The 115,343-nt window shown below is 63.3% G+C and carries 89 protein-coding genes (1 of these 89 running past the window's edge); 37 read left to right on the top strand and 52 right to left on the bottom strand.

Going from position 1 to position 115,343, the window contains the following annotated elements:
• Positions 1 to 918, bottom strand: the 5' portion of a protein-coding gene (locus tag G3480_RS01615) for a sensor histidine kinase (RefSeq protein WP_164651902.1). The gene continues 588 nt to the left of window position 1, outside the view; 918 of the gene's 1,506 nt are visible here — the first part of the coding sequence; it begins with the start codon at positions 916 to 918; its stop codon lies beyond the left edge, outside the window.
• Between the two features lie 470 nt (positions 919 to 1,388).
• On the opposite strand from G3480_RS01615, the gene G3480_RS01610 reads away from it, so the two are divergent.
• On the top strand, positions 1,389 to 1,889 hold the full coding sequence (locus tag G3480_RS01610) for a DUF302 domain-containing protein (protein WP_164651901.1): 501 nt from the start codon (positions 1,389 to 1,391) through the stop codon (positions 1,887 to 1,889).
• 119 nt (positions 1,890 to 2,008) lie between these two features.
• Here the strand turns inward: G3480_RS01610 and G3480_RS01605 are convergent, their stop codons facing one another.
• Entirely contained in the window at positions 2,009 to 2,170 is a 162-nt protein-coding gene (locus tag G3480_RS01605; RefSeq protein WP_164651900.1) for a hypothetical protein, read from the bottom strand.
• A gap of 23 nt (positions 2,171 to 2,193) precedes the next feature.
• Between G3480_RS01605 and G3480_RS01600 the strand changes: the two genes are divergently transcribed.
• Positions 2,194 to 3,321 carry a radical SAM protein gene (locus tag G3480_RS01600; protein WP_338114040.1) on the top strand — a complete coding sequence of 376 codons (1,128 nt, stop codon included), beginning with the start codon at positions 2,194 to 2,196 and terminating at the stop codon, positions 3,319 to 3,321.
• 216 nt (positions 3,322 to 3,537) lie between these two features.
• On the opposite strand, the gene G3480_RS01595 is transcribed toward G3480_RS01600, so the two are convergent.
• From G3480_RS01595 to G3480_RS01555, 10 genes are all read right to left on the bottom strand, one after another.
• On the bottom strand, positions 3,538 to 5,127 hold the full coding sequence (locus G3480_RS01595; RefSeq protein WP_164651899.1) for a nuclease-related domain-containing DEAD/DEAH box helicase: 1,590 nt from the start codon (positions 5,125 to 5,127) through the stop codon (positions 3,538 to 3,540).
• The gene (locus tag G3480_RS01590; RefSeq protein WP_164651898.1) at positions 5,124 to 6,797 is read right to left on the bottom strand and encodes a hypothetical protein; all 1,674 of its coding nucleotides are present in this window, start codon (positions 6,795 to 6,797) and stop codon (positions 5,124 to 5,126) included. Before G3480_RS01590 ends, G3480_RS01595 begins: the two co-directional genes overlap by 4 nt.
• On the bottom strand, positions 6,794 to 7,975 hold the full coding sequence (locus tag G3480_RS01585; protein ID WP_164651897.1) for an ATP-binding domain-containing protein: 1,182 nt from the start codon (positions 7,973 to 7,975) through the stop codon (positions 6,794 to 6,796). Before G3480_RS01585 ends, G3480_RS01590 begins: the two co-directional genes overlap by 4 nt.
• A gap of 5 nt (positions 7,976 to 7,980) precedes the next feature.
• The gene (gene drmB, locus G3480_RS01580) at positions 7,981 to 9,879 is read right to left on the bottom strand and encodes a DUF1998 domain-containing protein (protein WP_164651896.1); all 1,899 of its coding nucleotides are present in this window, start codon (positions 9,877 to 9,879) and stop codon (positions 7,981 to 7,983) included.
• A complete protein-coding gene (locus G3480_RS01575; RefSeq protein ID WP_206171439.1) occupies positions 9,876 to 13,079 on the bottom strand; it encodes a helicase-related protein in 3,204 nt (1,067 codons plus the stop codon). Before G3480_RS01575 ends, drmB begins: the two co-directional genes overlap by 4 nt.
• A gap of 459 nt (positions 13,080 to 13,538) precedes the next feature.
• Complete coding sequence (locus tag G3480_RS01570) at positions 13,539 to 14,012, bottom strand: DUF29 domain-containing protein (protein ID WP_164651894.1); 474 nt, start codon at positions 14,010 to 14,012, stop codon at positions 13,539 to 13,541.
• A 73-nt stretch (positions 14,013 to 14,085) separates the two neighbouring features.
• On the bottom strand, positions 14,086 to 14,550 hold the full coding sequence (locus G3480_RS01565) for a DUF29 domain-containing protein (RefSeq protein WP_164651893.1): 465 nt from the start codon (positions 14,548 to 14,550) through the stop codon (positions 14,086 to 14,088).
• Positions 14,547 to 14,741, bottom strand: a complete 195-nt coding sequence (locus tag G3480_RS27775) for a hypothetical protein (protein ID WP_206171438.1) — start codon at positions 14,739 to 14,741, stop codon at positions 14,547 to 14,549. The genes G3480_RS01565 and G3480_RS27775 overlap by 4 nt, the downstream gene beginning before the upstream one ends.
• Before the next feature lie 46 nt (positions 14,742 to 14,787).
• Positions 14,788 to 14,955, bottom strand: a complete 168-nt coding sequence (locus tag G3480_RS27770; protein ID WP_206171437.1) for a hypothetical protein — start codon at positions 14,953 to 14,955, stop codon at positions 14,788 to 14,790.
• A 311-nt stretch (positions 14,956 to 15,266) separates the two neighbouring features.
• On the bottom strand, positions 15,267 to 16,373 hold the full coding sequence (locus tag G3480_RS01555; protein ID WP_164651892.1) for a phospholipase A: 1,107 nt from the start codon (positions 16,371 to 16,373) through the stop codon (positions 15,267 to 15,269).
• 51 nt (positions 16,374 to 16,424) lie between these two features.
• Here G3480_RS01555 and G3480_RS01550 point away from each other — a divergent pair, with 51 nt between their 5' ends.
• Positions 16,425 to 16,634: a hypothetical protein gene (locus G3480_RS01550; protein ID WP_164651891.1), complete on the top strand. Its 210-nt coding sequence runs from the start codon at positions 16,425 to 16,427 to the stop codon at positions 16,632 to 16,634.
• A gap of 19 nt (positions 16,635 to 16,653) precedes the next feature.
• Here the strand turns inward: G3480_RS01550 and G3480_RS01545 are convergent, their stop codons facing one another.
• Positions 16,654 to 17,595 carry a DUF808 domain-containing protein gene (locus G3480_RS01545; RefSeq protein ID WP_164651890.1) on the bottom strand — a complete coding sequence of 314 codons (942 nt, stop codon included), beginning with the start codon at positions 17,593 to 17,595 and terminating at the stop codon, positions 16,654 to 16,656.
• A 126-nt stretch (positions 17,596 to 17,721) separates the two neighbouring features.
• Here G3480_RS01545 and ubiT point away from each other — a divergent pair, with 126 nt between their 5' ends.
• Positions 17,722 to 18,195: a ubiquinone anaerobic biosynthesis accessory factor UbiT gene (gene ubiT / locus G3480_RS01540; protein ID WP_164651889.1), complete on the top strand. Its 474-nt coding sequence runs from the start codon at positions 17,722 to 17,724 to the stop codon at positions 18,193 to 18,195.
• A 168-nt stretch (positions 18,196 to 18,363) separates the two neighbouring features.
• Here the strand turns inward: ubiT and G3480_RS01535 are convergent, their stop codons facing one another.
• The 7 genes from G3480_RS01535 to G3480_RS01505 form a co-directional block, all read right to left on the bottom strand.
• Positions 18,364 to 19,017 carry a cytochrome b/b6 domain-containing protein gene (locus tag G3480_RS01535; protein ID WP_164651888.1) on the bottom strand — a complete coding sequence of 218 codons (654 nt, stop codon included), beginning with the start codon at positions 19,015 to 19,017 and terminating at the stop codon, positions 18,364 to 18,366.
• The gene (locus tag G3480_RS01530) at positions 19,017 to 20,657 is read right to left on the bottom strand and encodes a tetrathionate reductase family octaheme c-type cytochrome (RefSeq protein WP_164651887.1); all 1,641 of its coding nucleotides are present in this window, start codon (positions 20,655 to 20,657) and stop codon (positions 19,017 to 19,019) included. The genes G3480_RS01535 and G3480_RS01530 overlap by 1 nt, the downstream gene beginning before the upstream one ends.
• A gap of 448 nt (positions 20,658 to 21,105) precedes the next feature.
• Positions 21,106 to 22,251 carry a GGDEF domain-containing protein gene (locus tag G3480_RS01525; RefSeq protein ID WP_164651886.1) on the bottom strand — a complete coding sequence of 382 codons (1,146 nt, stop codon included), beginning with the start codon at positions 22,249 to 22,251 and terminating at the stop codon, positions 21,106 to 21,108.
• A 183-nt stretch (positions 22,252 to 22,434) separates the two neighbouring features.
• A complete protein-coding gene (locus G3480_RS01520; protein WP_164651885.1) occupies positions 22,435 to 22,620 on the bottom strand; it encodes a YgaP family membrane protein in 186 nt (61 codons plus the stop codon).
• A gap of 255 nt (positions 22,621 to 22,875) precedes the next feature.
• Positions 22,876 to 23,571, bottom strand: coding sequence for a Crp/Fnr family transcriptional regulator (locus G3480_RS01515; protein WP_164651884.1), 696 nt, complete (start codon positions 23,569 to 23,571; stop codon positions 22,876 to 22,878).
• On the bottom strand, positions 23,568 to 24,785 hold the full coding sequence (locus tag G3480_RS01510) for a Bcr/CflA family multidrug efflux MFS transporter (protein ID WP_164651883.1): 1,218 nt from the start codon (positions 24,783 to 24,785) through the stop codon (positions 23,568 to 23,570). Before G3480_RS01510 ends, G3480_RS01515 begins: the two co-directional genes overlap by 4 nt.
• A 70-nt stretch (positions 24,786 to 24,855) precedes the next feature.
• The gene (locus G3480_RS01505; protein ID WP_164651882.1) at positions 24,856 to 25,383 is read right to left on the bottom strand and encodes a DUF805 domain-containing protein; all 528 of its coding nucleotides are present in this window, start codon (positions 25,381 to 25,383) and stop codon (positions 24,856 to 24,858) included.
• Positions 25,384 to 25,548: 165 nt separating this feature from the next.
• Here G3480_RS01505 and G3480_RS01500 point away from each other — a divergent pair, with 165 nt between their 5' ends.
• Positions 25,549 to 26,004: a hypothetical protein gene (locus tag G3480_RS01500; RefSeq protein ID WP_164651881.1), complete on the top strand. Its 456-nt coding sequence runs from the start codon at positions 25,549 to 25,551 to the stop codon at positions 26,002 to 26,004.
• Between the two features lie 11 nt (positions 26,005 to 26,015).
• Here the strand turns inward: G3480_RS01500 and G3480_RS01495 are convergent, their stop codons facing one another.
• Positions 26,016 to 28,469 carry a glycoside hydrolase family 31 protein gene (locus tag G3480_RS01495; protein WP_164651880.1) on the bottom strand — a complete coding sequence of 818 codons (2,454 nt, stop codon included), beginning with the start codon at positions 28,467 to 28,469 and terminating at the stop codon, positions 26,016 to 26,018.
• Positions 28,470 to 28,830: 361 nt separating this feature from the next.
• Between G3480_RS01495 and G3480_RS01490 the strand changes: the two genes are divergently transcribed.
• The 6 genes from G3480_RS01490 (at position 28,831) to G3480_RS01465 (ending at position 36,287) form a co-directional block, all read left to right on the top strand.
• On the top strand, positions 28,831 to 29,544 hold the full coding sequence (locus G3480_RS01490) for a glycosyl transferase family 2 (protein WP_240905519.1): 714 nt from the start codon (positions 28,831 to 28,833) through the stop codon (positions 29,542 to 29,544).
• Positions 29,541 to 30,335, top strand: coding sequence for a sterol desaturase family protein (locus G3480_RS01485; protein WP_164651879.1), 795 nt, complete (start codon positions 29,541 to 29,543; stop codon positions 30,333 to 30,335). The genes G3480_RS01490 and G3480_RS01485 overlap by 4 nt, the downstream gene beginning before the upstream one ends.
• Positions 30,335 to 30,727 carry a hypothetical protein gene (locus G3480_RS01480; protein WP_240905518.1) on the top strand — a complete coding sequence of 131 codons (393 nt, stop codon included), beginning with the start codon at positions 30,335 to 30,337 and terminating at the stop codon, positions 30,725 to 30,727. The genes G3480_RS01485 and G3480_RS01480 overlap by 1 nt, the downstream gene beginning before the upstream one ends.
• Entirely contained in the window at positions 30,720 to 31,682 is a 963-nt protein-coding gene (arsS, locus tag G3480_RS01475) for an arsenosugar biosynthesis radical SAM (seleno)protein ArsS (protein WP_164651877.1), read from the top strand. The genes G3480_RS01480 and arsS overlap by 8 nt, the downstream gene beginning before the upstream one ends.
• A 292-nt stretch (positions 31,683 to 31,974) precedes the next feature.
• The gene (locus tag G3480_RS01470) at positions 31,975 to 33,162 is read left to right on the top strand and encodes an efflux RND transporter periplasmic adaptor subunit (RefSeq protein ID WP_164651876.1); all 1,188 of its coding nucleotides are present in this window, start codon (positions 31,975 to 31,977) and stop codon (positions 33,160 to 33,162) included.
• Positions 33,159 to 36,287: an efflux RND transporter permease subunit gene (locus tag G3480_RS01465; protein ID WP_164651875.1), complete on the top strand. Its 3,129-nt coding sequence runs from the start codon at positions 33,159 to 33,161 to the stop codon at positions 36,285 to 36,287. The genes G3480_RS01470 and G3480_RS01465 overlap by 4 nt, the downstream gene beginning before the upstream one ends.
• Positions 36,288 to 36,425: 138 nt before the next feature.
• On the opposite strand, the gene ppsA is transcribed toward G3480_RS01465, so the two are convergent.
• Entirely contained in the window at positions 36,426 to 38,801 is a 2,376-nt protein-coding gene (gene ppsA, locus G3480_RS01460; RefSeq protein ID WP_164651874.1) for a phosphoenolpyruvate synthase, read from the bottom strand.
• 656 nt (positions 38,802 to 39,457) lie between these two features.
• Between ppsA and G3480_RS01455 the strand changes: the two genes are divergently transcribed.
• On the top strand, positions 39,458 to 40,432 hold the full coding sequence (locus tag G3480_RS01455) for a hypothetical protein (protein WP_164651873.1): 975 nt from the start codon (positions 39,458 to 39,460) through the stop codon (positions 40,430 to 40,432).
• 231 nt (positions 40,433 to 40,663) lie between these two features.
• Positions 40,664 to 42,211, top strand: a complete 1,548-nt coding sequence (locus tag G3480_RS01450; protein ID WP_240905517.1) for a bifunctional metallophosphatase/5'-nucleotidase — start codon at positions 40,664 to 40,666, stop codon at positions 42,209 to 42,211.
• On the opposite strand, the gene G3480_RS01445 is transcribed toward G3480_RS01450, so the two are convergent.
• Positions 42,197 to 43,291: an esterase/lipase family protein gene (locus G3480_RS01445; RefSeq protein ID WP_164651872.1), complete on the bottom strand. Its 1,095-nt coding sequence runs from the start codon at positions 43,289 to 43,291 to the stop codon at positions 42,197 to 42,199. The genes G3480_RS01450 and G3480_RS01445 overlap by 15 nt on opposite strands.
• Positions 43,288 to 43,806, bottom strand: a complete 519-nt coding sequence (locus G3480_RS01440) for a DUF7931 domain-containing protein (RefSeq protein WP_164651871.1) — start codon at positions 43,804 to 43,806, stop codon at positions 43,288 to 43,290. The genes G3480_RS01445 and G3480_RS01440 overlap by 4 nt, the downstream gene beginning before the upstream one ends.
• A gap of 620 nt (positions 43,807 to 44,426) precedes the next feature.
• Between G3480_RS01440 and G3480_RS01435 the strand changes: the two genes are divergently transcribed.
• On the top strand, positions 44,427 to 44,915 hold the full coding sequence (locus G3480_RS01435) for an OmpA family protein (RefSeq protein WP_420824602.1): 489 nt from the start codon (positions 44,427 to 44,429) through the stop codon (positions 44,913 to 44,915).
• Between the two features lie 371 nt (positions 44,916 to 45,286).
• Here G3480_RS01435 and purB read toward each other — a convergent pair whose 3' ends face one another.
• From purB to mnmA, 4 genes are all read right to left on the bottom strand, one after another.
• Positions 45,287 to 46,654, bottom strand: a complete 1,368-nt coding sequence (purB, locus tag G3480_RS01430; RefSeq protein WP_164651916.1) for an adenylosuccinate lyase — start codon at positions 46,652 to 46,654, stop codon at positions 45,287 to 45,289.
• 363 nt (positions 46,655 to 47,017) lie between these two features.
• Positions 47,018 to 49,681, bottom strand: coding sequence for an aconitate hydratase AcnA (gene acnA, locus G3480_RS01425; protein WP_164651869.1), 2,664 nt, complete (start codon positions 49,679 to 49,681; stop codon positions 47,018 to 47,020).
• Between the two features lie 478 nt (positions 49,682 to 50,159).
• Positions 50,160 to 50,786 (bottom strand): high frequency lysogenization protein HflD, encoded by a 627-nt coding sequence (gene hflD / locus G3480_RS01420; protein WP_164651868.1) that lies wholly within the window; start codon positions 50,784 to 50,786, stop codon positions 50,160 to 50,162.
• 270 nt (positions 50,787 to 51,056) lie between these two features.
• Positions 51,057 to 52,205, bottom strand: a complete 1,149-nt coding sequence (gene mnmA / locus G3480_RS01415; RefSeq protein ID WP_164651867.1) for a tRNA 2-thiouridine(34) synthase MnmA — start codon at positions 52,203 to 52,205, stop codon at positions 51,057 to 51,059.
• Positions 52,206 to 52,509: 304 nt separating this feature from the next.
• On the opposite strand from mnmA, the gene G3480_RS01410 reads away from it, so the two are divergent.
• From G3480_RS01410 to G3480_RS01395, 4 genes are read left to right on the top strand one after another with little or no spacing between them, the layout of a single operon-like run.
• Positions 52,510 to 53,490 (top strand): MDR/zinc-dependent alcohol dehydrogenase-like family protein, encoded by a 981-nt coding sequence (locus G3480_RS01410; RefSeq protein ID WP_164651866.1) that lies wholly within the window; start codon positions 52,510 to 52,512, stop codon positions 53,488 to 53,490.
• Positions 53,491 to 53,520: 30 nt separating this feature from the next.
• Positions 53,521 to 53,925 (top strand): 6-pyruvoyl trahydropterin synthase family protein, encoded by a 405-nt coding sequence (locus G3480_RS01405; protein ID WP_164651865.1) that lies wholly within the window; start codon positions 53,521 to 53,523, stop codon positions 53,923 to 53,925.
• Positions 53,922 to 54,986 (top strand): glycosyltransferase family 4 protein, encoded by a 1,065-nt coding sequence (locus G3480_RS01400; protein WP_338114037.1) that lies wholly within the window; start codon positions 53,922 to 53,924, stop codon positions 54,984 to 54,986. Before G3480_RS01405 ends, G3480_RS01400 begins: the two co-directional genes overlap by 4 nt.
• A 37-nt stretch (positions 54,987 to 55,023) precedes the next feature.
• The gene (locus G3480_RS01395) at positions 55,024 to 55,980 is read left to right on the top strand and encodes a class I SAM-dependent methyltransferase (protein WP_206171436.1); all 957 of its coding nucleotides are present in this window, start codon (positions 55,024 to 55,026) and stop codon (positions 55,978 to 55,980) included.
• 144 nt (positions 55,981 to 56,124) lie between these two features.
• Here the strand turns inward: G3480_RS01395 and G3480_RS01390 are convergent, their stop codons facing one another.
• From G3480_RS01390 to bicA, 13 genes are all read right to left on the bottom strand, one after another.
• The gene (locus tag G3480_RS01390) at positions 56,125 to 59,235 is read right to left on the bottom strand and encodes a DPP IV N-terminal domain-containing protein (protein ID WP_164651864.1); all 3,111 of its coding nucleotides are present in this window, start codon (positions 59,233 to 59,235) and stop codon (positions 56,125 to 56,127) included.
• A 261-nt stretch (positions 59,236 to 59,496) separates the two neighbouring features.
• Positions 59,497 to 59,910, bottom strand: coding sequence for a nickel-responsive transcriptional regulator NikR (gene nikR / locus G3480_RS01385; RefSeq protein WP_164651863.1), 414 nt, complete (start codon positions 59,908 to 59,910; stop codon positions 59,497 to 59,499).
• Between the two features lie 2 nt (positions 59,911 to 59,912).
• Positions 59,913 to 60,689 (bottom strand): energy-coupling factor ABC transporter ATP-binding protein, encoded by a 777-nt coding sequence (locus tag G3480_RS01380; RefSeq protein ID WP_164651862.1) that lies wholly within the window; start codon positions 60,687 to 60,689, stop codon positions 59,913 to 59,915.
• Positions 60,673 to 61,251: an energy-coupling factor transporter transmembrane component T family protein gene (locus G3480_RS01375; RefSeq protein WP_164651861.1), complete on the bottom strand. Its 579-nt coding sequence runs from the start codon at positions 61,249 to 61,251 to the stop codon at positions 60,673 to 60,675. Before G3480_RS01375 ends, G3480_RS01380 begins: the two co-directional genes overlap by 17 nt.
• 12 nt (positions 61,252 to 61,263) lie before the next feature.
• Positions 61,264 to 61,893: an energy-coupling factor ABC transporter permease gene (locus G3480_RS01370; RefSeq protein ID WP_164651860.1), complete on the bottom strand. Its 630-nt coding sequence runs from the start codon at positions 61,891 to 61,893 to the stop codon at positions 61,264 to 61,266.
• A 3-nt stretch (positions 61,894 to 61,896) separates the two neighbouring features.
• Positions 61,897 to 62,904, bottom strand: a complete 1,008-nt coding sequence (locus G3480_RS01365; protein WP_164651859.1) for a transporter — start codon at positions 62,902 to 62,904, stop codon at positions 61,897 to 61,899.
• Positions 62,901 to 63,320 carry an ABC transporter permease gene (locus G3480_RS01360; RefSeq protein WP_164651858.1) on the bottom strand — a complete coding sequence of 140 codons (420 nt, stop codon included), beginning with the start codon at positions 63,318 to 63,320 and terminating at the stop codon, positions 62,901 to 62,903. Before G3480_RS01360 ends, G3480_RS01365 begins: the two co-directional genes overlap by 4 nt.
• A complete protein-coding gene (locus G3480_RS01355; protein ID WP_164651857.1) occupies positions 63,317 to 64,033 on the bottom strand; it encodes a DUF4198 domain-containing protein in 717 nt (238 codons plus the stop codon). The genes G3480_RS01360 and G3480_RS01355 overlap by 4 nt, the downstream gene beginning before the upstream one ends.
• 310 nt (positions 64,034 to 64,343) lie before the next feature.
• Positions 64,344 to 65,894, bottom strand: a complete 1,551-nt coding sequence (locus G3480_RS01350) for an ATP-binding protein (protein WP_164651856.1) — start codon at positions 65,892 to 65,894, stop codon at positions 64,344 to 64,346.
• A 193-nt stretch (positions 65,895 to 66,087) separates the two neighbouring features.
• Complete coding sequence (locus tag G3480_RS01345) at positions 66,088 to 67,029, bottom strand: RibD family protein (RefSeq protein ID WP_164651855.1); 942 nt, start codon at positions 67,027 to 67,029, stop codon at positions 66,088 to 66,090.
• 159 nt (positions 67,030 to 67,188) lie between these two features.
• Entirely contained in the window at positions 67,189 to 67,953 is a 765-nt protein-coding gene (locus G3480_RS01340) for a YciK family oxidoreductase (RefSeq protein WP_164651854.1), read from the bottom strand.
• Positions 67,954 to 68,352: 399 nt separating this feature from the next.
• Positions 68,353 to 68,856, bottom strand: coding sequence for a phosphate-starvation-inducible PsiE family protein (locus G3480_RS01335; protein WP_164651853.1), 504 nt, complete (start codon positions 68,854 to 68,856; stop codon positions 68,353 to 68,355).
• A gap of 176 nt (positions 68,857 to 69,032) precedes the next feature.
• Positions 69,033 to 70,721 carry a bicarbonate transporter BicA gene (bicA, locus tag G3480_RS01330; RefSeq protein WP_164651852.1) on the bottom strand — a complete coding sequence of 563 codons (1,689 nt, stop codon included), beginning with the start codon at positions 70,719 to 70,721 and terminating at the stop codon, positions 69,033 to 69,035.
• A gap of 418 nt (positions 70,722 to 71,139) precedes the next feature.
• On the opposite strand from bicA, the gene G3480_RS01325 reads away from it, so the two are divergent.
• The 9 genes from G3480_RS01325 to G3480_RS01285 are packed head-to-tail and all read left to right on the top strand — an operon-like array spanning position 71,140 to position 78,692.
• Positions 71,140 to 71,628: a Na+/H+ antiporter subunit E gene (locus G3480_RS01325; protein ID WP_164651851.1), complete on the top strand. Its 489-nt coding sequence runs from the start codon at positions 71,140 to 71,142 to the stop codon at positions 71,626 to 71,628.
• Positions 71,621 to 71,884 (top strand): MrpF/PhaF family protein, encoded by a 264-nt coding sequence (locus tag G3480_RS01320; RefSeq protein ID WP_164651850.1) that lies wholly within the window; start codon positions 71,621 to 71,623, stop codon positions 71,882 to 71,884. The genes G3480_RS01325 and G3480_RS01320 overlap by 8 nt, the downstream gene beginning before the upstream one ends.
• Positions 71,885 to 71,889: 5 nt before the next feature.
• The gene (locus tag G3480_RS01315) at positions 71,890 to 72,186 is read left to right on the top strand and encodes a monovalent cation/H(+) antiporter subunit G (RefSeq protein ID WP_164651914.1); all 297 of its coding nucleotides are present in this window, start codon (positions 71,890 to 71,892) and stop codon (positions 72,184 to 72,186) included.
• Positions 72,183 to 72,473 carry a Na(+)/H(+) antiporter subunit B gene (locus G3480_RS01310; protein ID WP_164651849.1) on the top strand — a complete coding sequence of 97 codons (291 nt, stop codon included), beginning with the start codon at positions 72,183 to 72,185 and terminating at the stop codon, positions 72,471 to 72,473. Before G3480_RS01315 ends, G3480_RS01310 begins: the two co-directional genes overlap by 4 nt.
• Positions 72,470 to 73,150, top strand: coding sequence for an MnhB domain-containing protein (locus G3480_RS01305; protein WP_164651848.1), 681 nt, complete (start codon positions 72,470 to 72,472; stop codon positions 73,148 to 73,150). The genes G3480_RS01310 and G3480_RS01305 overlap by 4 nt, the downstream gene beginning before the upstream one ends.
• Positions 73,147 to 73,428, top strand: coding sequence for an NADH-quinone oxidoreductase subunit K (locus tag G3480_RS01300; protein ID WP_420824603.1), 282 nt, complete (start codon positions 73,147 to 73,149; stop codon positions 73,426 to 73,428). The genes G3480_RS01305 and G3480_RS01300 overlap by 4 nt, the downstream gene beginning before the upstream one ends.
• Positions 73,418 to 74,860 (top strand): proton-conducting transporter transmembrane domain-containing protein, encoded by a 1,443-nt coding sequence (locus G3480_RS01295; protein WP_164651846.1) that lies wholly within the window; start codon positions 73,418 to 73,420, stop codon positions 74,858 to 74,860. Before G3480_RS01300 ends, G3480_RS01295 begins: the two co-directional genes overlap by 11 nt.
• Positions 74,857 to 76,353: a complex I subunit 5 family protein gene (locus G3480_RS01290; protein WP_164651845.1), complete on the top strand. Its 1,497-nt coding sequence runs from the start codon at positions 74,857 to 74,859 to the stop codon at positions 76,351 to 76,353. Before G3480_RS01295 ends, G3480_RS01290 begins: the two co-directional genes overlap by 4 nt.
• Before the next feature lie 35 nt (positions 76,354 to 76,388).
• Positions 76,389 to 78,692 carry a proton-conducting transporter transmembrane domain-containing protein gene (locus G3480_RS01285; RefSeq protein WP_164651844.1) on the top strand — a complete coding sequence of 768 codons (2,304 nt, stop codon included), beginning with the start codon at positions 76,389 to 76,391 and terminating at the stop codon, positions 78,690 to 78,692.
• Between the two features lie 279 nt (positions 78,693 to 78,971).
• Here G3480_RS01285 and G3480_RS01280 read toward each other — a convergent pair whose 3' ends face one another.
• Complete coding sequence (locus tag G3480_RS01280) at positions 78,972 to 79,376, bottom strand: ion transporter (protein WP_240905516.1); 405 nt, start codon at positions 79,374 to 79,376, stop codon at positions 78,972 to 78,974.
• A 660-nt stretch (positions 79,377 to 80,036) separates the two neighbouring features.
• Here G3480_RS01280 and G3480_RS01275 point away from each other — a divergent pair.
• Positions 80,037 to 81,725 carry a PAS domain-containing sensor histidine kinase gene (locus tag G3480_RS01275; protein WP_164651843.1) on the top strand — a complete coding sequence of 563 codons (1,689 nt, stop codon included), beginning with the start codon at positions 80,037 to 80,039 and terminating at the stop codon, positions 81,723 to 81,725.
• On the opposite strand, the gene G3480_RS01270 is transcribed toward G3480_RS01275, so the two are convergent.
• Together G3480_RS01270 and G3480_RS01265 are read right to left on the bottom strand one after the other, a co-directional pair.
• Positions 81,711 to 82,364 carry a response regulator gene (locus G3480_RS01270; protein WP_164651842.1) on the bottom strand — a complete coding sequence of 218 codons (654 nt, stop codon included), beginning with the start codon at positions 82,362 to 82,364 and terminating at the stop codon, positions 81,711 to 81,713. The genes G3480_RS01275 and G3480_RS01270 overlap by 15 nt on opposite strands.
• Positions 82,365 to 82,733: 369 nt before the next feature.
• Positions 82,734 to 83,480 carry a PEP-CTERM sorting domain-containing protein gene (locus G3480_RS01265; RefSeq protein ID WP_164651841.1) on the bottom strand — a complete coding sequence of 249 codons (747 nt, stop codon included), beginning with the start codon at positions 83,478 to 83,480 and terminating at the stop codon, positions 82,734 to 82,736.
• Between the two features lie 1,256 nt (positions 83,481 to 84,736).
• Between G3480_RS01265 and G3480_RS01260 the strand changes: the two genes are divergently transcribed.
• From G3480_RS01260 to G3480_RS01220, 9 genes are all read left to right on the top strand, one after another.
• Positions 84,737 to 90,139, top strand: a complete 5,403-nt coding sequence (locus G3480_RS01260; protein WP_164651840.1) for a right-handed parallel beta-helix repeat-containing protein — start codon at positions 84,737 to 84,739, stop codon at positions 90,137 to 90,139.
• A 141-nt stretch (positions 90,140 to 90,280) separates the two neighbouring features.
• Positions 90,281 to 91,624, top strand: coding sequence for a multicopper oxidase domain-containing protein (locus G3480_RS01255; RefSeq protein ID WP_164651839.1), 1,344 nt, complete (start codon positions 90,281 to 90,283; stop codon positions 91,622 to 91,624).
• 27 nt (positions 91,625 to 91,651) lie between these two features.
• On the top strand, positions 91,652 to 92,998 hold the full coding sequence (locus G3480_RS01250) for a multicopper oxidase domain-containing protein (protein ID WP_164651838.1): 1,347 nt from the start codon (positions 91,652 to 91,654) through the stop codon (positions 92,996 to 92,998).
• A 32-nt stretch (positions 92,999 to 93,030) separates the two neighbouring features.
• Complete coding sequence (locus tag G3480_RS01245; RefSeq protein WP_164651837.1) at positions 93,031 to 95,484, top strand: hypothetical protein; 2,454 nt, start codon at positions 93,031 to 93,033, stop codon at positions 95,482 to 95,484.
• A 376-nt stretch (positions 95,485 to 95,860) separates the two neighbouring features.
• A complete protein-coding gene (locus G3480_RS01240) occupies positions 95,861 to 96,472 on the top strand; it encodes a hypothetical protein (RefSeq protein ID WP_164651836.1) in 612 nt (203 codons plus the stop codon).
• A gap of 13 nt (positions 96,473 to 96,485) precedes the next feature.
• Entirely contained in the window at positions 96,486 to 98,924 is a 2,439-nt protein-coding gene (locus tag G3480_RS01235; RefSeq protein ID WP_164651835.1) for a S8 family serine peptidase, read from the top strand.
• A 265-nt stretch (positions 98,925 to 99,189) separates the two neighbouring features.
• Entirely contained in the window at positions 99,190 to 99,918 is a 729-nt protein-coding gene (locus G3480_RS01230) for an SCO family protein (RefSeq protein WP_164651834.1), read from the top strand.
• Positions 99,919 to 100,263: 345 nt separating this feature from the next.
• Positions 100,264 to 102,570: a TonB-dependent receptor gene (locus G3480_RS01225; protein WP_164651833.1), complete on the top strand. Its 2,307-nt coding sequence runs from the start codon at positions 100,264 to 100,266 to the stop codon at positions 102,568 to 102,570.
• Positions 102,571 to 102,853: 283 nt separating this feature from the next.
• The gene (locus tag G3480_RS01220) at positions 102,854 to 104,479 is read left to right on the top strand and encodes a cytochrome c/ABC transporter substrate-binding protein (protein WP_164651832.1); all 1,626 of its coding nucleotides are present in this window, start codon (positions 102,854 to 102,856) and stop codon (positions 104,477 to 104,479) included.
• Here G3480_RS01220 and G3480_RS01215 read toward each other — a convergent pair.
• The 8 genes from G3480_RS01215 to pstC form a co-directional block, all read right to left on the bottom strand.
• A complete protein-coding gene (locus G3480_RS01215) occupies positions 104,476 to 105,072 on the bottom strand; it encodes a TlpA family protein disulfide reductase (RefSeq protein WP_164651831.1) in 597 nt (198 codons plus the stop codon). The genes G3480_RS01220 and G3480_RS01215 overlap by 4 nt on opposite strands.
• Before the next feature lie 4 nt (positions 105,073 to 105,076).
• Positions 105,077 to 105,454, bottom strand: coding sequence for a hypothetical protein (locus G3480_RS01210; protein ID WP_164651830.1), 378 nt, complete (start codon positions 105,452 to 105,454; stop codon positions 105,077 to 105,079).
• Between the two features lie 141 nt (positions 105,455 to 105,595).
• Positions 105,596 to 109,036 carry a PKD domain-containing protein gene (locus G3480_RS01205; protein ID WP_164651829.1) on the bottom strand — a complete coding sequence of 1,147 codons (3,441 nt, stop codon included), beginning with the start codon at positions 109,034 to 109,036 and terminating at the stop codon, positions 105,596 to 105,598.
• Positions 109,037 to 110,106: 1,070 nt separating this feature from the next.
• A complete protein-coding gene (locus tag G3480_RS01200) occupies positions 110,107 to 110,886 on the bottom strand; it encodes a hypothetical protein (RefSeq protein WP_206171434.1) in 780 nt (259 codons plus the stop codon).
• Between the two features lie 331 nt (positions 110,887 to 111,217).
• On the bottom strand, positions 111,218 to 112,285 hold the full coding sequence (gene pstS, locus G3480_RS01195; protein WP_164651828.1) for a phosphate ABC transporter substrate-binding protein PstS: 1,068 nt from the start codon (positions 112,283 to 112,285) through the stop codon (positions 111,218 to 111,220).
• Positions 112,286 to 112,307: 22 nt separating this feature from the next.
• Positions 112,308 to 113,132, bottom strand: a complete 825-nt coding sequence (gene pstB / locus G3480_RS01190) for a phosphate ABC transporter ATP-binding protein PstB (protein ID WP_164651827.1) — start codon at positions 113,130 to 113,132, stop codon at positions 112,308 to 112,310.
• Positions 113,133 to 113,161: 29 nt separating this feature from the next.
• Complete coding sequence (pstA, locus tag G3480_RS01185; protein WP_164651826.1) at positions 113,162 to 114,067, bottom strand: phosphate ABC transporter permease PstA; 906 nt, start codon at positions 114,065 to 114,067, stop codon at positions 113,162 to 113,164.
• Positions 114,064 to 115,038 carry a phosphate ABC transporter permease subunit PstC gene (pstC, locus tag G3480_RS01180; protein ID WP_164651825.1) on the bottom strand — a complete coding sequence of 325 codons (975 nt, stop codon included), beginning with the start codon at positions 115,036 to 115,038 and terminating at the stop codon, positions 114,064 to 114,066. Before pstC ends, pstA begins: the two co-directional genes overlap by 4 nt.
• Positions 115,039 to 115,343: the final 305 nt, after the last annotated feature.

Here is a 115,343-nt window from a genome sequence, read left to right as displayed (position 1 = left end):
CAGGTCCACCGTCTTCTCGGCCACTCGGGGGTCATGCCCGTGGCGTTTGAAGGTGCTGACGGCGTTGAGCAGTCCGCCCAGGGGGTTGTTGATCTCGTGGGCGACGCCAGCCGCCAGTTGGCCGACGGCGACCAAACGTTCGGTGCGCCGCATCTCCTCTTCCATCAGCCGCTTTTCGCGCAGTCCGGCGAGCATTTCCTCGAAGCCCCGGGCCAGAACGCCGATCTCGTCCTTGCTGCGGATGGCCTGACAGTCGATATCCAGGTCGCCGGCGCCGACGCGTTGCATGCAGTGTCGCAAGCGGTCGATGGGCCGCGCCAGGTGCCTGCCCATCAGCCATCCCAAGGCTAGGAGTACCGGGAGCAGCAGCAGGCTCCAGAGGACGGCGGTGCGGAAGAGGGCGATGAAGTGGTCATCCAGCGCGGCCAGCGGGTAGTCGACGAAGACGGAGCCCAGCTGCTCGCCGTCGCGCTCGACGCGCGCCGCGCTGATGAATCCGGCTGCGCTCTCCAAGGTTGTCGTGAGGATGGCGTCGTCCTCGAGCTGGCCGCTGATCAGGCGCAAGCTCGAGCCGAGCGCCTTTGCGCCCTCGTCTTGACGGGCGGCCCCGGCCCCGGCGTCGTCGGCCGTCGAGGCATAGATGTCCGAGGTCTCGTTGAGGACGAGCACCACGGGTGGCTTGGTGCCTGGCACGCCGCGCGCGAAGCGGCTCAGTGCCTCGTCGACCCGGTGGGTGTCGCCGGCGTGCATGTCCCAGTAGATGTTGCCGGCCAGACAGGACGTCATGCGCTCGACGCTGGCGATGCGGTCGGCCTTGAGTTCGTGATAGCTGCTCGAGAGGAACAACAAGGTGAAGACGACGACACTTGCCACGGACAGAACAGCAAATGCCAGCGTCATACGCAGGCGATAGCCCATCCAGATCCTCCATCCGCTCAGGCGGTTGTTCTTGCCGTCCGGATCTGTCGTCCGGTTTGTTGCGGGATCTTGATTTCCCGTTACTCAGGTGATTTCCCGTTACTCATGATTTCCCGTTACTCAATAGTAACGCTCAAGAACTGTGATCGGAATCAGGTTACCGAGCGGTAACCCCGTTGCCATCAATGCGGAGGGATTTCGGTTGTCAGTGCCTTGCAAGCAGAGGCTGTGGGGGCAGCAGTTCCTCACGCAAAGCTGACGGCGGTGCGCCGAGTCGAAGTGTCTATCTGTATGAAAAATATAATAATGAGGTGGAATCTTGACTGCTCTAAAAAGACCTTCAGACGGTCTCGCCAGCGGTGATAGACGTCTCTAGAGCCAATATTGGCACGTTCCCTGTAAAGACTCTCGTGCGAGCCTCAACAGGCCGCCGACTCAAAAAAGCACAATACCGCCCAGGAGACCTCAGCATGAAAACCATCCTTTCCGCAGTCGCCGGTTTCATCCTCGGTGCCGTCGTTCTCGCAGCCGTTGCCGGGATGAGCGCCGATCAATTCATGATCCAGCAGACGGTGAGCCCGCTCGCCTTTGAAGACACCGTCGAGTCCATCAAGACCACAGTCACGGAGAAGGGCTGGCAGCTCCCCAAGATCTACCGTCTCGATCAGACGATGCAAAAGCACGGCTACACCGTCAACAAGGTTGCGGTCCTCGAGCTTTGCCATCCGGAGCACGCCTACAAGATCCTGCGCAACGATGACTCGCTGATGGTGACGCCTTTCATGCCTTGCCGGATCTCGGTCTATCAGCGCGACGATGGCAGTGTCGTCATCGCCAGGATGAACAGCGGACTCATGGGCAATCTCTTCCATCGCGACATCGCCAAAGTCATGGGGCTCGCAACCAGTCAGGTAGAAGGCATCATCGCCGCGGCAACGCTTCCGGCGCCTGCCATCGCCTGCAACGAATGATCGACCACGGCTGAACCAAGTCGAGCGGCCGGAGCGCACAGCATGCGCTTCGGCCCGCTTTTTCGTTGTGGCCAATGACCACATCGAGGAAGGCTGCGGTGCGAGCGTCTTCGACCAGATCAGGACTTGCCGGTGCCGTCCATGCGGTTTGCATCGGCCTCGTGCTCGGCTTCCTCACGCCTATGGCCGCCTGACCCCAAGGAATTCAGGTAGCGGAGCCAGACGAAGAGTCCGACGAGGATCACGGCTTCCACGAGCGCAAAGGATCGATCGTATTCCATAGCAAGACCTCCAGCGATTGAGTGTGAACGGACAGGTTGCAGCACGGACGACGACTTGGCATCTAGCGTTGGGCCGCCTTGGGGATTCACAATGCACTCCGCTCTGTGCCCTGGAGGTCGAGGGTTGGCGCTCGACCGCCGAAGGAGGCGGCGCGCACGGTTGTCGAGTCTGGCTTACAGCTCTGCCCAGGTCTCGACCGCGTCTGCTCCGTCGATCAAGCGCCGCTCACAACCATAAGGAGGATCGCGCCCTGAACGACGATCTGCCCATCCGCTACATCGAGCCCGTCTACCGTCCGCCGAGCGAGGCCGATTCGCTCATTCTGCCCGTGACCGATGGCTGCTCTTGGAACAAGTGCAGCTTCTGCGAGATGTACAGCCCCCCGCACAAGCGCTTTCGTGCCCGTGACCAGGCTGAAGTCCTTACAAGCATTCGGCTTTGCGGCGAGAGGCTCGGCGACTCCGTTAGACGGGTCTTTCTCGCCGACGGTGACGCCCTGGCGCTGCCGACGCGGAGCCTCATGGGCTACCTGAGCGCGATCCGCCAGCACTTGTCGGCCGTGCGCCGCGTCTCAAGCTACTGCCTGGCGCGCAATCTGAGGAAGAAATCGCTCCAGGAACTGCGCGAGCTGCGAGACCTCGGGCTTGAGCGCGTCTATCTCGGTGCGGAATCCGGGGACGACACCGTGCTTGCTCGGGTCAACAAGGGCGAGACCTTCGAGTCGACCCGCGAGGCGCTCGATAAGCTCGGCGCGGCGGGCATCCGGCGCTCGGTCATGATCCTCAATGGCCTGGGCGGGGTGGCGCTCAGCCGGCTGCACGCAGAGAACTCGGCGCGATTGATCAACGCGACCCAGCCTGAGTATCTATCGACCTTGGTCGTCATGCTCGCGGATGGCGGCGCACGCTATCGGGAGCGCTGGCCAGACTGGCAGCCGTTAGGGCAAGATGGACTCCTCGCGGAAATGGAGATGTTTCTGAGCGCCCTGGAGCTTCGGCGCACCATCTTCCGCGCCGATCATGCCTCCAACTGGCTGGTGCTAAAGGGCACTCTGGGTGCGGATAAGGCGCGACTGCTCCAGCAGGTGCGAGCAGCGATCACGCGACCCGAGGCGGCACCCTTGCGTGCGGCCTGGATGCGCGGCCTTTAGCCCTCGGCGATCATCGCCGGGGCGCAGGCGCGCTCTATGGCGGTGCGCATCGCCGATGGTTCGACGTTGGAGGTCGTGTTGCGCAAAACCCGGCGATGCTCTCGCCGGTGCTCCTTGAAGGCAAACCTGAATCCGGCGCCATCTGGTATCAGATATTCCGGCAATCGCCTAATTCAAGCGGTTGTTGGCGGCAGGGCCGGGCCAGGCCAGCTTGCATCAGTCGGTGACGATCGTAATCAGCAGTGACCGCGCGCGGCTCATGCCGACGTAGAAATCCGTGAAGGATCGTGGGGCATCCGCTTCCCGCGGCAAGTCGATCAGGATCACCGCCTCGTTCTCGAGCCCCTTGAAGTTTGCGATCTCGGCAAAGCTGATGCGCGCCGGGGGAAAGTCGCGCAGCGCGAACTCGTCGAGTTCGGTGAGATCGGCTGCAAGCTTGGCGGGCAACAGGGCGGCTGCCGAGTCGGGGAAGGGCCGCGGCGATAGGATGGTGATCTCAGACAGCGACAGTCCTTCCCGAATGGTGAGCCGCTCGATCTCCGCCATAAGCACGTCGGCCGCATGCTGCCTGGTCTTGGCCTGGTGGCGGACGACCTCGGGACCGTCGCCGGTGCCGCGCACGCCCAGGTCCGCGCCGAGTTCGGACTGGACCTCGCTCAGGATCTGGCGCGTGTTGCGGCAGTTGCGCTTCAGCGGCATCCGCGCCGCGCCGTAGGACTCTAGCATCGGCAGTGCGTCGGCGTCGGGCGCGCCGAAATAGCCCGCCTGATTGTTGATGTCGTGGAAAAAGCACCAGCGCCCCTGCTCCAGGCCGCCTATCAGCACGGCGTCCAGTCGGTCCAGCGCCTCCATGCTCAGCAGATCCTGCCCCTCGTCGACGATCAATGCATCGAACTGATCGACACCGGCGCGTCGCGCGGCCGTTGTGACGGACTTGGCGACACTGACGCTGACGCCCGCGATCTCAAATCGCTTCTCCAGCCAATGCTTCAGCCAGGGTGATTGGCAGACGAGCAGCACCTGCTGGCCCGAGCCCGCCCATCGGCGCGCCAGTTCCAGGGCGAGGAAGGTCTTGCCGGTGCCCGCGCCACCGGTGCAGATCGCCCTCGGATTGGCGTCGACGATGTCGAGCAGATTCATCTGGTCATCAGTCAACGCGGTAACCCGCTCCTCCAATGCATCCAGCGCCACATGCAAGGGCACGCCGACGTCGAATGCCGGTCGCAGAAATTTGATGATCTTGGACAGCGCCTCTGGGGTTGCAGGCTCGAGCCGGCGACTGTCCCGCTGATGCCAATAGCGGTAAAGCCCGGACAGCCATCGTTCCATATTCTTTGCGGCCCGGGAGTCTGCGACCATCGCCTGTTCCCATTCCGCACCAGTGATGGACCAGTCGCAGTCCGGAAAGACGACAGCGTAACCCCAAACGAATTGCGCGCAGACGCCTGGCGGCAGCGCCGCCTCTAGCCGGCTACGCAAGCCGTGCATGGCTGCTTCGGCCTGCCGGAACGGACTCTCCTTGAGCCTGTTGCTCACTCCGGTTCGATCGGTGGAGTACCAGATCCCGTCATGACAAGCGATGCCACCGCCCTTCACCTCCAACACGAGAATGCCCCGGGGGCCGACGATGACGAAGTCGGCCTCGCCGAAGCGCTTGGAGGCATGGCGGGTCAGGTTCAGCGAATGCAAGACGGTCAATGCCTGTCCCCGCTCCTGGCCCTGCTCGAATGCGCCGCGCAGCCGGTCGAACACACGACGCTCGGCGCTGCTGTTGGTTGCGTGCGGCGTCGACGGGATCATTCTCATGACTGGCGCTCCCGCTCTTGCGCTCCGAGCGTTGCACGCACCTTGGCATCCAGCGCTGCCGGGATTGCGGACAGCGCGAGCAACTCGAACAACCGGCTGGCATCCACGTCGATCGTCACCGCCTTGACGTCGCCATCGAGCAGCAGATGCGCGCCGCGCCCGTCCACCTGCAAGCGGTAATCGCCCTTGCCGAGGCTGATCCGCGTATGCAGCGCCTCGCGCCAACCCATGCCGCGGGCCAGTGCCAGCGCGCCGTCGTGTTGGCGCTTGCTCCAACGCTCGCCGTCGGTGGTCAACAGTTCGCGCAGCGGCTGTACCCGTGGCGGCGCGGGTCCCAAGTCGAGACCCGTCGCCTGCGGTCGATGGGCCAGCATCGCCATGCGGTGGGTGATCGCCGCGGTTAGGCCAGGCATCGCTTGCAGCTCCGGGGGGAGCCCCATCCAGCCGTCGCGGGCGCCGAACAGGGCTGCTGCGACGACACGGTCCTGGTCCGTCAGCAGGGGTTGCTCCATGGCCAGCAGCTCGTCGCAACGCTGGCGCAGGAAAAACAGGATCAAGCCGCGGGAGAACGGCTTGGAGTGGCGCTGCAACAGCTCGGAGACGGTCGCATCACCGAGTCCCACAGCGCCCTTGAGATCGGCAATCAACCGTGTCAGCGCCTCCTGCCACTTCGGCTCCGCGAGCGCCTGGCGCTCCGCCTCCAGCACGTCCAGTACCACCTGCTGCGTATCCGGCGGGCACCATTCCTTGGCGCTCGCCCCGTCCACCGGTGTCTTGGCGTCGACGATGGCAGCGAGCAGGCGGGCCAGGATGCGGCCCTGAACGTCGGCATTCGCAAGGTCGCTCTCGCCGTCCACCCAGGCGAGCACCCCGCGCAGCAGTGGGTTGTCGACCGGCTCGACGGCGTTCTCGGTCGGAGTCCCGGGCGGCGTCTGGATCGAAGTCTGGGTCAGACGCGTCAGGCATCTAGCGGCCGCGATCAGCGCATCACCGCGATTGCCAAGCCCAAACAACAGCCCTTGTACTGCGCCGACCGCGGAGACATGTTGCAGCGGCTGGTCGCGAGCCGGCGGTGACAGGCCGTCGATGGGCCAAGGCAGGGTCGACTTGGCCGAGAACAGTCGCGCCTTGACTTGCTGCTTGTAGGCATCCAGTGGCACATTGGCGTAGTCCGTGGCCTGCTCGCGCACCAGCGCCCGCGCGTCCTTCGACGGGAAGAGGATGGCTTGCAGCCAGCTGATCGGCAGTGGAGCGGGAATCCACAGCAGGCGCTCGTCGCCGCGCGCGTCCTCGGGCCATTGCAGCAACCGCAACTCGCTCTTTAGATCCACTGCTTGGATCGGGCCGCGCAGATTACTGAGATCCACGCTGGCGATCACAGGCTTCAGATGCCCAACTTCGCTCGTTGCCTGCGCCAGTGCCCCCGCCGGAATCGCATCGTCGAACAGTGGAATCCAGCCCGGCGCCGCCGACAGCGGGTCGGCGTAATACTTGCTGCCGAAGCCCTTGGGGCCGGTGACCAGCCCCGCCGAGAGCAGGTACATGAGATTGAGCTGGTTGGTCACCAGGTGCCAGAGCCGGCGAGGGGCGATGGCCTTGGATTCGGCCGGGTCAGTCAATTCCAGCGTCGGCTGCTCAAGGGAAGCTTGCTCGGGGTCGGTCACTGTCATCTCCAGCGTCTGAGGGTATCTTGATCGGCTGGCAGGATCACCTCGACCGGGCAGCCCCGGCCACTTTGCCGCAACAGGATCACCTGTTCTCGCGCGCGAGACACCATGACGTAGAAGCGACGCTTGAGGTCATCCATCCAGTCCTGGTTATCGGGCGGGCAGGAGTATTCGTGGATGTCGGCCAGGAACACGGTGTCGAATTCAAGGCCCTTTGAGGACTGGGCATTGATGACGAAGATGCCGCCCTCGGCAAAGCGATGATCGCCGCCGTCGCTGCCAGACGCATAGGTCAGGATGCGGGGGCGGCCGTGATCCAGTGTGACCGGATGGCCCCGCAAGGCGTTGAACCAGCGTGCGCGGCTCTTGTTGTTCGGTGTGATGATGCCGATCAGCTTTGCCGGGTTCCGGTCGGCGAGCTTCAGCACGCGCGCGACCAGCTCGTCGTAGTCCCAGCGGCAGCCGGGGCCGTAGTCCACCAGGATCGGCGCCCTAACACAGGGCCGTGCCTTCGGCAACTCGACGCAGGGGCTGTCCGGACGTGCAACACAGAATTCCAGCGCCAGCCGCGCGACGCGATCGCAATTGCGGAAGTTCTCGGTCAGCACGATCCGGTCGTCGAAGTCGATGTCGAGTGCTGCCGCAATCTCCCGCGGCAAGCTGCACTCATCGGTGATCTGCTGATTCTGATCCGCGACCACATAGAAATGCTCGAAGCCCAATTCCGCCAGCGCGTGGTAGAACTCCTTCGGCATATCCTGGCCCTCGTCAATGACCAGGAAGGGCTCCAGCGGTGGCTTCAACTCGGGCGCGCCGAGTATTGCCTCCTTGATGGCGGGCCAGTCAAGACTGTACGGCTTTCCATCCACCAAGGGGCATGGCTGCGACAGCGTGCGCGCGTACATGGATTTAAACCAACTGATCCAGGTACAGGCGTTGACCGATCCGCCCTCCAGTTCCCGACTCGCCTCCAACAGCAGCTTGTTGTAGACGAGGAACACGTATCTCTGGCCACCTTCTTTGCGGTGATGCCGCCGGGTCCGCAGCAGGGCTAGCACCGATTTGCCGGTGCCGGGGCCGCCGACGACCAGGTGGCAGCCTTCTAGCGGCAGGAGCCGGGCGCGCTCCTGCTCCTTACTCAAGTCCTGGATATTGGGCAGTGAGCAGCTGCGCGCGGCCATCGGGCTCAGTCCTCGGCTGCAAAGGCCAATAGGGGCTGGATCTCGCCGCCGAGGTCGCCAGCGACGAAGACGCGGTCTAGCAGCACGTTGCCGAACTGGCAGCTCGGCTCCGGCACCAGGGCGCAGGCATGGCAGGCGGCGAGGTTGAGTTGGCTCGGGCCCTGGCCGTCGTGCTCGGCGCAGACCGGGTCCAGCGAGCACCAGTCCGCTTGACCGAAGACCCCGGCGAGCAGCGGCAGGAGGCGTTCCGGCTCCGCCAGCTCCGCCAGGCCGCCCAGGGAGCCAGCAATGTCTGCCACCGCCACATAGACCAGGATGCCCGCCATGGGCTCGGGGCCGGCGGCGCAGTAGATGCGTTCGCGAATCGACGCCGCCGAATAGCCGGCCTCGGTCTCCAACCGGCGGATTAACAGATGCGCCAGGGTATGTAGCAGAATGAAACGCGGGGTCAGCGGCACTGGCGGATCTTCCGGAAACCCTATGCCCGTGCGCTCGAAGCGACGCTGCAGGGCATCGGCGCGGTGCAACAAGCTGTCCTGCGCCTCCCAGCGCTGGAGCAGGCGCTCGTCGAGCGTAAAGAAGATGCCCTCGCCGTAGAGTTCGATCGCCGGTAGCCAATCGAGCTGCCCGTCGAGATCCGGTGGCACCAGCCGTGCACTCAACGCCTCGGCAGCGTCCCCGGTGTCGGGTTTGATGCCGTCTTCGAACCATTGCTCGACACGGTGAAAACCGGTAAAGATCCGGATCTCGCGCAGCCGGGTGACAGCGACCAGCTGCTCTACGACAGCGCGCACTGCTCCGAGCCGCAAGCCATCGGACTGCTCGAGCGGCAGCGACTGCCAGGCTGTGGTTCGATGTTTGGTGATAAAATCCTCTCCCTCGCGCTGATCCGGGATCGGTGTCGTTAGCGCCCGGTACTCCTTCTCCAACAGTTGGCCTCGCGTCGGGGTCTCGCCATAGAGCGGCCAGCCGGCCTCGATCTGCTCCAGCGCGGACTCCAATGTCTCGCGGGTGCAACCGAACTGGTTGGCCAATGGACGCAATATGCCTCCACGCGCCAGGGGAGTCCTGGCGCGGGCGATGTCCATGCGCACGGCATGATTGCAATACAGCCGATCCAACAGCCCTCCACGCTCAACCTGGGACTCGGGCGGAATCACCAGACCACCGCGCAATCGGGTGAAATACAGCCTCGGATCACTCACCTCCAGGATTCTGGCGGACTGCTTGCTGGGAACAGCCTGGTCGGTGTTTTGCCTCTGCCAGGGCTGGAGACTCGAACGTTGTTTATCCTGGAATTGCTGACTCGGGCTAAAGCGCTGGGACGAATGACAGTGGTCGCAGTGAAGCGTCCAGTGGCCACTCTTGGTGTCGCGCCTCAGACGCAACGACGGCTGCTCGCAGCCCTTGCGACAGTCCGTTTCCGATTGCCCATCTTTGTGTGCCAGCCAGTGCCATGGCACATCCCAGAGTCCGCCGTCTGGATGGGCGACGACCCAGTCCACCTGCCGCAAGCGAGAGCGCTTCTTGCAGCGGCAACGGGGGTCGTCAAGTGAATCCTGCTGCCCCGGCGTCGCGGCCTTCCAAGGCTGGTAATGCAGGAGTCCGCAGCTCGGGCAACGCGCCCAGCGCGGGAAACGCAGTGCCGGCACACAGGTACCGTCCACGACTCCGTTGTTGATCAAGCGTGCCAGCGGCGGTTGCAGCAGTTGCTTGTCATCAAGCTCGAGGGCGCCGCGCAGTAGGTCCACGTAGTAAAGCGGCTCTCCGGCCGGCTGGCCGCCCTTGTCGGTCCAGTAACCGATGTCCATGACCACGAACAGGTCGTTGTCGGCGCGTACCAAGGCGCCGACACCACTGAAACCGAGCATGTGGGACCAACGGGTCGGGATGAACCGCTTCATAGGATCTTGATCAACGCCGTGTTCTCGACATTGCGCATGTTGTGCAGCGTGACCCACTCGCCCGGCACGCGGGCGTCGTGACTGTAGAGCAGGCGCAGGTCGCGCCGGTCGCGATCTGGTCCGGCATAGACCAGGCGCTGTTGTTGTTCGCCCGCGCGGCGAGCAGTGTCGGCCCAATGCTCTACCAGCCTGCGGATGTGTGCGGCGGTCTCGTCTCCGCGCCCCGGGTCGGCGCAGCGGCAACGCTTGATGAGTTCCTCGATCACTTTGCCCGTTTCCGGCCTGCCCGGGTCGAAGGCCTGTGCCCGCTCGTTGGCGGTTAGGTCATCGTTGGCATGGCGCACCGCAATGACCAGCGCCGCGTGCAATGCCCGCAGGCGGGCCTGGTAGGTGTAGGGCGTGACACTGGTGGGTTCGACGAAGCGATAGAATGCCTCGTGATAGGCGCGGAAGTCCTCGTAGTGGGACAGGCTGCGGGCCTGGTCGCGGTAGTAGTTGGCGACCACGATGCCGGGCACCTCACCGCGGCCGACACGTGAGCTGGCCTGGATGTACTCGGCCGTGGTCAGCGGCTGGCCGTTGATGATCATGACCGAAAGCCGGGGCACATCGAGTCCCACCGAGACCATGTTTGTGGCCAGCGCTAGATCGAGGCAGTCAGGGTCTTCGCGCGTCTTCGCCAACCGCTCGAAGCCCCGGGCGTTCTCGTCCGCGGACATCTGGCTGGTGAGCTGTGTCAGGCGCTCAGCGAGTTGCTGCCGCCAGCGCGGCTCAGGGTCCGCCGGAGAACCCGGTTGTTGGTCTGGGGCTTCGGCAGCCGGTTGCTGCTGACGCCATTCGCGTTGCAAGCGGTCGATGCGCTCCTCGATCTCGCGCAGCGCGTTGCGGCTGACGCCAACGCCCTTCAGGCTGCCGTGGTAGACCAACAAGGTCCACCAGGCATCGAGCAGTGCGTCACGGTCCGATGCGGCATCGCCGAACAGCGCCTCCGGCGCGGACAGCAGCGCGGCTGCCAGCGGGGCCAGGCAGCGCTGGCGGTTGCGGTCCGGCGCCAGATAGCCGACATAGAGCCGCCCCGGTCGCTCCCGGGTTGGCGCAATGTTGCGTGCAAAGTAGGCGTCGTCTGCATCGAGCCCGGGCGGCGGGAACACCGCCGTCTCACGCCCGTAGAGTCGCCTCACCTGTTCGTTTGCCATGCGGATCGTGGCCGTCGACGCCACGTATTTCGGGTACATGCCGCGCATGCGCAGCACGGTCTCCAAACCCGCCTCGTACAGCCCTGCCACCGAGCCCAGGGCGCCCGCGATCAGGTGCAGTTCGTCCTGGATGATCAGTTCCGGTGGGCGGTTGCGGCCGCACCCGAAGAAGGCCGAGCTGCGCTCCTCCCAAGCAAGTCGCGCGAACTTGTCGATGGTTGCCAGCAGCAGCGTCGGCGGCGCCCGGTAAAGGGCCTCATCCACGACGTTGCAGGGCAATGTGACACCCTCCGCCCTGCCGAAGTCGCATGCGGCATGGGTACAGCGGAAGTGAAAGTGCTGCGCGCCCGCGTCGAAGTTGTCCGGCACGCTGAACGCCGTGCCGCACCAGGGGCATGACTCCAGCACGAGCAGACTCGGGGGACGGGTCTGCTCGTCCGCGATCGCGTCGTCGACGGCCTGCTTGGCGGCAGCAAAGCTGTTCGGACTCGACGCGCCGCCAACCCAGAGCCCCAGGGTCACTGGCTCGGCGCCGAGTAGCTCAGGCTGCTTACGGCGCATCAGTTCCATGGCGCAGATGAGTCGCGCGGCCCGCCGGAACTGATCCTTGGTGAGCAGGCGCAGCGTATAGCGCATCAGCACCGTCGTGCCGCCGCCGCTCGCCTTGTACTTGAGCCGGCGCCACCAGATCACGAGCGCCATCAGCCCCAGATAGGCCTCGGTCTTGCCGCCACCGGTGGGGAACCAGATCAGGTCCAGGACATCACGGTGTTCGGCGTCCGGGTCGATCGCGGACTCGAGGGTTAGGAGCAGGAAGGCGAGCTGAAACGGCCGCCAGCGCGGGATCGCCTGGCGCATCTGCGAGGCCATGGCCGCGTTCGCGAGGCCGAAGGCGCGTGCGACGAGCGGGTTGCTCCGCAGCAGTTCGACGCCTGCCCGCATCCGTGCCGAGGCATCCTCCATGCGCGCCAGAATCCGGCCAGCGGGCTCCCGGTAGCGGGACGCTAGCCCGTCGATGCTTGATGCCTGTGTTGCGATCCATGCGCAGTATCCGTCGACGAAGCGTTGCAGCGCCGTGCAGATCTGATCATGGTCAGTTTCGATCATCGCGAGCCGCTCGACGCCGAGCTCGGCGCCGACGGCTTCTCCAGCGGTGGGGTCGAACCTAGGGACCTCGACCTTTGGCAGAAACTCCGTCCGCAGACTGACGACCCGACCTTCCCGCAGCGTCCAATCAACGGCCGCGCCGTGTCCGATGGCGTAGATGATGCGCTCGCGATAGCGCAGCTCCAGTTCTTGCTCCTCCAAGCCGAGCAGGTGGAAGTCCGCCCGTGGATAGGGGCCGATGCGGCCCGTGTCGATGACGCATTCCAGCGCAACCTCGAACAGCGCCAGATTGTTACGCTGACGGAGTTCTTCGTTGCGCGCCTCAGCAGAGCCGTTTGAATTGGGGGCTTTCGGTGGCAACCGCTGCGCGTTGCTCAGGGAAACGGTGACCAGCCAACCATCGGAGCGGGCCCGCCAGAGCACGTCCAGCCTGGCTCTGCCGTCGAACAAAGCGATCGGGTCGATCCGAACCTGGGCTTGGCCCGCGGGTGGCGATTTGAGACTCCGTGCCTCGTTGTCCGCAGCACCGAGGGTGATGCGTTGCCACTCCTCAAAATCGTTGCGCTTGCGGTCCGCCGGCAACTCAAAGCGGACGGCCTGCGGGATAAGCTGGATCTCGGCGGCACCGCCCTGGATAAAGAAAGAAAATCCCACGGAGGAGGGCGGCACGACGCGACGCTTGGGTCGCGCCACCCCCACTGCGACCGACGCCTTGCCGCTGTCCGCCGCGATCAGGCCGTCTTCAGCATCGTCACCGCCGTCATCGTCAGCCGGGTCGAGGCCGGATTCGTCGCGCACAATCGGGAACAGGATGGCGGTTTGAAACCGTTCCAACGGCTTGATGCCAGCCAGCGGTTTGACGCTCATCGCCACGCCGAGCCCCGCGGCAGGGCCCATCAGCACGCTCCGTATCCATCGATACACCTGCTCCCGTTCATCCGAGAAGCTCACAAGACCAGTTCCCGCGTCTATCCAATCAGGAAGACCCGACTGTATAACCCAGTTTTTGGACAGTTGGAAGAGAGCGTCCGCATGGCCGCGAAGGCTTCCTAGATTCAGGCTACTCTCGTGGGTCGCTCTCTGGTCGTTCTCGTCATCGCTGACCTGGCGCGGCAAGCGTCGGAGGAGACCACCTTGTTAGTGCCTGGGTAGTGCCACAATCTATAGGAGGGCGAGAAATTAATACGCTTTAAAATCAATGGTTTAAGAAAAATGTTATCCTATAGAAATTTTATCCTATAGATAACGGCACTACCGATAATCCGCCACATTGGTGTCGATGACGGCGATCTCATTGCTTCGAAGCTGTGCGTTCATGGGCGTTCTCACATCAATCCAAGATGTTCAAGCGGCGAATCAAGGGCGTGATTCGGGGTAGAAGTCGTCGTCAAGGATTTGCGACCAGGTATAGGGGCAGCGTTCGGGAAAGGTATCCAGCGGCAGGCGCGTTTCCTTGCTGGCCAGCACTCTGGCATCGGCATAGGCTTCAAACTGGATTTCATCCAGGCTGGACTTTAAAGCAGGTGATTTGCGCAAACGTTTGGCGATGCGGTCGCGTTGTTCGATGATGGTCTCGCGCCAGCTATCTCCCTTGAATTCACGCCAGCGCTCCGACAAGGTTTGATATTGATAGTCCCATTTGAGCAGATGGGCCAACAGTATGAGCAAGCGATTTTCCATCTCATGGCGTTCACTCTTGCCCATGTCGCCAAGTTCCTCCAGCAGATGTGCGATATCGAGTTCATCGAACCGATGCGTGCGCAGTAACTCGGCGTTGCGTTGTGCCCAGGCGGCGTAGTCGGTCTGGTAGAGGTCGGCGAGATCGGTCATGGCTGGTCTTCTCTTGACGTGTTTGCCCTCACCCCACCCCCCCTCGGGGCGATGGGCTGACTGGCGTGTTGCGCTATGGCGCGGCGCTTGACACGGATGGCCAGAAATCGGGGTCGAGCAGTTGCTCCAGACGATAGGGGTTGTCCTCGGGAAAGAGATCAGGGTCGAGTCCGGTCTCGCGAAGCGCGACACTCAAGCCATCAACCCAAGCGGTGTCAAACGCAGACGCTGATTGCAACGGATTCTTCAGGCCGGCATTCTCCGATAAATGGCTGCTGACAGCTCGACGTTGTTCGATGATCGAGCGCCGCCAGCTTTTTTCATTCGCCGATGTGCGTTGAGTCTGTACTTGAAGTTTCAACAGATGGGTGATGATGACGGCCAGCCTGGAGGCCAACTCGCGCCGTTCTGATCTACCCATGTCGGCGACCTCCTCGGCCAGATGCTCCAGATCCAGCAGCTCAAGGCGACCCTGTTTAAGATAGGTCGCCTGCTCTTGGGTCCAGGTGAAGAAATCTTGTTCGTAAGTGGTCGTCATGTCAGTGACTTGGTGGTGGTGTCGGTCTCCCGATCATCCTCGGCGGCGGGTTCCGGCTCGGTGCGCTGGGCGGTGATGCCATTGGCCTGACTGCCCTCGACGGTGCGCCAGAAGTCCATGCCCTGGCATTTCTGGAACAGATCCGGGGGCAGGATGGCGCGCCGGAGCTGAAACTCGACCTTGGGACGCACGCTGTGCACCCCTCGACCCCGACGCCTCGTCGAAGTCGGGCGCGTCCTACTCGACCTGGTCGAAGTCATGGCCCTCGTACCAGGGCTCGTCGATGAACTGGTAGATTAGCGGCAGCACCCTGGCTGGGGCGCACGCCAGCAGTTCGTAATCGACGATCAGCAGGGCGGCGGCCTGCTCGCCATAGTATGGCCTCCTTGAGCCCGGTCCAAGCACGTCCGACCAAGGCCTCGTGGTGCATCAGTGTCTCGACCCGACTGTAAACGGTGCCTTGATTCTGGGGACCGAACAGACGGGTAAAGTGATAAGTACCTCTGGAGGTGTTCTAAATTTGTGCACGACTTCCACAAGAAGCTTCGATAACAACCGGTTGCGTCTTTTCATGCACAATTCCAGGACACTACCCCTTTGTGAAAGGGGGGAAGTTGTTGATGGCTAGCCCCCCTTTGTGAAAGGGGGGAAGTTGTTGATGGCTAGCCCCCCTTTGCGAAAGGGGGAAGTTGTTGATGGACGCTTTCTTAGCGATTCTAGAGTTGGTCGTTCAGGGTGACGCCGATGCCAATCACATTTTGTTTCCAATCGTAATCGATGAGGCTCTCGCCATAGCCAGTGAAGCCCTTGATGTAACCACGCAGCGGGCCGATGATCCGCGGTGAGGTCCAGGTGATCTGGGCGGCGCCCTTGTCGGTTGAAGGGTTGCCGCGGGCCATGAGCGAGAAGCTGTTTTCCCGCCACCTGTAGAAGGCGGTGATGTCGCCGTAGCCGTAATAGTCGGTGATGTTCGGATTGTCGTCTTCGCCATCGTCGATGACGACCCAGGGTCGGATCAGGAGCGCGAACCCGTCGCGCTCGACACCGAATTCGGCGAAGAGGCGGTCCCAGCTGCGTGAGATCGGATCGGAGCGGCCGTTCGATTGATGCGTGTAGCCGACATTGAGCAGCCGCCAATTGAAACCGCCCAGGGACAGATTGGGTCGGAAGCTCGCCATCAGCTCGGGCATGTAGTTGGTCTCGCGGAAGGGGCGCGAGAGGTCCGCGTTGTAGATCTGCCACTGACTCTGCTGGGTATAGGCGGCCCAGATGCCGAAGCGCCGATCATCCGTCGCCCAGAGCCGGGTCTTGAAGCTGATCTGGAACTCGGCCTCGGTGGAGTTCAACTCCGCGTTCGGGTTCTGTGCCGCATCGAACAGGGTTAGGAAGGGCGCTTCGTTTGGTCGGCTTGAGTAGCTCCCGAAGAGCAGATAGTTGGGGCGATAGACGTCGATGGTGTAGCGGCTGGAGTCTGGATCGAAGCCCCAGGCGGCATCGATCAGCGACGCTGAAGCGGGTGACGTTGAACCCGTGGCCGCAATGATGGGCGCATTCGGTTGCTGAGTGTTGTTCTGCCGCGTCGTTGGGAGAACGACGGGAGCCGCCATGGGCTCACTGCTCGGCGGTGCTTCGGCGATGGTCGCGGCGCGCCCGCTGAGGCGGTCGTAACAGGCAAGCCGTTCCTGATCGAGCGCGATTGTCGCGCAGTCGGCGAGGTTGGCCGCCTGAGTCTGGGCAAGTGCCGGGCCGCCGATCATTGCGGCGATTCCGAGCATGACTGCGACGATGAGGGTCGGGCGGTTTCGATGCGATTGGTTGGGCATGGGCCGGCTAGCTCCGTCGGTTGAAAGGATCTAAAGAAGGTGCCCCGCACGATGACCGCGGCCAAGGCGAAGATGGCGCCGAAAATCAACGCCAGTGGGGCAAGGATGGCCAGGATCAGCGCCACCACCACCGACCAGATGCCGCCGACCGCCGCCGCGGATGTCGGTCCACAGCGATCATCGGCGAGAAAAGCGAGGTTCAGTTCAGGCAGGATCAAGGGCATGATCATCAACAGCGTCGGTCGTGATGCCTATGGCTAGATCGCCTCGCAAGCGCGGCTCAGCGCTTGCCGAGCTTGTCGCTCAGCGCTGTGTAAATGGCTAAGGCGACAGCGCCTGCGACCATGCCGACGAGGGCGTTCAGGAGCAGAGGCGTGAGCGCGGACAGGAGCCCGCCGAGCCCGGCGATGCCGTGAAGGCCTTCGCTCAGGTGCGCGATCCAGTGGTGCAGGGGAGGGATTCCGTGTGCGATGATGCCGCCGCCGACCAGAAACATGGCCGCAGTGCCGGCAATGGACAGTGCCTTCATCAGCATGGGTGCTGCTCGCAAGAGACCCCGTCCCAAGGCGCGTTGCGCGTCAGTGAATCGCCCTTCGCCCTCGCGCTGGCTCAAATAGAGCCCCGCGTCATCTAGCCTGACGATGCCCGCGACCAAGCCATAAACGCCGACCGTCATCACAACCGCGATGCCGCTGAGCACCAGGACCTGAGTCATGAAGGCCGCGCTCTCAACGGCGCCCAAGGTGATGACAATGATCTCGGCCGAGAGGATGAAGTCGGTTCGGACCGCCCCCTTGATCTTGTCGCGCTCTAGGGCAGCAAGATCTGCTTTGGGGTTCTCCAGAGCGGCTGTCAGTTCGGCGTGATGGGCTTGGTCTTCAGCGGGGGCATGAAGGTACTTGTGTGCGATCTTCTCGACGCCCTCGAAGCAGAGATAGAGGCCGCCGACCATCAGCAGGGGCATGATTGCCCAGGGTGCAAAGGCGCTGATCGCTAGGGCAGTGGGCACCAAGATGAGTTTGTTCTTCAGTGAGCCCTTGAAGACGGCCCAAACGACAGGGAGCTCACGCTCGGCACGGACGCCGCGGACTTGCTCGGCATTCAAGGCGAGGTCGTCCCCAAGCACGCTGGCGGTCTTGCGGGCGGCGACCTTGGCCAAAACGGAAACGTCGTCCAGGACGGTAGCGATGTCGTCGAGCAGCGTGAGCAAGCTGGTTGCCATGATTCCCTGTCACTCCTGAGTCTTGATGGAGACGCTATTTCACATGCCCGGCTCCCTTGTGTCGAGGGATGAGAGGGGGGAAAATCCGCTGCTATTTTTCCGAATGTGTCGAACGAGATGATTGCTATGTCTGCTCCAAGTCGTTTCCTCTACCCACTGACCTTGCCACTGCGAATCGTGCCGAGTGTGCTGCACAGTCGAGCACTGGCGACCATGCTGAATCAGGTCATGAAGGAGGCCCTAGAGGAGGGCGAACTGGACTTTCTCATCGGGCGCCGGATCGCCATCGAGATCGACGATATCGGTGTGCGTTATCGGTTGGGGCTCACCGATGGCAAGATTCGGGGATATGGGGATGACATGCCGGCCGATGCCTCAATCGCGGGAGGGCTGCACGAGTTCTTGCTGCTGGCGGCGCGTCGGGAGGATGCCGACACCCTGTTCTTCCAGCGTCGCCTGCGGATGTCTGGTGACACTGAGTTGGGGCTTTATCTCAAGAACTTCCTCGATGCCTTCGAGCCACCGGAGAAGTTCCAGCCGCTGATGCGAGCGCTCGACAAGATGGCGAGCATTCGGTTTCCGGGCAAGTCGCGGGCTTGATGGCGGTTGGTTCGACGCGAATCCGTTCGCGCCGACCCAGGTGGAGTCGCTGCGGGCCATGCCGCCCGAAATCCCCCCCCCCTGGCCCCCCTTTGCGAAAGGGGGGAAGTTTTGGCAGGAGCTGTTCCGAAGTCCCCTTCGAAACAGCTCGTTGCAGGTCAAAACATATCAGCCCAGAACCTCCGGCTGGTCTTTTAGCAGATAGGCTTCTTCCTCGGGCGTCAGGTCTACTTCATCGAACCCATTGATCATGGGCATCACATGCTCTTTGAATGAGTGCCCGGTGGTCAGCATGTAGACGTGGATCATGACGAAGACCACGATGGTGAAGGCCGCTCCGGTATGCACGAGCGCCACGCCATCCAGGACTTGAGTGGCGTGGGGGATGTCCCTCCACAGAAAGTAGAAGAGATAGACCAGTCCGGAAATCCAGATCAGCGGAAAGAGCACGATCTTGAGCATCAGGTAGGCGAGCGCCTGAAGTGGGTTGTGCTTACGCCAATACGCCTTCCGATAGGGATGGTGCTCCCCCTGAAAGATGCCGAAGCTGTAGAAGCGCAGCACCTGCCACATGCCCTTGACGGTCGGGATGAAGTGGCGCCAGTTGCGGGTCGTAAACAGCCAAAAGATGCTGAAGGCCCAGAGCAGCAGCAGCAAGAAGGCGGCGAGGGTATGCAGGTCCACCGCTTGCTTGAAGTCGAGCAGGTGATGAAAGCCATGCAGTCCGAACCCGCTGAACATTAGGGTCATGATCAAGAGCATCTGTGACCAGTGCCAGAAGCGCTCGAACAGGCTGAAAATTCTCACACGACGAATGGCCATCAATGCTTTCCTCTGTTGGGCGCGACGATACGAATCAGGGCGTGGCCCAAGATAAAGACCAGCGTTCCGACGACCGCGATGATTCCGATCAGATCGAGCCAGCGGTTATTGTCTCTGCCGGGTATGTAGATCCCGGCCACGCCATCGAGACGCCCCTGCTTCGAATGACAATCCTCGCAAGACAAGGCGTCTTCCTTGGGAGCGACCATGTGCGTGATCGGCCAGTACGAGAAGGTCTCAACGAATCCATGCTCGCCAGAGTAAGGCAGGCCGAACTCCTTCATCCCGTGGGCGATGGCCTTGCCCATGTCGTAGTTGCCCCAGTAGGAATCACTGTCCTCGCCCCATAGATGCGTGTAGACCAAGGTGCCATTGCCCAGATCGGCAGGCATCCAGGTCGTCATCTTCTTGAAGGGCCAGATGCGTGAGTCTCCATCCTCGCGCGAGCCGGTGAAATCGTTGATGGCGACCGGCTTGGTAATATCGAACTTGGTATCGATCGTGGTGTAGTGCATCTGTCCGTTGAACCAGCGGTAGAGCGGCACCAGGTTCTCACCATAGGTGAAGTCCCCTTTGATCGACTTGTAGGTATAGCGGTGCTCGCCATTGCCCTGGGTGTAGCCGTGCTCGTGATAGCCCTCGCCATTGCGCGTCTTGCCGGCGGTTCTCCAGTCCCAGTTGGTGATGGTTGCGACGCCGCCGCGCGCGAATTCGGGGATGTGGCAGGTTTGGCAGGCGATACTCGAAATGTGGTCGTTGCGCTTGAATGAAGCCAGCGAGTCGACCTTGTGAGGCGCTGTCCCGTGACAGGATTCGCAGGTCGCAACATCGCGACGCTGGCCTGGCTTGCCGGTGCCTTTGTCATCTGTCGCTGCGACGCGGTAGCGGCTGCCTGCCCAGACGTGCGACTTGGTGACATGGCAAGCGGTACAGGCGAAGTTGAGACCCTTGGCATCCATATGCACGTCGAGTTCGCGCGGCGGATTCTTCAATGCCGAGGAGAGGTCGCCATGCTTGACGTTGTCCCCGCCTCCGCCATTGAAGTGACAGGCACCGCAGTTGGCGCGCTCTGGTAGGCCGACACTCTGAGCGATCAGCGTGAAATCCATGGGTGGCTTGCCTTCGAACATGACTGAGCAGGCAGGGCTCCCCTTGCTGTTGGGGGTCTTGTAATAGGTTCCGGTCGTGTCGTGGCAGACCAAACAGTCGATATTGGTCTCATCGCTGAAATCGAAGCTCTCATCTTTCCAGCCGTAGCCAGCGTGGCATTGCGCGCACATGCCCTCGTTACCGCGCGCATTGGTGCAGAAGTTGTTGATGAGGTGCTTTTTTCCGAGTAATTGCCCGGTATCGGGATTGCGATACTCCCAGGTCCAATGGATGTTCTTCATGAAGTGTTTGCCGGTCTCGGTGTGACAGCTCAGGCATGCCTTGGTCACGTCCGGTCCGGTGGCGAAGGGCTGTTTCAGCGCTTCATACTTGGTGTGGTCCCCAGTCCCGCCGGATAGGGGGCCAGAGATTTGAGGTGGCGGTTTGCCCTCCGCGGGCGGGGTTGGCCACTGACCTTCGCCCATGGTTTCGAGCGGAGCCAGGCCGGCAATGAGCAGCAATGCCAGGAAAAATCGCAAAACGGGTCGCATGAAACGGCCTCCTGGGATGGGCAGACTGCTTTGCGCAGTCCTAGCTGCCGTGCTGATGCAGCGTCGCACGGTCGTTATTTTGGGCCCCCAATCCTGGAGGTCGAAGGATTACGGGACCATGACAATCCACAAGCTCCGAGGCTCTTGATCCTGATCTAGCTCAATCAAAGCCCTTTGAATAGCGATAGGGTTGCAGCGAGTCGGCGTCGATCAAGGCCGCCTGAGGAAATCCAGCCTGGTCCGAATCAGGATTCAGGCCGGCTCTTGGGCCTAGAATGCTTGAGGGCGCAAAATGCTTGCAGATGAGTCGAATTTCGATGAAGCGTCCGACCATCCAAGGCCGTCGGGATCGGGATCGGGATCGGGATCGAACCGACGATAGCGATCCCGATTCCGATAGCGATCCCGATGGCATGACTCGTGTGTCTGAGGCGAAGCCTGGTTAGGTTTACTTGGCGAGACCGGCGACGGAGACGCGATCGCGACCGCTGCGCTTGGCTTGATAGAGTGCGGTGTCCGCAGCGTGCAGCCATTGCTCCTGGGCAGGATGCGGCTTGAGTTCGGCGACACCGATGGAGGCCGTGATGCTCAGCTCGCCGGATGCGTGAGGGATGCGCATGGAGCGGATCGATTCGAGTAAACGCTCGGTCAACTGCTGCGCGGTCGCGAGCGGTGTGTCCTGCAGGACGATCGCGAACTCCTCGCCGCCGTAGCGGGCAACGAAATCGGTTTTGCGTGGAAACCCTTGGGCGCAGCAATCCGCGAGTTGTCGCAGCACCACATCGCCGACTTGATGTCCGTGGACGTCGTTGACTTGCTTGAAGTGATCCGCGTCGACCATCAACAGGCAGGCCGGCTGTCCAGACAGCTTGCAGAGTTCGAAGACGCGCTCAAGCTGGATATCGAAGGCCTTGCGATTGAACAGGCGTGTCAGCGGATCCAGCTCCATCTCGTGCTGGGCGGCGTCAAGCTCGCCGCGCAGCGACTGTAGCTTTTCGGTGAGGTCGGCGAGCAGTCCCTTATTGCGCTCGGCGCGCTCCCGGGCGATCTGCGCGATCATGTCGATCGCATGCGTGGCCTCTGCCGTCAGGGTCTCGACCGGCGCGTTCTGCTCGATGGTTCTGCGCAGATGATTGAGCACCGACATGACGCGGCCCTGCTCGTCCTGATCCTCGGCAAGGACCTGACCGAGCGTCTCGACGAAATTGCCCATGACCTGCCGCGTTCCAACGACCTGACGGTTGACATAGGCCTGCTCGCTGCGGCGAATACGCCCCGTGAAGTCGCGCAAGCCACCCCAGTCACGTCTCCCCTGGGGCGCGCCCTTTGCGCTTGGTGCCGCGCCATCACTGACGGGTGTCGCGTTCAGAACGTGCCGGCTCCAGTTCTCCAACTGCTTGGCGAGAGCCGATGCCTTGATCTCGTCGATGTCAAAGGCATACTCGCCCCAGGTGCGCAGTACCGAGGCGAGCTGATCCAAGGCGATCTTCTCCAACTCGGACATGACTGGCGGCTGGGCCGCGCTTGCGGGACTGGCGGTGGATTCAGGCTCGGGGCCCGCGGTGCCGGATTGGCGCTTCCAGAACTTCACCATGGAAAGGCTCGACATAGCAATGAGGTGGTCGGCATCAGAGCATATCGGGTCTGCTGAGCGGTGGCGAGTCGCCTGTGCGCCAAGCGTGAATGCGCTCGCGATTTTGACCGAGGGTTTCGCGGCGGCGGCACCATCCCTGTGCCAACGAGGGGTCCGACATGAAGCTAGCGAGCTAGCCTCTTTTTAGGACTTCGTCGTGTCCACATCCATCGGGATGTATGCCAGGCAGGTCCGGAAGTAGGCGGTCGCCAGAAAGACGAAGCCGATCAGACCCAGGGCATTGTGGTTAGAGATGCCCCAAAAGATGATAGCGACGCCAAGGATGGCGCGGACGAGTCGATCTTTGTCGCCGACATTCTGCTTAAACATATCGATGCTCCCAGAAGACAAAGTTTTCTGACCTCGAACTCGGTGACGCGACCCGGGGTCGCGAGCGGCTCGAGTTGGCAGTTATTGGCTGTGACAGGATCACAGCCCGATTACCTTAAATCAAATGCGGTATTGGGGGAAGTCACTCAGATCAGTACGCCCAGAGTGCTTGTGCTGCGGACCCGGTGGTGACCGACCGGAACTTGAGCGTTTGCCCGCGCCGTCGCGGCGATCTGAGGCGGCCGGAATACAGGGTCAGGATTGGCGCCTGACGCGCGCCTTGAGCACGTCCGGATTCACGAGATCGATCTGGCCGCGCCCGGTGAGCAAGGCGCCGGCCTGCTCGAAGTCTCTCAGGGCGCGGGTCACGACTTCACGGGACGAGCCAAGTTCGGACGCCAGCTCCTGGTGGGTGATCCGCACGATCCGGCTGGGCGGGGAGGCGCGCTCGCAGCGGCCGAGCAGATAGGCGGCAAGCCGCTGGTCCAGTGGCTGGAAGAGCACGGCATCGAGCACCGAGAAGACCTCGCCGATGCGCTCGGCCACGAGCGCGAAGACGAAGGCGCGCCAGGACGGAGACGCCGTCAGCCAGGTTTCCACATCGGATTTGGCGACGACTGCGGCCTCGACATCGGTCTCACAGACCGCGAAGGCCGGAAAGGGGCGGTTGCTGAGAATGCAGGAGGCCGTGACCACGCAGCTCTCACCCGGCTCGATGCGGTAGAGCGTTACCTCGCGACCGTTCTCGCCCAGTTTGTAGATGCGGGCCCGTCCGGCGAGGACCAGCGCCAGTTGAGAGCACTCACCGCCATCGTGGCAAATGATGTGCCCGGCAGGCAGCCGCGCCATGACGGCGCGCTGGAAGAAGGCCTCGCGCAGCCGTGCGTCGCTGTCGGCCAGGAAAGGGAAAGCGGCGAGCAGGCGCTCGCGCTGATCGGGCGTGTTGATCATGACTCGACCCTGCCGTTCTTGGTTGGCGTCCGGTTGGTGCGAAATCCGCGGCAAGCGATGCCGAAGGCGGCGAAGGCGAGCAATCCGGATGCGCCCATCCCGATCAGCAAGGGTGCCGCCGAGCCGTCATGCACCAGGCTCACCAGGGTCCCCATGGCTGCTCCGGAGCCGAAGCGGATGGCTCCCGCGAAGGCCGAGGCCGTGCCTGCCATCTTCGGGAAGAACGCCATGAAGCCGGCCATGGAATTGCCGATGACCAGGCCCGTCATGCTGAGGTAGAGCGCGGCGACAGCCGCGATGGCCCACAGCGGTGTGTCGCCCAGCAGGGCGAGCGAGAGGGCGATCACCGCGGCCGTGACCTGAGTGAGTATCCCCAGACGCAAGAGGCGATCGGCGCCCAGGCGCTTGACGTAGCGGGCGTTCAACGAGGAAAAGAGCATCCCCAGCGCGACATTGGAACCGAAGGCTAGGCCGAACCAGGTTGCGGGCAGATGATGGAGTTCGATGTAGACATAGGGTGAGCTGACGATGAAGGTCATCATTCCGGCGAAGCTGGCCGCGCCCGTCAGCAAGTAGCCCATGGCCAGAGGGTGCCTGATGACGCGGCGGTAGTTCCTGAGGATTTGACCCGGATCGAAACTGTGGCGATGTCGTGCATGCAGGGTCTCGCCCACCGTGCGGAAGAAAAGCACTGTGGTCGTGAGCGCGATGGCGAAGAGGAAGAGGAAGACGACACGCCAAGAGGCAACGCCGATGATGAGCGAGCCGAGGGTCGGGGCGATCAGTGGGGCCATGGCCATGACGAGCATGACCAAGCCCATGATTCGCGCATAGTCGTCCTTCTCGTAGAGGTCACGGACCAGCGCGGGCACGGTCACCGCGACTGCCGCCCCGCCGAGGGCTTGCACGGCGCGGGCGGCGAGCAGGACGTCCATGCTCGGTGCAAGCATGCACGCCAGGCCGGCGACGAGAAAGAGGAATAGCCCCCCACCGATGGTCTTGCGCCGGCCAAGCACGTCCGAGAGCGGGCCGAGAAACAGCTGGGCGAGGGCGAAAACGCCGAGATAGACGGTGACGCTGAGCTGGGCCAGCTCGATCGAGGACCCAAGATCGCGCGCGATCGCCGGCAGACTAGGCAGATAAAGGTCGATCGCGAAAGGGGTCAGGCCTGAGAGCAGGCCCAGGGCGATCAAGAGTGTCGGACGGATTGGCATACTGCGACCAATTGAGAAGCTGGCCGGCGGGGCTCGCCGACCGGCTCGGGACAACGCATTTCAGCGTCGATCAGGCTCCGGTTTGGACGCCCACGACGAGCGGAATGAGAATCGCGGCGACGATACCGACCAGCGAGAGCACCAGCAAGACCACACCGATGATCCCCACGACCCGTTCCCAGGTGGGTGCCGGGCGCGGGGCCGCAAAGCGATTGGCGTCCGGCGTGCCTGCCTTCAGAAAGAGCATGAGCGCGAGGCCGAGGTTGACGATGGGCACCAGGGAGACAAGCATCCACCAGCCGCTCGCGTTGATGTCGTGCAGGCGCCGAATGCCGAAGAGGATGCCGACTACGGCGGCGGGGATTGAGATCGCGATCTCCAGCACGGGGCTCTCGGTCGCTGTCGTGTCGACGAGACCGGCGGCGGCAAGGGCGGCGACGATCAAGATCAGCACCATATAGAGCAGGGTGCCCCAGGCGATGTAGCTCAGTCGGGCGAAGCGCCCGCTTGGTGAGAATACGCTGGATTGATCCGTCTTGCCGGTCGACGGTTGCCTGAGGTCGGATATCGGGGGCTGGTAAGGGTTGCCTGAATTCATCGAGCGATCTCCTGATGTCGCGGTGCCCCCTCGATGGGGCTGCGGTGACTGTGCTCAAGTCGTCTTCGTCACGGCGTGATCGACTTGGCGGCTCAAGTACGCGGATTGCGGTTAGTGTTGGCCTACCATCCCGGCCATCCACAGCGATTTTGAGGACCCATGCCGATGTCATCGACCCGAAGACCCAAACAAATACCAGACCGGCGCGTCCTCTGGGGCGCTCAGCTCAGCTCCGCGGTCATGGTAACGGCGCTGGCCTGGTGGCTGCCCGAACTGGTTGCCATCCAGCCGATTCCTGCGGCGGCCTTGCCGGTGCTGGGGGTTGGCATTGGTGCGGTTCCCTTGGCCATCGTCCTCGCCCGGGTCTTGGACGTGCGCCGCAGAAGGTCGGACATCCAGGTTCACGAGGCCGTGCCGAGCCTGACCAGGTCGAGCCAAGCGACTCAGCCTGATCTCGGCCGTTACCTGGTCGTGGTGGCCATTGCCGAGCTGCCCGCAATCCTAGGCTTGGTCTACGTCTTGATCGGCGGGGACAGACTCCATGCGGTTGGGCTTGGAGCTGCCGCGGTCATCCTGCTTCTCAGCCTTTGGCCTGGTGCTCCGGGAGAGGCCCGGGGCTGATCCCTGGTGCCTCAAAACCTCGGCGCGATATGGTGCTCTTGACCATCGTCGTCCAGACCGAGCACCAGGGCATGGCGCGACTCATCCCAAGTCCAATCCGTCGCCTCGCTGCCATCCAGGAGGACGGACGCGGGCGGCTGAGGGAGATGCAGCCGAATCGTCATGCGCCGCTGCGGCGGAACAAAGTCGCCCTGTCGGGCCGCGATGCTGAGTTCGGTGCCTTGCGAGCCCGGCGCGATCCACATCTGCGTTTCGCACAGCATGCCATCCTGGTAGGCGAAGCTCTCGCCGTCGTCCTCGATCAGCGTCCAAGTGCCTGAGTTGTGATGGTCCGGGTAGACGTCGAGCGTCAGCTCGGAGAGCGGCTCAGCGGTGGACGGACGCACGTTGCCAAGTGTCAGGATGGAGCCGCCACGCACCAAGATTGGCAGACCGCCGAGGGGCGCGTCGGCGACAAGGTGATCGGAATCGATTGGCACGCCGGTCCGGAAGTCGTACCAGGTATGCCCGGGCGGCAGCTCGACCAAGCGGCGTCTGACCCCAGGGTGGAAGATGGCGGCAATCATGAGCTGAGGGCCAACCATGACCTGGTCATGGATCTGGTGCAGATGGGCCGCATCGGGGAAGTCGTAGAGCAGGGGACGCAGCAAGGGCGCGCCGTGACGATGGGCCAGGTGGGCCAGGGTGTAGAGATAGGGCAGGAGACGGTAGCGCAGCTCGATGGCGGAGCGCGCGATGGTCTCGATCTCCGGGCCGAAAGACCAGGGCTCCTGTGCGCGGCTGTCACAATGGGCGTGGCTGCGCATGAAGGGGTAGAAGGTCCCCAGCTCGATCCAGCGCGCATAGAGTTCGGCGTGGCTGTGCTGGTAGAAGCCGCCGATGTCGACGCCGACGTGCGGCGAGCCGCACAGCCCCATGCTCGCCAATTGGGGCAGGCTCATCTCCAGATGCTCCCACCAGGCGTTATTGTCACCCATCCAGGTCGCCGCCCAGCGCTGTACGCCGACGAATCCGGAGCGGGTCAGCACCCAAGGTCGGCGCTCGGGGCGCAGTCGCTCGAGCGCTTCCCAGGTCGCCTGGGCCATGAGCTGGCCGTAGAGGTTGTGCGTCTCGGCATGCAGGCCCTCGCCATCATCGCCCTGGGTCAGGGAGAGCGGCATCGGCTGCTCGCAGACCCCTAGCTCGCGGAAGGGGCGATCAACGATGGCGGGCTCGTTCATGTCGCACCAAATGCCGTCAATGCCGAGCTCGACGAGATCCGCATGCTGCTCGCCCCACCAGAGCCGCGTCGCGCTGCGGCAGAAGTCCGGAAAGAGGGATTCGTCCGGCCAGACCCAGCCGCTGAAGGGCTCACCGTCCGCGTGTTGAATGAAATGGCCACCTGCAAGCCCTGACTCGAAGGTGGCATAGCCGCTCTCGGGATCCTTCTTGACGCCAGGATCGACGATAGTGACGACGCGGACGTGGTCCTCGTGGAGCGCCGCAATGGTCTCGCTCGGTTTCGGAAAACGGTCCTTGTCCCAGGTGAAGACGCGGTAACCGTCCATGTAGTCGATGTCGAGATGGATGGCGTCGAGCGGGATCCAGTGGTCGCGGAAGCTCCTGGCGATCCCGCGCACATCCTCATCCGTGCCATAGCTCCAGCGTGACTGGTGGTATCCCATGGCCCAGAGCGGCGGCAGCATGGGTCGTCCGGTCAGGCGTGTGAGCTGCTCGACCACGGCGGCGGGCGTGGGACCGGCGAATACGAAGTAGTCCAGCTCGCCGCCGAGCGTGACAATGCTGAGGATGTCTTCATCCTGCGCCCCGACGTCGAAGGCGCTGTACCAGGTGGAGTTGAGGAAGAGCCCCCAGGCCAAGCCAGGCCGCGCCGCCATGAACATCGGGTGCGTCTGATACATATTGTCGTCGCCGCGACTATGGCCAGGCGACGACCGGTCGATGGTCCAGTTCGTCAAGCGCCGGCGGCGCCGATCCAACTGCCCGGTTCGTTGACCGAAGCCAAAGTAGCCTTCATCAGGCGTCATGCGCTTCTGAAGAAAGACGCCAATGCGGGAATCACCCTGCGGCAGTTCGGGCTCGGGCATGTGCTCCATGCCGGTCTCTTCCAAGGCGACCTCGCGCCACGAGGGCGGGCTCAGATCCGCGGCGAAGCCTTCGCCGTCGGGCGTGAGAAACTGCAGCAGGCCGCATTGCAGGTCCAGGGTGGCGCCGATGCTGTCGGTCGACATCTTGACGACCAGATTCTCCTCGGTGACAGAGAGACCGGCGGGCGGCAGGTCGAGCACCGGACTCCAGGATCGAGGGGGGGCGAGTCGTCCGGATGGTGCGAAGCGCACCCTCAGGATATCGGGTGCAACGGCGTCGATGCGCAGGAGGCCCTGGGCGTAGTGGGCGACACAGGCGGACGCCTGGCTGACCCAGCTCTGGATGGGGCAGGGGCTCTCTGGAAGGATCTCGTCCATCGGGTGCTCCTACTTGGTCCGACAAGAACAGCGACTGGTTGACAGGTCCACGGCGAGGCGCTTGGTATCGAGCGAAAGCGGTCGCAGTCTGACATGAGAATGGTGCCGAAATCCACTCTCCGAGGGCCTCGCGGTCAGCGGCTTTGCGCTTAGATGGGGACATTCTTGCGCGGAAGACAGCCCTGTGGTCGGCGCAGTGTGCCCGCGCTGGGGCCTCATGTCGGGATGACGCCTGTCGGGACGCAGTTCCAGGATCCGAGCCTCAGGCGGCGGTGTTTCGACCGCTTGGCTTTAGGCGAAGCCGCCTCGATCTTCCTCGCCTACGACAGATCCAAGAGGTTGGCAAAGCTCCCAGATTCTCATGCCTAGTCTTTCGCTCGTCATCCCGACGCGCCGCTTCGATGCTGCACTGCGGGCGCGCGCCCTCGTGAATGCGGAGCGCGCGGGCGCGGCCGAGGTGATCATCGTCGAGCCAGACGATCCGCGCCCCGGCAGCCCAGGCGCCCCGATGGAACTGCCCGCTGCCTGGAAACTCATCGACGCCCGCCGGGGCCGCGGCAGCCAGTGTGCGGCCGGCGTGCGCGCAAGTCAGGGCGAGTTGGTGATGATCCTGCACGACGACACGGACTTGCCGCAAGACGCGCAGGCCCAGATCGACGCTGCCTTTGCGGATCCCAGGGTCGGGATGACCTGCTTTCGGCTGCGCTTCGATCATGGCCACTGGCTGCTGCGTTTCTACAGCCTTTGCTCGCGCCTCGAGTCTCCCCTGACGACCTTTGGCGACCAAGCGATGGTGCTGCGCCGCTCGGTCTACCAGGCGGTGGGCGGCTTTCCGGATTGGCCCTTGTTCGAGGACGTCGAACTGGCAAGGCGGGTCCGTCGGCACAGCCCTGTGGTGAAGCTGCCGGCCTCGGTGACGACCTCTGCGGTGCGCTTCACGGCCAACGGGCTGCTGCGTCAGCAACTCTTCAATGGGTTGCTCTTGGGGCGCTTCCTGCTTGGGACCTCGCCCGAGCATCTCGCTGCTGTCTATGAACGCCAACGCGGCGTCCCCAAACTGGAGCAGGCCGCATGACCCTGGATCTCTGGGTGGGTGTCCTCGTACTGAGCACGCTCTTTGCCCTGGAGGCTGTGTTGCCCTTCTATCTCGGACGGCGTGATCGCGTCCGTCATGCCGCTCGGAATCTCGGCCTGGCCGCGATCGGCGGCCTGGTCGGTGCCCTGCTAGCGCCGCTGTTGAGTGGAGCGACCCAGCTCAGCGCTCACCTCGGGCTCGGACTCTGCCACTGGGTCGATGCGCCCGGCCTTGGCTGCGGCTTGGCCGCCTTCATCCTTTTCGATCTTTGGATGTATGCCTGGCACCGCGCCAACCATCGGATTCCCTCGCTGTGGCGCCTGCATCGGGTGCATCACACCGACCCGTCCATGGATTGCACCACGGCGTTGCGTTTTCATCCCGGCGAGATCCTGCTTTCCGGATTGGCGAATGTCCTGGTGCTCATGCTGCTCGGCATGAGCTTCGAGCTGCTGGTGCTCTACAAGGCGGTCATGGTCGCCATCATCGGCCTGCATCACAGCAACCTTGCCCTACCGGCCGCCGTGGATCGGGCGTTGCGTCTGGTGCTGGTGACCCCGGCTATCCATCGCGTCCACCATTCCGAGATCCGCGCCGAGACCGATTCTAGCTATGGCACCGTCTTTTCGGTCTGGGACCGCCTGTTCGGCTCGCTGCGGCTGCGTCCCGACCCGCAGGCGATCCGTTTCGGGATCGGCCGCTATGCCGAGCCGAGATGGCAGAGGCTGAGCGGGCTGCTGATGCTGCCGCTGCAGTCTGAATTCAGCGGAATGCCCGCCGAGACCACTTGATGTCTGCGCCCCGCCTCATCTTCGTCTACAAGGCCGACGCGGATCCGTTCAGCCGTCTGACCGACGCGGCGCATAAGATCATCTCGCCCCAGACCTACAGCTGCGATCTTTGCCTGCTGACCCATGGCTGGCTGCGCGAGCGCAGCGCCTGGCGTGCGTTCATTCAGGCGCTGCCGCTCGCATGTGAATTCCTGCATCGCGATCAGCTCGAGGCGCGCTTCCCGCATGTCGCGGTCGAGCTGCCAGTGGTCTTGCGGCTCACTGACGCGGCTCCCAGCGTCTGTCTGGACGCGGCGGCCATTCGCGGCTGCGCGAGCCTCGAAGATCTGATGGATCTGTTGAGCGCGCGTTGTATTGATGCCCAGCACCAGAGGATCGAACCCCATGCATGAGACATTGTCACGGTTGATCGAGAGCGATTTCCCCGAGATTCGCCGTTTCGTCGTCAAGACCCTCCAGGTCAACCTTGGATATCGCTGCAATCAGTCCTGTTTGCACTGTCATGTCGCCGCCGGGCCGAATCGAACGGAGATGATGAATCGAGAAACCGTCGACACGGTCATCGACTGCCTGCGCTCCGGTGCTTTCGAGACGCTGGACATCACCGGCGGTGCTCCCGAACTCAATCCGCACTTTCGCGATCTCGTGCGCGCGGCGCGCCAGCTCGGGGTCCATGTGATGGATCGCTGCAACCTCAGCATCCTGAGCGAGTCCGGCCAGGAGGATCTGGCCGCCTTTCTCGCCGAGCATGGGGTCGAGGTCGTCGCTTCGCTGCCGAGCTACCTAGAGGAGAATGTCGATGCCCAACGCGGCAAGGGCGTCTTCGAGCGCAGCCTGACGGGCTTGCGATCGCTGAACGATCTGGGCTATGGGCATGACGAGGACGGGCTTGTGCTCAGCTTGGTATACAACCCGCTCGGGGCGGATCTGCCGCAAGCCCAATCCCAATTGGAGCAGTCCTATCGCAAAGAGCTTGCCGAGCGCTACGGCATCGTCTTCAGCCGGCTCTTCACCTTGGCCAACATGCCGATCCAGCGCTTTGGCAGTACCCTGATCTCAAAGGGTCAATTCGATGGTTATCTCGCCCTGTTGAAGTCAGCGCACCGTGCCGAGAACCTCCCCCAGGTCATGTGCCGGGAGCTGATCAGCGTCGATTGGCGCGGTTTTGTCTACGACTGCGACTTCAACCAGATGCTCGATCTGCCGCTGGGGGCTGCAGCAAGTCCCGTGCATCTCAGCGATCTGGACTTGGCGAGTCTCGAGGGCGCGCGGATTCGGGTTGCGGACCATTGCTACGGCTGCACTGCCGGTCAGGGCTCCAGCTGCTCTGGTGCGCTCTTGGGGTGATGCGAGCCTCGGGGCGATGGGCATCGCGGGGCGAGCCGCATCAGGAGGCTGTCTGCTCTGCTCATCGCGCCAGATCTCGCTCGCGACGGCCCCGCAAGCTGTGCAACACTCCTCAACACCGATCGGTTTCCCGACATCAACCGGAACAGCCGCTCCAAGCCTGCGTAGCCAGGCCATCCTGGCCTGGTTTGCCACGGCTGGAAGCGCTGGCTACATAACACCGATAGGTGGTGAGGCAACACTCGGCGAAATAGCCTTCCTCCTCGCTCGAATCACCTTCTAGGATTGAGATTTGCAAACGTCTTCAACCAGGCGCTTCGTCCTGGCACTCATCGCCTTGTGCGCGCTCGGCTGGCTAGGCTGGTCGATTCAGCAGCGCCTTCAAGACAGCTCAAGTACCGAACCCGAGGCCCGCGAGAAACCACCGGTTCCGGTCGAGGTCGCCGACATCCTCCAGGGTCCGATCGAGGCCCGACGCGTCTTTACCGGGACGCTCGAGGCGCGTGCCGAATTCGAGGTTGCCCCGAAGGTGAGCGGACGGCTCCAGGCCCTGAGCCTGGATTTGGCCGATGAGGTGACGCGAAATCAGGTCGTCGCCGTGCTCGACGATGCCGAGTACGTCCAAGACGTCGCGCGCGCCGCGGCCGACCTCGCGGTCGCTAAGGCGAGCGCCGCAGAGGCGGGGAGTCTGCTCAAAATCGCGGAGCGCGAGCTGGATCGTATCGAGAAGCTGCAGCAGCGCGGTGTCAGCTCGGAGTCGCAGCGTGACACCGCTAAGGCCGAGCAGCTCGCCAAGCAGGCGCTGGTGGCGATGGGCCGGGCGCGGGTCGCGAGCGCCGAGGCGGACTTGGAGGCGGCGCGCATCCGGCTCGGCTACACCCAGGTCAACGCCGGTTGGCGTGGCGGGTCGGAGCGCCGCGTCGTTGCCGAGCGCTACGTCGACGAGGGTGAGATGGTCGAGGCCAATACGCCATTGCTGCGAATCGTCGAGCTGGATCCCATCACGGCGGTGTTCTTCGTCACTGAGCGGGACTACGCCCAGCTCCAGTCCGGGCAGAGCGCCGTCGTCGCCACCGATGCCTACCCAGGCGAGCACTTCAGGGCGCAAATCGAGCGCATTGCGCCGGTGTTTCGCGAGGTGACACGCCAGGCACGGGTTGAGCTGCGGGTAGAGAATCCGCAGCTGCGCCTCAAGCCGGGAATGTTCGCGCGGGCGACCATCGTCCTGGATCGCGATGCGCAGGCGACCATCGTGCCCGCGCAGGCGTTGACCAAGAGGGACGAGGAGACCGGCGTCTTCGTGGTTGGTCCAGAGGCGCGCACCGCGGTTTGGCGGTCCGTGCGGACCGGTATCCGTGACGGCGAGCGGATCCAGGTCCGGGGTGACGGGATCGAGGGGAGGGTGGTGGTCCTCGGGCAGCAATCGCTCGAGGACGGCTCACCCATTCGCATCACTTCCGACGCGGCCGCTGCGCCATGAATCTCGCCCGCGCCAGCGTCCGCCGTCCGGTCTTCACCACCATGGTGACCCTCATCGTGCTGGTGCTGGGGTCGCTGTCACTCAGCCGGCTGCAGATCGACCTGCTGCCGAGCATCGAGCTACCGACGCTCACCATCCGCACCGAGTACGAGGGCGCGGACCCCATCGTCATCGAGCGTTTGGTCACACAGATCGTCGAGGAGATCGTCGCCACGGTGCCGGGTGTGGTGGAGATGACCTCCAGCTCCTACGAAGGCCAAAGCAGCGTGCGGGTGAGCTTCGCCTGGGGGACCAACATCGACAATCTGGCGGTGGACGTGCAAGCGACGCTGGAGGACGAGATCAGCGAGCTGCCGGACGACATCGTTGGGCCGCGCATCAGCAAGTTCGACGTCGACTCCTTCCCGGTGGTACTGCTTGGCATCTCCAGCCCGCTCGACCCCGTCGAATTGACGCAGCTCTCGGAGGATCAGGTCCGCTACCGGTTCGCGCGCATCCCCGGCGTGGCCCAGGTCGATCCCTGGGGAGGCTTCACGCGCGAACTCCGGGTCGAACTCGACCCGGGCAAGATCAACGCCCTGGGTCTGGCGCTCAACGACATCCTGGATGCCATCCGCGACGCCAATCTGGATCTGCCGGCGGGTAAGATCGAGCAAGGGCGTTACGAGGTGACCTTGCGCGCGCCGGCTGAGTTCGCCAATCTCGATGAGATCCGCGACACCGTCATCAGCAAGCGGCAGGGCGCGCTGGTCCGCTTGGGGCAGGTCGCCAAGGTGACGGATACCTATGAGAAGCTCAGCCGACTGATTCGCGTGAATGGTGAGCGGGGTCTGAGGCTCGCCATTCGCAAGCAGCCCGCGGCCAACACGGTCGAGGTGTCGCGGGCCATCTTGGCGGAGATCGAGGAGATCAACCGGGCCTTTCCCCAGCTGCGCGTCGTCCCCGTCATCAATCAGGGCAACTTCATCCAACGCTCGATCAGCAATGTCGCGCGCTCGGTCCTCTACGGCAGTGCGCTCGCCGTGCTGGTCTTACTCTTCTTTCTGCGCAATTTGCGCAGCACGCTGGTCATCGCCTTGGCCATTCCCATCTCGGTTGTCGCCACCTTTGCGCTGCTCTATTTCGGCGGCTTCACGCTCAACCTCATGACACTCGGCGGGCTCGCCCTCGGTGTCGGCATGATGGTCGACAGCTCGGTCGTGGTGCTGGAGAACATCTATCGGCGGTTTCATGAGCGAGGGGAGACACCGGAACTGGCCGCGGTCAAGGGTACGCGAGAGGTGGCGTCGGCCGTGACGGCGGGCACCATCACGACCCTGACGATCTTCTTGCCCTTGATCTTCGTGCGCGGCGTACCGGGCGTGCTCTTCCAGGAGCTTGCCTTCGTCATCATGTTCTCGCTGCTGTGCTCATTGCTGGTCGCGCTCAGTCTGCTGCCGATGCTGGCCGCGAAAATCCTCGGAGGCGGGGACCCTGAGGCGGGATCCGGATGGAGCGCAAGGATCGCTCAACGGGCCGGGGGCTGGCTCAGGAGTCTTGAGAATGCCTACCTTGGGCTCGTCGGCGCCGCACTCAAGCACCCCATCCTCGTGGTCGCGGGCGCGGCTGCGTTGCTCGCCTCCAGTCTGCTCCTGGCGCCATTCATCGGTACGGAGTTTCTCCCGCCCAGCGATGAAGGCGAGGTGCGAGTGACGGGTGAGATGGAGGTCGGCACGCGTCTGGATCTCATCGATCGGCAGACACGGGCCATGGAGGCGCTGGTCTACCCTGCGGTGCCCGAGGCGGTGTCATCCGTGGTCTCTGTCATGGCCTCGGGTACGCGCGGCAGCGCCAAGGGTAGGGGGGAGATCCGGCTCTCGCTGACACCGGCGGCCGAGCGGACGCGCTCGAACCAGGAGATCGCGCAAGACTTGCGTGCGCGGCTCGAGGGCCGCATCCCCGGCATGACCGTCCGCACACGTGCCCCTCAGGGGCAGTTTCTGCTCGAGCGGCTGCTCACGGGCGAGGAGGGCGTGACGATCGAGGTGCGTGGCTTCGATCTGGAGACGCTCGCCTTGCTGGCGCGCCAAGTGGCTGACGCTGTTGCGGACATCCCCGGTGTGACCGACGTGAATCTTAGTCGCGAGACTGGAATCCCGCAGCAGCAGATCCATGTCATGCGCGACAAGATCGCGGATCTGGGGCTCACCGTGCGGGATGTGGCGGAGGTGATCGAGACGGCGGTTGCCGGCTCCAAGGCTGGTGAGCTGCGCAGTGAAGGCAACTCCTACCGCATCCTGGTCCAGCTTGAGGACGCCGAAAAGCGCTCGATCGACGAGATCCTGGATCTGACCCTGCGCACGCCGGACGGCGAGCAGGTGGTGTTGCGTAATCTGGTCACGACGCAGAGCGGGCGCGGTCCAGTCATCATCCAGCGCAAAGACCAACAGCGCATCGTCACCGTAACGGCGAACGTCTCGGGCCGTGATCTGGGATCCGTTGCGCAGGACGTGGGGGCGCGGCTCTTGGAGATCCCGCGCCCGATCGGCTATGACCTGACCATCGCCGGCAACTACGAGGAGCAGCAGAAGGCATTCGACGAGCTGCTGGTCTCCTTGGTCCTGGCATTGGTCCTGGTCTATATGGTGCTGGCGTCCCAGTATGAGTCGCTGCTCGACCCGCTGGTGGTCATGCTCTCCGTACCTGTCGCGGCGGTCGGGGTGTTGCTGACGCTCTTTCTCACCGACACTACGCTCAATCTGCAGTCTGCCATCGGCTGCATCATGCTCTGCGGCATCGCCGTCAACAACGCCATTCTCTTAGTGGACCAAGCAGGCCGCCTGCGGCGTGAAGGCATGCCCACTCGGGAGGCCTTGAGTGAGGCAGGACGTCGCAGATTGCGTCCCATCCTCATGACCACCCTTACCACGGTGCTGGCGCTCCTGCCATTGTCGCTCGGAATCGGCGAGGGCGCCGATGCCCAAGCCCCGCTCGCCCGCGCGGTGCTCGGAGGTCTGACTGCCTCAACGCTCATTACCCTGGTCCTTATCCCAGCGGTCTATTGCCTGATCCATGGTGACAGCCAAGATCGCGCCTGGCAGTCAAGCGCCGGAGGGCGAAGCGCGCCGCGTCACCAATCACCCTGACCGCTGGCAGGTGCCAGCGTTCAGGGTGCAGCTTTCTTAGAAAGTGACCATCAACAACTTCCCCCCTTTCGCAAAGGGGGGCTAGGGGGGATTTCGGGCGGGATCGCTCGTATCGGGAAACAATTAATGGGCGCTTTCTTAGAGCGTCTTCGCCTGCTCGGCGAGATAGATCCAGGTGTCGATGACGGTGTCAGGGTTGAGCGAGATGCTGGTGATGCCCTGCTTGAGCAACCAGTCCGCCAGGTCTTTGTGATCCGAGGGACCCTGACCGCAGATGCCGACATACTTGTCTTGGGCGCGGCAGGCCGAGATGGCCATCGAGAGCATCTTCTTGACGGCTGGGTCACGCTCGTCGAAGTGCTCCGCAACCAGGCTCGAGTCGCGGTCGAGGCCGAGCGTGAGCTGGGTCATGTCGTTCGAACCGATGGAGAAGCCGTCGAAGTACTCGAGGAACTCCTCGGCCAGCACGGCGTTGGAGGGCAGCTCGCACATCATGATGAGACGCAGGTCGTTCTTGCCGCGCTCCAGGCCTTGAGCCGCCAATGCTTCGCTGACCGCCTTTGCCTGACCCAGGGTACGGACGAAGGGGATCATGATCTCGACGTTGGTGAGGCCCATGTCGTTACGCACGCGCTTCAGGGCCTCGCACTCCATCTCGAAGCACGCCTTGAAGCTCTCGGCGACGTAGCGGCCGGCGCCGCGGAAGCCGATCATGGGGTTCTCTTCCTCGGGCTCGTAACGCTTGCCGCCAATGAGGTTGGCGTACTCGTTGGACTTGAAGTCCGACATGCGCACGATCACCGGGTTCGGCGCGAAGGCCGCGGCCAGGGTGGAGATTCCTTCGGCCAGCTTGGCGACGTAGAACTCGCGTGGGCTCGCGTAGGCCGCGATGCGTGGTCTGATCTGATCCTTGAGGTCCTGTGGGAGCTGGTCGAATTCGAGCAGCGCCTTGGGGTGGATTCCGATCATGTTGTTGATGATGAATTCCAGTCGCGCCAGGCCGATCCCGCTGTTCGGCGTCGCCGAAAAGGCGAAGGCGCGGTCGGGGTTGCCGACGTTCATCATGATCTTGACCGGGATCTCTGGCATGGCCGTGAGTTCGACCGTCTTGTGGTCGAAGGCCAGCTTACCGTCGTAGATGAAACCGGTGTCGCCCTCGGCGCAGCTCACGGTGACCTCCTGGCCGTCCTTCACCACGTCGGTTGCGTTGTTGCAGCCGACCACGGCCGGCACGCCCAGCTCACGGGCGATGATGGCCGCGTGGCAGGTGCGTCCGCCGCGATTGGTCACGATGGCGGCGGCGCGCTTCATCACCGGCTCCCAATCCGGGTCGGTCATGTCGGTGATGAGGACATCGCCTGGCTGGACGCGGTTCATGTCGGCGATGCTGGCGACGATCTTGGCCGGGCCAGCGCCGATGCGGCCGCCGATGCTGCGGCCGGTGGTCAGCGTGGGGCCTTTCTCACGGAGGACGTAGCGTTCGATGACACTGCCCGAGCGGCTCTGGACGGTCTCGGGGCGGGCCTGTACCACATAGACTTGGTTGTCGATGCCGTCTTTGGCCCACTCGATGTCCATCGGCCGGCCATAGTGCTGCTCGATCAGCAATGCTTGCTTGGCGAGCGCCTCCACTTCGTCGTCGGTGATGCTGAAGCGCGGGCGCAGGTCTTCCGGAACCGGCTCGGTCTGGACGTGCGCGTCATGCTCGGGGTCGCTGTAGACCATGCGGATGGCCTTGTCGCCGACGGTGCGGCGCAGGATGGCTGGGTGGCCGGCGGCGAGGGTCGGCTTGTGGACATAGAACTCGTCTGGGTTGACCGCGCCCTGGACGACCATCTCGCCAAGGCCATAGCTCGCGGTGATGAAGACGGCGTCGCGGAAGCCTGACTCGGTGTCGAGTGTGAACATGACGCCGGAGGCGGCCAGGTCGGAGCGCACCATGCGCTGAATGCCCGCGGAGAGTGCGACGTGACGATGCTCGAAGCCCTGATGCACGCGATAGGAGATGGCGCGGTCGTTGAACAGGGAGGCGAAGACCTCCTTGATCCGGTGCTTGATGCTGTCGATGCCGTGGACGTTGAGGAAGGTTTCCTGCTGGCCGGCGAAGGAGGCGTCCGGCAGATCCTCGGCGGTGGCAGAGGAGCGCACGGCCCAAGAGACATCGTCGGTGCCGGCCTCGTCAGTGAGTTGGGCGTAGGCGCTATCGATCGCCGCTTCGAGCTCGGCGGGAAAGGGCTGCTCCATCACCCAGCCACGAATGCGGGGACCGGCCTCCGCCAATGCGGCGACGTCGTCCACATCCAGTTCGTCGAGGACGCTTTGGATGCGCTCGTCCAGCCCGTCGCGGGCGAGGAACTCTCGGTAGGCGTCGGCAGTGGTGGCGAAACCGCCGGGCACGCGGACCCCGAGGTGGGTGAGGTTCTGGATCATCTCGCCCAGAGAGGCGTTCTTGCCGCCAACCACGGGCACGTCATCCATACCGAGGTCGCTTAGCCAGCGGACGTAGTCGGTCATCGTATGCGTTCTCCAATCTTTAACAAAGGGGCTTTGGCGGCACTCGGCCGGATGCCGGGAAGAGGTTGCTTCGCGGAGGTGATTCGGCAGAGGCTTGGCGCGGGATCTTTCCTCGAGCGGCTCCGCGAGTGAGATCTTCAGTTGCGAAAGCCGGGGAACAATCGCGAAAATATAACCCACTCGGGTCCTTAGCGTCCCGAGAGGGAATCAATCTTCAGGATTAATTAAACTGTAATCTCATCGCGAGATGTGCTCGGAGCGGCACGGCTGCGTCTTTCTCTGGCGAGGCTCATCGGCTCGGAAGAGGCTGCGCTCTGGGTCTCGGGCCTTGATCACCGTTTCGTTGTCGATCGCTTGTGCCTATCTGTAGTCAGGGCTTCTAGCCCTGAGATCGTCAGGCCAAGATGGCCTGACTACAGAGTCAGCTTTGCAGCCGGCGGGAACGATGATCAAGGCCGGGTCTCGCGATGCAGCAATGTCGGGCGCACAGACATCGCTGTCGTGCTAGAGACGCAGGCATCAATCCGTCGGGTCGGGACCCTCAATAGACTGATCAAACTTGAACCCATGCGCCTTCTCAGGCAGCCTAGATGGGCTTTGCCGATAATAAGTTTTCTACCGACTGGCAGAATTTTCGAACCAAGAGGATTTACCTAATGAATGAGTTCGTGCCCGGTCTCGCAAGCCTGCGGGCAATGCTGAAGTCCGGCGATTCAAGCAAGCTGATCGTTGGTGGCGTGGGCGCTTTGGTCGTCGCGGGAGCCGTCTACGTCACTACGCATGAGGCGCTGTTCGGCAACCCGAAGCCACTCCCTCCCAGCACGGTCGCGGCGAACATCGCGCCGATCGGTGAGGTCGCGCTTGCGAAACCGCCCGCGCCACCGGCCCCGCCCGCTGCAGAGAAGACCGAGGCGCCCGCGGCCGACGTCGCCGCAGAGGCGGCAGCTCCCGCAGCGGAGTCAGAGGCCGCATCGGAAGCAGCGGCTGCAGCCGAGCCCAAGTCCGCAGAGGCCGCTGCCAAGCCTGCGGCTGCTCATGCTCCTAGCGCTAAGCCCATGATCATCAAGCAGCCGGGGCTCGAGCACTTTGCGCCTTTGCCATCGGCTCACGGTTCGCGTGCGGCCGCTGAGAAAACGGCTGCGGAAGCGCCTGTTGCTGAGGAAGCCGCACCTGCTGCGGCAGCGCCGGCCGAGGAAGCCGCCACAGAGGCTCCAGCTGAGGCAGCTGCGCCTGTTGAGGCAGCGCCGGCCGAGGAAGCCGCTGCTGAGGCTCCAGCTGAGGCCGCTGCGCCTGCTGAGGCGGCGCCGGCCGAGGAAGCCGCCGCAGAGGCTCCGGCTGAGGAAGCCGCGCCTGCTGAGGCAGCGCCGGCCGAGGAAGCCGCCGCAGAGACTCCGGCTGAGGAAGCTGCGCCTGCTGAGGCAGCGCCGGCCGAGGAAGCCGCTGCGGAGGCTCCAGCTGAGGAAGCTGCACCTGCTGAGGCAGCGCCGGCCGAGGAAACCGCAGCTGAGGCTCCGGTGGCGGAAGCTGCGCCTGCTGAGGCCGCCTCGGCTCCAGCTGAAGAGGCTCCGGCCGAGTCTGCTCCCGCCAAGCGTCCGATGCCCGCATGGATGCTGCACATGACGCCGCGCTGAGCCAGCCCCTGGAGTAAGCCCGCACAGGGCAGCGCCGGGCGAGCCAGCGTGGCTCGCCCGGCGCGAGCATTCCGATCTTCCTGGTGACGCGGACCCATTGCGTTGCCCGCGCGCGGGCAAGGATGCCTCGCCACCCTCTCAAGCACGCTCAACCTGATCTCTTCTGGGGGGAAGCGGCTGGGCGAAACAACCTTGTGTTTGCTTCGCGTCCTTCGCGTCCTGGCGGTTCCAATGAACGTATTTGGGTTGATGGCTCGCTGGATTCCGGTCCGAAACTGGCTGCTCGGGCTGCTCATTGCCCTTGGACTTCAAGGCGCGGCAGCTGCGGCTTGCGGGCCCGAGGATCGCCTAACCCTTCTGCACTTCAACGATCTGCACGGGCAGCTTGCACCCCTATCGAGCGCGGATGGGGCTCACCCGGGTGGCATCGCTCGTTTGGCGACGCTTGTCTCCGAGGCGCGCGCCGAGCGACCCAGGCAAAGAACGCTGTTGCTTTTCGCCGGGGATCTCCTGCAAGGCACTCTGAGTTCGAGCCTCTTCATGGGGCGGCCAGACCTGGTCTTGCTCGAGCGCATTGGTGTCGATGCCGCTGCGGTCGGCAACCACGAATTCGACTACGGTCAGGACAATTTTCGTGCCCTGGCGCGCGCGGCCGGGTTTCCCTTCCTGACCGCTAATCTGGGTGCCGAGCCGGACGCCTTGCCGGTCCCTTCGAGTCTCCTGATCGGCGGGGCGGCCGAGCCAGGGGTCGCGATACTCGGACTCACGACGGCTGAGCTGCTGACGACGACGCACCCGCGAAACACAAAGGGTATTCAAGTCGCGGATCCCATGGAGATCGCCGGCGCCTTGGTGCCAAAGCTGCGGACTCAGGCCGATTTGGTGGTGGTCCTCTCTCACCTCGGGCTTGCCGCTGATAAGCGCCTTGCGAGGGAGGTCGATGGCATCGACGTGATCATTGGTGGACATGATCATGCTGTGCTCGAAACGCCCGTCATGGAGTCTGGCGTCATCATCTTGCAGGCGGGGGCGCGTGGGCAATGGCTCGGGCGGCTGGATCTCAATTGCGTCGCGGGGCGCCTCGAGCCGAGCGGCTATCGTCTGATCCCGGTATCTACGGAGGTCGCCGAGGATCCGGAGATCGCGGCCGAGGTCGCCCGTATCGTCGCCGCGGCGGACGCCGGCATGGATGAAGTGATCGGTCGCATCGGCGTCGACTTGAGCGCTGAGCGTGCGCTGATTCGGCGAGATGAGGCCATCTTTGGCGATTTCGTAGCCGATCTGGCGCGCAACATCACCGCCGCGGACATTGCGCTCTTCAACGCGGGCAGCTTCAGGGCCAGCATCCCCAAGGGCGAGGTGACCCTCAAGCAGGTTTACGAGGCCTTGCCCTTCGGCAACGAGCTGGTGGTGGCTGAGCTTGAAGGTCAGCAGCTTCTAGAGGCACTGGCGCGGAGCGCTTCACTGCATCCTCGCGATCATTCGGGCGGTTTCTTGCAGGTTTCGGGCGTGCGCTATGTGATCGACGGCAATCGACTGGCTTCGGCGGAGCTTCCCACAGGTCCCCTTGATCCCGAGGCGCGCTACCGGGTCGTGATGACAGACTTTCTCGCTGCGGGTGGTGATGGCTACCAGATGCTGATGTCGCAAGCGGGGCAGGTGAAGACCGGCAGACTCGTCTCGGAGGTGGTCGTTGCGGCCATTCGCGCTGGCGCCGAGCTGCCGCTGCATTCGGATGGCAGAATCTTGCGCCGAGCCCCGACATCAATCGGACGATGAGCTGAGCCTATCGGGCTGCCGATCGCGCTGCCAGGCCTTCAGGATGTCCAAGATGACGGGCACCGCGGGTGGCTCTGGGTCCGACGGGAGCAGCCGTTTCAGCATGCCCCGGTGCGAGGCGCTCAAGAGAATTGGCGGCGGCGCATTGGGTAGCCTGAGCGAGTCGACCGTGACAACACCGTCACCGAGATCCTCGCCCAAGGTCGACCACCAAGCCGCGACCACCTGCTCGAGGGCATCAGAGCCCGTCTGCTCGGAAATCGTCGCCAGGCTTTCCGTCATTGCCGGCGTGGGGTCGACCAGGACACCTCCAATGAGTCTTATGGGGATGTCGCTTGGCCAGGGGCGGGCGTTGAGTTGGTTGAGGAAATCGCTTTCCGGCCTGAGGTCGATCTTGGCCGCGCCAGTGCCGTCTCGCAAGGCGGCCAGGAGTGAGAACTGACGGTCTTCGTTGACGATCAGGTGCTCGCGCAGCTCCAGCCAGATTCTCAATCTAGCCCAATCGGAGCCATGATTGGGTGTGCCGACGAGAATGGCGCCCGCAACGCTGGCACCCGTGACCCGAGGCGTCTCGCCGACAGGATGTCTCCACGCGGTCACGAAATCGCGAATCACCAGCCCCCCCATGCTATGCCCGATGAGAATGATCGGGTGGCTGTCTGGGAGCTGGCCCCACAGCTTCGCGAGATAGGCGGTGCTGCGGTCGATGCCCTGATCGTTGGGATAATGCAGCTCCCAGAGGTCGCAATGCTGTTCTTGCAGTGCGGGGATGAGGGCTTCCCAGATGGTGCCTGGCTCGTCTAGGCCGTGAACGAGCAGGATGCGCGGAAGGCTCGAGGGCGTTGCGTCCGAGAGGTGCTTGAGTCCGTACCAGTCGTCGCGACTGGGTGACATGGCCTCCGGCATCCAGTCTTCGAGGCGATCCTGAACCAGTGTTCGCAGGGCACGTTCCTCGCTGGAATGCGCTTCCGCCCACCAGGTCCAGCCGGAAACCGCCCCCGAGAGCACCAGGACCAGGAGCGCGATCAGGCGCAGCCAGCGCCGTCCGCCGGGGCTTTGGGAGGGATGCGTTTGCCTCATAGGGAGAGTCGCCTGAGTTCGGGGTCGGTTGCGCCTCTTTCCCAAAGCAGGTTGAACTCGCTCCTGAGCCGGCGCGCTTCCAAGGGGGCGTTGAAATCCGCCACGGCCTCCATGGTCTCCGCCAGCCGCCGCCTGATGAAGCCGCGCTCATCCGCGATGAGAAAGGCGTCTAAGCGCTCGCGGTCATCATCGTCGACGCGGCGGATCGCGATCCTCGAGGTCAGGCGACGCGCCAGCTCGACCAGTCTGTGCCCTGATGTCGCGGCGTCCCGTGGATCGAAGACGAGGATCCGAACCGACAGGACCGGCCGAGCTAGCGCCAGCTGCCGGACAGCGTCGAGGAATGCCTCTTGATCATAGATGTTGGATTCCAAGGTGCGTCCAAAGACGAGGAGTTCCCTTCGCGCCTGGCTCGCCAGCAAGGCGCTGATATCGCGAATCGCGGCTATGCGATCGAGTTCGATTGATCCTCTTGAAGTACCGAGCTGAGGGTTCTCGTCGTCGGTCAGATGCATGACTCAAAGCCTCGCTAAGCAAGTGTCCATCAATTGTTTGCCGATGCGAGCGGTGCCGCCCGAAATCCCCCCTAGCCCCCCTTTGCGAAAGGGGGGAAGTTGTTGATGCACGCTTTCTAAGGGTGCTCGCGCCGACTGCCCCACTGAGACATCCCGCCGCTTCGGTCGACCGCTGGAGCCAGCTGCCTGTTGTTTTTTTGTTGCGCACGAGTATCGCGCTTCTGCTTTGGTTTGCCTCATGAATCACCGTGCCTTGGGTGCTAGATGTCGCGGTTTCGGCGCTCGCGTTGTAAATATGTTGCGGAGACCGAAAAAAGTTGCACTTTTGCTCTTCTTGTAGGCTAAAATGCCTGTGTCAAACGAGCGGTCCTGATTAGGTCGTCAGCGCTCCGATAATTTCGCCAGTGAGATTCGCGAGGCGGAAACGTGGCGTTAGCCGAAAGAATCACGACGTGTTGTTTTTTACTGACGTCTGAATCAGCTTAACCCAAAGTCTCCGATTCGATCATCTCCACCCACCTGAACAGGAAAACGAAAAGATGCGCAAACAATTGAAAATCAAAAGCCTCGCTTCGGTGGCGGCCACGTTCGCAGTGGCTACTCTCCTCTCGGCACCTCTCGTGGCGACCGCTAGCGACTACATGATGGAGCACTTCTGGTCCGCGAAGCCCGAAGGGACCGCCTGGGTGACCAACTATGGCGAGTGCTGGCAGAGTCTGCACGGTGCGAACGACCTCGAGCCTTGCGTTCAGCCCGTCGTGCCACAGGAGTTCACCGTTCGCCTGAACTTCGAGTTCGATAAGTACCGCATCGACAACATCGTCAACGACGGCGAGCTGGCGCGTCTCGACGACTACATCGCCAACGTCAATGCGACCCAGGCACGCGAGCAGATTTCGCTGACTGGCCACACCGACGCCAAGGGCTCCGAGGCTTACAACTACCAGCTCGGCCTGCGTCGCGCTCAGACCGTCCAAGAGTACATGATTAGCCGTGGCGTTCCGGCTGGGGATATCGTCTCCGTCGAGAGCCGTGGCGAAATGGACATGCTGCCTGGCGTCGACATTTACTCCGTCGAGCAGCGTCGCGTGAAGATCCTCGCGCAATAAGACAACACTCGCCCGCAGGCGAATCTCCGCGGGCTGTCTTGAGTGCTCTCGATACACTCAAGGCGGCCCGCGGGGCAGAGCGTCCCATCCCACGCCGGATGCTTGATGCTCGCAAGCTAGGATCTATAACTAGAGTCAAGAGAGCTGACCGGCTTTGTTGCTGGTCGCGTTGAGTCCAATGAGCCTCGCCCCCCGACTGGGGCTCATGGGAGGGCCGATCACGCGCATGCGTGACCGGCCTTTTTATTTTTGGCTCCGCCTATTCTTCGACAGGTCCGGTGCCCTGATGCGGTGCTTCGCCACAAGGTCGAATACCCTTGTGCTCAAGCCGTGGGCGGCGAGCGATCTCACCGCTTGCCGGATCATTGGGATCAGACTTGGCGTGCGAGTTCGGCGGCTCGCCCGATGTAGCTTGCCGGGGTCATCGCCTTGAGGTTGGCTTTGGCCGCATCTGGGATGTCGAGGGTGTCGACGAAGGCCGCAAGTCCTTGGGAATCGATGCGGCGCCCGCGTGTCAGCGCTTTGAGCTTCTCATAGGGCTTTTCGACAGCATAGCGGCGCATCAGGGTCTGAATGGGCTCCGCCAGGACTTCCCAGTTCGCATCCAGATCAGCGGCCAAGCGGCCGGGATCTGCCTCCAGCTTGCCGATGCCCTTTTGGACTGACTGGAGCGCGATCGCGACATGGGCAATGCCGACACCGAGATTGCGCAGCACCGTGGAGTCGGTCAGGTCACGCTGCCAGCGCGAGATCGGCAGCTTGCCCGCAAGGTGCTCCAGGATGGCGTTGGCGATGCCGAGGTTTCCTTCCGCATTCTCGAAGTCGATGGGGTTGACCTTGTGCGGCATGGTCGAGGAGCCGACCTCGCCAGCAACGGCGCGCTGTTTGAAATAGCCGACCGAGATGTAGGCCCAGACATCTCGGCAGAAATCGATGAGGATGTTGTCGAAGCGGACGATGGCGTCGAAGAACTCGGCCATGTAGTCGTGCGGCTCGATCTGGGTCGTGTAGGGATTCCAGGTGAGACCGAGCGATGTGACGAAGGTCTCGGCAAACGCCGGCCAATCGACCTCGGGATAGGCGCAGAGGTGGGCGTTGTAGTTGCCGACGGCGCCATTGATCTTGCCGAGCAGGGCGACTTCCGCGATGCGTGCGCGCTGTGCCCGCAGCCGTTGCACGACGTTGGCCATCTCCTTGCCGAGCGTCGTCGGCGATGCCGGTTGCCCATGCGTCCTCGAGAGCATGGGGGTCTCGGCGTAGCGGTGGGCCAGGTCGCGGATGGTATCGATGACCTGATCCGCCAACGGCAAGAGGACTTGGTCGCGCCCGGCGCGAAGCATGAGGCCATGCGCGAGGTTGTTGATGTCCTCGGAGGTGCAGGCGAAGTGCAGGAACTCGCTGACCTTGGTCAGCTCTTCATTGTCAGCAATACGCTCCTTCAGGAAATACTCGACCGCCTTGACGTCATGGTTGGTCGTCCGCTCGATCTCCTTGACCCCTTGTGCCTCGTCAATGCCGAACTCCACGACGATGCTGTCGAGCAGTTGGTTGGCTTGAGGCGAGAATTCGGGAACCTCGGTGATCTCCGGTTGGCGCGCCAGCGCCTGCAACCAGCGGATTTCGACTTCCACGCGTCTGCGGATGAGGCCGTACTCGCTGAAGATGGCGCGCAGGTCTGCGGTCTTGGCCCCATAGCGTCCGTCCACCGGTGAAACAGCGGTGAGGGTGGAAAGCTCCATCGGCATGATTGGCTCCGGCGTGGAAGTGGTTGTGCGGAAGTGGTTGTTCGAGAGGGATGCGTCGATCAGCCAGATTGCAGTTCGATGCTGCGGGCGGCCTTCGCGGCAGGTCGTGATTCCAAGGAGGCGCGCAGCCATGGCTGCGCGCCTGGTTCGCCCTTAGAAAGCGCTCATCAATTGTTTCCCGATTGTGAGCGATCCCGTCCGAAATCCCCCCTGGGCCCCCTTTGCGAAAGGGGGGAAGTTGTTGATGGTCACTTTCTTAGCAAGTGTCCATCAATTGTTTCCCGATGCGAGCGATGCCGCCCGAAATCCCCCCTAGCCCCCTTTGCGAAAGGGGGGAAGTTGTTGATGGACGCTTTCTTAGGCCGCGAGCTTTCTCAAGACATAGTGCAGGATGCCGCCGTTGCGGTAGTAATCGACCTCGTTCGGCGTATCGATCCGCACCTTGGCGTTGAAGGTCTTCACCGAGCCGTCGGTCGCGGTCGCCTTGACCTCGACCTGCTTCGCCTCGCCGTTCTGAAGTCCGACGATGTCGAAGGTCTCGGTGCCGGTGAGGCCCAGAGACTGTGCATTGTCGCCCTTGATGAACTCCAGCGGCAGGATGCCCATGCCGACCAGGTTCGAGCGGTGAATGCGCTCGTAGCTCTCGGCGATGACGGCGCGCACGCCCAGCAGGCGCGGACCCTTGGCGGCCCAGTCGCGCGAGGAGCCGGAGCCGTACTCCTTGCCGGCGATGACGATGGCGGGCGTGCCCTCGGCCTGGTACTTCATGGCCGCATCATAGATGGACATCTGCTCGGCGCTGGGCTGATGCAGGGTCACACCACCTTCCGTTCCGGGCGCCATGAGGTTGCGCAGGCGGATGTTGGCGAAGGTGCCGCGCATCATGACCTCGTGGTTGCCGCGGCGCGAGCCCAGGCTGTTGAAGTCCTTGGGATCCACACCCTTTTCGATCAGATACTTGCCGGCAGGCGAGTCAGGCTTGATGGCCCCGGCCGGGGAGATGTGGTCGGTGGTGATGGAGTCGCCGAGCAGCGCCAGGCAGCGGCCGCCGGTGATGTCTTCGACGGGGGCAACATCCAGGCTCATGCCCTTGAAATAAGGCGGATTTTGGATGTAAGTCGAGTCGGCCGGCCAGTCGTAGGTCTGGCTCTCGGCGGCTTCCAGCGACTGCCAGCGCGCGTCGCCGGAGAAGACGTCCGCATAGGCGCTGGTGAACTCCTCGGTCGTCACGTTCTGCTTGATGGCCTCGAGCACCTCGCCCTGACTGGGCCAGATGTCCTTGAGGTAGACCGGATTGCCGGCGGCGTCAGTGGTCAGTGGGTCCTTGTAGGGATCGATGTCGATGCGGCCCGCGATGGCATAGGCGACGACCAGCGGTGGGCTCGCCAGGTAGTTCATGCGGACCTCGGCGTGGACGCGTCCCTCGAAGTTACGGTTGCCCGAGAGGATGGAGACCGCGCAGAGGTCATTGTCCGCGATGGCCTTGGACACTGGCTCGGGCAGCGGGCCGGTGTTGCCGATGCAGACGGTGCAGCCGTAGCCGACGTTGTGGAAGCCGAGCGCCTTGAGCGGCTCGGTCAGGCCGGCGCGGTCGAGGTAGCGCGTTACCGCCATGGAGCCTGGGCCGAGCGCCGTCTTGACCCAGGGCGCCTTCTTGAGTCCGCGCTCCGCGGCCTTCTTGGCGACCAGGCCGGCGGCGAGCATGACGCTCGGGTTCGAGGTATTGGTGCAGGAGGTGATGGCCGCGACCACGATGGAGCCGTCGGAGATCTCGACCTCCTCGCCGTCGATGGTGGCCTTGGCAGGCCCCTTGTCCGGGATGTTGCGCTCCTTCTTGAGGGCGGCCAGAGCAGCTGGGAAATGGCTCGCCATCTCGGTCAGCGGCACGCGGTCCTGCGGGCGCTTGGGACCGGCCAGCGAGGGCACGACGTCGCCCAAGTCCAGTTCCAGCTTTTCGGAGTAATCGGCCTCGGCCGCATCCGCGGTATGCCAAACGCCCTGCGCCTTGCAGTAGGCCTCGACCAGCGCGATCTGGGCCTCGCTGCGGCCGGTCAGACGCAGGTAATCAAGGGTGATCTGGTCGATGGGGAAGAGGCCGCAGGTGGCCCCGTACTCAGGTCCCATGTTGGCGATGGTCGAGCGGTCGCCCATCGGCAGGGTGCTGATCGCCGGACCATAGAACTCGACGAACTTGCCGACCACGCCGTGCTGACGCAGACGGTCGACGATGGTCAGCACCAGGTCGGTTGCCGTCACGCCTTCCTTCAAGGTGCCGGTCAGCTTGAAGCCGACGACCTTGGGAACCAGCATGGAGACCGGCTGACCCAGCATGGAGGCCTCGGCCTCGATGCCGCCGACGCCCCAGCCCAGCACGCCGATGCCGTTGACCATGGTGGTGTGGGAGTCGGTGCCAACGCAGGTGTCGAAATAGGCTTGGGTGACGCCGTTGAGCGGCTTGGGGAAGATGACCCGTGAGAGATATTCGACGTTGATCTGGTGGACGATGCCGGTGTCCGGGGGCACGACCTTGAAGCCGTCGAGGGCGTTCTGACCCCACTTCAGGAAATTGTAGCGCTCCTGGTTGCGACGGAACTCCAGCTCGGCGTTGAGCGCGAAGGCGTCGTCCGAACCGAAGTGGTCGACCTGAACCGAGTGGTCGATGACCAGCTCGGCCGGCTGCAGCGGGTTGATCTTGCGCGGATCGCCGCCGAGCGCCTGCATGGCATCGCGCATCGCGGCTAGGTCGACGACCGCCGGCACGCCGGTGAAGTCCTGCATGAGGACGCGCGCCGGGCGGTATTGGATCTCCTTGGAGGGTTCGGCCTGCGAATCCCAGTTGCTGAAGAAGTCGATGTCTTCACGTGTGACCGTCACGCCATCTTCGTTGCGGAGCAGGTTCTCGAGCAGGATCTTGATCGAGTAGGGAAGGCGTGCGCTGCCAGGCACGGCGTCGAGCTTGAAGATCTCGTAGTCTTGACCTGCAACCTGCAGCGTGGTCTTGGCGTTGAAGCTATTCGGCATTTAGGGCTCCGGCACATTCTGGGAAATTCGGGACAGCGCGAAATTCTAGCGTTCAGGGCCGCTTTACGCCATATGCTGCGGTGCAATACATGCATTTCTAGCGAGGCTTCGCATCAGACCGACGCGTCATGCCATCGGGATCGCTATCGGAATCGGCATCGCTATCGTCGGTTCGATCCCGATTCCGATTCCGACCCCGATTCCGATTCCGATCCTGGCGGCCTTGGAGGGTCGGACGCTTCATCGAAATTTGACTCATCTGCAAGCATTTTACGCCCTCAAGGATTCTAGAGAGGCGCGCGCAGGCGCAATGAGCTGCCGAGGTTGCTAAGCAAGTGTCCATCAATTGTTTCCCGATGCGAGCGATGCCGCCCGAAATCCCCCCTAGCCCCCCTTTGCGAAAGGGGGGAAGTTGTTGATGGACGCTTTCTAAGGATGCGCGGTCTGAGAGGTGGCGGCCTGTCGCAGCCTCGTCGGATCAAGCGGCGGTTGCGTCGATATAGTGGCGTGCATCTTCCAGCATCTGGCGGTTCTTGAAGAGGAGCTGCAAGCGGCGCCCCCCAACTTGTCGCCACAGCATTGCGGAGCGCACGGCCGCGAGCAGCAAGGCGCGTAAACGGCTCTGGTTGTCCGGGTTGCGCAAGTGGAGCTGATCACCGCGGATGATGATGCGCGGCGAGAGCTGGCTCAGCGTGTTGCTGTAGAGATCCGCGAAGTGGGCGATGAGGCTCGGGTGCAGCAGCGCGAAATGCTCCCGCTTGGTGCCGGCCTCATCGATGCCCTGGCCGATGCGCGCGAGCATGTCCGGCCGCCGCGAGAGGTGCCGCTCCAGCCTGATCACTTGGATGACGTAGCGTGTCAGCTCCAGATTGCGCTCCGGTTGACCCAAGAGCTGAGCGACGATCTGCCGCGCGCCATTCACGACAGCTCCGGGCTCACCGTAGACCGCCTCGACGCTCGTGGCATCGACTTGAAAGAGGCTGTAGATGCAGGGCTCCATCGCCTCGGTATCGGCAGTTCCCTGGTGTGCGATCCGGACCACGCAGTTGATCGCCTGGTAGATGCCGGCGAGCGCCATGATGCGGTCCTGATTGTCGTGTGCCATAAAGCGCTGGTCTCCAACAAGCGAAACAAGAGTTGCCGTCGTCGATCATCGTTTCGGTCAGTCGTCTTCCCTAGGGTGAACAAGCGCAGCGCAGTCCACCAACGCCGACGCGGGATTCGGTGGACTTCGCGCTCGCTCGTCCACCCTACCGGCCTAACTGATGACCAAGGCCGAGTTGCCGTCGTGATCGGCGGCTGCGGCCGTCGGGCATTTGACCCCGATCGGTGGTCTGGACGCAAACTTGGGTCGTAGCGATCTTGGTCGCCGTGATCAGCTCGAGCCTTCGGCTAGGCCGTCCGGGGCCTGGTCGGACCAGCCGCGCTCGATCACCGCGCCCCCCAAGCAGGCCTCGTCCTGGTAGAAGACGATCGACTGGCCTGGTGTCACCGCCCGCTGCGGCTCGATAAAGCGCACCCGGCATCCGTCCTCGGTCGTCGAAACCAGCTCGCAGATCTGCAGCGGCTGGCGATGGCGCAGACGACAGAGACAGCGGTAGGGTAGGGGCGTCGGCGGCCGACCCTGAATCCAATGGGGTCGTAGCGCCTCCAGCCCCTTGGACATGAGCAGCGGATGGTGGCTGTCTTGAGCGACGATGAGGCAATTGGAGATGGCGTCTTTGGCGACGACATACCAGGGCGCCTCGCGTCCCTCCGCGACGCCTCCGATCCCGAGTCCCTGGCGCTGACCGATGGTGTAGTAGGCCAACCCCTGATGCTCCCCGATCCGCTTGCCCTCGGGGGTCTCAATGGGGCCTGGCTCGCGCGGCAGGTAGCGGGCGAGAAAGTCTCTAAAGCGCCGCTCACCGATGAAGCAGATGCCCGTGCTGTCCTTCTTCTCGGCGTTGGCCAGCCCGATCTGCCGCGCAATGGCGCGGACCTCGGACTTCGTCAAGTCCTGGAGCGGAAAGAGCGTATGGGACAGCTGGTCTTGGCTCAGGAGATGAAGGAAATAGGTCTGATCCTTGTCCTCATCGGCGCAGCGGCACAGGTGACTGCCGCCGCTGTCGCGCGTGATGCGGGCATAGTGGCCGGTTGCGATCGCCTCGGCGCCGAGGCTGAGCGCATAGTCGAGAAAGGCGGTGAACTTGATCTCCTTGTTGCAGAGCACGTCGGGATTCGGTGTCCGCAAGGCTTGGTATTCGCGCAGGAACTCGGCGAAGACCTGATCCCAATACTCGGTCGAGAAATTGACCGTGCGCAGCCGGATGCCAAGCCGCTCAGCGACGGCCTGGGCGTCGGCCAGATCCTCGGCGGCGGCGCAATAGCCCGCTTCATCGTCCTCCTCCCAGTTTTTCATGAAGAGGGCTTCGACCTGGTAGCCCTGCTGCAGTAAGAGGTGGGCGGCCACGGCCGAGTCGACGCCGCCGGAGAGTCCGACCATGACGCCTTTGGGGGTGTCTGAGGTGTTTTCGTGATGCATGTTGACCCAGGCGGCCTGGATGATGGTGCTGCATGGCCAAAGCGCGAGGTCAGGGTTCGGCCTTGGATCATTCTCGCGGTGGGTTGCGCGGCAACCGAGGAAGCCGATTCGTTTCGACGATTCAGTCCGAATAGGCCGCGAGCCTCGAGCGGTACCAAAGCCAGGAAGGTTAAACGCCTCCTATCAGCTTGTCGACGCGGCAGCTTGTCGACGCGGCTTTTCTGATCATCGATAACCCCAGGGTGTTGCATGAGCCCGGAGCCATCATCATCTCGTTCCCTCTATCGCTGTGGAGTTCCGAGTCGTGACCGAGTCAAGGAAAGCCTTTGCTTACTGGGTAACGGCCCCCGGTCAGGGGGAGCTGAGGCCCGAGCCCTGGCCTGAGGTCGAGCCCGGCCAGGTCCGGGTGCGCGCCCTGTATGGCGCGGTCAGCCGTGGCACCGAGGCACTGGTCTATCGCGGTGAGATCCCCCCGAGCGAGCACCGGCGGATGCGCGCGCCCTTTCAGGAGGGCGACTTCAGCTTTCCGGTCAAGTACGGCTATTGCAGCGTCGGAGAGGTCGAGGAAGGGTCGGCAGCACTGGTCGGCAAGCAGGTCTTCTGTCTCTATCCGCATCAGACGCACTACGTGGTGCCCGCCGAGGCCGTGGTTCCCCTGCCCGATGCGGTTCCAGCGTCGCGAGCGATTCTTGCCGCCAACATGGAGACCGCCGTCAACGGGCTCTGGGACGCGACGCCCAGGCTTGGTGACCGCATCGCGGTCATTGGCGCGGGGACGGTCGGCTGTCTCGTCGCCTGGCTGGCGGGCAAGATCCCGGGCTGCGAGGTGGAGCTGATCGACGTCGATCCAGGTAAGGCCGAGGTGGCCAAGGCATTAGGCGTGCGCTTCGCGATACCCCAGCAGGCAAGGCGCGAGGCCGACCTGGTGATCCATGCCAGCGGCAATCCTGCCGGCTTGGTGACCGCACTCGAGCTGGCGGGCTTCGAGTCGACCGTGGTCGAGATGAGCTGGCTCGGCACGCGAGCGGCGACCCTGCCCTTGGGCGAAGGCTTTCATCAACGGCGCCTGACGCTGCGCTCCTCCCAGGTCGGCGGCATTCCACCGTTGCAGTCTCCGCGCTGGTCGCTGCGGCGGCGTTTCGAGACTGCGCTGGGCTTGCTGGCCGACCCTAGGCTGGACATGCTCATCACCGGCTCGAGCCCTTTCAGTGAGCTGCCCAGGGTGATGGCCCGATTGATCGAAGATCCCCAAGGCGCTATCTGCCACCGTATCCATTACAGCTGAGAATCATCGTCCTATGAGAGCAATCGTCCCATGTACAGTCTGAGCGTTCGCGACCATTTCATGATTGCCCACAGCTTTCGCGGCGAGGTGTTCGGCCCGGCCCAGCGATTGCACGGCGCAACCTATGTCGTCGACCTGGAGGTGCGCCGGCCTGAGCTGGACGACGACGGCTTGGTGGTCGACATCGGACTGGCGAGCCAAGCCCTCTCGGCCGTGCTCGCTGACCTCAACTACCGCAACCTGGACGAAGACCCCGAGTTTGCGGGCCAGAACACGACCACGGAGTTTCTCGCCCGCATCCTCTTCGAGCGAGTCGGCGAGCGGATTCGCTGCGGCGAGCTGGGGCAGGGCGCCCATGGCCTGACCCAGATGCGGGTGACCCTTCACGAATCTCATGTCGCCTCGGCGAGCTATGAAGGTGATCCGCGCCGGTGACCTCGCCGCGGCTCGACTTTGTCATACCAGGGGATCTCGCCAGCTCGACGGGGGGCTACGTCTACGCGCGCCGAATCATTGCCGGCCTCGCAAGCATGGGCTGGCAAGTGAAGGTCCAGGCGCTGGGCGCGGGCTTTCCGCATCCATCCACGGCTGAGCTGCGCGAGGCGGCGCAGGTCCTCGGGGGCGTTCCCGCCGGTCGCACCCTCGTCATCGACGGTCTGGCGCTTGGCGCCATGCCTGCTGTGGTCGAGGCCTGCGCGGATCGGCTCGATCTTGTTGCCCTCATCCACCACCCGCTCGCCCTCGAGACCGGACTCGCGTCTGCAGAGGCTCAGCGTTTGCGCAACTCGGAGCAACGGGCATTGGGCTGGGTGCGCAAGGTCATCACCACCAGTGCGTCGACCGCACGGGCCTTGGATGCCTACGAGGTCGCTCAGGAGCGGCTGGTCGTGGTCCCGCCAGGCACGGATCCGGCCCCGCTGGCCAAGGGGTCTCGCGGGCCGGATCTGAATCTACTCTGCGTGGCGACCCTTACTCCGCGAAAGGGGCACGCCGTCCTCTTCGAGGCCCTGTCCCGGATCCGTGATCTGCCCTGGCGGTTGACCTGTATCGGAAGCACGACACGGGATGCCGAGCAGACCGCTGTCTTGGAGGCTGCAATCGCCACGCTTGGGTTGGGCGATCGGGTTCGGCTTGCCGGCGAGCTGGACGCGGCCTGCCTTGACGCTGAGTACGATGCGGCGGACGCCTTCGTGCTGGCCTCCTTTCACGAGGGCTATGGCATGGTGCTCGCCGAAGCGCTCGCCCGTGGCCTGCCGGTCGTCTCGACCACGGCTGGGGCCATTCCGCAGACCCTGCCCGAAGCGGCCGCGCTGCTCGTCCCGCCCGGCAACGTCGAGGCGCTTGCGGCGGCGTTGCGCACATTGATCGAGGATCGCCCTTTACGAGCCTCCTTGGCTGCCGGTGCGCGGGCCGCGCGGGCTGGACTGCCGTCTTGGGAGTCGGCGTGCCACGCATTCGCTGCCGCCGTCGGCCAGCCGGGTCGCGCATGCGCCTGAGTTCAGCGCCTTTGCGGTTTCAACCGAGGATCAGCGAATGAGCGCCTTTTCCGCCGCTTGGCTCGCGCTGCGCGAGCCCGCCGATCACGCCGCGCGCAGCCCCGCGCTGACGCGCAAGCTGGCGGATTGGGCAAAACGCAAGGCACGGCTTCGCATCCGGGATCTCGGCGCCGGTACGGGCTCGAATCTGCGCTACCTTGCGCCGCGCTTGGCCGTCGACCAGGAGTGGAGCCTCATTGACCATGACCCCTTGCTGCTGGCCAGGCTCCCAGAGGTGCTTGCGGCGTGGGCGGCGCGTCGTGGGTATCCGGCCAAGCCTGTGGCGGGTGGAATGCAGCTCCAGATCAATGGGGTTGAAGTTGGCGTGAGTTGGACTCAGGCCGAGCTATCGGCACTGTCTCGCGATGATTTCTCCGTCGACGTCGACCTCGTGACCGCCTCGGCCCTGCTCGATCTGGTCTCCCTGGACTGGATACAGGCACTGTCGCGGAGGTGCCGTGACCAGGATTGCGCCGCGCTGCTCGCCTTGACCTATGACGGTCGCATTCACTGGACGCCGACCTTGCCTGGGGACGCGCTGGTCCGTGACCTGCTCAATCGGCACCAGCGCCAAGACAAGGGCCTTGGTGTGGCGCTCGGTCCGGAGGGCGCAATGGCGGCCGCGTCCTGCTTCGCCGCTTTGGGGCTTTCGGCAGCGCTTGAAAACAGTGATTGGCAGCTCGGCACCGACGCCTGCGATTTGCAGGCAGCGATCGCGCGCGGCTGGGCCGAGGCGGCGATCGAGATGGACCCGGCAGCCAATCACAGCATTCGTCCTTGGCTCGAATCACGGCTTGAACGCCTGCGCTCCGGGGCGTCTCGGCTGAGCGTCGGGCACCGGGACCTGCTGGTCCTGCCTTCCGCGGACGTGTCACTGAAGGCCGCAGGAGACCATGGAAGGCTCGGACTCGCGCTGAACGCCAGTGATCTCGGCAAACCGCCCTCGGCCAGCTGATGTCGGGGCGGCAGGAGGCGATCGGCTCATTGTTGCAAGCGCCCGAGCTGCAAGGGGCGAATTCATTCGCCCTCCCGCCAGTGCAAGGGCGGCTAGAGTCGCCCATTGAGGTTTGTCAGACAGCCCTGAGGCGCTGTGCGCACCTCACTCCAAGGTCAGCAGCCAAAGGTCGGAGCTTCCAGCTCGGCTCGACTCGAACACGAGGTGCTTACCGTCGGGGCTCCACTGTGGATAGATGTCGGAGCCGCCTTGGGTGATCTGCTCGAGCCGGTCGCTCGCTTGATCGTAAAGCCAGAGGTTGGCGCGGTGATCCTGACCCCATGCCCAGAAGGCTACTTGGTTGGCGTCCACCGGGGAGAAGACGGCACCACGGTCGCCAATCGTAAGACCCTTGGAGATGATCACTGACGGATCAGCGACAGCTTGACCGTCCCGCAGCTCAAGGTCAGAGACGATATTGGCGTAGGTGAGGCGATCTTCACCGGAACTCCCGCTGATGACCTCTGCCGTGTACGCGATTTGGATACCATCTGGGCTCCAGGCATTCATCTGAACGGCCTGAGGTCCATTCCAGACGTGGATGGTCGGCTCGTCCAGCCCATGCTCGAAGGTCATGAAGTTCTGTATGGTGAGGTTGTAGTCGCCTGAGGGTGCGACCTTGTAAGCGATGGTCGTGCCATCCGGGCTCCACAGCGGGTTGGTCTCCATGGCGGGATCTGAGGTGAGTCGACGGAGATCGCTGCCGTCTGGCCGAATGATCCAGATGTCCCAGTTGTCGTCGATCTCCGCTGCGGCAGCGATGTAGCCTCCGTCAGGGCGCCATGCCGGACAATCGACATGACCTGGCGCACGCACAATGGTCGTCTCAGCTGTGCCGTCGAGCTTGATTGTCTTTAAGCTCTGCGCTGAATTCGTCGGATCGAAGGCCCAGTAGACGAGTCGCTGCCCATCTGGGCTCCATTCAGGCCAGGCGTGCTGATCCGGTCCGCTTGTGAGCTGGCGCGTTTCGCCGCTGCTCAAGCGCAACAGCCAAATCTGGTTGTCCCCACTGCGGTTCGAGACGAAGGCAAGTGTCTGACCATCCGGGCTCCACTTGGCGCCGACGTCTCGTGCCGAATGGTTGGTGAGCTGGGTGAGCCCAGCCTCGCTATCGGCCTCCGGCGTCAGTGCGGAGAAATCCATGGGCAGCTCGACGCGGGCTTCCGAGGCGATGACGGGCGCCGAGATGCGATGACATTCGTAGCAAACCCGAATGTCTCGCAGCGGCACGATGGTCCGTGTCGGAAGCGTCAGCCGTGACGGGAAAGTGAAGGAGACGCCCTCGATGCCGAGCGCATAGCTGCTCTGGTGAATGATCCCCTTCCAATCGACTTCGTAGCGGGATCCGTCCGGACCATCCATTCCCGCCCCATTCACCAATGCCGCCCAGTCATTCTGCTCAGGGGACCGCTCTCCATCCGCATTGCAGGCGCTCCCCTGGGCGAAACAGCCGGCGAAGGCAACTGGGTTGGCGGCTTGCTCGACGCCGGTCGGGAGGTCTTTGGTGACCTCCGCTTGCAGGCTGCCAAGGGGTGTGAGATTCGCGTCGCGCCCGAGGACGAAATCCTGGTCGTCGACGATCGTCCAGTAGGCCTTGTTCAGTGCCAGGGCGCGCTCAGGTGAGGGCATCAGGGCCAGGGTCACATCCTCGTGCAGCGCGGCGAAGGCCTCGGCCCTCGGTTCCCCGTTGTCGTCGAAGAATCGGGCCTCGAGTTCGGGGTTGGCGAGAAACTCGCTCCCAGAGCGCGTGTACATCAAATAGTAAGCGTACTCATACTGCACGCCAGCGCCGTCGATCTCGACCTTTGGCTCGTTCAGTCCAGACGCATCCTTCTGCGTCCAGTGATACCAGCCTCGACGGTAAGCCCCTGCATCCAGCTTGCGAGCGAACGCAAATGTGGTGTCTGTCGTCGCGCCGAGACCCGTGTGACAGCCCATGCAGTAGAGGGTCTCCTCCTGACTTTGAGGGCGGAGGCTACCGTCTCGTGACTCGATGAAGCCCTGATAGACCCAACCTTGCCCGAAACGGCCACGCTCGTAGTCGCCCGGCACCTGCTTGATGGTGTCGTTCTCGTACTCGCGCCGCTCGCCGTCTTCGCGGTCGATGAGCCCTTTGAGTTCCGCATAGTTGTACCAGCTTTGCTTGCGGGCATAGCGCAGCTCCTTCATCCGCGCGGCGGGCTGAACCTTGCCGTCCTCGGTCACATCCAGATAGCGGAGGCTCTGCAGAAACTCCGTGCCCTCCGGGAAGAGACCCGCGGCCAGATGGAGCTGGCCGGCGGCCTGCTGCCGACCAGCCTCGCCCAAGAACGACATGTCTCTGCCTTCCAAGGGCGCCCAATCGTAGCGAATAATGTTCGTCCAGCCGAGTTCGCCATCCTTGTTCAAATCTACGGCATAGCGGTTCTCGTCGAGCGGATCGATGGCCACGTCCGCTCGCTTGATCAGGGATTCGACGATCGCGAGATTGACCGCGTAAAGGGTCGGGTCCAGCTCGCCCTCGCGATCGCGGCGGAAGGGCTCCGGCAGACGAATTAGGACATCGGCGGCCGAGCCGTTGGAGGGCCAATAGGTGCCTGGCGTTGGGTAATAGGCGAAGGCCCGCCAGCCTGTATAGCCATTGTCGGGGTCGCGATCGAAGCCCTGCTCGTCGAAGCGGAAGTAAGCATCCGGGCGGTACCCGTCCCAATGCTGATCGCCGTCCAAGTCCCAGGTCGACGGCAGGTCGGCCAAGCGCTGGGCGAGCATGAGGTTCCCTGCCTCGGAGAGGTAGTTGCTGGCGCGCACATAGGCGAGGGCCTCGGCATCCCCGATGCTTCGAGTCTGTGTCGAGCGGTCGTCGAAGAGATTTTCCCAAGGGTTGGTCAAACCTCGCTCGGTCATCTCGTAGGCGAGCTGGAAACTGCTGTCGTCTAGGAAGTTAGGCGACTTGCCGCGCTGGTGGCAGACATAGCAGGGATTCAGAACGCTACCACTTGCGTCCTGAGTGAGCACGTAGCACTGGGGCACGATATAGGCGAAGGGGTTGCGGACCTCTGTGTCTCTGAGGTCCCGCGTCTCGCCGGCAGGCACGCTCTCGGTGGGCTGGGACGATCTGCTCGTTTCGCCGCGCGCCTCGGGGGCGAAGAGGCTCTGGGTGGAAAGGGCCGCGAGCGCGACGAGGCTCAGCGCCATTCTTGTCACGCCCCAGTCCGGCATCGGACGCTTCTCTGTCATGAGTGCACCTAGCTGACGGATCCGCGCTGCGGGCCAGCATTCAGCGGCGCTCGCGGCGTTAATCCTGATTGATCATAAGGGCTTTCAAAGCTACCCCCTTGTGTTCAGATTTGCTGTGAAGATTGCTTTACAGAACGGTGACAAGGCTCGCGGCGCGCATGCGTCGATGAAGCAGGCGTGGCGAGACGCTTCAAGGACATTCCAGCACGTTTCTCGCTCGGAGCCGCGCTGCTGCGGCGAGCTTGCCGTACCTGAGGTTGGCTACAGCCGCGACGTGCGGGTCAGCTTGGCAAATTTGACGCCCTTGAGTCCGCCGATCTCAGCGACGATATGCTCGATCTCGGGCGGGTGGCCCTGCAAGATGATCGTTTCCAGGCAGTTGTCGTGGTCGAGGTGTACATGGGTGCTGCAGAGCACGTGCACTTCCTGACGATGCTGGACGTCGATGAGCTTCTGCGTAAGTTCGCGCTGGTGATGGTCGAAGATGATGACCAGGACCCCGGCAACCTCATCCCCTGCCTGCCAGGCGTCCTCCACCAGCCGTTCGCGGATCATGTCGCGCACCAACTCCGAACGGGAGGCGTAGCCGCGGCTCGTGACCCGGCGGTCGAGTTCATCCAAGAGATTGCCCGGCAGAGAGACGCTGAAGCGGATGGTGTCGGCTGTCTCCTTCATGCTTAGTCCCACTCGTGGATGTGGAAATGGCTGTGCTCGGTGGCCCCGTGGCGGTGACGGTGGCGGTGCACCAGGTTGGCCGCGGTAAGCCGGTCGTGGTCGCTGAGGAAATCCTGGATCGGCCCATCGTAGAGCAGCCGATGGTCCTCGCCGAGCACCAGGCAACGGTCGCCGAACTCGCCGGCGAGGCTGAGATTGTGCGTCGTCACCAGCGTCGTCTGCTTGAGGTCGGCGAGGAAGTCCACCAGCCATCCGGTGCTGCGCGGGTCCATGTTCGCGGTCGGCTCATCCAGGAGCAGGACCTTGGGCTCAAGGATGAGCAGTGCCGCCAGGCAGACGCGCTGCTTCTCGCCGCCGGACAGCCCGAAGGGCGTGCGCTCAAGCAGCGGTGCCACGCCAAGCTCGCCGGCCCAGTGGTGCACACGCCCATCCACGTCATCGAGACCGAGTTGGCGCGGCCCGAAGGCGATCTCGTCGAAGACGGTCGGGTTGAAGAGCATGGTATCCGGGTTCTGGAACAGCAGCACCACCTCGCGGCGAAAACGCTGGTGGAATGCTGCCTCGCGCAATGCCGCGCGGTCGATCACCCGACCGTCGTAGCAGACCGTCCCGGTCGTTGGTGGCAGCAGGCCGTTGAGCACCTTGAGCAGTGTGCTCTTGCCGGTGCCGTTGGCGCCGAGCAGGACGACCTTCTCTTCGCGCGCCAGCCGGAAGTCGATGGCGCGGAGGATCTCCTGGCCCTCTGGCAGGCGATAGCTGACCTCAATCGCCTGGAGCATTGTCGGTCGCATCCGGCTGGAAGAACCCGCGCGAGCGCATGGCGAGCGCGATCTCGCGCGCGTCGTGCTCGGCGCGGTCGAAGAGGTGGACCGCCGCCGCGGCGCTTTGCAGATAGCGCTCGCGCAGCCGCAGTCGGCGCAGCCGGCGGCTCTCGGCCGCGAGTCGCAGATCCTCGAACAAGCGGCGGAAGGGGATGATCTGGCTCAACACCAGCGTCACAAGATAGGTCAGATTCCGGGAGAAGCTGAGTGCGCGCAAGATGTCGATTTTAGCCGCCAGGGTGAAGGTGAGAAAGATCAGGAGATAGACCCTGATATTGACGAGGATTAGGTAGTCGAGGCTGACTGCCTGACCGAAGAGCGCGCCCGCCGCATAGCCGATGCTGATTACGAGGCTGAAGAAGAGCACCGCCCGCAAGGCGCGCCAGCCGATGGTCGGCGCCTGGCGGCCCGCCAACACGGCGACCAGGAGCAGACCGGCCGCGAGCCACCAGGGATTGTGGACCGAGGTTGCCGCGATCACGGCGATGGCGTAGCCGAGCAGCAGCAACCGATCTTTCATCTTGGCTTGCTTCTAGCGACGGCGAAGGAAGCTGACGACCAGCAGGGTCAGCAAGCCTTCTCCGAGTCCGAGGATAACGTGCGGAACCAGGACAGCGGGCAGCGTCACCGACAGGCCGAACGGGAAGAACAGAGGCTGGCCGTCGCTCCTGTGCGCGATCGCCGGCTGCAGGCCGAGCACCACCGCGACCATAGCGGCCGGAACAACGGCGGCGAGCCAACCTGCGGCAAAGAGGCCCGCCCGTTCCCAACGGGGTGCCAGCAGCCGGTACCCCAGGCAGGCCGCGACCGAACCGCCGAGTCCCATCGCGAGCGCGTTGACGGGCAGCACGGTGACACCGCCAGCACCGAGCACCAGTGCCTGCAGCAGCAGGACCAGCGACACGACGGCGAAGGTCAGCCAGGGACCGAAGATCACAGCGAGGATGCCGATCCCAGAGGCATGTACCGAGGTCCCGCCTGGCAGCGGCAGCATCACGGACATGAGCACGAAGGCGAGGGCGGTGAGTACGGCGAGCCGCGGCAACAGCGTCTCGTCGACGCGGCGGCGCAGCTCACGCGCTGCATAGACCCAGCCCCCGGCTGCGAGCGCATAGGCCGGCAGATAGGTCTGTGGCGAGAGAAAGCCGTCGGGGATATGCATGGGTCAGAACAGCGCCGAGATCGAGAAGATCAGCCGATAGTTCTCCTTGCCTTCCGCGCCCTGCTGCTCGTCATCCTCGTTGAGGTCTGTCGCGATCGGCAACTTTACGCCAAAGGCGAAGCTTACATTATTCCAATAGGCGCGGACGCCGGGCGTCAGGTAAAGAATTTGACCACCGGTGCCGCGCTCTGCCACACCATCCTCCTTGTCGCGCCCGAGGTGGAGATAGTTCAGCTCGCCCAAGAGGTCGAGGCGGAAACGGTGCTCTGGGTTCACGTAGGCCTTGTAGATCGCAGCGGTGTTGAGGCGGAATTCGTCGCCGAACTGGCCGGTGAAGGTCTCGCCCCCGTGAGCAGGATCGGCGTCGTAGGTATTCTTCTGGAACCAGAGGTTGGCGATGTCGAAGTTCAGTGTCCAGCGCTCGCCCAGCATCTTGCTGGCCGTTGCGCCGAGCGTAAAGGTCGGCTCGCCGAAGCCAGTTGACTTGCCCTTGTCGATGTTGCCGTCGCGGTCGCGCAGGTTGGGGTTGCCGGTCGGCAGCGTTGCCCCAGCATAGACCGTGAAGTGCCAGTCCTCCAAGTCGTCGAGGCTCTCTCTTTCCGGGACCAGCTTGAATCCCTCGTCGTACTTGAAGCCAAGGGTCGCGTTGACCGCGGCATCGGCCCAGCCATGGGTGTTGAAGAAGTCGTTCTCGTCGACCTTTTCGTGGTAGGGCAGGAACGCATAGAGCGATAGCCAGGGCTTCACCCCGTAACCGAGCCCAAGCATCCAGAAGTTACTGAATTCGGCCTCGTCGTCCCTCTCGGGTGTGTAGGTCTTCCAGTCCGCGTAATCCATCTTGAAGTAGGTGAACACCTTACCCTCGGGCAGCGTGGCCGACGAGGACTGCTCCAGGGGCGCACCAGGGCCCTCAAGCGAAGCAGCGCCGAGACCGGCGACACCATGGTGCGCGGTTGCTGGCAGCGCCACCAAGGCGAGCGCGCTGCCAAGTGCAAGGCGACGGTTATTCATGATCGTCTCCTAACGAATAGTGACCAGATGCCGAAGATGCCAAAGATGACCGAGAGGCCGAGCGAGATGCCTGCGATGGTGCCCAGCCCGGCCGAGGGCGCCGACGACTCGCCATCGGGGGTCGCTGCAATCGTGAAATCGCCGCCGTGGCCATCCTCCGAGAAGGCGCGCACGCGCCAGTCACCCGAGCGGTCGGGCACAAAGGCCAGACGGCCATTCGCGTCGGTCCGCCCGGCGAGGAAGGGCACGCTCTCGGCGGGCCGATAGACCTCGGTGGACTCGTAGCTGAAGGGGCTGCCGTCCGCATAGCGCAGCTCGACGATGACGGCGCTCCCGGGCTGCGCTGTATGAATCAGGCTGTGCGCCTGCAGCGTGCCGGCGAGCAGCGCTGCCGGTAGGGCGAGGAGGCGTCTCACTTGTCGCTGCCGAGTGCGAAGGTCAGCGCCGTGGTATGGACGACCTCGTCGGCCTCGGGGCCGGCGTAAGGCGTTCGCGTGGAGGCTTGGATCAACTGCAGGCCACCGTGTTTGACGCGAACATTCAGGGTACCGTCGGCACCCGTCTGGCCGCGGGGCTTGCCGTCGTAGCTGACCGTGGCGTCGGCCACCGGCTGTCCGTTGGCGAGGACGCGCAGGGTCAGCTTGTCCCCATCCTTCAGGGCGAGAGGATTTTCCGCGGGCACGATTTCCAGCGGGGTCGCCAGGGGATTGGCCGCCCCAGATCCCCAGCGGGCGATGTGCTTGACGCTCTCGAAGCTCTGCCAGCTACCCAGTGGCGAGGCGGCTTCGGTCTTCTTGAGGTTCTTGGTGCCGGCCGTGGTCTTGGTCCAGTAGCCGCTGGACGTCAGCACGTAGAGGACGGCGCAGTCGCCCTCGATCTTGACGGGCGAGCCGCCCCCAGTCTTCGCGGGATGGCGGCCACCGGCCGCGTCCAGACAGACGACCGACTTGACGATGTCGGGGGCGTAGGCAATCTGCCGCATCCCCTCGTGAGACACGCGGGGGTGGTGGCCGTAGAGGAGTTGGTAACCGCCCGCTTCGGGTTCGACCCAGAGGTCATGCGCGACCGCGGCACTCATCCCCGCCGCGCAACCGATGCCGAGTAGGAAGCGTGTCTTCAAGCTCATCATGGGTGCTACCTCTGCAAGAATTCAGCGCAGAAAGTAACACGGAAAAATAATTAGTGATACTCCGAAACATCGCTCCAAGGACGGAGCATTCGGGTTCGGTGGGACGACGGTATCGGTCTCGAACCGACGATAGCGATCCCGATCCCGATAGCGATCCCGATGGCATGACTCGTCGGTCTGAGGCTAAGCCTCGCTAGGAGTTTCCAGACAGCTTCTCAGATGTTTGTCTGGCAGCCCCTCAGCGCAGCGGTGAGACGCCACTCACCCGGTTGCCGGCTGGAAGCCGGCGCTCCCAACAAGTCGGCGTTGGTTAGAGCGCCGACTCCACCTCAAAACCCACCATTGTCCGACGCTCGCGGCTGAACTCCACGCCGATGAGATGGATCGGTCGGCCCTCGGCACGGTACTTGTCCGCATAGCCCTGATTCTTGATCTGTTGCAGGGCACGCCCCTCCGATGCCAGCTCGACCACCTTGAACTCGAACAGATAGACGTTGCCGTTGAAACGCAGCGCCATGTCCAGCCGTCCGGCGTTGCTGCTGTCCTCCGGCGTCAGGTCCAGCCCCAGGGAGGCGAAGTAGGCGTAAAACACGCTGGCGTAGTAGCCCTCGTACTGGGCGATCGGGTTGTTGCGGTACCAGTCGTGCGGGATGCTGGCGAAGAAGGCGCGAAACAACTGCTCGATGCCAGTGAAGTCGTTCTCCAACAGCAGCTCGTACAGACGGCTCGGCCGCAGCGCCGGTTGTTCGGGTAGCGGGACAATCTGCTCCAGCAGCGCGCCGGTGAGACTGGCCTGGACCTCCAAGTTGGGATAGCGCAGCTGGTATTCGATCAAAGCGCCGAGCTGGCGAACGGAGTCGATGGTGAGATAGCCGGTCTGGAACAACAGCGCCTCGGTACCGATGCGCTCGACATCGAAAGTCGAGAGCAGTGCCTCGCTGGCGAACCGCTGGCCGAGCCGGGGCAGAAAGACCTGGCGCTGCACCAACAGATCAATCAAGAACGTCGGCGTCGCGGTCTCAAACCACCAGGGGCGAAACTGGCGCTCCTGGAACAGGAGCAATACATCGAAGGGGTTGTAGACCGCTTCGCCGGTCCAGTTGTAGCCGTTGTACCAGGCGCGGATCTGCTCGCGGTCGAGGCCATCGAGTTCCGGAGCGAAGACCGCGTCGAGATCGGCCTCGGTATAGCCGCAGATGGCCGAATATTCGGACGAGACGGTGATATCGCGCAGGTTGTTCAGGCCAGAAAACAGGCTCACCTTGCTGAATTTGCTCACCCCGGTCAGGAAGGCAAAGCGAATATGGGCATCGGCGCCCTTGATCACGGAGTAGAGATTGCGCAGCCCGTCGCGGAGCTGGCGGGCGGTATCCGTCTCGGTCAGATTGTCCAGAATCGGTTTGTCGTACTCGTCCACCAGCACCACCACACGCTCGCCGGTGTCTGCATGGACGTTACGCAGCAAATCGCCAAAGCTTCCAGCAATATCCAGGCCGGGATGGATCGCCACGCCGAGCGCTTGGCTATTAATGCGCAGCAGGTCTTCGATGCGCCGATCCAACTGCACCCGCGAGGCCATCACGCCTTCGGCAAAGCTCAGGCGCACCACTGGATAAGGCCGTGTCCAGTCCCAGCGGGTCTGGGCGTGCAGTCCATCAAACAGCGGCGCGTTGGCGCTGAACAGTTCCGCCAGGGTATCAAGGAACAGCGATTTGCCGAAGCGGCGCGGGCGCGACAGAAAGTAGTATTTGCCCTGTTCGATCAGCCGCAGCGCAAAGGGGGTCTTATCGACGTAGTAATACCCGCCCTCGCGGATCTCGCTGAAGGTCTGGATGCCGATGGGCAGGCGTTTGCGGTTCATGGGCCGAATTCCATGAGCATTCCGTGGTCATTCTAGCGCCGAGGCGAGGGTTGGACGACACGCCCCGCGATGATTCGCGGCGGGGTCTGGGGGCTGCGGACAGGCATTGGGAGCCCTCACTGCTTGCCGAGCACATGCCTGGTCCGTCCCATCATCCGACTGGCGTATTTTATCGCCTTTGGCTGCCGATCCTCTAATGCAGCCGCATCGGCGCTTGTCGGTGATGACTGGGCTCGCTGCTTTCCAGGGTGTCCCCGCGCAGGTCGAAATCCCAGAGGATGTCATCACCCATCTTGAACAGCTTGTATGGCGGTCGCCGACAAGCGCGCATGGTCTCGGATGCGGGCAGGCTGAGCCCTGGTCGACCGGCACCGATGATGACGGGTGCGGTTGCGATCTGGAGTCGATCCAAGAGTCCGGCCTTCATCCAGCGCGAGACTGTCACGCCGCCGCCTTCGATGAAGAGGGAATGCAGCCCGCGTCGAGTCAGTGCCTCGAGGACAGCTCGCAGATCAAGGCCGCGACCCTGACGGGGTGCCGCGATGAGCTTGCGCCCGAGTTCGTCATGGGAGATTCGATCCGCGCAGCAGACGAGTAGGGTTTCTGCGTCGGCATCGCTGAAGATGCGTTGATTGCCGGAGAGGCGCCGTTCGGTATCGATAACGATTCTGACAGGATTGGGACCAGCTACTAGACGAGTCGTCAATCGGGGATCGTCAGCGGCTACCGTGCCGGCGCCGACGACGATGGCGTCGCAGAGCGCCCGCATGCGATGCAGATGGGTTAGGTTCTCCTTGCCGGTGACGTAGCAAGAGTCACCCGAGCGGGTGGCGATCTGGGCGTCGATGCTTTGCCCGAGATGACCCACCACGACAGGGTGCTCCGATTGCGCGGCGAGGACGGGGAGGTAGAGTTCGACGAAATCCAGCGCCTCTGGAGGGAGGCCAGGACCGGCGTCGAACTTGTCTCCGCGCCAGACGAGCGCGGCATTGGCGTCATCCGCGCCCGTGATCTCAGGCTGGGTGTCCCCGAAGAAGCTAAGGCCAAAGGTCGGGGAATGTTCTCTGAGCCGATCCCGTTGGCCACGCGCAGCCAAGAGCAGCGTCCAGATCCTGTCGAGGCTTGGCTCAGTCATCTGGTGCTCAAGTCTCCATTGCCTGGCGCTGGGACTCCGTGCACCCTATGGATCATCGTCATCGCCATAAGCTCCTGTTTTGCGATGTGCGTTTGGTGCCTTTACCCAATTCCAAGAAAACCTTGCCATGGATCGCCGACGGGCACTCGCCGCTTCGGACTACTCGGTGAGGCCACCAGTCTGGGGATCGACGCTGAAGGCATGGCCTGTCTGACCTCGTGTTTCGGGGCCGAGGAGGGCGATGTAGGCGGGTGTGATGGTCTCCGGCAGCGGATTGGTGTTTGGATCTTCACCAGGATAGAGGGTCGCACGCATGGTCGTGCGCACCACTCCCGGATCGATGCTGTTGACGCGCAGGACGCCGTTCTCGCTGGTCTCTTCCGCGAGCACTTGCATCAGCCCTTCGATCCCGAACTTTGCGGCGGCGAACGCCCCCCAGTAGGCCTTGGCGGTGCGCCCGACGCGGTCCGATGTGAAGATCACGGAGGCATCCTTGGCGGCGCGCAGCAGCGGCAGACAGGCCTGGGTCAGCATGAAGGGGGCAGTCAGGTTGACCTTGATGACGCGCGCCCATTCGTCGGAATCGTAGTCGTCGATACGGCTCAGGTAGGGCGCGAATGCGGCGCAGTGCACCAAGCCGTCGAGTCGGCCGAAGGTCTCGCCGATGATGTTGGCGGCGGCGATGAAATCGGCTTCGGTCGCTCTCTCGAGATCCAGGGGGAGGATGGCCGGTTCGGCATCGCCGTGCGCGACGATCTCGTCGTAGACCGGCGTGAGATCCTTCTCTTTGAAAGAAGAAAGAATGACGGTCGCTCCGGCGGCCGCACTGGCCAGCGCAACCGCACGGCCGATGCCTTCCAGCGCTCCTGTCACCAGAATGATGCGTCCATTCAGGGGCTTGCCGTCAGCTTGGGTTTGATCCATTGATCAGTCTGCCTCTCTATAGGATGTTTGCCTTTGTCAATCTGCCAGCCGCGCGGCCCTTGCCGCGAGCTGATCGGCTGGCGTGACATTCTAATCCGAAGCAGAAGGCAACTGCGTCACCTTAGAAAGCGTCCATCAACAACTTTCCCCCTTTCGCAAAGGGGAGCTAGGGGGGATTTCGGGCGGCATCGCTCGCATCGGGAAACAATTGACGGACACTTTCTCAGGTTGGGCAAGGAACGCTGCCGAAGCTGACTCAGACGTCGCCACCGGGCGGTCGGCTCCACGTCCCAATCGCGGGGAGGCGGGCATGAAGATGCCTCGCGGCGCGCGAAGTCGAGCGGTTGCGACAACCAGCCTTGCCGTGCCAGCGGTCTCAACTTGGCAGTGGCCGCACCCCTATGTGTCGTCGGTTGTCTCGCGGGTATTGTCGGACTGCACCGACAAGATGCCGGAGTCGGCGCGGGAGATCAGCCAATAGGCGATGCCGAGGCCGAGGACCATGGCGCCGATGCCGATGAGGTCCAGCGCCGAATACTTCTCCATGTCCAGAACGATGATCTTTCGAGCGATCGCCATCAGCGCCGTCGCCAGGACCAATTTGACCGGAAAGACGTCGGTGCGGATGTAGAGTGTGATGTTACTGAAGATCTCATAGGCGATGAGGACCGCGAGAAAGGCCCCGAAGGTCTGAATGATGTCGGGGATGATGAAGTAGGGGGCCTGTGCGAGCTTGAGATACACCGTTCGCATCACACTGACGACGCCCTCCAGGATGACCAGGACCATGGCGATCGCCATCGCGTAGGCGGCGATCCGCAGGATCCAGTGCAGCGCGCGCAGGACGGGGTCAGTATCGTCCGAGGGTAACTCCGCATGGGGCTTGGGGTGGTGAATGCGCATCATCGACTCCTCTCTCACTCGGTGGCGAAATCAGCTTCTGCGTCGACCAGAGTGGCTCGGCAAGTTAGGCCAATTCGGTGTCTGCGACAACGGCAGCTCGCCCAAGAATTTCGGGGCTGCGTGGCGAGGCTCCCCGGATTTTTCGCGCTCCACCGCCTGGTCCAGGCCAAGGTGTCCTAGGCGACGGCCAGTTGGCTTGCCCCCGGCTGGTCCCGAGGCTCAGACCCGAGCAGCGCCTCCGCGCGACTGAGCGCCAGATCTCGACTCTGGACCCAGTTCTCCTCAGGGATCGAGTGCGGCAATCCGAGTCGTTCGAGGCGTTGTTTGACATCGCCCGTGGCGCCTACGATGACGACGCCGCGACCGGCTGAGACGTCTTCCAGGATCAGCTTCTCCAGGGCAAGCGAGGAGGAGACACCCAGTACGGGAACGTCGGTGAAATCCATGACCAGCACCTGGTGCGGTTCCAGGACGGCGTGCTGCCGTGCGATCGCCTTGGCGAGACCGAAGATGAGCGGCCCGCCGAGCGAGAAGAGCAGGATGCGGCCGTTGGAACGCTCCATGACCGTCTGCGCGTCTGGGCTGAGGCTGCCGGCCCGCTCAGGGTCCTTGGTGGCCTGCACCGACTGGCTCTGCAGCTTGCTGAGTCGGTCGATGGTGAGGACGTTGGCGATGAAGACGCCCACGGCGACGGCGGTGATGAGGTCGACGAAGACAGTCAGCCCGATGACGCCGTACATGATGGCGGCGGCCTTGAAGGAGACGCGGTGCGCGCGCTTCAGGAAGGACCAGTCGACGATGTCCAGACCGACCTTGAGCGCGATCCCGGCGAGCACCGCCAGCGGAATCTGGGCGGTCAGTCCGCTGGCCCAGAGCACCACGACCATGAGGATGGCCGCGCGTGTGATGCCGGACAGCGCAGTGCGCCCCCCGGTCTGGATGTTGACCACCGTCCCCATGGTGGCCCCAGCGCCTGGAATGCCGCCGAAGAGTCCGGACGCCAGGTTGCCGATCCCCTGACCGACGAGTTCTTTGTCAGAGCTGTGCTCCTTGCGCGTCATGCTCTCCGCGATCACCGAGGTCAGTAGGGCGTCGATGCTCCCCAGGACCGCCAGCACCAGGGCGTCGATGACCATGAGTTGCCACTGCGCGGCAGTAAAGACGGGCACCTGGAGCGAAGGCAGCCCGCTGGGGATCTCGCCGATGCGCCGGATGTCGAGGTTTCCGAAGGCGTAGAAGGAGACGAGCGTCCCGAGCACCAGGGCGAGCAGCTGAGGCGGGAGGAACTGCTTCAGCCGCTTGGGAAAGAAGAGGATGAGGGCGACCGTGAGGGCCGCCAGCGCGGTCTCGGCAGGCTTGATGTTGGCGATCAGCTCGGGGACGGAGGTCAAGGTGCCCATGACGCCGCCCGCCGGGGTCGCATGCCCCAGGAAGGGACCGATCTGCAGGATGACCAGGATGACGCCGATCCCCGTCATGAAGCCGGAGATGACGGTGTAGGGCATCAGGGTGACGTACTTGCCGAGCTTGAGCACGCCGAAGAGGATCTGAAAGACACCCGCCAGCATGACGACGGTGAAGGACATCGCCATGCCTTGATCTGGATTGGAGGCGATGAGGTTGGCGATAATGGCGGTCATCACCACCGTCATGGGGCCGGTCGGCTCCGAGATGAGTGTCGGCGTGCCGCCGAAGAGTGCGGCGAAGAGACCGACGAGCACAGCGCCGTAGAGCCCAGCGGTCGGTCCGGCCCCGGATGCCACGCCGAAGGCGAGCGCCATGGGTAGGGCGATGATGGCGGCCGTGACGCCGCCGAAGAGGTCACCGCGAAGATTGTCGAATCGAATTTCGTTGAAGATGCGCATCGCCGGATACCGGTCTGCTAGTCAGATTCTAACCATCAAAGCCCGACTGAGGCATTGATTCAAAGTGATATTTTTGATGAGTTCGATCGACTTGGATCAATGATTGGGGTGCTGAGATGGGACTTTGGGTTTCGCGATAGAATAATCTAGACAGGGACTTAGCTCGTTTTCCTCCGCCCTGTCCCAAGGCTCCCCGCGTTCGGACCTGAAAGGCGTCTGACACGCTGATTCTGCGCTCGCGTTGCTGCTTCCCTTGCTTTCCGTACCCTAATCCTTATCAATGGGGCATCTGGGCAGCGAGTTGAATGCCCTTTTTGGCTCTTATCGAGCAGCGCAAGTCTTTTGGCGAACGGTCTGGGCTCATCGCTTGAGCCGCACCCGTGGGACTATTTCTGGTGGGGCTCTCAGCGAGGGATTCATGACGATTGCATGGCGGCTACTTGGCTTCTGTGGACTCTGGCTCATCTTCACCGGCTGGAATCCGGGATCTTGGATGATCGGGGTCCCCAGTGTGCTGCTCGCGACCTGGGCCTATGGCCAACTGGTCGGCGATTCGCGTGCGCCGAGCGCCGCTCGAACACTGGGTTTTGTCCTCTTCTTTCTGCGGGAGTCCGTGCGTGCCGGGGTCGACGTCGCGAGCCGCATCCTGCGTCCGCGCATGCGGATCTCGCCCGGGTTTCAAACCTATCGGATGCGGCTTGCCGATCCATCCGCCCGAGTCCTCTTCATCGACAGCATCAGTTTGCTGCCAGGCACGCTGAGTGCTGACCTGGTCCACCGGGAAGAGATCCGGGTGCACGCCTTGGATGCGACGCTCGACCTGGCGCCCGAGCTGGCGGACCTCGAGCGGCGGGTCGGGCGTCTCTTCGGAGAAGAACTGACGAAGGAGAAGCACGGCCATGTCTGAGATATTCACTGCAGCCGCCGTGGTCTTGGTGCTGACCATGGCGGCCGGCCTGGTGCGGGTGGTCGTGGGGCCAACGCCGGCTGATCGCATGATGGGCGTGCAGCTGATCGGGACGACGGGGATCGCCGTCCTGCTGCTCCTGGGCTTCGCCTTCGAGATGCCGGCGCTTGCGGATGTCGCCCTGGTGTTCGCCCTGCTCGCGGCCGTCTCGGTCACCGCGCTCACTCGGCGTCGGGTTGGACAGGATCGCAGCTGATGGAGATCCTGCTCGAGACAGTCTCGCTCTTGCTCGTCGGCGCAGGGGCCTTTTTTTTCGCCGTCGGCACCCTCGGGCTCGTGCGACTGCCTGATCTCTTCTGCCGACTGCACGCCTTGACCAAGGCCGACAATCTGGGGCTTGGGCTGGTGATCGCCGGGCTGCTGCCCTGGGCGGCCGATCCCTTCTTGGCGTTGAAGCTGGTGCTCATCTGGCTGCTGGTGATGCTGAGCGGGGCGACCGGATCTTATCTCATCGCCAAGCGTGCGCTGCGCGGCGATGGGGAGGACCTGCTCGAATGACAGCGGGCCTGCTGCTCCTCTTCGATCTGGTCTTGGTCACGACACTGGTGGGGCTGGCAATCGCCGCGCTCATCAGCCCGGACCTGCGCCGGGCTGTCATGCTCTTCATCGCCTTCGGGCTTTGGTTGGCCTTGGTCTGGGCCCGCCTGCGCGCGCCCGATGTCGCCTTGGCCGAGGCGGCCATCGGGGCTGGTCTGGGCGGAGCCTTGATGCTGGCGGCGGCGCGACGTGCCGCGCGTCGGGCGTCGGCCAATGGGGGCATTGATGCGGAAGGAGGAGAGGCATGAAAAGCGCTGGGGGGCTCGTGATCGGAGCCTTTGTGCTGCTGCTTGCGATCTGGCTGCTCTGGGTGGTCCAGACTGCAATCGACATTGGCGCTGGGCCGCGCCTGGCGGAGCAGGCATTCGCTGGGCTTCCGGCGACTGGTGTCTCGAACCCGGTCACCGCTGTGCTCCTGAGCTACCGGGGCTACGACACCTTGCTGGAGCTGGCCGTCCTGCTGGCGGCCCTGCTTGGCATCTGGTCGCTCGGGGCCGCATCGCCAGGCTTTCAAGCGGCGGGGGCCGTCTTGCAAGGTATGGTCACACTGGTCGTACCCCTTTTGATCCTGGCGGGCGGCTATCTCCTCTGGGTCGGTGGGCATGCCCCGGGCGGGGCCTTTCAGGCGGGCGCCTTGCTCGGGGCGGCGGGCGTCGTCATGCGCCTGGCCGGCGACGAGCGGGCCGGACTGCCGCCGCTCGCGGCACAGCGCTGGCTGGTCGTGGCGGGCGTTGCGGTCTTCGTGCTGGTGGGGATCGCGACCATGGGTCTGGGAGCGGGTTTTCTCGCCTATCCGATCGGCTGGTCGAAGTGGCTCATCCTCGCCATTGAAACGGCGGCGACGGTCGCGATCGGAACCACCCTAGCGGCGGCCTATGTCGGCGGCCGCCCCTGGTCCCATGCGGACGTGAGCGGGCAGTCCTGATGGCTCAGCTTCTCTATGGCGGCGCGGGCGTCGTCCTCTTCGCCCTGGGCCTCTGGGCCTTCTTGGTCTACACCCCGTTACTGCGCAAGTTGATCGCGCTCAACATCATGGGCAGCGGCGTCTTCCATCTGCTGATCGCGATTGCGGAGCGCGGCGAGCTTCCACCCGATCCAGTGCCGCACGCCTTGGTGCTGACTGGCATCGTGGTCGCGGTCAGTGCCACGGCGCTGGCACTGGCGATGGGCAGGCGGCTCGAGGAGGACGAGGGTGGTCGATAGTCTGGCGCTGGCCGTCTCCGTGCCTCTCGTCGGTGGCCTGCTCGCGACGGCGATACCAAAGCGCGCCCAGGCGCTTGGTCTCCTCGCCTCCCTAGTTGCCGTGATCGCCGTCGCATGGGTGCTGGTCGGCGTCTGGCAGGAGGGGAGCCTGCGCTCCGAACTTGGCGGCTGGGCGGCGCCGCTCGGGATCGCACTGGTCGCCGACGGGCTGTCGGCGGCGCTCTTGGCGATGGCCGCGCTGGTCGCGCTCGGGGTCGGCGTCTATGCCACGGGGTATTTCCGTCGGGGCGATGCGGCCGCGCATTTCTGGCCCCTTTGGCTGCTCCTGTGGGCGGCGCTGAACGGCCTGCTGCTGGCGGCCGACCTTTTCAACATCTATGTGACGCTGGAACTACTGGGGCTTACGGCCGCAGCCTTGGGCGCCTTGACCGGCTCGGTCGAAGCGGTCAGCGCCAATCTGCGCTATCTCCTGGTCGGGCTGCTCGGGTCCATGACCTACCTGCTGGGTGTGGCGCTGCTCTACACGGCCCATGGCACCCTGGATCTGGGGCTGCTGGCCGCCGTCATCCAACCTGGGCCGGTCGCTGCCTCGGCCCTAGTGCTCATGACCGCCGGTCTGGCCCTCAAGGCCGCGCTCTTTCCGCTGCATTTCTGGCTGCCGCCGGCACATGCCAACGCGCCGGCGCCGGTGAGCGCAGCCCTATCCGCCTTGGTCGTCAAGGCCGCCTTCTATCTCATTCTGCGGCTCTGGCTGGATGTCTTCGCGCCCGTCGTCACACCCTGGGCCGCGAGTCTCATGGGGCTGCTTGGCGCCATGGCGATCATCTGGGGCTCCTGGAGGGCGCTTCGGTCCGAGCGGCTCAAGCTCCTGGCCGCCTATTCGACGGTCGCGCAAATCGGCTATCTCTGCCTCTTTATTCCGCTCTTGCAGGCGCTGCCGCCGGGATCCGAGCGGGACGATCTCTTCGTCGCCCTGGTGCTGATGGCGCTGACCCACGGATTGGCGAAGGCGGGGCTCTTCCTGGCGGCCGGCTTGGTCCAACGTGACGCGGGGCACGATCGCATCGACGACCTCGGCGGCACGGCCCAGAACATGCCGGCGACGACCTTCACCATCGCGCTCGCGGGAACGGCGCTGATCGGGCTGCCGCCCAGCGGCAGCTTCATCGGCAAGTGGATCCTTATGACCAGCGCGATCGAGAGCGGACAGTGGTGGTGGATCCTGGTGATCCTGGTCGGCACCCTGCTGGCAGCGGCCTACGTCTTTCGGGTGCTGAGCCGCGCCTTCAACCTGGAGCCCACACCGCGGCGGTTCGTCACCCAGGCGCGCACTGAGGTGCCGGCCCTGCTGCTGGCCCTGGCGTCCGTGGCTGTGCTGGGACTGGCCGCCGATTCCTTGTGGCGCCTGCTCGGCATGGGGGAGGGTGCATGAGCCTGGAGAGCCTGCTGCCGGTCAGCATCCTGCTGAGTTCACTGCTACCCGGCGTCTTCATCTTCCTGGTGAAGGAGGAGAGCCACATCCTGCGTGGTGTGCTCAACATGGCGGGCGCCCTGATCAAGCTCTTGCTGGTCGGCGTGATGATCTGGGGCGTCTATCGCGGCGAGGTCTATGAGACCCGCCTCACGCTGGCGCCCGGCCTGGACCTCGTCCTCGCGGCCGACGCGCTCTCGGTCCTCTTCGTGACCCTCTCGACAGTGCTCTGGCTGGTGACGACCATCTACGCCATCGGCTATTTGGAGCACTCGCCGAACCGCAGTCGCTTCTTCGGCTTCTTCAGTCTATGCGTCTCGGCGACCGTGGGTATCGCGCTCGCGGGGAACCTGCTGAGCTTCGTGATCTTCTACGAGATCCTGACGCTGGCGACCTATCCCCTGGTCGCCCACCGAGGGACACCTGACGCCACGCGCGGCGCCAAGATCTACCTGGCCTACACCATGAGCGGCGGCGTGCTGCTGCTCGTCGGCGCAATCTGGCTGCAGGCCATCACTGGACCCGTCGACTTCACTCAGGGCGGCTACCTCGGGGTGCTGTCTGAGGGGCTGCATGGCCCATTGGTCGCTGTCTTTCTCCTGCTCCTCGCCGGGCTCGGCGTGAAGGCGGCCATCGTGCCGCTCCACGGTTGGCTCCCGCAATCCATGGTGGCGCCGGCGCCCGTCAGTGCCCTGCTGCATGCCGTCGCCGTGGTCAAGGCCGGCGCCTTCGGCATCCTTCGGGTGGTCTATGACGTCTATGGTGTGGGGCTCGCAGACCAGCTCGGGCTGCTGACCCTGCTCGGCATCCTCGCCTCCACGACCATCATCTATGGCTCGATCCGGGCGCTCTCGCAGGACGGGCTCAAGAAACGGCTGGCCTATTCGACCGTGAGCCAGGTCTCCTATATCGCGCTGGGTGCCTCGATCCTCGGCCCCATCGCGACCATTGGCGGCATGGTTCACCTGGTCCATCAGGGCATCATGAAGATCACGCTCTTCTTCTGCGCCGGGAACTACGCCGAGACCCTGGGTGTGCACAACGTCAGCCAGATGGATGGGGTGGGGCGCCGCATGCCCTTGACCACGCTGGCGTTCAGCGTGGGTGCGCTGGGCATGATCGGCATCCCGCCGATCGCGGGTTTCGTGACCAAGTGGTACCTGGGCCTGGGCGCCGTCGAGGCCGACGCCCATTGGGTGCTGCTCGTCCTGGCGGCGAGCAGTCTCCTCAACGCCGCCTACTTTCTGCCCATCCTCTATCGCGCCTGGTTTCGCCCGGAGCCGGATAGCTGGCCGAAGGAGTCCCTGCCGCAGGGGCGTTTCGAGACCATGGGAGCCTTGCTCTGGCCGCCGCTGATCACCGCCGCGCTCTGTCTGATCGCCGGACTCTTCGCGGCGGCGCCCTTCAGTCCGCTGGAGTGGGCCGAGCTGATCGCGCGGAGGGAGTACTTGTGAGCGCGGCAATCTTTGAAGCTCCCGGAGTCAGCGCCATGAGCCTTTGGCTGCTGCCGGCTTTGGGGGTTTGGCCCTTGTTGTGCGCGGCACTGGTCCAGTCGGGCAGGCTGTGGTGGCTGCCGGCGGTCGGCGCCTTGCCCGCGCTGGCCGCGGCGCTCCTGGTGCCGGTGGGGAGTCGGCTGGAGCTGCCATGGCTGCTGTTGGGCACCACGCTGGGCATGGACGAACTGAGCCGCGTCTATCTGCTCTTCACCGCCGTTCTCTGGCTGGCTGCAGGGGTTCATGCCGCCTTCAGTCTGCGCGGCCGGGAGCACGCGCGCCGCTTCAGCGGGCTCTTCCTGCTCGCGATGGCGGGAAACTTCTGGCTCATCGTCGGGCAAGACCTGGTGAGCTTCTATCTCGGGTTCGCCATGATGGGGCTCTCTTCCTACGGACTCGTGATCCATACCGGCGAGGCGTCCGCGCTGCGCGCGGGCAAGGTCTATCTCGTCATGGCACTGCTAGGGGAGGTGACCCTCTTTGCGGCCCTGGTGCTCATCGCCCAGCACGCCGGCACCATCCTGCCAAGGCCCGAGCAGCTGGCGGATCTCGATGATCTGACCATCGCGCTGACCATCTTGGGCTTGGCCGTCAAGGCGGGCATGGCACCCTTGCATCTCTGGCTACCGCTCGCGCACCCGGCCGCCCCCATCCCGGCGAGCGCGGTGCTGAGCGGGACTATGATCAAGGTTGCCGTCCTGGGGTGGCTGCGCTTCCTGCCCATCGGCGTCGCCGTTCTGGCCGACTGGGGCGCCATGCTGACGTTCGCGGGGCTTGCGACCATGTGCTTGGCCCTCCCCGTTGGTCTCATGCAGTCCGACCCCAAGGTCATCTTGGCCTATTCCAGCATCGCCAAGATGGGGGTTCTGATCTTGCTGCTGGGCACCATCCTGGCCGACCCCGCGTTGGCGCCGCTCGGCGTCGCGGGCATGACGCTCTATGTTGCGCATCACGCCCTCGTCAAGGGCGGGCTCTTCCTCGGGCTGGGATTGCGCAAGTACGCCGCGCTCGGCCAGCCACTCGTCCTCACCGGACTGGTCTTCCTGGCGCTCGCCATGGCGGGCGCACCGCTGACCAGCGGGGCCGTCGCCAAGCAGGGCGTCGAGCCCTTGCTTGCCAGTGCGCAATGGCCGTGGATCGCGACGGCTGTGGGCGTCTCGGCGGTGGCGACAACGCTCCTGATGACGCGCTTCCTCTGGGTCACGGCACACCTCGAACGACACCCGGAGTCAGGCTACGCCTGGCCAAGCGTCGCCTGGATAGCGCTACTGCTGCTTGTGCTGCTGTTTCCCTTCGTGCTTGGCGCGCCGCATGACTGGCTGGTCAAGCCGATGCCCTTGATCCTCGGCATTCTGATCGCTGTGGCGGTGCTCGCCATCACGCGTCGGCGCCCCGCATTGGCGCGGGTCGTGATCGATCGCGTTCCGCCGGGTGACCTCTTGGTGCTTGCGGCGCCGATCGGCCGTGCTGGCGCTTGGCTGTTGCGCGCCGTATCAGGCGGGTTGGCGACGGCTTACAGTGGCGCAATGACGCGTCTCTCCCGAGTCTATTCCGGGGTCATCGATCAGCCGGCCGGGGATAGCGAGCGCACCCTGCGCGAGTGGCCGATTGCCGGCTCGCTGTGGCTCGCTATTGGCGCCTTGCTGCTGGTATCCGTCACGGGCCTTGCGCCGTCGCTCCAGCCTGAGGCACCGGAAGTGGACGCGGTCGCCGAGGCCGAGCCGATGGCGGAAGCCGGGATCGAGTTGCCTCCGCGCCCGTTGGAGGAGCCGCAAAGAGCCGAAGCGCCCGACGCCAAGTCATCAACTGAGGACGACGACTTGGTTCTCGATGAAAGGGTCGAAGCCACCGAGGTCGCGGAGATAGATTCGGGGCAGTCGGCGTTGGTTGAGCCGACGCCGACTGCTGTGACTCCAGCGAGGACGCAGGTGACCGACACAACTGCGCAAGCGCGCGCGAGCGAGGCTTGTGACCCCGCCGACCCTCTGGTCCTGATCAGCCCGCTGCGTCCAAACGAGCGCATCGTCCTCGCGCCCTGCAAAGCGGGCGCCGCAGGCGGGGCGCCTCAGCTGATCGACGCGCCAGATCTGACCAATGCGCTGGTCCTCATGGTCCAGGAGTATCTGTGGACGCTTGGGATGGACCCTGGGCCAAGAGACGGTCTCATTGGCCCTCAGACCCGAGGCGCGATTCGGGATTTCGAGCGGTCGCAGGCCGTACCTGAAAGGGGTGCCCTGGACTTCGATCTGCTTGAGCGTCTTCATCAGGCTTGGACGGCGCAAGCCAAGAACCGCCCCTGATCTCGGCGGACAAGCTGTTCGTCGCAGCCAGCTTCGGCCGATCAATCGACCCGATTCAAAGGACGCACGCAAGGCCGCGATCTCCCGTCGCAGCGCCACCATTTCGCTCAGTACCTTCGCGGTGTCCTGGTGCATCGCCACTTCGATGTAATCGCGCTCGGCTTCATCCTGCACCGCGTGCATCCTCTGCATGGTGAAGGTGGCGATCAGGATGAAGGGAATGAAGAAGATCCACGCCTGGGGGAAGGCATCCATAACCGGCCGCGCAATACCCATGGATCAGCTCTTCAGCGTCATGATCTGGAAGAGGGTGTACATGGATGCGCCGACGCTGCCGAACCAGTCTGGAAATCGCTCGCCGAACAGACTTGTCGACATCACCGCAAAGACGTAGACGAGCAACACCATGAGGCCCGCGATGGACGCGATGCCGGGGATCGCTTGGAGCATGGCCTCCACGACGAAGCACAGCCTGGGCATCGTCCAGATAAGGCGCAGGACTCGGAGGAGTAGCAGTGCCCGCAGCACCGCCAGCGGCCCGCTCGCAGGGATGAGTGCGATGCCCACGACGAGGAAGTCGAAGAGGTTCCAGGGTTCGCGGAGGAAACGTAGACCGAAGGCAAAGAGCTTCGCGCCGAGTTCCAGGACGAAGACGATCAGCACGAGCTGATCGAGCGGTTTCAAGCCTCCGCCATATCTTGGATTCCGTGTTTGTTCTAGCTGCCCGCCTCTTGCTCAAGGGCGACCTCGCTCGTCTAGCGGTCGCTCACGTCTTCACTACTTCCGCTTTGATGGTCCCATCGTCTCGTTTCAGGCTGTAACATCCGGAACAGGAATGATTTGCTGAAGTCTGCGTATCTGAGCTTGGGCATCGGCGCTCCTGGCGCGGCGCTCACGCAGCATCGGCACGGGGCGGAGTGCCTTACAAGGATGTGAGTCGGTCTTGCCGTCGCTCTCTGGGCTGTTTGCGGCCGGGCTGGCGAGGAAGGATCGGTGGCAGTGCCCTTTTCTGTATGATGGTGGCGCAGCTTAATTTCTTTAAGTCAATGCTTTACCTAAGAACGCATCATATAGATCAGGGCACTACCGGATCGGTTAATGGAGGGTACCGCTGACCACGGTGACTCAGTCCATCGAGACGGTGAGCGGAGCCCGGCTGCTCTCAGGGGGGATGAGAAGATGCATGGCGACGCTGACAACAGGCACGACGCGCGGACCGAAAACACCGAAAGTGTCTCGACGAGGCCGCTTCGTTATGGCTGGAAATGGGGTGCGACTACGCCGATCGGCGCCTTTTTCGCGGCGCTCCCCATCGTCTTGATGGCGGAAGTCTTGAGCGCATGGATGATAGAGAGCGGATTCGCGATAGATGGTTTGCGCGCGGCCATCATGGATGCGTTAGCGGATATTCTGGTAATCGCGCCGATGCTTCACCTGCTCTTCGTTGTACCGACCGCGAGGGCCTTCCGCAGTCAACGCGCGCTCGAGCAGGCTCTACGCGAATCTCACGATGCTTTGGAGCAACGCGTGCTGGCGCGTACCAACGCCTTGCGGGAGGCTAATGCCCTCTTGCAGGCAGAGATGGCGGATCGGATCCGCGTGCAGCAGGCTGTCGAGTTTCAAGCTAGCCTGCTGCACGCCGTCGAGGAGGCTGTCATCGCGACAGATCCCGACGGGCGCATTTGCTACTGGAACCGGTTTGCCGAGGCGCTGTACGGTTGGTGTGCGGAGGATGTGCAGGGAAGGCCGGTGACGGAGGTCTTGAGCTTCGAGGCTACGGATGGACGACCATCGGACTACCTTGGGGCCAGCCATGCAAAAAAGGGCTGGGTCGGCTGGGTGGATGCAGTTCGGCGGGATATGACGCGTTTCCCGGCGTATGTGGTTTGTTCTGAGCTGCCCCCTGAGTCAGGTGGCTACGTTATCGTCTGCCTGGATATTACCTTCCTGGAGAAGGCGGAGGAGGCGCTGAGGGCTTCCGAGGAGCGATATGTCAGTCTGGTCGAGAACTCGCCGACGGGCATCGTGTTGATGAAAGATGGGCGTTTGATCTTCTCCAATCAGCGGTTCGCGGACATCTTGGGGTACTCCCTGGCTGAATTGTCCGGAATCGAGGTGGCGCCTTTGGTCCATCCGGATGACCGTGCGCAAATTCGTGCTCATGAAATGGGCGATGGTCTTGATTCGATCGTCTCAGCGCGGTGCGAGTGCCGATTCCTCAGCAAGACCGACGAGCTGCGCTGGGTCATGCTGAAGAGTGTGAAAGTGGACCTGCTGGAAGGTCGCGCGACGCTCTGCAACATTCAAGACGTCACAGAGGAGAAGCGCCTGGAAGCCGAGCTGAGGAATCTCTCCGGCCGTTTGCTAACCGTCCAGGAGGAAGAGCGGGCGCGCGTTGCGCGCGATCTCCATGATAGCCTCGGTCAAACCCTCACCACGATCAAGCTCATGGTCGACGTGACGGTGACGCAGACGTGGCCACAAGAGCGCCGGGCCGACATGCAGCGACTCAAGGCCCTCATGCCGACCATCCAGGATGCCATTGAAGAGTTGCGGCGCATTTCCTACGCCCTGCGACCTCCAATGCTCGACAGCCTCGGAATCATGAGCACGCTGAACTGGTGTCTGAGGGAGCTACGACAGACCTGCCCCGGCCTCACTATCGTCGACGCGCTGATGGCGAAGGAGCCCGAGATCCCCGCCGACCTCAAGGCGCCGATCTATCGGATCTTCCAAGAGGCGACGAACAACGCCCTTAAGCACAGCCGGGCGACAACGCTGTCCGTCGGTTTGGCGCGTAACGGAGCCAGCTTAAAATTCTGGGTCACCGATGACGGAGAGGGCTTTGATCCCAGGGCCGTCAATCGCTCCGCAGGCGATCCGGGCGTCGGGCTCACCTCCATCCGCGAGCGTGCCACTCTGAGCGGAGGCCGCTTTTCGCTCATCTCCGCACCGGATGAGGGCACCCAGATAGAAATCCTCTGGCAGCTGAGTACCCCACACGAGGAGCGGCTTGGTTCAAGTCTCCGCTAAGAGTCCATTCGCGATGGCGTAGGCCGTTAGCGCCGGCACACCGCTCACACCCAGTTTTCGTGTCATGTTGGCGCGGTGCTTTTCGACCGTTTTCTCGCTGATACAGAGCAGCTCACCGATGGCCTTGCTGGTGAAGCCTTCGGCAACGAGCTTCAACACTTCCCGTTCACGCGCTGACAGGCCGTCGGCTTTCGTCGTGGGGTTTGCAGGCCTCTCCCCAGCGACGAATGAGTCGACAAGCTGCGACGCAACCGCCGAGCAGAGGTGACGCGCGCCCGCTCCCACACTGCGAACAGCCAGCAGCAGTTCCGCCGTGCTGGAGTCTTTGAGCATGTATCCGTCCGCGCCCTCCGCCAGGGCCTGAAAGATATGCGCCTCGGTCTTATGGAACGTCATGACCAAGGTTCGTGTGTCGGGCGCGATGTGCTTGATCTTCTGTAGGACGGTCAGCCCATCCATGCGGGGCATGGAGAGATCCAGAATCAAGACATCAGGTGCAAGCTCCCTGATACCCGCAACGACCTCGAAACCATCCGCCGCTTGTCCGACGACTTCGAGATCAGGCTCCGCGCCAAGGATGGCGGCTAGCCCCTCACGGAGAATTCGGTGATCGTCCGCCAGTAGTATTCTCAGCGTCATAGCCACCCCTAATCCAAATGTCACTGAATGAGTTTATCATTTGGATTAATAGGCCTGTCCAAATTATCCACTTGCGTGGGACCAAGGTCGGCGAGTGGCACTACAAACTTGCGATTCCTTGTGTCAGGGGGCATCTATGACTCTCCGTCGGTGCGTCAGAGCTGACCGGTCTCCAGCAGCGCCTCGGCCGTCAGACGGGCGAATTGTCGGCTGATCGGGGAGGGTTGAATGGCTAGCTATCCTGAAGGCTCGACCGTCAGTTCACCCGGGATCCGACGAAGCTCCGCGGGTTACGCGGGTGAACCCTCGGCGGCCCTTTACCCCAGGAGGATCAAGGCGCGTCACCAAAGACGATGCGCTGTTGGGCGCTCAGGCCCGTTGCTTGACGGCTGACGATGAGCGCCTCCGGCCGATTGTGCCCGAGGATCCGAGACCGGCAAGTCCGGCGCCAACAAGGATCAAGGTTCCTGGCAAGGGGACGTTCGTGATCTGGAGATTGTCCAGGCCCACGGCGGAGCTACCAAGGCCTCTGTACTCGGTGAGTGCGAAAGAAAGATAAATCGGGCTGTCCCCGCTCAAGTCGAACGTCCGCAGCTCGCTGTACTGACCTCTCCTCGATGTGCTGTTCCGCACCACACTGCCGAATGAGAGCAGGTCTGCATAACTGTTCCCGCCAAATAGGCGGACGGAGAAATCATCCGGACTCACTCCAGGGTTATCGGTGGGATTCAGGTTTGTGTCGAACACGTAGTCGAAGCTGATTTTTAGGTTGTAAGAGCCAGCGCTGAGCAACTCCGTTTGAAAGTCGATGCGTGTTAGAGCGCCCTGGTTCGTTCCGTTGGGATTAAGACCTAATCCGCCCTCCTCGTCCCCAATGACTAAGAATTTGCTGTCGAAAAAATGATCGAAACCACCGGCTTTCTTGGTATTAATGTCATCACTTGCGGGGCGGATATTCATCGCTGCCGATGACGAATCCCCACCAGTGGTTGTTTCGTAAAGGTAGGTGCTCAGCGCGTCCTCGAAGTCTACATCCAGCAGAAGCGTAGCAGATGCAATTGGCGACATCGTGATCAGTCCAACGACAACGGCAGGCGTCTTCATGAGGTGCTTCATGTTGATTCTCCTTGCGGGTACAGTCAGAGATAGGGTTCTCGTTGAGGCAGATAAAAGACAAGGCCGTTTCGTTTGGCAGAGACGCCGTTAAGATTCAGGACTCCACTCCGACCCGGTTTACTTCTTTCCTCTTGGAGCCAAAATATTCTCACCCAAAATTGTGCAGTCCGTTGCCGAGCACTGCAAGACCTTGCCGATGATCGGTAGAGGATTACCCGCCAGTCGACTGAGAATCAAAGCGCAGAGGGAAAATATCCGGCAGATTGAATCTCCTAATGTCTGCCCCTTTGCTTTCTGAACATCGCTAAGTTGAATTCTCGCGGTAAGTGGCAATCTGCGGATCGCAGTCGATGTTATCGAATCGTGGAAGCGGAAAGTCGCGTTAGAGTCGGGCTATTGCACTGGAGTTATTATGGAAATTGCCTTGCACAGCCTGCTCGCATCGGCAACAGACAGTTCGATAGCCAATCCTTTTTCTGACACATTTTGGCGCTTCTTGATAGATGAAGCTACATTTTTTTTGTTGTCAATAGGAAATATCAGTTTCCCGATGGGCGGAGTCGGGTAGGGGGGTGTCTTGGTATGTAGTGCATGCGGTTCGAAATCTTTTTTTGAAGTCTAAAAAAATCAATAAAAACAGTATTATGGAGATCTTTAACCCTATCCTCTAGCGTGTCAGGACCTGTGTTTCACGGTGCATCCCCTACCCTGAAAATAGGTGACGATAAGAAGCAAAATGGGGGGATACCCCCATATGTGATATGCCCCAGTGCCGGTACTTTCGTTCACAGAGTTTGCGATTTCGTTGTGTTCATTCTGACTCTCAAGCAAGCCGGCGCGGAATGACAGGCCAGCTCAAGCCAGCTTCTGATCTCTTTATCGATCACCCGCGATGTCGCTTCTTGCTACCGGACGAACGATATCCTTGCGGGATTTTCTCATTCCCTTCTAAGGAGCAGATCAGATGGACGAGGAAGGCCTCGCAATGAGGACTGCTGCCGCATTGCTTTGATCCTGTGTGTTTGCATCTGAGATGGGGGTGAGGTTCGGTGTAGGGTGATTGCTTTGCGAAACGGTGCGACCGCCGAATAGGCACGATTTAAGTGCTCACTGTTGAAGAGGGGGATAGTCATCAGATCGTGAATGAGGCCGAATGAGTAAGAGGGATCCCTCCCAAGAACGACAACGCTAGAATGAGTAAGAGGGATCCCTCCCAAGAACGACAACGCTAGAAGTGGATCGATGGAGCCAAAATAATGCACAAACTGTTCGGGATATCGGTAGGGGGGAGGCTAAGCACCTTCCTCCTTACGTGCGGGCTGCTCGGGGTTCCAGGCGCCCAGGCAGCTCAATTCAACCTCAATGTGGTGGACGGCGATGGGAACCCGGTCTCCGGTTTCCGTTGGCTGCTGCAGGAAGACACCACCTACGCGCTGAATCCGGACAGTCCTGGCGCCCTCACAAATCAGCTCTCGCTGAATTTTCATAAGAGCCACCATCCGCTCGCGCTGACCCAAGGCAACGCGAACAGTGCCAACGCCGGCAAGCCGCTGAGCGGTAACGAAGACTCAGACAGTCTGACCGTCAACTACGTCGCTCCCGGCCGTTACTACCTATCGGTGCTGCCCTATTCAGGCTACAGCCTGAGCGGTGCTCCGGTGACGGTGCTGGCGAATGCAGCGGACCCGGACCAGAACCTAGATGACGTGACTGTCGTCGTCGAGGAGCAGCCGATCCCCACGGCGCAGATCGCGATCTATCTTTTCCACGACTGCTACCCCTTGAACGGTACTCCGGACCTCCCCGAAGAAGAGCCGGGCTCGGGGAGCTGTGTGCCTGGCAACGTCGATTTCAGTCAGTTCCAAGTGCAGCTCGAAGAGCCGGCGGGCAAGTACGGCGCCAATGGCGGCCCGCTGCTACAGGACGCCTTCGGCAACACCATCGGCCTGCTGACACCTAACTCAGACGGCACCCTGCTGGTCAAGAATCTCGCGCCAGGTAAGTACGGCGTCAAGATCATCCCGCCGACCGGTGGCGGTTGGGTTCAGACCTCCACAATCGAGGGCACCTCGGTCAATGATGCCTGGGTGAAGGCCAAGGAGCCTCCCTTCATGGTCGAGTTCGGCCTGCCCGGACCGCACGTCTTCTTCGGTTTCACCAAGCAGCGAAACGATTTCACGGGCGGCTCGGCGACGATTACCGGCACCATCACCGATATGCACATGTCACGGCCGCCGTCCACGCAATTCTTCAGCGGCCGCCCCTTCCCGCAATGCTGGGTCGCCGTCAATGAGGGCGGCGCGGCTCCGGGTATCAACCGCTTTTCCTGGCCCTGCAACGGGGACAGCAGTTTCTCGATCCCCAATGTCCCGCCGGGCAACTACGAACTCAAGGTGTTCGACAAGCCACTGGACGTGGTCATCGCAACGCAAGCCTTCACTGTGGATCCGGCGGGGACGTGCAACGGCGGTCAATCCTGCGATTTTGGTGAAGTGCCAGTCTTCAACTGGTTCAACCGCCTCAATACCTACCTCTTCAACGACACCAATCAGGATGGCTTCTGGGATGTTGATGAGGTTCCCCTAGGCGCGGAGAGCGGTCCGGTCAATGTGCGCTGGCGCGACGGTACCGTCTACCAGAGCTTCCCGACCGATACCGAGGGCGCGGCGCCGTTCGACGAGTCCTTCCCCTGGTTCCATTGGATGGTCGCCGAGGTCGGTTTCACCAGCAAGAAGGCCACGGGCGCGACCATCGTGGTCGACGCGGGTGGTGACATTTCCGCTGCATCCAGCCCCTTCACGGGATTCCCGAATGACGGCGAGCTTGTTCCGCAGGCTCAGTCCGAGAACGGCGGGGCGGGCTATCGCACAGAGACGGGTCCAGTCCTGACCCAGGCCTTCCAGGGGTTTCTCGGGCAGACTAACGTCATCGCGTTCGGCAAGGCCGACTACCTGAACTTCACGGCGTTCGATCCAGCGAATCCTGGACCGCCGCAATACATCGGCGAGAACGGGGGCATCTCGGGCATCGTGTTTAACACGGTCACGCGCGCCGAGAACGACCCTGAGCTTGCGGTCGGCGAGGGTTGGGAGCCTGGCGTTCCGCGCGTTCAGGTAAACCTCTACGCCGACGGCGACATCGATTCTCCTCTGCTTGGTGATCCTGCGTTTCCGGACGGAACAGGGGACATCGATTGGAATGGAGACGGCGCCTATCAGGCCGACGACAACCTAATCGATGACGTCGATGGCGACGGCGTTGTCACCCTGTCGGATGTCGACAATTATCCGCTTGGGTGGGCCAGCGGCGGTAAGAAGGGCGCTGAGGATGTCGACCGCAACGGCAATGGCAACTTCGATCTCGGCGACGCCATCGCGGTTGCCTGGACGGATAGCTGGGACGACAACACCCCGACGAACTGCCAGGGCGAGAACAACCTGCCTGGCGTCGCCGACAACCGCTGCTTCGACGGCATGCGCAACTGGAACCAGGTCCGCCCCGGCGTTTTCGACGGTGGCTACGCCTTCAACGCGTACGACCTGACACACCTTGCCGACGTGAGAGCTGATGCCGCCGCGGCCATTGAGGGTTTCTACGACTATGTGGCCGGTCTGGGCGATAGCGCGGCCAACGTGAGCCTCGGCCTGCTGCCCGGCGACTACATCGTAGAGGCGACCACTCCGCCCGGCTACAAGACCCTGCGCGAGCATCACAAGAATGTGGACTTTGGCGACGAGTACGTCCCCTGGCCCGACGCGCTGCCCCCCACCTGTGTTGGCCCGGACCAGGAGGTCCCGCCTTATTTCGCGCTTGCGACGAAGGACGGCAGCGGTGCGGCGGATCAGTTGATCCCTGGCATGAGCGCGGCAGAAGCTGCAGCACCCTTTGCCGGAGAACTGCGTCCGGTCTGCGATCAAAAGCTGGTGCCCTTGTCCGGTGGTCAGAATGCCGCCGCGGACTTCTTCCTGGTCAGCGAGGTGCCGGTCGCGGCGAACGTCTCCGGCGTGATCCTCAACGACCTGGCGAACGAGTTCAATCCGAACACACCGAACTTCGGGGAGAAATACGCGCCGCCGCTGCTGCCGGTCGGCTTCTACGACTGGAACGGCAAGGAGGTCAACCGCGTCTACGCGGACGAGTTCGGCCGCTACAACGCCATGGTGCCCTCGACCTGGTCGGCCAACCTGCCGCAGCCATCCGGGATGTCGCCGAACGTGCTGCTCGCCTGTATGAACGACGCCGGCCCGATCGAGGATCCCAACAACCCCGGCGAGCTGATGGTGGATCCACACTTCAATCCGGCCTTCAGTCAGTTCTGCTACACCTTCCAGTACATGCCGGGCTCGACGACCTACCTGGATACCCCGGTGGTGGCTATCGCCGCCTTCACCAATCCGGATACTAATGCGGTGGATTGCGAGGTGCCGCAGTACACGCCGATGGTCCGCGACGTGCGCAACGCCAGCCGCAACGGGGTTGGCCCCATCGTGGTCGCGGGTGAGCAGATCCGCATCCGCTCCATGGGGGCGCAGGGCGCGCGCAACTATAACTTCGGCAACGCGAACAACGAAGGCTTGGTCGAGCTGGAGGATGCGGACGGCAATCGCATCCCACTGACGATCGATTCTTGGGCGCCGACCAACATCGTCGCTACCGTTCCCACTGGCACCGCCTTGGGCGAGTACCAGGTTGTGGTGACCCGTGTCGGCGGCGTGCCGGCCCCGGTGGAATCGGAGATCGGTGTCACCCTGACCGTCGGTCAAGACGTCGCCGGGACCCTGGTCGGTCAGCGCGGCAACGGAGACGTCTACACTGTGTGGAACGTCTCGCAAGGTGAGTCCATTCAGGACGCCATCGACGCGGCCGACTCGGGTGATCTCATCCTTATCGGCCCTGGCGAGTACGACGAGCTGCTGGTCATGTGGAAGCCGGTCAAGCTGCAGGGCTGGGGCGCGGGCTCCGTTACCCTCAATGCCCGTCAGATCCCGACCAATAAGGTCGAGCTTTGGCGCGAGAAGATCGATGGCCTCATCGCGGACGGTTCCATCCAGCTCCTGCCTGGTCAGAACAACAATGTCGGCGGCTTCCAGGCCCTGGGTGCACCGGCCTTCCCGACTGAGGAAGGGGCGGGCATCTTCGTCACGGGGCGTAGCAGTGGCCGAGACCGCTTCGTGGCACCAGCCAACCGGGGTGCTCGTATCGACGGCATCCATATCGTTGGCGCCAGTCAGGGCGGCGGCATCGTCGTCAACGGCCATGCCTCCTATCTCAACATTGGCAACAACCGGCTCGAGGCCAATGCCGGCTTCTACGGTGGCGGCATCCGTTTAGGCCATCCGGGTCTGACGGCCAACCAAACGAGCTATACCGATGCCGACAATCGACAGGTGCGTATCCATCACAATCAGGTGATCAAGAACGGCAGCGTCAACGGCGCCGGCGGCGGCATCTCGCTCTACACCGGCTCCACGGGCTACAGCGTCGACAACAACTGGATTTGTGGGAACTTCAGCCAGGGCAACGGCGGCGGCATCGCCCATTCGGGTCTGTCGAACCTAGGTTCGATCGAGGACAACGACATCCTCTTCAACGAGTCCTTCAGCCAGGCCGCCTCGGTTCAGGGGGGTGGAATCTTCATCGGCGGCGAGACGCCTCTGGGCCTCACCGGTGGTCTGTTCCTGTCCGAGGGCGCGGGCAATGTCACGGTCAACGCGAACCGCATCCATGGCAACCTGGCCGGGGCCGGTGACGGTGGTGGTATCGCTATCGTCAGCGCCAGCGGCATTGATGTGGCCACTAACTTGGATGACAGCACCAAGTGGTATGACGTGCGGGTGTTCAACAACATGATCACCAACAACGTCTCCGGTCGCGCGGGTGCGGTGATGGTTCAGGATTCGGTGGAAACGCACATTCAGAACAACACCATCGCCCACAACGATTCCACGGCGACCGTGGCGCTGGCCTTCGAGCCGGGCAACCCGAACCAGTCCATCGCCATGCCGGCGGGTGTGGTCTCGCGGCTGCATTCGCCGGATATCTCGACCTTGCTCGTTGGGGCGACTGTTCCGGCCAATGCTGGGCGAGACTCCCAGTACCGCGCCTTCTCGGACGCCAACCTGGACAACAACATCCTGTTCGGGAACCGCGCCTTCTACTGGGAGAACTTTGATCCGACGACGAACTTCCCCACCGACACGGGTCTCGTCCTAGCCGGCACGGACGACCTGGGCGTGCTGGACGGCTTTGTCGACACGGGGGACACGCTCTTCGTCCGCTACGGGCTGCTGACCCAAGGAGGCGATGACGACAACGGCAGCTACGGTGGAGGGAACCTCTTCACCACGAATCCGCGGTTCGTCAATTCTGTGCAAAACCAGGGCAGTGACGGTCTGGTCCAGACCGAGGCGACGATCTCAACGGGGGCGGCCTTAGACGAGGGCGGCAACTTCATCCAGGTGTCCTTCGCGCCGCTCAGCATCGTCGACGAGAGTGATTCGTCGGGGCTAACCCAGTTCGACTACCACATCCTGGTGGGTTCGCCCGCGATCAGTGCCGGTCGGAACGTCGGACTTGGCGGACCGCTAGGTGAGGACTTCGACAAGGATCCACGCACCAACGGCAACACCAACGAAATCGGCGCAGACGAGCTGCCCTAGCCCAGGGATGTGGCGTGACCGTCCTGCCGGGCTGCCCGGCCATGCTTCACCTCGCTCGACGGGAGGTGGGCTGGCAGGCACCCAGCGGGGCGGAAATGCCCCAGGTTCTTGGGTTTGGGTCAACGCTTCAGGAGACATCAGATGAATGAGCTTCTCAGAAAGAACGCCTTGTCTGCGGCCGTGACCATGGCGCTGATGGGTGGGATCGGGATGGGCGGAATGGGTGCGGCGCAGGCGGCGGTCAATGTACAGTGCGCGGAAGACGACGACCATGATGGCATTCCACCCGCCGATATCTACGGCAATCCCTTGGATCTAGACGATACAGACCAGGAGCACGTCAAGTGCATGCACCTGACTTCGGGCGACGGCTTCGCCGAGATGTCGGACGGTCATCCGGCCTATACCTTCGGCTTTGCCGATGAGACGGGGACAGACCCCAGCGTCGTGCTGACCGAGGGTATCCTCGCGGCCCGTTGGCCGGGACCACGGATCGTCTTGGAGCAGGGCGATGAGTTCTATCTATCGCTCAGCAACGTGGGAACCGTGATGCGACCGGACCTCTTCGACCCGCATACCGTCCATTACCACGGCTTCCCCAACGCGGCGACCGTGTTCGACGGGGTCCCGGAGGTGTCGATCGCCATCAACATGGGCTCGACCCTGACCTACTACTACAACGTCGTCGAGCCCGGCACCTTCATCTATCACTGCCACGTCGAAGCGACCGAGCACATGGAGATGGGCATGCTGGCCAACCTCTACGTGCATCCGCTCCAAGATCGGATCGGCATCGGGGGTACGGAGGGGGCGCCCAACCTGGCGACTGCCGCGCCACGCTTCGGCGGTTCAGGTCCCACCGGCTACGCCTACAACGATGGAGACGGCACCACCGCCTACGACGTGGAAGCGCCGATCCAAGTCTCCGGCTTCGACTCCAATTTCCACGACGCCCACATCCAGGTACAGCCGCTGCCCTTTGCGAACCTCCGAACCAACTACCCGCAGATCAACGGGCGCGGTTATCCGGATACGGTCTTGGATGACGTCAACACACCGGCCGATCAGGTCGTGATGCATCCGCCGCGCGATACCGATGGCTTCTTGGGCGAGGGGGCTGGGACGGTGCTCAACAATGGCGATGTCTCGCAGGACATGGGGGCGGGGATCAGCGTGGCCGCGGGTGGCCGAGTCCTGCTGCGCCTCTCGAACGTCAGCATCGACCGCTTCTTCACCCTCACCGCGCCCGGTCTGAAAATGCAGATCGTCGGCACCGGCGCACGTCTGGCACGCGGTGTCGACGGCAAGAACCTCTACGTCGACACCACCTCGGTCAACTTCGGCGGCGGCGAGACCCACGACGTCATCATCGACACGGCCGGCGTCGCGCCGGGGACCTACTTCCTGACCGCCGCCGAGTTCTATCAGATGAGCAACAACACCCAGCTGGATGGCGGGCTCATCACCGAGATCGTCGTCAACTAGCCGCGCCTCAGACTGGAGCAACGAGCAATGACCTATCGATTCAAGGCAGTCGGGCGCCTGCTTAGCGGCGTCCTCCTCGGCCTGACCCTGATGCCATGGGGTGCGACGCGGGCCGAGCATGACATCCCGGGCATTACGGGACCGACTTTCAACCTCTATGCGGCGCCCTTCAACATCAGCCTGCCAGAGGGCAGCAGTCTCTACATGTGGGGCTTCGGCGACATGACGGGACAGGCGGGCACCTCGCTCCCGCAGTATCCCGGACCGACGCTGATCGTCACCGAGGGTCAGGATGTCACCATCAATCTGACCAACTACGGCGTGCCCAGTACCTTGCCGACCGCAGATGGGCCTGCGGACAATCCGGTCTCCATCGTGGTCGCGGGTCACCATGTCGCGGCCACCGGCGGGACGACTGGTCTGGTGACGAACGGTGCCAAGTATGGCGAGACGGTTAGCTACACCTTCACAGCGGGCAAGCCGGGCACCTACGTCTATCACAGTCTGGACGGCCCAAATCCGGGGCTGCACGTCGAAATGGGTCTGCTCGGGGCCTTGATCGTGCGCCCTGCGGATGGCAGCCGCACGGCCTACGGGGCCGGAACGGAGACCGACTACGACCAGGAATACCTCTATCTGTTGACCGAGGCGGATCCGGACGTGCATTTCCAGATGGAGCGCGGTCATTACGGCCATTTCACCAATGCCGACCGCTTCGCGACTGTCTATTTCGCCAATGGGCGCGTCTATCCTGACCTGGTGCAGGGCGACTACAACCCCTTGTTTCCGCATCAACCCTATCAGTCGCTCGCCATGTCTCATCCGCGCGACAAGGTGCTGGTGCGCAACCTTAACGCTGGCCACGACAGCCACCCCTTCCACTACCACGGTGAGAACCATCGCTTCGTGGGGCGCGACGGCAACATGCTCTCGTCCGATGGACAGGTTGCTGACCTCGGGCGCTCCGACAACACCATCAACTCCGCGCCCAAGCAGTCGGTGGACGCCATCTGGACCTGGACCGGCAAGGACTTGGGTTGGGACATCTACGGAACCACGAACGGCCACACCTGCACGGATGCCGGCGACGGCTTCGACGCCGACACACGCGAATACTGCGCGGATCATGGCAAGGCGATCCCGGTGGATCTGCCCGGTGTCGCCGAGCTGACCCTGGGCGGCTTCTGGAGCGGCAGCCCCTACATGGGCGACGTCGGCGACCTGCCCCCAGGCGAGGGCGGCCTGAATCCGAACGGCGGCTACTTCTTCGTGTGGCATTCCCACGCCGAGAAGGAGCTGACCACCTTCGACATCTTCCCGGGCGGTAGTCTGAGCGCGATGGTCGTGCTGCCTACCTCCGTCGACATCCAATGAGCGGAGGGGGCGAAATGAAAGGATCAAGAGCCATGCAGACCCAACTCACGCCTGTCGCGGCGGCCGTTTCGCTCGCGCTGGGTTGCGGCAACGCCTGGGCGATCGACTACTACCTGGCGGCCAAGGCCTACGACAAGGCGCTGCCCGATGGAACTTCGGTGCCCATGTGGGGCTATGTCGAGGACACGGACGGCACCTGTTTTAACGCCTCGGACGACGCGGCACGGGTGACCTGTGTCGAGGCTCTCGCGGATCCGGTCGCGCCAGGACCGCGCTTGAGCGTGCCATCAGGCCAGACCGCTCTGCGCATCTATCTATCGAATGCGCTTCCGGAGCCGACATCCATTGTCATCACCGGCCAAGAGATGCCGATCGGCAACTACCCGGGTGTCAGTCCCTCGTCGGGGCCGACCTGGGACGACGGATCGACGGGCAATCGCACGAGTTCGACACAGCGCGTGCGCTCCTTCGTGCCGGAGGCGCCGGCGAATGGCGGCCGCATGGGCTACATCTGGAACAATGGTCAGGGCACGCCCATCGACCGGCCCGGCAGCTTTATCTACCACAGCGGCACCTGGCCTCAGAAGCAGGTCTACATGGGCCTTTCCGGCCTGGTTACGAAAGATGCGGCGGCTGAGGAGGTCTATCCTGGCGTTTCCTACACCAATGAGGTGGTGCTCTTCTATAGCGACCTGGATCCGGCCTTCAACGCGGCCGTCTCGAACGGCTCCCTGAGCACGGCCATCGACCGCCATCCGACCTGGTTCCTGGTCAACGGCGAGCCCTTCGTGCAGGGCACCACCGAGGATCTCGAGGCCGGAGCGGCCGGGGAGGCGACGCTGCTGCGCCTCGCGAGCACCGCCACCGACACCCATGTGGCCGTGCTCCAAGGGATGGATATGACCATCCATGCCGAGGACGGGCTGGTCTACACCTATCAGCAAGGGGCGTCATCCGTGCCGGCGCCGCGCGTTCAGTATTCGGCCATGCTGCCGCCGGCCAAGACCAAGGACGCCATCGTCGTCGCCCCGGAGGAGGGCCGCTACGCCGTCTATGACGGCAATGGCTATATGACCAACCCATCCAATCCCGCTGTCGAGGCGACCGGCGACGGCGTCGGCGGCATGCTGAGATTCCTGGCCTTCGGGGCCGGGGGTGGCGGTGGTCCAGGGAACACGGCACCCGTCGTGACGGCGCCGACACCGGATCCGCTGACGGTCAGTGCGCCGCTGTGCGAGACGACGCTGTCGTCGGGCGATGGCGCGGTCGCGGCTTGGCTGGCCCTGGCAACTGCAGCGGATAATGAAGATGGCGCTCTGACGCCGACCAACGACGCCCCGACAGACCTGGCGATCGGTGACACCCTCGTCACCTTCAGCGCAACGGATTCGGACGGCGCTGCGGGGACGGCAACCGCGACCATCCAGGTGGCGGAGACACCGAATACGCCGCCGACGCTGACTGCGCCAGATCCGGTTGAAATCAGCGTGCCCAATGGCACGACGACGGTGCCAGCCACTGACGCGGCGATCGCTGCATGGCTCGCTTCGGTCGCCGCGACGGATACGGAAGACGGCCCCCTCACGGCGAGCAGCGACGCGCCCGCGGAGCTGACGCCAGGCGCTGTGACGACGGTCAACTTCATCGCCACGGATGCCTGCGGACTTGAAGCGACAGGGTCGTCGACCGTGACAGTGGTGGAGCAGGATGTCCCGACGCCGACCGTTACGCTCTACTTCTCGACCCAAGGCGGCGGCAACAACAACCCCGTGCCGGGAGTCGCAGCGCCCTACGACGATGCGGACATCTACAGCGTCGATACCGACACCAACTACGCAAGGCTTTACGACGCGATCGATGACCTTGGCCTACCCGGCAACGCCAACATCGATGGACTCAGTATCGATGGAAACATCCTCTATCTGTCATTCGCGGCCGCAAACACCACGGTTCCGGGGCTTGGCACGGTGCCGGATGAAGACGTCGTGGCCTATGACACCTCGTCCAGCACTTGGAGCACCTACTTCGATGGCTCGCTCTGCGGTCTCGATGCCAGTAATGGCCGGGACAATGGCCGGGACATCGACGCCATCTCCGTCAGCGGCGGGACGCTCTACTTCTCGACCGTGGGTGGGGGTAACAGTAACTCTGTGGGCGGTGTTACCGGTCCCTATGACGACGCGGATGTCTATACCTGGAGCGGCGAGGCCACCGGCGCGGCGAATTGCGCTCGTGCATTGGATGGGAGCACGGTCGGCCTGCCGGGCAACGCGGACATCGATGGCCTGACGGTCGTGGGCGGGACCTACTACATGTCCTTCATTGCCAGCGGAGGCACCACGGTCCCGCCGCTGGGCGCCGTCCAGGACGAGTCGGTGGTGAGCTACGACGGTTCGACCTGGACCCTCTACTTCTCAGGTGTGGGACAGCTCGACAGCAACAACGGCCAGAACCTGGACGCGATCCAGGTCGTTCCAACGCCCTAGTCGAGGGTGGCCGCGGGGGCAGGGAGCGCCCCCCGACAAGAACGTGAACGACCGGCCACCCGCTGCATGGGTGCTGGTCCAAGGCGAGGCGACATCCGGAAATGACCTCATCGAAAGCGATGCGGCCACACACCCCGTAGGATGGGCAAAGTCCGTGCTCGGGGCGCCAATGCAAGCTCGGCGTTGGGCGGACGTGCCCATCGCGCCAGGGCTCGGCGCTGGGATGATGGGCACGCCCGTCGATCCTCGACGCCCGGCACCCAGCGTATCGCGCGGGCTTTGCCCATCCTACGGGGGCTGGAAATCAGCTGAAGCATCCAACAGGAAACCCATTGACGATGGCTGCCTTCGGGTGGCAACGGAGGCGACATTGATCATGAATGCTCTAGCCATGCGCGAATCTCAACACCCAGCGGAGACCCTGGCCGTCCCCAATCCGCGCGCCTCGGGCCTGCTCGCGGCGGCACTGCTGGCCTTGGTGGGCCTTTTCCTGCTTCGCGGGGTTGGCGCCGAGCCTGCCCCGCCAGACACCGCCGCCAGTGCCACCGAGCCGCAATCCTTGATGCCTGAGCATCTGCGTCTGGCCATCCTGGAGGCCGAGCGGCAGAGCGCCGCGGCCTTCGCGCCGGATCCAACCGTTCCTGACGCCATCAAGGACCGCTGGGGCGTCGAAGTCATCCGCATGGACTACACGGCGGATGGCTACTGGCTGGGTCTGCGCTTTCGCGTGACGGACGCCGACAAAGCGCTGCCGCTCTTCGACAGCCGCATCAAGCCCTATGTGCAGTCCGAAAAATCCGGCGTGAAGCTCGGCGTGCCCTCGGGCGCCAAGGTCGGCGCGCTGCGCACCACCAATCGCCAGGGCAACATCAAGAACGGCAAGGTCTACAACATCATGTTCTCCAACCCTGGCACCCAGGTGAAGCCGGGAGACCGGGTTGCAGTCGTTATCGGCGACTTCAAGGTCGATCAATTGACGGTCAAGTGAGGCGCGAATGGCTATGAGATTTCATCGACTCGCCTTGACCGCATCCGTGTTTCTGGCGCTGGGGTCTGTGGCTTCCGCCGGTTCGCTGGAGCCGGCACTGCAGGCGGCCAGGGATCGGGCCGCTGCCCAGACGGATCTCCCCGTCATCATTCAGTTCGCCGAAAAGATCGACAAGGCTGCTCTGCGACGCGAGGCCAGACGCCTGGCGCGTACGCTCTATCCGGACGACCCGGTCAAGCGCAAGAAGGCGCGGCGCAAGATCCTACGCAAGCTCTTGGTCGATGCCTTGAAGACGCAGGCCAAGGACTCGAAGCAGGCTGTGAAGTCCTTCCTCAAGGCCAACAAGGCCAATCGCAAGCTGAAGCTGCTGTGGGCGCGCAACAGCGTGGTCGGCGATGTTCCCACCGACCTCTTGGACGACCTGGCCGTCCAGCCAGGTGTCGAGCTGGTCAAGTTGGATGCCCGCTTGAACGGACCCAGTCCGACCGAGGCGACGGGTGCGCCAACCTTCTGGAACCTGGACGTCACCGGTGTGCAGGGGCTCTGGAGCCAGGGGCTGACCGGGGCGGGCGTCGTGATCGCGACCCTGGATACCGGCGTCGACAGCACGCACCCGGACCTTGGGCCGCGCTGGCGCGGCGGGAACAACAGCTGGTTCGACCCCTATGGACAATACGGCTCTCCCGCCGACACCAATGGTCACGGCACCCAGGTCATGGGGCTGATCGTCGGCGGAGATGCATTGGGCTATCAGATCGGGATGGCGCCAGGCGCGCAATGGATCGCCGCCAAGATCTTCGACAGCAGCAATCAGGCGACCCTCAGCGGTATCCACGACGCCTATCAATGGGTGTTGGATCCGGATGGCAACCCGGCCACCGACGACGCGCCGGACATCGTCAATAATTCCTGGAATCTCTTGGGAACGGTCAACCAGTGCAACCAGGAGTTCGCGGAGGATCTTTCACTGCTCTCCCTATCGGATATCGATGTCGTTTTCGCGGGCGGCAACTATGGTCCGGATCCGGAGACCAGTGTGAGTCCCGCCAACGACAACTCGGTGTTAGCCGTCGGGGGTGTGGACGTCAATCTGGACGTCGACATCCAGAGCAGTCATGGGCCCAATGCCTGCAACGGAGGCATCTTTCCGCATCTGGTGGCGCCGGGCGACAACGTCATGACCGCGGACCGAGTGCCGATCTACCTTAACTTCCTTTCGGGGACCTCATTCGCCGTGGCCCATGCCACGGGCGGGATGGCCCTTCTCAAGGAGGCTTTCGGGGACGCCAGTGCGACCCAACTGCGGGCCTCGTTGATCCAGACCGCCGTGGATCTCGGTCCGAACGGCGCGGATGACACCTACGGCCATGGACTCATGGACCTTCCTGCCGCGCAGGCCTGGCTGGCGTCACAGCTCGGCGGGCAGCCCGGCACACTCGCACTGAGCGAGTCGAGCTACAGCGTCGACGAGGATGTGGCGACCTTGGACCTGACGGTGTCGCGGACCGGCGGCAGCAGCGGTGACGTGAGCGTCGACTACGCAACGGCGGACGGCAGTGCGACGGCCGGCCTCGACTATGTCGCAACGTCCGGGACCCTGGACCTGGCGGATGGCGAGGTGAGTGGAACCATCACTGTGACCCTGCTGGACGACACCCTGGTGGAGGGGGACGAGACCTTCAGTCTTGATCTCAGCAATGCGGTCGGCGCCGACCTTGGCGCGCCTGACACGGCCCTGGTCAGCGTTCTCGACGACGACCTGATCGACAGCGACGGGGACGGTGTCACGGATGCCATGGATCAATGTCCGAATACGCCCGCGGGAGAAGCGGTCGACGTCGACGGCTGCTCTGACGCCCAGCTCGATGCCGATGGGGATGGTGTGACGGATACGCTGGACCAATGCCCGAATACCCCGAGCGGTGAGACGGTCGATGGCGATGGCTGCTCAGCCAGCCAGCTCGATAGCGATAGCGATGGCGTCAACGACAGTCTGGATCTTTGTCCGGGCACCCCGACTGGCACGCCGGTCGACGCGGATGGCTGCGCGCTTGGGCCGGTCGACGCCGATGGCGATGGCTTCACCGTCGATCTCGACTGCAACGACGCTGACGCCGGGATCAATCCGGAGGCGGCTGAGATCAAGCACGACGGCATCGACCAGAACTGCGATGGCTATGACCTGACGATCGACATCACGCGGGCGCGCTATATCCAGTCGAATGACCGGCTCGTCGTCTGGGCGACCAGTGATCTCGGAGATCAGGCGAATCTGGAGATGCTCGTGGATCTGGAGAATGGCAATACGCGCGGCTGGACGCTGAACTGGAATGCCAGCAAGAACCGCTGGCAGCGCACCATCAACAACTTCGCCACGAGGTTCAGCCTGCCGCTTGGCGTGACGCTGTCCGGTGCGGAGGGTTCCGAAACCTCGGTCGTCGAGCAGCGTTAATCAGGAGATGGGGCGGTGCGATGGGCAAAGTCCGTGCTCAGCGGTCTCAGTCTGGCCTCGCGGCCGAGCGGACTTGCCCATCTTGAAAGGCGCGGAGCTGGGGTGATGGGCACGCCCGTCGACCCCCGGCGCTCCGCATGAAGCTCATCGCGCGGGCTTTGCCCATCCTACGGGATCGGGACTCGAGGTCAGTTGTTTCTAGGAAGTCGTCTGGTGTTTCTAAATAGAGGAGCGGTGTCACGTGAGAAGGTTTAGACGAACAGGGTTGAGCAGGACAACGGGAGCTGCGCTGGGGGCGGCCGCTGGATTGACCGCCTTGGCGGCGGGCGCCTGGGCCATGGACCCGCACGCCGGGCATGCCGGTATGGAAGAGGGCCACTCGGCCCACCAGGCTGGGATGAGCCATGATCATGCGATGCACCAGATGCAGGAGACGGGGGCGTCCGCGGAATCGCCGGATCCGCATGCACATCATCGGGCCATGATGCAGGAGACCGCCTTCCAACGCTCGGAGCAGCGCTACGCGCTGCCCGACCGCAAGCTGGTGGACATGAACGGAAAGGAGACCAGTCTGCTGCGCGAGTTGGACAGCGGGAAGCCCGTCATCGTCAACTTCATCTTCACGACCTGCACCACGATCTGCCCGGTCCTGAGCGCGACCTTCAGCCAGGTGCAAGGAGCCTTGGGGGAGGGCGCGCAGGATGTTCGGATGATCTCCATCTCCATCGATCCGGAGGAGGACACGCCCGAGCGGCTGCGCGCCTATGCGGAGCGTTATCATGCCGGTCCGGAATGGCGCTTCTTCACCGGCAACCGCGACGACATCATCGCGATTCAGAAGGCCTTCGAGGTCTATCACGGGAACAAGATGAGTCATGAGCCGGCCATCTTGCTGCGCCAAACGGCGGGTGACCCCTGGGTGCGGCTCGATGGGTTCGCGAGCGCGGGTGATGTGATTAAGGAGTACCAGCACTTTCAGCGCGCCGATGGCTGAGTGCCAGAGCCATCCCTGGGAGTAGGCGCTGAGCGTCCAGGCCTGCCCCCACGCTTGGCCGGCCAAGCGGTTCAGTTGATTCGTTTTACTGATGTTTGTTCCAATGGTTCTTCGCTAGCCTAAGCTGCGTCGACTCCAGTTCTACAGGCGAGCGTGAATCTGGCTGTCGACTCAAAACGGTGCATAGCGTTCCGGGCGCGGTTTCATCCGACCCCATGATGGATACATGATTTTCGGGGAAATCACCCGACTTCTTTACGACAGACTTGGAGTCAAGGACATTGACAGGGCGGCATTGCTTCCTGGTCGGGGCCTCCTCCGGTCATTCAGGAGCTGTAACTAGAGATGCAACCCCGACTCAAGCCACTTACCGCGCTCATTGCGCTCTATGCCACGCAATCTCTCGCGGCGGATGATGTCTCCATCCTGAGCGAAGTCCTCGTCACGGCCCCTGGGGAATTGCCGCTGGATTCAGGCGCCACGACGCTGAACCGCGCCGAGATCGCGCCCAAGCGGGCGCGCACGAGCGATACCGCCAGTCTCCTCACGGACATCCCCGGTGTGAGCGCCCAGACTGGCGGAGGCCTGTCCAGCCTGCCGGTCATCCGCGGCCTGGCGGACGATCGCCTGCGCACCAAGGTGGACGGCATGGACCTCGTCGCCTCCTGTCCCAACCACATGAACTCGCCGCTGTCCTACATAGACCCTACCGCAGTGGAGAGCATCCAGGTCTATTCCGGCGTCACCCCGGTGAGCCTGGGGGGCGACAGCATTGGCGGCAGTATCCTGGTGCAGTCCGCGGCCCCCGCTTTTGCCGATCCCGGTGAGCGTCTCGTGAAGGGTGAGACGGGCATCTTCTATCGCAGCAATGGCGATAGCTGGGGCGGAAACCTCTCCGGTACCTATGCCACCGACAGCCTGAGCCTCACCTACACCGGCTCCTACGCCCAATCCGACAACTACAAGGCCGGCGGCGATTTCAAGGATTACGGTTTCACGGGTCGTCCGGGTCACATACTTGATTTGGATGAGGTGGGATCAACCGCCTATGAAGCCAGCAATCAGTCCGTCAAGTTCGGGTGGCAAAACGACGGCAACCTGGTGGACCTCACCTACGGCCGTCAGCACATCCCCTATGAGAACTATCCGAACCAGCGGATGGATATGACCGATAACCTCAGCGATCAGTTCAACCTGGCCTACACTGGCGAACTGGCTTGGGGAACACTGAAGGCACGGGCCTATTACGAGCACACCCAACACGAAATGGATTTCGGCGATGACAAGCGCTATTGGTACGGAGGTGCCTCTGGAGGTTCCGCCGCGTTAGAGGGTAACCCCTGTTCACCCATCTCAGGCGGGATGACGGGTTGCGCGGCCGGCATGCCAATGTACACCGACGGGAAAAATGGGGGGGTCACCCTCAGCGCCGAACTCCCCCTAGCCAGCGGAGACCTCGTGCGCCTCGGCGGTGAGTACCAGAACTACCGCCTGGACGACTGGTGGACACCCTCGGGCGCGAACATGTGGCCCTATACCTTCTGGAACATCAACGACGGACAACGCGACCGCTTCGCACTCTATGGCGAATGGGAAATCAGCAAGGATCGCTGGACGCACATCCTGGGCGTTCGCTTTGAGAATATCGCCATGGATGCAGGCCAAGTGCATGGCTATAACCTTGATTCCTACCCGACCACCGGGACCACGAGTCCGGTTAGTCAAACGCGGGACGCGTCGATCTTCAATACGCAGGACCGCGCTAAGACAGACCATAACTGGGATCTCTCGTGGCTCGCCCGCTTCACGCCGGCGGACACCCAGACCTACGAGATCGGCCTAGCCCAAAAGACCCGCTCACCCAACCTCTATGAGCGCTATACCTGGTCGACTTGGCAGATGGCTGCCTTCATGAACAACTTCGTCGGCGACGGCAACGGTTACGTCGGCAACTTGGATCTGAAGCCGGAGGTGGCGAGCACCCTGAGCCTCACCGCAGATTGGCACGACGCTGGTCAGCAACGCTGGGGTGTCAAGTTGACGCCTTATTACACCTATGTGCGCGACTACATCGACGCGGTGCAGTGGGACTCCGCGACCAACGCGCCCCGTGTCGTGCCGGTGGTCGACAACTTCACCGTGCTCAAGTATGTCAACCAATCCGCTTATCTCTACGGATTGGACCTCGCGGCGCACTATGTAGTGGCGAGCGGCACCGCTTATGGCGATTTTAGGCTCCAGGGTCTGGCAAGCTACACCAAGGGCGAGAACGACGACACCGACGACACTCTCTACAACATCATGCCGCTGAACGCCAAGCTCATCCTGACGCAGGAGCTCGGTCCCTGGCGTAATACCCTGGAAGGCGAGTTCGTAGCAGGCAAGGAGGATGTCTCGCAAGTGCGCAACGAGATGCAAACCGCCGGTTATGGGCTTGCGCATCTGCGCAGCCGCTATGAACGCAAGACCTGGAGCCTGGAAGTCGGTATCGAGAACCTGTTCGACCGCTTCTATGAACTGCCCCTGGGCGGAGCCTATGTCGGTCAGGGCACGACCATGACGATCCCGCCTGAGCCCAATGAACCCCAGTGGGGCACCCCAGTGCCGGGGCCTGGTCGTTCCATCTATGCCAGCCTCTCACTGAGTTTCTGACGTAGACGGGGCCAATCCATCGTGGCGTCGCTGAACACCCTAGCCGATCAGCAGCCCAGGAGGTTCGATGTCCGAATTGCTCCCCATCGCGACGAAAAGGCGAGAGGCCCTTTCTTTAGGTCGCAGGCATCGTCCGTCCGAGAGCAGGGCGATCGCGCCCCACCTTCTTGCACTGAGCCTGTTCTGGCCAGAAGCGCGGTCGAGGTGTCGGGATTCGGCTCCAGCCCGCTGGGCCGAGTGGCCGTCCACGCGCAGAGCGGTCCGGCTTGGCGTTGCCTCGACCTTGCTGCTGATCGGCTCCGTTGCCATGGGTGGCCAGCCGCCGTTGGCGGCCGATTCGGCTGAGCTATCCGAGGCGGTTGCGATCGGCAAGCGGATGTACCGCGAAGGACTTCTGCCGTCTGGAGGACTGATGTCCGGAATGGTTGCGGGAGACGTCCGATTGACCGGAACTCAAGTGATCTGCGGCGCTTGCCATCGCCGCAGCGGACTAGGAGCCGCGGAAGGCCAGGAGGTAGCGCCAGCGATCATCGGTGAAATGCTCTACCAGCCGCTCAGGACCCCCACGAGCCGTAACCCCCTCGCGCCGATGCAACGACCGGCCTACACGGATGCGACCCTGAAGAGGGCAATTCGAGAGGGTATCGACGCTGCGGGTCAACCGCTCGATCCGCTCATGCCGAGGTATCCGCTGACTGACGCTGAGCTGGACATCCTGCTGACCTATCTGAAATCACTGTCTCTCGACCCTTCCCCGGGAGTGACGGATCATGAAATCCACTTCGCGACCATCCTCGCTGACGGGATCGACCAGGAGACGCGAAAGGCCTTTCTCGATGTCTTCGAGCAGTTTATCGCCCTGAAGAACACGGAGACCCGCCACGAGGGCGCGCGCGCGGCGAATCCCCCCTGGCACAAGGAGTGGATCTTCGGTCCCTACCGCAAGTGGGTGCTTCACGTCTGGGATCTGAAAGGCCCGCCGGAGTCCTGGCAGTCCCAGCTCAGAGACCAATACCAGCAGCAACCCGTCTTCGCCGTCCTGAGCGGTATGGCGCCTGGACCCTGGCAGCCGATCCATGACTTCTGCGAAGAGACCCAGCTGCCTTGCCTCTTTCCGGTGACCGACCTGCCCGTCGTCGGTGACGGCGACGCTTACTCCGTCTATTTCTCGCGCGGGATGGCGCTGCAGGCCGACGGCATCGTCCGGCATCTCCGCGACGCAGACTTGGGCGGACGAGGGATCGTCCAAGTCTATCGGCCCGAGGATCCGAGGGCGTCGGTCGCGGCGGAGCAGTTGAGGCGACAGCTGGCATCGGACGGCGAGGAGGTCGAAGACATCCTCATCTCCGCCCCGGCGGCCCCGAGTGCGGCATTCTGGGACTCTCTGGCGAAGGGCAAGGATCCTGGCGCGCTCGTGATCTGGCTCGGCCAAGGGGACCTCGCGCAGCTGTGGGAGTCCAAGGCGAGCGGCGGTGAGACCCGGCTCTACCTCTCGACCAGCCTCACCGAGATCGACCCGGAACTCTTTCCTTTACAGGTCCGCGAACGCCTCTTCTTCGTCCTCACCCAGGAACTGCCAAGCAAACAGGCACGTCTCCTGGCCCGCTCGACGGGTTGGCTGCGCTCGAAAGGGGTGTATTCGCCCAAAGCCTCTGCCGTGCAAGGCGACGCCTACTTCACGCTCAAAATGGTTGGCGGTGCGCTCATCCAGATGCGTGGTTTTTTCCTGCGGGACTATCTGCTTGAACGTATCGAGCACATGGTCGACAGCGCCAACTACACCTCGGTCTATCCGCATGTCAGCCTGGCGCCGGGACAGCGTTTCCTGTCGCGATCGGCCTACATCGCGCAGTTGCCGGCGGATGGAGGCAAGGCGTTGGTCGCCGTGACGGATTGGCGCACGCCTTAAGGAAGGGTCGCTGTTCCTTCGCGGATGAGGGCCTGCAAGAGGTCCATGATCTCGGCGGAGTCCCAGTCCACCAGGCCTCGTCCGACGAAGCGCACGAAGCCCTGCCGATCCAAGACAAAGGTGGTAGGGATTAAGGTTGCGCCCCAGCGGTCGAAGCTGGCGCTGTCCCTGTCGAGCACCACTGGGAACCTGATGCCGAGCCGCCTGACCAGGGTCTTGACGCGGAGCGGCGCCTCCGCCAGGTTCACGCCAACGATCGCGAAGGGCATATCCTGCAATGCTGCGGCGAGCTGCTGGAGGCTCGGGATCTCCTCCAGGCAGGGGCGGCACCAGCTTGCCCAGAAGCTCACCAAGACGACCTTGCCTTTGAGTGTTGTGAGGTCCATGAGTTCGTCGTCGAGGTCCGGCAGGACCAGCTCTGGTGCGGCGGTTGCGGCGGGCGCGGGGGAGAGCACCCCGGCCGCCTCCGCGGCGCTCATGCACAGCGATAGACCGGCTGCGACCAGGACGATCCTCCCGCGCGAACGCCGCTTCAGTGCTAGGCTCGACGCTTTGCCGGGGCCGGCCGATCTCGCGTAGAGGCATGCCTGCATGAGGCTATTCCGCGGCGGGCTGGGACTCGGGCTTGGCCTCGGGGCAGACGTACTTGGACAACTGGTCTGAGATGCTCCCCGCCGAGATGGGCTCCATCTCCGGCTCAGGCTCGGCTTCGGTCATGCTTTGAAGGCTATCGCCCTCTGCCAGGTAGCGCACCCTCCGGGCATCGCAATCGAATTCCCGTTTGATGAAATGGTCATAGCCAGGCGCGGCGCGCTTGGCGACCAGAATCGGCCTGTTCGCGGTGCCAGACTGCTCGACGATGAAATAGTCGCCCTCCAGATCGGTCTGGATGTCGACGGGTGTCTCATCGGCCAGCGCGGGGGAGCCGACCAGCAACCCCGTGATGAGTGCAAGGCAAGCCTGGTCTGAACGCATGCTGAGTCTCCTGGATGTGAGCGAAGGGAATCTGTGTGCGCAAGGAAGGCCGTTGCGCGACCTGAAAAGACCCTGCCGGATTGCCCGGTCAGGGCCCATTCTCGCGGTCATTCTTGGCGGCGTCCTTGCCGCCTGAGCTGGCTACTGGTTGACGCAGGTGCTGTTCCAGTAGCTGCTGCTATGGCACACGGCGCAACCCACGGGTTCGCCCGCCCGGATCGTCCGTCCGCTGAAGGTGCGATCGGCGAGTGCGCGCGAGAGCACGGTCCCGCAACTGTTCCTGCGGCTGGTGCCGCCATGGCAGGTCGAGCAGTTGCCGAAGCTCTCACCGCGGCTGCCATGGGTGCCGCCGCTCGACCAGGGCGTACTGTCGAACGCGATCCGGTGTAAGCCGTGCGGGCCGTTGAGGTTGTTGCCCGGACTCGAGGAGTGGCAGGTGGTGCAGTCCGCGACCGTCCCGACGTGCCCTTGCAGCTGCTTGGCCGTGACATTGTCGTTGGCGTTCGGATTGGCGTTCGGCCACTCCGCATGGGTTGCGCCGTGGCAGCCCTCGCACATGACGCCGCCGTGGCCAGTACTGACCCGGTAGAGCTGCGGGTTGCCCGCGCCTGGGTTGGCGAAGCCGTTGAAGCTCGCCGGCACCTCGGGCTCGGCAAAGCGCTTGTTGGTCGGCACGATGGGCGTGGCCTTGGGGTCGGCCGGTTCGCCCTGGTTGTTCACCCGGTAAGCGACGCGCAGGCGGATGTCGTCCAGATTGTCGTTGGTGTCGCGGGTGTTGACGACGGTGCCCGTGGTTCCAGCGAGGTTGTTGCTCGCGTCACCCGTGTGGCAGGAGCCGCAGCCTGGCTCGTTGGCCCAGGGCACGCGCGGTTGGGCGCTGTTCGGGTCATAGAAATCCCCGAGATTCAGCGCGAAGGCACCTGGATTGCTCGGCGAGACCCCCGCGGAGAAATCGTTGCCGACGTGGTTCATGTCGCCGTGGCAGTCGCTGCACACCATGCCGCCGTTGAACATGGCACCGCGCAGACACTGCACCTTGGTGCCTGGGTGGCACTGGTAGCAGGTGTCTTCCAGGGCGGACAGGCGCTCGCTCTGATTGGCGATGATGCCGTCGAGCCCCTGCTCTGGGGCCGGGATGGAGGGGAAGAGGCTGCTGAATTGCCCATGGTGGTTGTGCATCACCCGCGAGTTGCTTTGATGCGCGAGCTGATTGCGGCCATTCGCCTCGGTTCCGACGGGCCCCGTCTTGGGGCCGACATGGGCGAGGTCGAGCGCCGGGGTGTAGTGACACACCTGGCAGACCACCGGTTCCTTCTGCACCAATGCCTTGTTGGTCAGGCAGTTGGCGTCGCCGTTACCCGCGCCGTCCGTGTCGACGCTGATGTCGCAGGGTGCGGGTGCCGCCGTGCCGTTACCCGAGGGTGCAACGTAGTTGGCCCCGTGCGTCAGGTCGTGTAGACGCAAGACATTGATGTCTGCGGCATACTCCAGGCTGACCTTGGGCGGCATATCGCTGTCCGGGTCGTCCAGGGTCGTCGCCACAGGCAGACCGGCGTCCGACAAGGCATTGGTTGGTCCGTTGGTACGGTTTCCGGTGCCATGCACACTGGCATAGTCCGTCGAGGTGGTGTGGCAGTTGGCGCAGCTGGCTTCACCCGAGATGGGCAGCACCGTATCCACGGTGGAGAGCGTCGTGCCGGCGGCGTTCCTGGCCTGCACCCGCACCAGCGGGTAGGCGTTCTCCCGGCCGAAATCGTCGTAGGCCGCGAAGGGAATGCCAGCCCCCTCGAACCAGTTGACGCCCTCGGCCACGTAGCCGAAGGGGAAGCCGACGAAGAAGGGCTTGTCGGTGTAGTGCTCCTGCACCAGTTGCGGCGCATTGCCGAGGTTGTTGGGGCCATAGGGATTGTCGATGCCCGGCATGGCATGTTGGACGGCGTCGATGACACCCGTGCCGCCGGGGACGACGTTGCCGTTGCTGATGTACAGCGTCTCCAAATTCGGCACCGGCAGGCCCAGGTCCGCGGTCATCAGGCCGTCGATATCGAAGGGGTAGAAGGCGTTGTAGATCCCGCCCGCGATGGCGCTGGACCAGAAGTTGGTCTTGTAGGTATCGCCATTGGCCAAGACGCCGTCGAAGACCCCCTCGCTGAGGATGGGGTCGTTCGGGTTGGAGGTTGCCGAGTAGAAGACGCTTACACCGTCCGGATTCAGTGTGGGCTCGGCTCCCTTCAGGATGACCTGAGCGAGCAGCACCTGGAAGGGCGGTAGGATGCTGGAGACGCGGGTGTCCAGATCGCCGCAGTGCATCCCGAGATCATTGATCGCCAGCACGCTGTAGCTGTTGTTGGGGACGATCGACTGCTCCGGGACCTGGTTCTCCGGACACCCAGACTGACTGGTTGAGCTGATGGAGATGCCCGTCGGATCGGCCGAATTGCAAAGGGCGACGCTGCCGGTGATGGATGCCGTCGTGCCCGCGGATGCGGATGCGCCGTCATTGTCGGTGACCGTCAGCGTCACGGTGTAGGTCCCGGCGGTGGTATAGGTGTGCGTTGGACTCGCGCCGCTGGCGTTGCTGCCGTCGCCGAAGCTCCAGGCGTAGGAGGCGATGCTGCCATCCGGGTCGCGGGAGCCAGTGCTGGTGAAGCTGACCGTTGCACCTGTCGTCCCGCTATAGGGTCCGTTAGCGTTGGCCGTCGGTGGCTGGTTCGGTGGCGGTGTTTCGGTGATGTCGACCGATGCCGTGTCGCTGGCGGTCGCGCCATCGTTGTCCGTGACGGTGAGCGTTGCGGTGAAGGCGCCCACCGTGCTGTAGATATGACTCGGGTTGGCGCCGCTGCCATTGCTGCCGTCGCCGAAGCTCCAGGCGTAGGAGGCGATGCTGCCGTCCGGATCCGTTGAGCCGGTGCTGCTGAAGCTCACTGCCGTGCCCGTGGCTCCGCTATAGGGACCATTGGCGTTTGCCGTCGGCGACTGATTGGTCGGCGGCACGTCGGTGATGGTGACCGATGCCGTGTCGCTGGCGGTCGCGCCATCGTTGTCTGTGATGGTCAGCGTCGCGGTATAGGCGCCCGCCGTGCTGTAGGTATGACTCGGGTTGGCGCCGCTGCCATTGCTGCCGTCGCCGAAGCTCCAGGCGTAGGAGGCAATGCTGCCGTCCGGATCCGTCGAGCCGGCGCTGCTGAAGCGCACCGTCGTGCCCGTCGTCGCGCTGTAGGGTCCGTTGGCGTTGGCATTTGGCGACTGATTCCCATCGCCAGGAGACTTCGGCGAACAGTTGTCGGGTGCACCGCTGACATCGCGCTCGACGGTCTGTCCGTCGGACTGGGTGGCGCGCACTCGGCAAGGGACGGGGCGTGGTCTGGTGTCACGGATGCTCCATCGACTCCGCTCGATGCGGTCGCTGCCCAGGACCTGCGATGAGTCGTAGGCGTTGACCAGCGTGACCGTCCGCCGGCGGTCGCCCCGACCGGACATTTCCAGGCGACTGCGGCTGCTGCGCCATTCCGCGCTGCTGATGGAGAGCTGTGAGGAAGATTCGTCTTCATCATCAGCCTGGGCCGGGCTTGCGGTCATCATAATCGCTGCGGTGATGGCAAAGACGGCGATTATCCCGCCGCGAGAACCGACGCATCCGCCCGGGGGCGAATGGCTCGGACAACAGTCGTTTCTGGGTTGTTTCATCTCAATCCCCATTGGTCTTTGGTGGGCCTTATTGTTGGACGTCCTGGATCTGGCCGGATCCGGGATCTGGGTCGGGTAGCGGGCGTCTACTTCCTGATGGTTGGGCTGGGACGCGACCCAGTCGCGCTCCGCGCACGGGAACTCTGCGGTTCTTGCCTATTAGTAATAGCGCCAGCGTGCGTGCGGGCGCTTCGATTGGACGCAGCCGCTTCCGTGCGAGTCGCTCTGGGGATGTTCGGCCGAAGTCTGGTGGGTCGAGACGTGACGCCTATATTCAGTCGTCTTCATGCGGGATCACCTCGCAATGGCCCGGATCTGGCGTGACAGCCGGCTGCTCGCCCGGCTGTGAGCGACCGAGTCCTGTCAATCGCCACGCATCCGTGCGCGATACCTGTTGACCGATCGCCAGCCGATCCGGAGCAGACTGGTGTGGGTCACGAATCCCTCACCGCTGAGTCTGCCGATTCAAACCTTAAGACAACCTTAAGATTGCCCCAAGTTGCATCATTTTTGACCTATTGCTTTACACAGGTATTCTCGTGCGCATCTGATGATGCCGCACGCGGTTTGAAGCGAGTTCATCGCAACGGGGAAGCGAACAGCGAATTGATGCGCTGAATGTGGGGCTATTCCCCCATCCCGCGATGCGCTCCGCGTTCAGTACGACACTGAGACCTGAGAACGAAGCATCAGCCACGGACCGCGGAGAACAAACAGACGAGTGGGCCCCTAGCGGATTCACCAAGACCTCAGATTCGCGCTCCCTCGGCATCTTGGCGACTGCAATCGTCGGGGGGCAAGACTTGGATGGGCGCGCGCCGGATGCTTCGGGCGGATATTCGACAGCGGAGGGCTGGTCGCGAAAGGAAGGGGCGCTTTGGGGCAACCAGTCATGCGATCTGGGGCCTGGTGTTGGTGGTCTCGCTAGGGAGATTGCTGCTCGGCGCTGCGTCTTCTCTGGCAGTTCAGCAGCAATCCGGGCGGTCTGCAGAGGTCGATCCAGGTTGGCAATGTGCCCCCGTCGATGCTCCTTGCACTTTCCCCAGTTCGGTCGCAAGGGGCGAAGGCTGTACCTGCTGCCTTTGGTCTGCGAGCAGATAGCGCCGATCGGCCGTGGACTCAAGCAGTGCGGCGAGTCGGCTGCGCAAGCCTGGTACCGCGCGCATTGCCTTGAAGGAGCCCTTGCGATGGCCCTTGATAAGCGACGAGGGGTCGAAATAGGCCTTTGCGTTCTGAAGATCGAGGACGAAGGGCGGCTGCCCCTGGCGCAACAGAATGTGACTCATGAGCAAGGCACCGGTGCGGTGGTTGCCCTCGAAGAAAAGCTGCGGCTCAGAGAGCATCTGAATGTAGACGCCGGCGGCGCGCCTCCACGCCGTCGGGTGATGATGGTCCGCTAGATAGTTCATCAGCGCCCGCACGCCACCGCGGTTATCGTCGTCGTAGAAGCGCTGCATCGTTAGGCGGAAGTGAGGTGAGCATTGTTGCAGCGCTGGATCCGCATCCTCGCAGACGATCACGCAGTTGAGCTGCAGCAGTCGTTCTGAATTGCCGCGCTCAAGCAGGTCGACATCCCAGTGCTGCAACAGGTCGACGAAGCGATAACCGGCCAGCATGCGCTCGAGCACTTCGTCGCTAAAGGGGTCGCGCGGTGTGTCGAGACTGGCGTTGATGCGGTCGAAGTCTTGTTGTACGGCGCGTAGCGAGCGCTCAATGGCATCCAGGTCGAGGCGGGGCGTTGGCACGGGGCTTCCTTGTTCTGGGCTGAGAGATGGTCTCATTACGGAGCGCCCTATGATGCAGCAGATCGACGCCGAAATGCGAAGACGCAGTCTAGGAGCCTGTCCGACTTAGGATGAATCGGCTGCGGAATCGGGAGAAGGGTCCCTTTCGCCCCGCTTTTTCGTTACATAGAACCACTATGCGCCTCAAAACCGGAACGAAATGGCCTCGCTCTCCCACTTCCTCGCTTCGATCCCCCAAGTCGGACAGGCTCCTAGGGCGTCAAGTCCGGCTCCTAGGAAGCAAAGACCTTGAACCCGATTACAGCCGCCAGCGGCACCAATCAGAGCCCGACTATTGGATGCGCGCGAGCGCTGCTCTCGCCTTGCCGATCATCACCTCCGGCAGCGGGATGTAGCCCATTTCTTCGGCGATGGCCTGTCCCTTGTCCAGGCCCCAGTTGATGGCACCCTTCAGCGCCTGCGAGACCTCGGGATTCGCGTAATGCTCATAGAGCAGCAGCCAGCTGTAGCTGACGATGGGGTAGGCGTTGTCCCCGGTAGGATCCGGGAGATAGACACGGAGATCGGCAGGGATCTCATCGGCTGACGCGAGCGCAGCCTGACCCGTCTTGGCTCCCGGCACGACGAAGGCGCCAGACTGGTTCTGAAGGGCAGCCATCGGCAGCTTCAGGCGCTGAGCAAAGTCGTAGGCCATGAATCCGATGGCCCCATCCGTGAGCGTGACGAGTTGGGCGACGCCCTCGTTCCCACGTGCCGTGAGGGCGTTGCCTGGCCAGTCGACGACTTTACCCACACCAGGGCCATCTGTCTTCCAGCTCGGGTCGACCCTGCCCAGGTGGTTGGTGAAGGCGAAGGTGGTGCCGCTCGAATCACGGCGGACGACCGTTACGATGGCTTTGTGCGGCAGGTCCAGGTCCGGATTGGCGTCGCGGATGCGCGGATGGTCCCAGTAGCTGAGCTTGCCTGCGAAGATATCGAGATAGACGCTCCGAGGTAGCTTCAGACTGTCCCCGACGCCCGGGATGTTATAGGCCAGCACCACCATGCCGGCCGTCATGGGTAGCATGATCGCGCCCTTGGCCGGGTCGACCTTGGCTAGCTCCGCGTCATTCATGGCCGCGTCGCTCGCACCAAAGTCCAGGCTGCCCTCCAGGAAGCCCTTGACGCCGGATCCGCTTCCCACTCCTTCGTACTTGAAGGTGACCTCGGGATGCTGGCGGCCGTAGTCCTGGATCCAACGCTCGTAGAGTGGCTGGGGAAAGGTTGCCCCGGCACCTTGGATGATGAGTTTGGCTTCAGCCGCCGCAGATCGGGCGGGCTGGACGCTGTAGAAGAAGACTAGCGCAGCGACGGCGAGTACCGTCGCGAGACTGTTCGCCAGACGAATCTTGCCCTTCATGTGCCGTCTCCAGATCGCTTGGTCAGCTGAACTCGCCAGAGATGTATTCCTTGGTCAGCTGCTCTCTGGGGGCTTCGAAGATCTGCCGCGTGGGACCCATCTCGACCAGATAGCCGGTCCGACCGCCTCGCGAAATGTCCACGGAGAAGAAGGCCGTGGTGTCGGCGACGCGGGTTGCCTGTTGCATGTTGTGCGTCACCAGGGCGACCGTGTAGTTCTGCTTGAGTTCGAGCATCAACTCCTCGACCTGGCGCGTCGCGATGGGGTCGAGCGCCGAGCAGGGCTCGTCCATCAGCAGGACATCGGGCTCGGTTGCAATGGCGCGCGCGATGCACAGGCGCTGCTGCTGACCGCCTGAGAGCGAGAGTCCGCTGTTCTTGAGCTTGTCTTTGACCTCTTTCCATAGCGCCGCTCGCTTGAGGGCGCGCTCCACCCGCTCTTCGAGGTCGCCCTTGAAGCGGTTGAGCCGCAGACCGAAGGCGACGTTATCGAAGATGCTCATGGAAAAGGGATTGGGCTGCTGGAAGACCATGCCGATGTAGCGGCGGACCACGACGGGGTCGACCTTCTTCGCGTAGATGTCCTGACCGTGATACATCACAGAGCCTTCAAAGCGGAAGGCGGAGATCAGGTCGTTCATGCGGTTGAGGCTGCGCAGCACGGTCGATTTTCCGCAGCCGGATGGTCCGATGAAGCCGGTGATCTTTTTCTTCTCGATGGGGACCGTGGAGTCGCGCACGGCGAGGAAGTCGCCGTAGAAGATATTGTTGACATTACAGTCGATGACGATGTCACCGGCGGCCTGGAAGGGTTCTGCGACGAAGAGCGCTTCAGCGATTGCGTTCATGGTTAACTCTCTACCTAAATGTGTACGCGTCAGACCTTCGGTCGACCGACGAGACGGGCCAGGATGTTGAATAGGAGCACGATCAGCACGAGCACCAGTGAGGCGGTCCAGGCCAGCTCGATCTGGTTCTCGAACGGCATGCCGGAGAAGTTGTAGATGAGGATGGAGAGCGAGGCGGTGGGCTCTGCCAGCTCCGAAATGTAGTAATTGCTGAAGAGGGCGGTGAAGAGCAGCGGCGCGGACTCCCCGGCGGCGCCCGCAACGGCGAGCATGACCCCGGTGAGAATGCCCGGCAGCCCGGTCGGCAGCACCACCTTCCAGATGACCTCCGTCTGCGTGCAGCCCATGCCGTAGGCGGCATCCTTCATCTTCTGCGGTACCTGCGCCATGGCCTCCTCGGCCGCGAGCACAAGGGTCGGCAGCATGAGCACGGCCAGGGCGACACCACCGGCCAGCGCCGAGTAGCCCCAGTGGATCACGACCACGGCATAGACGAAGACGCCGGCCAGGATGGAGGGGAAGCCCGTCAGCACCTTGGCCAGGAAGCGCGAGGTGGTGGCGATCTTGCTCGTTGGGTCCAGCACGCCGAGATAGACGGCGGCGAGGATACCGAAGGGGACGCTGATGGCCGAGGCGATGCCGACCATGACCAGGGTTCCCAGGATCGCCGGACCGATACCGCCGCCGATCTCGAAGCCAGCGGGCGGTAGGCCGGTGAGAACCTCCACCACATCGGCCCCGAAGAGGCGTGTTCCGCCTTGAGCCAGCAACATGTAGATCACAGAGAAGAGCGGGATCGAGGCGAGTAGGGCAGCGATCCAAGTCAGACTGGTCAGGAATCCACTTTTGAGCGCCCTCGGCTCGAGCGCCTGGTAATCGAGCTGAGGTAGCGCAAAGGCGCCCTCTAGGCGCGATGTCGAATCGATGTCGCTCATTTCTTACCCTCGAACTTGCGGACGGTGTATTGCTGCACCGCGAGTCCCACGACATTGACCAGAAAGGTGATCGCGAGCAGCACCAGGGCGGCGTACATCAGCGCTTGAACCTCGACCTGGCCGGCCTCGGGAAAGTTGGAGGCAAGCAAGGAGGCGAGCGTGTTCGCTGGCGAGAAGAGCGACATGCTGATTTGGTTGGAGTTGCCGATCAGCATGGCCAGCGCCATGGTCTCTCCCAGGGCGCGACCGAAGCCGAGCACCAGGGCGGCCAAAATACCTGAGGAGGCGGTGGGCAGCATGACCTTGAGGATGGCCTCCCAACGGGTCGTGCCCAGGCCGTAGGCGGCCTCCTTGACCTTGTAGGGAATCCGCCGGAAGGCGTCCACCGAGATGGCGGCGACCGTCGGTAGGATCATGATGGCGAGCACCAGCGCGGCGGGTGCCATGCCCGGCCCGGCGAGGTCGGTGCCGAAGAGCGGAAACCAGCCCAGCGTCTCGTGCAGCCATTCCGCCGCCGGCTTGAGCAGCGGGATGAGGACGTAGATGCCCCAGAGGCCATAGACGACCGAGGGGATGGCCGCGAGCATCTCGACGATGGTGCGGAAGATGGTCGCCATCCGGTGATGGATGAAGTCCTGGGTCAGAAAGATCGCAATGGAGATGCCGAAGATGCCGCCGAGCACCAGGGCCAACAGCGAGCTGTAGAGGGTGCCCCAGATCTCCGGCAGGACGCTGAACTCTTCCTTGCTGACGTTCCAGGTCGTTCCGGTGATGAACCCCAGACCATATTCGGTCACGGCCGGCATGGCCTTCTCGCCGATCTCCCAGAGGATGTAGGCGACCAGCAGGATGATGATGAAGGCGCTGGCGAAGGCGATGCTGCGAAAAATGCGATCGGCAGCGTACTCGACAGAGGAGGGTGGTCCGGAGATTCCGCTGGCAGCATCCGCCGCACGAAAGAGGTTACTCATGGTTTTCCTTCAAGCATTGACGAAAGAGATCGGGCTTGCCTGCGTCGACCGAGCCTGAGATGGCTGGGGACTCGTTCGAAAGCCTTGATGGCCTGTGGCCAAGCGGCTCGAGCTATCGCGCGAAAGCCGATCCGCGCTGTGGCGGATCGGCTCCCTGTTGGCCGGGGCGGGGATGGATCGAGGCCCGCCAGGTCGGGGGGGGGGGGGGGGGGGGGGGCCCCCCCCCCCCCCCCCCCAGGCCGGGGGAAGTTTTTTTGGGGGGGGGGGGGAGTGATGAGGCAACAAAAGAGGGGGGGGGGGGTTGT

This window comes from Thiorhodococcus mannitoliphagus (assembly GCF_010915725.1).
GTDB lineage: Bacteria > Pseudomonadota > Gammaproteobacteria > Chromatiales > Chromatiaceae > Thiorhodococcus > Thiorhodococcus mannitoliphagus.
Note: the sequence above shows the minus strand (reverse complement) of the source record. Positions and strands in the feature narration are given on the sequence as shown.

Excerpts from the sequence above, each read along its gene's own strand:
- G3480_RS01610 (WP_164651901.1), top strand. The coding sequence starts at position 1,389 with ATGAAAACCATCCTTTCCGCAGTCGCCGGTTTCATCCTCGGTGCCGTC.
- G3480_RS01605 (WP_164651900.1), bottom strand. The coding sequence starts at position 2,170 with ATGGAATACGATCGATCCTTTGCGCTCGTGGAAGCCGTGATCCTCGTC.
- G3480_RS01595 (WP_164651899.1), bottom strand. The coding sequence starts at position 5,127 with ATGAGAATGATCCCGTCGACGCCGCACGCAACCAACAGCAGCGCCGAG.
- G3480_RS01590 (WP_164651898.1), bottom strand. The coding sequence starts at position 6,797 with ATGACAGTGACCGACCCCGAGCAAGCTTCCCTTGAGCAGCCGACGCTG.
- G3480_RS01585 (WP_164651897.1), bottom strand. The coding sequence starts at position 7,975 with ATGGCCGCGCGCAGCTGCTCACTGCCCAATATCCAGGACTTGAGTAAG.
- drmB (WP_164651896.1), bottom strand. The coding sequence starts at position 9,879 with ATGAAGCGGTTCATCCCGACCCGTTGGTCCCACATGCTCGGTTTCAGT.
- G3480_RS01575 (WP_206171439.1), bottom strand. The coding sequence starts at position 13,079 with ATGGGCCCTGCCGCGGGGCTCGGCGTGGCGATGAGCGTCAAACCGCTG.
- G3480_RS01570 (WP_164651894.1), bottom strand. The coding sequence starts at position 14,012 with ATGACCGATCTCGCCGACCTCTACCAGACCGACTACGCCGCCTGGGCA.
- G3480_RS01565 (WP_164651893.1), bottom strand. The coding sequence starts at position 14,550 with ATGACGACCACTTACGAACAAGATTTCTTCACCTGGACCCAAGAGCAG.
- G3480_RS01555 (WP_164651892.1), bottom strand. The coding sequence starts at position 16,373 with ATGCCCAACCAATCGCATCGAAACCGCCCGACCCTCATCGTCGCAGTC.
- G3480_RS01550 (WP_164651891.1), top strand. The coding sequence starts at position 16,425 with ATGACCGCGGCCAAGGCGAAGATGGCGCCGAAAATCAACGCCAGTGGG.
- G3480_RS01545 (WP_164651890.1), bottom strand. The coding sequence starts at position 17,595 with ATGGCAACCAGCTTGCTCACGCTGCTCGACGACATCGCTACCGTCCTG.
- ubiT (WP_164651889.1), top strand. The coding sequence starts at position 17,722 with ATGTCTGCTCCAAGTCGTTTCCTCTACCCACTGACCTTGCCACTGCGA.
- G3480_RS01535 (WP_164651888.1), bottom strand. The coding sequence starts at position 19,017 with ATGGCCATTCGTCGTGTGAGAATTTTCAGCCTGTTCGAGCGCTTCTGG.
- G3480_RS01530 (WP_164651887.1), bottom strand. The coding sequence starts at position 20,657 with ATGCGACCCGTTTTGCGATTTTTCCTGGCATTGCTGCTCATTGCCGGC.
- G3480_RS01525 (WP_164651886.1), bottom strand. The coding sequence starts at position 22,251 with ATGGTGAAGTTCTGGAAGCGCCAATCCGGCACCGCGGGCCCCGAGCCT.
- G3480_RS01520 (WP_164651885.1), bottom strand. The coding sequence starts at position 22,620 with ATGTTTAAGCAGAATGTCGGCGACAAAGATCGACTCGTCCGCGCCATC.
- G3480_RS01515 (WP_164651884.1), bottom strand. The coding sequence starts at position 23,571 with ATGATCAACACGCCCGATCAGCGCGAGCGCCTGCTCGCCGCTTTCCCT.
- G3480_RS01510 (WP_164651883.1), bottom strand. The coding sequence starts at position 24,785 with ATGCCAATCCGTCCGACACTCTTGATCGCCCTGGGCCTGCTCTCAGGC.
- G3480_RS01505 (WP_164651882.1), bottom strand. The coding sequence starts at position 25,383 with ATGAATTCAGGCAACCCTTACCAGCCCCCGATATCCGACCTCAGGCAA.
- G3480_RS01500 (WP_164651881.1), top strand. The coding sequence starts at position 25,549 with ATGTCATCGACCCGAAGACCCAAACAAATACCAGACCGGCGCGTCCTC.
- G3480_RS01495 (WP_164651880.1), bottom strand. The coding sequence starts at position 28,469 with ATGGACGAGATCCTTCCAGAGAGCCCCTGCCCCATCCAGAGCTGGGTC.
- G3480_RS01490 (WP_240905519.1), top strand. The coding sequence starts at position 28,831 with ATGCCTAGTCTTTCGCTCGTCATCCCGACGCGCCGCTTCGATGCTGCA.
- G3480_RS01485 (WP_164651879.1), top strand. The coding sequence starts at position 29,541 with ATGACCCTGGATCTCTGGGTGGGTGTCCTCGTACTGAGCACGCTCTTT.
- G3480_RS01480 (WP_240905518.1), top strand. The coding sequence starts at position 30,335 with ATGTCTGCGCCCCGCCTCATCTTCGTCTACAAGGCCGACGCGGATCCG.
- arsS (WP_164651877.1), top strand. The coding sequence starts at position 30,720 with ATGCATGAGACATTGTCACGGTTGATCGAGAGCGATTTCCCCGAGATT.
- G3480_RS01465 (WP_164651875.1), top strand. The coding sequence starts at position 33,159 with ATGAATCTCGCCCGCGCCAGCGTCCGCCGTCCGGTCTTCACCACCATG.
- ppsA (WP_164651874.1), bottom strand. The coding sequence starts at position 38,801 with ATGACCGACTACGTCCGCTGGCTAAGCGACCTCGGTATGGATGACGTG.
- G3480_RS01455 (WP_164651873.1), top strand. The coding sequence starts at position 39,458 with ATGAATGAGTTCGTGCCCGGTCTCGCAAGCCTGCGGGCAATGCTGAAG.
- G3480_RS01450 (WP_240905517.1), top strand. The coding sequence starts at position 40,664 with ATGAACGTATTTGGGTTGATGGCTCGCTGGATTCCGGTCCGAAACTGG.
- G3480_RS01445 (WP_164651872.1), bottom strand. The coding sequence starts at position 43,291 with ATGAGGCAAACGCATCCCTCCCAAAGCCCCGGCGGACGGCGCTGGCTG.
- G3480_RS01440 (WP_164651871.1), bottom strand. The coding sequence starts at position 43,806 with ATGCATCTGACCGACGACGAGAACCCTCAGCTCGGTACTTCAAGAGGA.
- purB (WP_164651916.1), bottom strand. The coding sequence starts at position 46,654 with ATGGAGCTTTCCACCCTCACCGCTGTTTCACCGGTGGACGGACGCTAT.
- acnA (WP_164651869.1), bottom strand. The coding sequence starts at position 49,681 with ATGCCGAATAGCTTCAACGCCAAGACCACGCTGCAGGTTGCAGGTCAA.
- hflD (WP_164651868.1), bottom strand. The coding sequence starts at position 50,786 with ATGGCACACGACAATCAGGACCGCATCATGGCGCTCGCCGGCATCTAC.
- mnmA (WP_164651867.1), bottom strand. The coding sequence starts at position 52,205 with ATGCATCACGAAAACACCTCAGACACCCCCAAAGGCGTCATGGTCGGA.
- G3480_RS01405 (WP_164651865.1), top strand. The coding sequence starts at position 53,521 with ATGTACAGTCTGAGCGTTCGCGACCATTTCATGATTGCCCACAGCTTT.
- G3480_RS01395 (WP_206171436.1), top strand. The coding sequence starts at position 55,024 with ATGAGCGCCTTTTCCGCCGCTTGGCTCGCGCTGCGCGAGCCCGCCGAT.
- G3480_RS01390 (WP_164651864.1), bottom strand. The coding sequence starts at position 59,235 with ATGACAGAGAAGCGTCCGATGCCGGACTGGGGCGTGACAAGAATGGCG.
- nikR (WP_164651863.1), bottom strand. The coding sequence starts at position 59,910 with ATGAAGGAGACAGCCGACACCATCCGCTTCAGCGTCTCTCTGCCGGGC.
- G3480_RS01380 (WP_164651862.1), bottom strand. The coding sequence starts at position 60,689 with ATGCTCCAGGCGATTGAGGTCAGCTATCGCCTGCCAGAGGGCCAGGAG.
- G3480_RS01375 (WP_164651861.1), bottom strand. The coding sequence starts at position 61,251 with ATGAAAGATCGGTTGCTGCTGCTCGGCTACGCCATCGCCGTGATCGCG.
- G3480_RS01370 (WP_164651860.1), bottom strand. The coding sequence starts at position 61,893 with ATGCATATCCCCGACGGCTTTCTCTCGCCACAGACCTATCTGCCGGCC.
- G3480_RS01365 (WP_164651859.1), bottom strand. The coding sequence starts at position 62,904 with ATGAATAACCGTCGCCTTGCACTTGGCAGCGCGCTCGCCTTGGTGGCG.
- G3480_RS01355 (WP_164651857.1), bottom strand. The coding sequence starts at position 64,033 with ATGATGAGCTTGAAGACACGCTTCCTACTCGGCATCGGTTGCGCGGCG.
- G3480_RS01350 (WP_164651856.1), bottom strand. The coding sequence starts at position 65,894 with ATGAACCGCAAACGCCTGCCCATCGGCATCCAGACCTTCAGCGAGATC.
- G3480_RS01345 (WP_164651855.1), bottom strand. The coding sequence starts at position 67,029 with ATGACTGAGCCAAGCCTCGACAGGATCTGGACGCTGCTCTTGGCTGCG.
- G3480_RS01340 (WP_164651854.1), bottom strand. The coding sequence starts at position 67,953 with ATGGATCAAACCCAAGCTGACGGCAAGCCCCTGAATGGACGCATCATT.
- G3480_RS01335 (WP_164651853.1), bottom strand. The coding sequence starts at position 68,856 with ATGCGCATTCACCACCCCAAGCCCCATGCGGAGTTACCCTCGGACGAT.
- bicA (WP_164651852.1), bottom strand. The coding sequence starts at position 70,721 with ATGCGCATCTTCAACGAAATTCGATTCGACAATCTTCGCGGTGACCTC.
- G3480_RS01325 (WP_164651851.1), top strand. The coding sequence starts at position 71,140 with ATGACGATTGCATGGCGGCTACTTGGCTTCTGTGGACTCTGGCTCATC.
- G3480_RS01320 (WP_164651850.1), top strand. The coding sequence starts at position 71,621 with ATGTCTGAGATATTCACTGCAGCCGCCGTGGTCTTGGTGCTGACCATG.
- G3480_RS01310 (WP_164651849.1), top strand. The coding sequence starts at position 72,183 with ATGACAGCGGGCCTGCTGCTCCTCTTCGATCTGGTCTTGGTCACGACA.
- G3480_RS01305 (WP_164651848.1), top strand. The coding sequence starts at position 72,470 with ATGAAAAGCGCTGGGGGGCTCGTGATCGGAGCCTTTGTGCTGCTGCTT.
- G3480_RS01290 (WP_164651845.1), top strand. The coding sequence starts at position 74,857 with ATGAGCCTGGAGAGCCTGCTGCCGGTCAGCATCCTGCTGAGTTCACTG.
- G3480_RS01285 (WP_164651844.1), top strand. The coding sequence starts at position 76,389 with ATGAGCCTTTGGCTGCTGCCGGCTTTGGGGGTTTGGCCCTTGTTGTGC.
- G3480_RS01275 (WP_164651843.1), top strand. The coding sequence starts at position 80,037 with ATGATAGAGAGCGGATTCGCGATAGATGGTTTGCGCGCGGCCATCATG.
- G3480_RS01270 (WP_164651842.1), bottom strand. The coding sequence starts at position 82,364 with ATGACGCTGAGAATACTACTGGCGGACGATCACCGAATTCTCCGTGAG.
- G3480_RS01265 (WP_164651841.1), bottom strand. The coding sequence starts at position 83,480 with ATGAAGCACCTCATGAAGACGCCTGCCGTTGTCGTTGGACTGATCACG.
- G3480_RS01260 (WP_164651840.1), top strand. The coding sequence starts at position 84,737 with ATGCACAAACTGTTCGGGATATCGGTAGGGGGGAGGCTAAGCACCTTC.
- G3480_RS01255 (WP_164651839.1), top strand. The coding sequence starts at position 90,281 with ATGAATGAGCTTCTCAGAAAGAACGCCTTGTCTGCGGCCGTGACCATG.
- G3480_RS01250 (WP_164651838.1), top strand. The coding sequence starts at position 91,652 with ATGACCTATCGATTCAAGGCAGTCGGGCGCCTGCTTAGCGGCGTCCTC.
- G3480_RS01245 (WP_164651837.1), top strand. The coding sequence starts at position 93,031 with ATGCAGACCCAACTCACGCCTGTCGCGGCGGCCGTTTCGCTCGCGCTG.
- G3480_RS01240 (WP_164651836.1), top strand. The coding sequence starts at position 95,861 with ATGAATGCTCTAGCCATGCGCGAATCTCAACACCCAGCGGAGACCCTG.
- G3480_RS01235 (WP_164651835.1), top strand. The coding sequence starts at position 96,486 with ATGAGATTTCATCGACTCGCCTTGACCGCATCCGTGTTTCTGGCGCTG.
- G3480_RS01225 (WP_164651833.1), top strand. The coding sequence starts at position 100,264 with ATGCAACCCCGACTCAAGCCACTTACCGCGCTCATTGCGCTCTATGCC.
- G3480_RS01215 (WP_164651831.1), bottom strand. The coding sequence starts at position 105,072 with ATGCAGGCATGCCTCTACGCGAGATCGGCCGGCCCCGGCAAAGCGTCG.
- G3480_RS01210 (WP_164651830.1), bottom strand. The coding sequence starts at position 105,454 with ATGCGTTCAGACCAGGCTTGCCTTGCACTCATCACGGGGTTGCTGGTC.
- G3480_RS01205 (WP_164651829.1), bottom strand. The coding sequence starts at position 109,036 with ATGATGACCGCAAGCCCGGCCCAGGCTGATGATGAAGACGAATCTTCC.
- pstS (WP_164651828.1), bottom strand. The coding sequence starts at position 112,285 with ATGAAGGGCAAGATTCGTCTGGCGAACAGTCTCGCGACGGTACTCGCC.
- pstB (WP_164651827.1), bottom strand. The coding sequence starts at position 113,132 with ATGAACGCAATCGCTGAAGCGCTCTTCGTCGCAGAACCCTTCCAGGCC.
- pstA (WP_164651826.1), bottom strand. The coding sequence starts at position 114,067 with ATGAGCGACATCGATTCGACATCGCGCCTAGAGGGCGCCTTTGCGCTA.
- pstC (WP_164651825.1), bottom strand. The coding sequence starts at position 115,038 with ATGAGTAACCTCTTTCGTGCGGCGGATGCTGCCAGCGGAATCTCCGGA.